The 115,343-nt window shown below is 72.3% G+C and carries 46 protein-coding genes (2 of these 46 cut by a window edge); 20 read left to right on the top strand and 26 right to left on the bottom strand.

Annotated elements, in window-relative coordinates:
* Both WMF39_RS13235 and WMF39_RS13230 read right to left on the bottom strand, forming a co-directional pair.
* Window positions 1-363: the start of a hypothetical protein gene (locus tag WMF39_RS13235; protein WP_437745881.1), read on the bottom strand. 492 nt of this gene lie to the left of the window's left edge; the window shows 363 of its 855 coding nt (coding positions 1-363); the start codon lies at window positions 361-363; its stop codon lies beyond the left edge, outside the window.
* Complete coding sequence (locus WMF39_RS13230; RefSeq protein WP_437745880.1) at window positions 360-977, bottom strand: RNA polymerase sigma factor; 618 nt, start codon at window positions 975-977, stop codon at window positions 360-362. Before WMF39_RS13230 ends, WMF39_RS13235 begins: the two co-directional genes overlap by 4 nt.
* 364 nt (window positions 978-1,341) lie before the next feature.
* Between WMF39_RS13230 and WMF39_RS13225 the strand changes: the two genes are divergently transcribed.
* The 3 genes from WMF39_RS13225 to WMF39_RS13215 all read left to right on the top strand — a co-directional run bounded on the left by WMF39_RS13225 (window position 1,342) and on the right by WMF39_RS13215 (window position 4,572).
* Window positions 1,342-2,346, top strand: coding sequence for a rhomboid family intramembrane serine protease (locus tag WMF39_RS13225; RefSeq protein ID WP_437745879.1), 1,005 nt, complete (start codon window positions 1,342-1,344; stop codon window positions 2,344-2,346).
* Between the two features lie 93 nt (window positions 2,347-2,439).
* A complete protein-coding gene (locus WMF39_RS13220; protein WP_437745878.1) occupies window positions 2,440-3,141 on the top strand; it encodes a PA14 domain-containing protein in 702 nt (233 codons plus the stop codon).
* 129 nt (window positions 3,142-3,270) lie between these two features.
* On the top strand, window positions 3,271-4,572 hold the full coding sequence (locus WMF39_RS13215; RefSeq protein WP_437745877.1) for an ADP-ribosylation factor-like protein: 1,302 nt from the start codon (window positions 3,271-3,273) through the stop codon (window positions 4,570-4,572).
* A gap of 32 nt (window positions 4,573-4,604) precedes the next feature.
* Here the strand turns inward: WMF39_RS13215 and rodA are convergent, their stop codons facing one another.
* The 8 genes from rodA to WMF39_RS13175 all read right to left on the bottom strand — a co-directional run bounded on the left by rodA (window position 4,605) and on the right by WMF39_RS13175 (window position 13,129).
* Window positions 4,605-5,741 carry a rod shape-determining protein RodA gene (gene rodA / locus WMF39_RS13210; RefSeq protein ID WP_437745876.1) on the bottom strand — a complete coding sequence of 379 codons (1,137 nt, stop codon included), beginning with the start codon at window positions 5,739-5,741 and terminating at the stop codon, window positions 4,605-4,607.
* The gene (gene mrdA, locus WMF39_RS13205) at window positions 5,738-7,693 is read right to left on the bottom strand and encodes a penicillin-binding protein 2 (protein ID WP_437745875.1); all 1,956 of its coding nucleotides are present in this window, start codon (window positions 7,691-7,693) and stop codon (window positions 5,738-5,740) included. Before mrdA ends, rodA begins: the two co-directional genes overlap by 4 nt.
* Complete coding sequence (locus WMF39_RS13200) at window positions 7,690-8,214, bottom strand: hypothetical protein (RefSeq protein ID WP_437745874.1); 525 nt, start codon at window positions 8,212-8,214, stop codon at window positions 7,690-7,692. Before WMF39_RS13200 ends, mrdA begins: the two co-directional genes overlap by 4 nt.
* Before the next feature lie 4 nt (window positions 8,215-8,218).
* Window positions 8,219-9,076, bottom strand: a complete 858-nt coding sequence (mreC, locus tag WMF39_RS13195) for a rod shape-determining protein MreC (protein WP_437745873.1) — start codon at window positions 9,074-9,076, stop codon at window positions 8,219-8,221.
* A gap of 147 nt (window positions 9,077-9,223) precedes the next feature.
* Window positions 9,224-10,258, bottom strand: coding sequence for a rod shape-determining protein (locus WMF39_RS13190; protein ID WP_276598056.1), 1,035 nt, complete (start codon window positions 10,256-10,258; stop codon window positions 9,224-9,226).
* Window positions 10,259-10,371: 113 nt separating this feature from the next.
* A complete protein-coding gene (gene rpmG, locus WMF39_RS13185; RefSeq protein WP_012235039.1) occupies window positions 10,372-10,533 on the bottom strand; it encodes a 50S ribosomal protein L33 in 162 nt (53 codons plus the stop codon).
* Between the two features lie 195 nt (window positions 10,534-10,728).
* The gene (locus tag WMF39_RS13180; RefSeq protein WP_437745872.1) at window positions 10,729-11,658 is read right to left on the bottom strand and encodes an RNA recognition motif domain-containing protein; all 930 of its coding nucleotides are present in this window, start codon (window positions 11,656-11,658) and stop codon (window positions 10,729-10,731) included.
* Window positions 11,659-12,175: 517 nt separating this feature from the next.
* Window positions 12,176-13,129, bottom strand: coding sequence for a prolipoprotein diacylglyceryl transferase (locus WMF39_RS13175; protein WP_012235037.1), 954 nt, complete (start codon window positions 13,127-13,129; stop codon window positions 12,176-12,178).
* A 256-nt stretch (window positions 13,130-13,385) separates the two neighbouring features.
* Here WMF39_RS13175 and WMF39_RS13170 point away from each other — a divergent pair, with 256 nt between their 5' ends.
* The 5 genes from WMF39_RS13170 (at window position 13,386) to carB (ending at window position 21,817) form a co-directional block, all read left to right on the top strand.
* A complete protein-coding gene (locus tag WMF39_RS13170; RefSeq protein WP_437745871.1) occupies window positions 13,386-13,922 on the top strand; it encodes a MogA/MoaB family molybdenum cofactor biosynthesis protein in 537 nt (178 codons plus the stop codon).
* Complete coding sequence (locus tag WMF39_RS13165; protein WP_437745870.1) at window positions 13,919-15,136, top strand: molybdopterin molybdotransferase MoeA; 1,218 nt, start codon at window positions 13,919-13,921, stop codon at window positions 15,134-15,136. The genes WMF39_RS13170 and WMF39_RS13165 overlap by 4 nt, the downstream gene beginning before the upstream one ends.
* A 162-nt stretch (window positions 15,137-15,298) precedes the next feature.
* Window positions 15,299-17,017 (top strand): carbamoyltransferase family protein, encoded by a 1,719-nt coding sequence (locus WMF39_RS13160; protein ID WP_437745869.1) that lies wholly within the window; start codon window positions 15,299-15,301, stop codon window positions 17,015-17,017.
* A gap of 357 nt (window positions 17,018-17,374) precedes the next feature.
* Window positions 17,375-18,541 (top strand): glutamine-hydrolyzing carbamoyl-phosphate synthase small subunit, encoded by a 1,167-nt coding sequence (carA, locus tag WMF39_RS13155; RefSeq protein ID WP_437745868.1) that lies wholly within the window; start codon window positions 17,375-17,377, stop codon window positions 18,539-18,541.
* A gap of 3 nt (window positions 18,542-18,544) precedes the next feature.
* Window positions 18,545-21,817, top strand: coding sequence for a carbamoyl-phosphate synthase (glutamine-hydrolyzing) large subunit (carB, locus tag WMF39_RS13150; RefSeq protein WP_437745867.1), 3,273 nt, complete (start codon window positions 18,545-18,547; stop codon window positions 21,815-21,817).
* A 221-nt stretch (window positions 21,818-22,038) separates the two neighbouring features.
* On the opposite strand, the gene WMF39_RS13145 is transcribed toward carB, so the two are convergent.
* The 9 genes from WMF39_RS13145 to treY form a co-directional block, all read right to left on the bottom strand.
* A complete protein-coding gene (locus WMF39_RS13145) occupies window positions 22,039-23,274 on the bottom strand; it encodes a collagen-like protein (protein WP_437745866.1) in 1,236 nt (411 codons plus the stop codon).
* Window positions 23,271-23,447, bottom strand: a complete 177-nt coding sequence (locus tag WMF39_RS13140; protein ID WP_437299446.1) for a hypothetical protein — start codon at window positions 23,445-23,447, stop codon at window positions 23,271-23,273. Before WMF39_RS13140 ends, WMF39_RS13145 begins: the two co-directional genes overlap by 4 nt.
* Before the next feature lie 737 nt (window positions 23,448-24,184).
* The gene (locus WMF39_RS13135; RefSeq protein ID WP_437745865.1) at window positions 24,185-24,799 is read right to left on the bottom strand and encodes an HMA2 domain-containing protein; all 615 of its coding nucleotides are present in this window, start codon (window positions 24,797-24,799) and stop codon (window positions 24,185-24,187) included.
* A complete protein-coding gene (locus WMF39_RS13130) occupies window positions 24,796-25,080 on the bottom strand; it encodes a hypothetical protein (RefSeq protein WP_437745864.1) in 285 nt (94 codons plus the stop codon). Before WMF39_RS13130 ends, WMF39_RS13135 begins: the two co-directional genes overlap by 4 nt.
* Entirely contained in the window at window positions 25,077-28,556 is a 3,480-nt protein-coding gene (locus WMF39_RS13125) for an HAD-IC family P-type ATPase (protein WP_437745863.1), read from the bottom strand. Before WMF39_RS13125 ends, WMF39_RS13130 begins: the two co-directional genes overlap by 4 nt.
* A gap of 137 nt (window positions 28,557-28,693) precedes the next feature.
* Window positions 28,694-31,090 carry a PAS domain S-box protein gene (locus tag WMF39_RS13120; RefSeq protein ID WP_437745862.1) on the bottom strand — a complete coding sequence of 799 codons (2,397 nt, stop codon included), beginning with the start codon at window positions 31,088-31,090 and terminating at the stop codon, window positions 28,694-28,696.
* 226 nt (window positions 31,091-31,316) lie between these two features.
* Window positions 31,317-32,126 carry a tRNA (N6-threonylcarbamoyladenosine(37)-N6)-methyltransferase TrmO gene (gene tsaA / locus WMF39_RS13115; protein WP_437745861.1) on the bottom strand — a complete coding sequence of 270 codons (810 nt, stop codon included), beginning with the start codon at window positions 32,124-32,126 and terminating at the stop codon, window positions 31,317-31,319.
* Entirely contained in the window at window positions 32,120-33,964 is a 1,845-nt protein-coding gene (gene treZ, locus WMF39_RS13110; RefSeq protein WP_437745860.1) for a malto-oligosyltrehalose trehalohydrolase, read from the bottom strand. Before treZ ends, tsaA begins: the two co-directional genes overlap by 7 nt.
* 1 nt (window position 33,965) lies before the next feature.
* A complete protein-coding gene (gene treY, locus WMF39_RS13105) occupies window positions 33,966-37,148 on the bottom strand; it encodes a malto-oligosyltrehalose synthase (RefSeq protein ID WP_437745859.1) in 3,183 nt (1,060 codons plus the stop codon).
* A 707-nt stretch (window positions 37,149-37,855) separates the two neighbouring features.
* On the opposite strand from treY, the gene WMF39_RS13100 reads away from it, so the two are divergent.
* The 8 genes from WMF39_RS13100 (at window position 37,856) to WMF39_RS13065 (ending at window position 57,944) form a co-directional block, all read left to right on the top strand.
* Entirely contained in the window at window positions 37,856-38,830 is a 975-nt protein-coding gene (locus WMF39_RS13100) for a Gfo/Idh/MocA family protein (RefSeq protein WP_437745858.1), read from the top strand.
* A gap of 180 nt (window positions 38,831-39,010) precedes the next feature.
* Complete coding sequence (gene sbnA, locus WMF39_RS13095; RefSeq protein WP_437745857.1) at window positions 39,011-39,967, top strand: 2,3-diaminopropionate biosynthesis protein SbnA; 957 nt, start codon at window positions 39,011-39,013, stop codon at window positions 39,965-39,967.
* Window positions 39,968-40,152: 185 nt separating this feature from the next.
* On the top strand, window positions 40,153-41,160 hold the full coding sequence (gene sbnB / locus WMF39_RS13090; RefSeq protein WP_437745856.1) for a 2,3-diaminopropionate biosynthesis protein SbnB: 1,008 nt from the start codon (window positions 40,153-40,155) through the stop codon (window positions 41,158-41,160).
* A 110-nt stretch (window positions 41,161-41,270) separates the two neighbouring features.
* The gene (locus WMF39_RS13085; protein ID WP_437745855.1) at window positions 41,271-51,602 is read left to right on the top strand and encodes an amino acid adenylation domain-containing protein; all 10,332 of its coding nucleotides are present in this window, start codon (window positions 41,271-41,273) and stop codon (window positions 51,600-51,602) included.
* A gap of 98 nt (window positions 51,603-51,700) precedes the next feature.
* Window positions 51,701-52,978 carry a peptidogalycan biosysnthesis protein gene (locus tag WMF39_RS13080; RefSeq protein ID WP_437745854.1) on the top strand — a complete coding sequence of 426 codons (1,278 nt, stop codon included), beginning with the start codon at window positions 51,701-51,703 and terminating at the stop codon, window positions 52,976-52,978.
* 254 nt (window positions 52,979-53,232) lie between these two features.
* The gene (locus WMF39_RS13075; RefSeq protein WP_437745853.1) at window positions 53,233-55,458 is read left to right on the top strand and encodes a lantibiotic dehydratase; all 2,226 of its coding nucleotides are present in this window, start codon (window positions 53,233-53,235) and stop codon (window positions 55,456-55,458) included.
* Window positions 55,459-55,468: 10 nt separating this feature from the next.
* Complete coding sequence (locus tag WMF39_RS13070) at window positions 55,469-56,653, top strand: M20 aminoacylase family protein (protein ID WP_437745852.1); 1,185 nt, start codon at window positions 55,469-55,471, stop codon at window positions 56,651-56,653.
* Between the two features lie 310 nt (window positions 56,654-56,963).
* On the top strand, window positions 56,964-57,944 hold the full coding sequence (locus tag WMF39_RS13065; protein WP_437745851.1) for a hypothetical protein: 981 nt from the start codon (window positions 56,964-56,966) through the stop codon (window positions 57,942-57,944).
* A 109-nt stretch (window positions 57,945-58,053) separates the two neighbouring features.
* Here the strand turns inward: WMF39_RS13065 and WMF39_RS13060 are convergent, their stop codons facing one another.
* The 3 genes from WMF39_RS13060 to glgX form a co-directional block, all read right to left on the bottom strand.
* A complete protein-coding gene (locus tag WMF39_RS13060; RefSeq protein ID WP_437747973.1) occupies window positions 58,054-58,317 on the bottom strand; it encodes a dihydrofolate reductase family protein in 264 nt (87 codons plus the stop codon).
* Between the two features lie 136 nt (window positions 58,318-58,453).
* Window positions 58,454-59,914 (bottom strand): serine/threonine-protein kinase, encoded by a 1,461-nt coding sequence (locus tag WMF39_RS13055; protein WP_437745850.1) that lies wholly within the window; start codon window positions 59,912-59,914, stop codon window positions 58,454-58,456.
* A gap of 490 nt (window positions 59,915-60,404) precedes the next feature.
* The gene (gene glgX / locus WMF39_RS13050) at window positions 60,405-62,735 is read right to left on the bottom strand and encodes a glycogen debranching protein GlgX (RefSeq protein WP_437745849.1); all 2,331 of its coding nucleotides are present in this window, start codon (window positions 62,733-62,735) and stop codon (window positions 60,405-60,407) included.
* 300 nt (window positions 62,736-63,035) lie between these two features.
* Between glgX and WMF39_RS13045 the strand changes: the two genes are divergently transcribed.
* Together WMF39_RS13045 and WMF39_RS13040 are read left to right on the top strand one after the other, a co-directional pair.
* The gene (locus WMF39_RS13045; RefSeq protein ID WP_437745848.1) at window positions 63,036-64,688 is read left to right on the top strand and encodes a 4-alpha-glucanotransferase; all 1,653 of its coding nucleotides are present in this window, start codon (window positions 63,036-63,038) and stop codon (window positions 64,686-64,688) included.
* A 180-nt stretch (window positions 64,689-64,868) separates the two neighbouring features.
* The gene (locus WMF39_RS13040) at window positions 64,869-66,176 is read left to right on the top strand and encodes an ammonium transporter (RefSeq protein ID WP_437745847.1); all 1,308 of its coding nucleotides are present in this window, start codon (window positions 64,869-64,871) and stop codon (window positions 66,174-66,176) included.
* A gap of 102 nt (window positions 66,177-66,278) precedes the next feature.
* On the opposite strand, the gene WMF39_RS13035 is transcribed toward WMF39_RS13040, so the two are convergent.
* The gene (locus WMF39_RS13035) at window positions 66,279-66,944 is read right to left on the bottom strand and encodes a hypothetical protein (protein WP_437745846.1); all 666 of its coding nucleotides are present in this window, start codon (window positions 66,942-66,944) and stop codon (window positions 66,279-66,281) included.
* A 303-nt stretch (window positions 66,945-67,247) separates the two neighbouring features.
* Here WMF39_RS13035 and WMF39_RS13030 point away from each other — a divergent pair, with 303 nt between their 5' ends.
* Both WMF39_RS13030 and WMF39_RS13025 read left to right on the top strand, forming a co-directional pair.
* Window positions 67,248-68,933 (top strand): recombinase family protein, encoded by a 1,686-nt coding sequence (locus WMF39_RS13030; RefSeq protein ID WP_437745845.1) that lies wholly within the window; start codon window positions 67,248-67,250, stop codon window positions 68,931-68,933.
* 527 nt (window positions 68,934-69,460) lie between these two features.
* On the top strand, window positions 69,461-69,616 hold the full coding sequence (locus WMF39_RS13025; protein ID WP_437745844.1) for a hypothetical protein: 156 nt from the start codon (window positions 69,461-69,463) through the stop codon (window positions 69,614-69,616).
* 300 nt (window positions 69,617-69,916) lie between these two features.
* Here WMF39_RS13025 and WMF39_RS13020 read toward each other — a convergent pair whose 3' ends face one another.
* The 3 genes from WMF39_RS13020 to WMF39_RS13010 all read right to left on the bottom strand — a co-directional run.
* Window positions 69,917-80,605, bottom strand: coding sequence for an amino acid adenylation domain-containing protein (locus tag WMF39_RS13020; RefSeq protein WP_437745843.1), 10,689 nt, complete (start codon window positions 80,603-80,605; stop codon window positions 69,917-69,919).
* Window positions 80,602-102,225, bottom strand: a complete 21,624-nt coding sequence (locus tag WMF39_RS13015; RefSeq protein ID WP_437745842.1) for an SDR family NAD(P)-dependent oxidoreductase — start codon at window positions 102,223-102,225, stop codon at window positions 80,602-80,604. The genes WMF39_RS13020 and WMF39_RS13015 overlap by 4 nt, the downstream gene beginning before the upstream one ends.
* A 71-nt stretch (window positions 102,226-102,296) precedes the next feature.
* Window positions 102,297-115,343: the 3' portion of an amino acid adenylation domain-containing protein gene (locus tag WMF39_RS13010; protein ID WP_437745841.1), read on the bottom strand. 2,472 nt of this gene lie beyond the right edge of the window; only the last 13,047 of its 15,519 coding nucleotides appear in the window; its start codon lies beyond the right edge, outside the window; the stop codon is at window positions 102,297-102,299.

Here is a 115,343-nt window from a genome sequence, read left to right as displayed (position 1 = left end):
GCCGGCGGCGGCGCGGGGCTCGAGCGCCTCCCGCAGGCGCTCGGCGGCGCGCAGCTCGGCCTTGGTCGGCGGCGCGCCCTCGTCGCCGAGCGCGCGCGCGAGCAGCGCCTCGTGGTCCGCCCTGTCGAGCCCGTCGGGGCGGGCCGCCGCCCTGAGCGCGTCCGCGAGCGGGACCTCGCCGCGATCGAGCGCCTCCGCGAGCGCGCGCGCCGCGCCCAGCTCGTCGTCGGACGCAGGCGCGACGGGCTCCGCGACGGGCACGACGAGCGCGAGCCGCCGGCCGCGATCCGCGCCGGCGCGGCGCTCCAGGGGCCCGTCGCCGGTCGGCGGCGAACGCGGATCCGAGGGCAGCCGCGGCTTCATCGCGCTCCTTCCTCGCGCTCCGCGCGCGGCGCGGCGATCGCCTTCTTCAGCGCGGTCATGGCGCGGTGCAGGACGACATCGAACGTCGCCACGCTGACCCCGAGCGCGAGGGCCACCTCGTCGCGGGGCCGCTCCTCGAGCACCCGTAGCCGGATCGCCTCGGCGTAACGGGGGTTGAGGCGCCCGAGCGCGTCCTCGACGCGCGCCCGCGCGTCCGCGAGATCGCGCTTCTCGCAGAGCTCGGCCTCTCCACGCGCGGTGAGGTCGGTCTCCGCCGCGTCGATCTCGCGCTGGAGATCCTCGGGCTCGAAGAGCGCCTCGCGGCGGCGCGCGCGGAGCATGTCGAGCGCGATGCGCAGCGCGATGACGCGGAGCCAGGGATAGATGCCGCAGCTCTGCCACTGGAACTGGTAGAACCGCTCGATCACGCGCGCGTACGTCTCGGCCAGAGCGTCCTGCGCGGCCGCGTCGGAGCCGAGGCGGGGCAACAGCACCGCGCGGTACAGCGCTGGCCCGTATTTGCGGAGCAGCTGCCCGAGCGCGAGGCGATCGCCCTGCGCCGCGCGCTCGCACAGCAGGCGCTCCGCCTCGAGATCGGGCCTCGCTGCTGCCACCGCCGTCACAGCGGCGACGATACCCGGACGCAGAACGGAGCGCACCGGTGTCCGCCTCGCGCCCCTCTCGGGTCGGCGCGCCCCGCGGTCCAGGAGCGCCTGCGCGCCGCCGGCGAGCCGCCGCGCGCCCCCCGCGAGGAGGGCGCGCGGCGGCTCGCCAGCGGCAGGCGGAACCGAGCGCGGGAGGGCCACGGCATTCACCCCTCGACAACGGCCCAAACCCGTGGACCTTACGGCCAGGAGCCGCCACATTGTGCCGGCCTCCACGCCGAGCGTCCGGCGTGAAAGGAGCCCAGGTGACCCTCGATACAGCGTTCAGGTCCCCCCCACACCCCGGCGCCGGGCAGCGCTTCGGGACCGCCCTGTGACGGCGGGGCCGTCCGGCGCAAGGAGGCGCTCGCTGCACTGCGCGCGCTGCGGCGCCCTCAACGGCGGCGACTTCAGCCGCTGCATCCGCTGCGGCGCGCCCCTCCTCGCGCCTCCTGCCCACGCCGCGCCCACCCGAGGACGCCTCGACGGGCGAAGCCTGCTCGCGACCAAGATCCTGGGCGGGCTCACGGCGTTTGTGTTCGTCGGCCAGCTGATGGCCGCGCACTCCCGCGATCTCGGCCTCCTCTCGGCGTGGGACACGTCGAGCTACCTCCGCTTCGGCGCCCTCCTCCTCGCGCCCGGCGTGCCCTTCGAGCCGTTCCGGCTGCTCTCCGCGGTCTTCGTCCACATGGGCGTCCTCCACTTCGGCATGAACATGGTGACGCTCGGCATGCTCGCCCGCGCCGCCGAGCCCGCCGTCGGCTCGGCGCGGTTCGCGATCGCGTACGTGCTCACGGGCCTGTTCGGCTTCGGCGCGAGCGCCGCATGGAACCTCTTCGTGCAGCCCGAGGTCGTGTGCACCGCGGGCGCGAGCGGCGCCGTGTTCGGCGTGATGGGCCTCCTGCTCGGCTGGCTGCTCCGCCGCCGCGACCCGCGATGGAAGGACCTCGCGCTCCAGGCCGTGTTCTACATCGTCCTCTTCGGCTTCGTCGTGAACGCGTCGAGCACGGGAATCCGCATCAACAACGCCGCGCACATCGGGGGCCTCGTGAGCGGCGCGCTGCTCGGGCTGAGCTACGCGGGCCCCGCGCGGGGCCGGTACGAGGGCGTGATGAACGCCGGCGCGCTCGCCAGCGTGCTCGCCTGCCTCGCCGCGCTCGCGCTCGCCCAGCGCTCGTCGGTCTGGCGCGCCGCGGAATCGCTCGACGGGAACGCGCGGCAGGAGGCGCCCGGGCCCGTGCTGCACGGCCAAGCCACAGGGTTTCCCGAGGACGCGCTCGAGGCGCTCGGGGCTCGACCGGCGGGCTCGCTCGTGCCGGGGGCCCCTGACGCGACGTGACGCTGATTGCGGCGCACGGCTCGAACGTCTAAGCGCCATCCTCGCATTCACGTGGGGACGGGCCAATCCGTCCGTTCCCTCTCAGGAGACGTCATGGTCCGAACCTCGTCGCACATCGCCTCGTGCGTGCTTGCCGCGTCTCTCCTCAGCGGCTGCCATGTCACCATCCAGAGCGGCAATACGCCGGCAGAGGCCTCGCCGCCGCCCCCGCCGCCCGCCAAGAAGGCCCCCCGGTCGCGCAAGCCGGCCAAGCCCGACCCGGAGCCCGAGCGGCGCAGGACCCCGAAGTGGCGCCTGCCCACGAACAACGCGCCGCGCATCACCGCCCCGAACGCGTTCGGCAACGGGGAGGGCGGCGCCTTCCGGGGGCTCGCGTACGTGATCCCCGAGAACACCCAGAAGCTCCCGACCTTCGACGGGCTCGTGCCGTTCGCGGTGCTGTACACGGACAAGTTCGAGGTGAAGTCGCAGGACTTCTCCGGCGGCTTCCCAGGCGCGCTCGCGCAGAACGAGTGGTTCGCGATCCGGTTCGAGGGCGAGTTCAAGGCGCCCCAGGAAGGCGTGTTCCAGCTCAGGCTCACCTCGGACGACGGCGCGGTCCTCTACATCGACGACAAGCGCGTGGTCGCGAACGACGGAGTCCACAGCGCGAAGACCGTGGACGGCGAGGCCCGCCTCACGGAGGGGACGCACCGGCTGCGGCTCGATTACTTCCAGGCGCAGCGGGGCCAGGTCGCGCTCATGCTCCAGATCGGCCAGAAGGACAAGTTCGAGCCGCTCGTCGGCCTTCGCTGACGGCGCGCCGCGCCGGCCGCACCTCCGGTGCCCCGCCCTGGCGGGCACGCGGGTGCGCGCCTGGTTTTCATGCGCCCGCGCACACCCCGGCGCTCTCGTTCGCCTTTTCGTGTATCGTCGCCGCCGCCCATGGCGTCGGTGAACCCACTGTCGCGCGAGCTCGTCTTCAAGATCGTCTATTACGGGCCCGGCCTCGGCGGCAAGACGACCACGCTGGAGTACTTGCACGCCACGGCAAAGCCCGAGTACCGCGGCAAGCTCGTCTCCCTCGCGACGCCGGTCGATCGAACGCTCTACTTCGACTTCTTGCCGGTCCGGCTCCCGCAGCTGCGCGGGATGAACGTGAGGCTCCAGCTCTTCACGGTGCCAGGGCAGGTCTACTTCAACGCGACCCGAAAGCTGGTGCTCACGGGCGCCGACGGCATCGTGTTCGTCAGCGATTCGCAGGCCGTTCGCGCCGACGCCAACATGGAGAGCATGGAGAACCTGCGCGAGAACCTCGCCGAGCAGGGGCGGGCGCTGGAGCACGTCCCGCACATTTTCCAGCACAACAAGCGCGATTTGCCCGGTTTGCTGCCGCTCTCGGAGCTCGACGCGATGTTGAACCCGTCCCGCGTCTCCTCGCTGGCCACGTCGGCGAAGACGGGGCTCGGGCTCTACGAGGGGCTCGAGGAGATCAGCGCCGCGGTCCTGCGCGCCTTCGAGAGCCGCCTGCCCGACGCGATGGGGAGCGGGCTGGGCGGGTTCGACGCGATCGAGGGCGGGCTCGCCACCGCCCTGCGCGACGCGTCGCCGCCGCCATCGGCGCCGCTCGACGCGGTGATCTCGCGGCTCGCGCCGCCCAGCAAGCCGTGGTCGACGATGCCACCGGACTCGACGATCGGCGACCCGAGCGAGGGCGCGGCGGCGCCCGGCGTGACCGCGTCACGTGGCGGCGAGCTCGATCCGCGCAGCGCCGGCGTCAGGGATCCGGTGAGCCGCGGGCTCCCGTCGTCGCTGCGGCTCGCCGCCCGGAGGCTGGTCGCGCAGGCGGACGCCCCGGCGACCGCGCGCGCGGACGGCCCGTCCGCGGCGACGAGGCACCTCGCCCAGCCGGGCCTCTCGTTCGTCGCGCTCTGGCCGGCCGCCGAGCGGGAGGCGATCGCGGAGATCGAGGCGACGATCGCCGCGGAGCGGTATGCCGTCGCGCTCGAGCGCTGCGACGCGCTCGTCGCGGGGATCTTCGACAAAGCGGCGGAACTCGCGGGCTCGAGCGGCACGGCACGCGATCCAGCGACGGTGCCGGCGCTGCTCGGTCTGGACGGGCGCCGCTACCTCGGCTTTCGCGCCGTGGTCCGCAGAGCGCGCGCTGGCGGCGAGATCACCGAGCGCGACGCGCTCAAGGCCTTCGCGTTCGTCATCGAGGCGCGGCTCGCAGAAGGCGCGATTTGAGTCCACGCGGCGGGAGCACGCCCGCCGCGCCGTCACAGCCGATCGAGCGAGGCGACGCCGGAGTAGCGGCGCATCGACACGCTCATGAGCAGCGAGATCGCCACCATCACCGTGGTCACGCTCGATCCGCCGTACGAGAACAGAGGCAGCCCGACGCCGACGACCGGCAGAACGCCCGAGGTCATGCCGAGGTTGATGACCGCGTGCCAGAAGATGATCGCCGCGCAGCCGACGCCGAGCACCGCGCCGAAGCGGTCCTTCGCCATCGACGCGATGCGGATCCCCCACACGACCAGGAACGCATAGAGGCACACGAGCACCACGCCCCCGACGAACCCCCACTCCTCGGCGAAGACAGGGAACGGGAAATCGGAGAACTGATCCGGCAGGAAGAGGAACTGGTTCTGCGTGCCCCGGAGGTACCCGTTGCCGAACAGCCCGCCGTTGCCGATCGCCACGCGCGAATGGTGGGCGTGCCAGCCGCGGTGCAGGAGGTCCTCCTCGGGGTGGAGGAACACGAGCACGCGCGCGCGCTGGTAGTCGAGCAGCACGTACTCCCAGATGATCGGGATCGCCACCGCGATGGACACGACGAACAGCGCGGCGCTCCTCCACCGCACGCGCGTGACCGCCGCGATCGTCAGGAACACGAACACGAGGATGGTCGCCGTCCCGAGATCGGGCTGCTTGAGCACGAGGAGCGCAGGGACCGCCGTCAGCGCCGCCGGGATCGCCAGATCGCGGAGGGTGCGGCCCTCGTTGCGCGGATCGTCGTGCAGGAACTTCGCCAGCGCGATGACCAGGAACACCTTCATGAACTCGCTGGGCTGGAACCGGAACGCGCCGAACTCGATCCACCGGGCGGAGCCGCGCACGTCGCGCGCGAGCACGAAGACGAGCGCCAGCGAGAAGACGCCGAACGTGTAGAGCACGTAGCCGAGGCGCTCGAGGTGCCGGTAGTCGAGCGCGATCAGCACGCCGCCGATGATGCCGCCCATGAACAGCCAGTACACCTGGCTGATGTAGAGCTCCGCGCGCGCGCCGGAGTAGACGCTCGTCGCGCTGTAGAGGTTGACGACGCCGAGCACCGCGATGGCCACCGCGGCGATGAAGAGCGGCCAGTCGAAATGATCGCGATCGCGCGAAGAGAGAGAGTCACCCCGGATCATGGCGCGCGCCCCGACGCGGCGGGCGCGCGGCCCGCGCTGCTCTTGCCCGCGCGCGGCCCCTCGTTCGCGCCGCCGCGGCGCTCCTTCGCGAGCTCCTGGTACGCGCGGACGACCTCGAAGGCGACCGGCGCCGCGTGCTTGCCGCCCGTGCCGCCGTGCTCGACGAGCACGACCACGGCGACCTCGGGCGAGCGCGCCGGCGCGTAGCCGGCGAACCAGGCGTGCTCGCGGTTGAAGTACCAGACCCGCTCGGCCTCGACGCCGCGGGTGAGCCGGTGCGAGACCTGCGCGGTCCCCGTCTTGCCCGCCATCTCCACGCCCGCGACGCGCGCCTTGAAGGCCGTGCCGCCCTCCTCGTTCACGCCGGCGACCATCGCCCGGTGCACGAGGGAGAGGTTCTCCGGCCGAATGTCGATCTGGCGGCGCACGCGCGGCGTGAACTCCTGGACGACCGTGCCGGCGCTCGTCTCGACGGCCCGCACGATCTGCGGCTGGTACAGCGTGCCGCCGTTCGCGAGCGCCGCGTACGCGAGCGCGAGCTGGAGCACCGTGACCGTCGTCGCGCCCTGGCCGATCGCCGCGTTCAGGCCGAACCCGAGCCGGAACTGGCCCTTGTTCCGGAGCGTCATCCACGCCCGGGTGGGCATCCTGCCCCCCGCCTCGGCGTTGATACCGAGCCCCGTCCGCGCGCCGAGCCCGTAGCGCTGGCCCATCTCCGCGATGACGTCCATGCCGACGCCGTACTCCGCCGCGAGCCGGTAGAAGTAGACGTTGCACGACTCGGCGATCGCCTGCTGCATCGCGACCGGCCCGTGCACGTGCGTGCACCGGAAGGTGCGCTTGCCGAACGTCAGCGCGCCCCGGCACCGCGAGGACTGGCGGGGATCGATGAGCCCCTTCTCGAGCGCCGCAAGCGCGGTGAACGGCTTGAACGTCGAGCCGGGCGGGTACGCCCCGGACAGCGTCTTGTCGAGCGCGGGCTTCAGCGGATCCGAGTAGAGCCTCCGGAACGCGTCGCGGATGACCTGCTTCCCCGAGCCGCCGGAGAGCGCGTTCGGGTTGTAGCCGGGCTTCGAGTACAGCCCGAGGATCCGCCCGGTGCGCACGTCGATGACCGCGACGCCGCCGGCGAGCTCGCCGCGCATCGCCTTGTCGATCGCCTTCTGGATGTCGGCGTCGAGCGTCAGCCGGAGATCGCGGCCGGGGATCGGGTCCACCCGCCGCGGCTCCTCGATGATCCCGTCGCCGCCCGTCCTGCGCCGCCCCTTGGCGTCGACGAGCACCTTCTCCCAGCCGCGCGTGCCGCGCAGGTAGCTCTCCCAGGCGCGCTCGATGCCGGTGACGCCGATGCGATCGCCCTCGATGTACCCGACGCTGCGGAGCGACGCGAGCCGCTCGGCGTCCACCTCGGCCATGTAGCCGAGGACGTGCGAGCCGACCTCCTCGTACGGGTAGTAGCGCACCGGGACGGGCACCACGTCGACCCCCGGCAGCTCGGCGTCGTGCGTCGCCAAGGTCGCCACGGCGTCGCGCGAGATGTCCTCTTTGAGCAGGATCTGCTGGTTCTTTCGCGGGCCCTCGTCGGCGCGGATCGAGGTGATCAGCGCCTCCAGCCGGGCGCGCTCCTCGATCCCGATGCCGAGGTACTCGACGAGCTTCGGCCAGATCGTCTCCATGTCGAGGCGCCGCGGGACGACGTAGACGTTGTAGGACGGCCGGCTCGCCGCGAGCACCTTGCCGTTCTTGTCCCGGATGATCCCGCGCGTGGTCGCGAGCGTCACGCGCCGAACGATGTTCTCGCGAGCGATGGCCTTGTTCTCGTCGACCTCGAGGATCTGCAGGTAGAACAGGCGCCCGAGCAGCACCATGAATCCGACGACCATGCCGAGCGCGATCCACCGGAAGCGCCGGCGGAACTCGCTCACGTCGGAGCGCTGGACGAGCAGGCTCACCGCGGGCTCTCCCCTGGCCGCGGGACGTTGATCGTCGCCTGGTGCACGCGCTCGGCCAGCCGGAAGACGAACGGCGCGAACAGCGCCGTCGAGACCGCGTGCGGCGCGACGAGCCGGGCGAGCGCGCGGGTGCGCGCCGCGTCGCCCCCGAAGATGGCGGTGAGGATCACGATGAGCACCCCCTCGACGAGGCCGAAGACGAAGGCCAGCGCGATCTTCGTGAGGAGCGTCTGCGCGGCGAGCCGCACGCCGGCCACCCGCGAGACGACGAAGGTCGCGACGGTGATGAAGGTGAACAGGCCGACCGGCGCGCCGGTGAAGAGATCGAGCAGGTACCCGAGCAGGAACGCGAGCGCGGCGCCCCGCGCGATCGAGTACTCGTGCACCCCCATGAACACGACGAGCGGCAGGAGCAGGCTCGGCGTGGAGCCCGGGATGTTCAGCTTGCCGATGAGCCGGAACAGGTTCGACTGAAGGATCAGCAGGGCGGCCCCCATCGCCAGGAACGCGGAGTTTCTCATCGCGTCACCTCCGCTGCGCCTGGGGGGGCGTCTCCTCCGGAGGCGTCGTCGTCACGATGAGCACCTCCTCCAGCCGGGAGAAATCGACCGCCGGCGCGACGTACACCTGCTGGTAGATGCCGAAGTCGCGACGGACGACCTGCGTCACGGTCCCGACCGGGATCCCCTTCGGGAAGCGCCGGCCGACGCCGCTCGTCACGAGCAGATCGCCGACCTCGATCTCGTCGGTGCGCTGCACGTACTCGACGCTGCAGGAGTACTTGCTCTCGTCGCCCGTGCCGCGGACGAAGCCGCGCGCGCCGGTGCGCTCGACCACCACGTCGACGCCGCTGCCCCCATCGACGACGAGCCGCACGTCGACCGTTTCGCCGGCGCTCTTCAGCGTGGTGCCGACGACGCCGTCCGCGGAGAGGACCGGCAAGTTGGAGCCGATGTCCCGCGCCTCGCGATCGAGCGTGACGCGAACCACCCGGAAGAAATCGTTGGTGCTCTTACCGACGACCTGGGCGCTCACCACGTCGGTCCGGAGGCTCTGGCGCAGGTCGAGCAGCCTGCGCAGGCGGCGGTTCTCTTCCTCGAGCGCCTCGAGCTTCCGCACCCGCTCTCGGAGGCGGGCGATCTGCGAGGCCTGCCTGGCGTTGTCTTCCTTGACGTCGACCAGGTAGATGTAGTCGCCCCAGAGGTTCGAGATCCCGCGCGCCAGCGTCGCGGCCGCGTACTGGATCGGCGCCGCGATGCTGATGATGATCCGGTCGGCCCCCGTGTTCTGCTTGGGGTCGCGCATGCTGGCGCGCAGGAACCAGAACGGCACCGCGAGCGCCAACAGCACGATCACGAAGTCGCGGTAGCGTTTGAGGTTCACCGTGGCTCCCGGACCCAGGTAGTACGAGGCGCCCCGCGAGGCCACCCCTCTCGACGCCGCGCGCGGCGCCACCCCGGCGCGGGGCGGCTCGCCGCGCGCCGCAAACACCCCGCCGGCGTGCTCACGGGCGGGACACGAAGACGACCCTCAGCTGATCGTGACCTCTTTCAAGAGCTCGAGGTGATCCAGCGCCTTGCCGCTGCCGAGCACCACGGCGCTGATCGGGTCATCGCACACCATCACGGGCAACCCCGTCTCCTCGCGGAGGAGCACGTCGAGGTTCTTGAGGAGCGAGCCGCCGCCGGTGAGCACGATGCCCTTGTCGACGATGTCGGCCGCCAGCTCGGGCGGCGTGCGCTCCAGCGCGATGAGCACGGCGTCCACGATGGCGTTCGTCGGCTCGCTCAGCGAGTCGCGGATCTCGTCGGAGTTGACGACGACCGTCTTGGGGATGCCCGCGACCATGTCGCGCCCCTTGACCTCCATCGTGAGCTGCTGCTCGAGCGGGTACGCGTTGCCGATCGTGATCTTGATGCGCTCCGCGGTCTGCTCGCCGATGGCCATGTTGTACTTGCGCTTCATGTAGGCCATGATCGACTCGTCCATCTTGTCGCCGCCGACGCGGACGCTCTGCGAGTAGACGATGCCGGCGAGGGAGATCACGGCGACCTCGGTCGTGCCGCCGCCGATGTCGACGACCATGTTGCCGCTCGGCTCGGTGATCGGCAGCCCGGCGCCGATCGCGGCCGCCATGGGCTCTTCGATGAGGTAGACCTCGCGCGCGCCAGCGCCCTCGGCGCTCTCCTTCACCGCCCGCTTCTCGACCTCGGTGATGCCGAACGGGACGCAGATGATGATGCGCGGCTTGACGAGCGTGCGGCGGTTGTGTGCGCGCGCGATGAAGTACCGGAGCATCGCCTCGGTGATCTCGAAGTCGGCGATGACGCCGTCGCGCAGCGGTCGCACCGCCTGGATGTTGCCGGGGGTGCGACCGAGCATCTCCTTCGCCTCGCGGCCGACGGCGAGCACCTTCTTACCGCCGCGAGCATCGCGCTGGACGGCGACCACCGAGGGCTCGCATGACACGATCCCCTTGCCCTTCACGTAGATGAGGGTGGTTGCGGTGCCGAGATCGATCGCGAGATCGTTCGAGAACAGGCCGTAGAGCCAGTCGAAGATCATCGCTTCGCCCTAGAAAGGAAAAAGGTTAAGCCGAGCACCGCGGAGGACGCAGCAGCCCGACCAGACGCCCGCTTGCGCGGGTCCGGCGGCAGCGGCCAGCGGTGCAGCGTGGCCTAGCCCTTCGAGATCTTGCCTTCTTTGTGCTCGGTGTGCTTGCGCTCGGTCGGGCAGAACTTCTTGATGACGAACTTGTCCGTCATCGTCCGCTTGTTCTTCGTCGTGTGGTAGTTCGCGCGGCCACAGTTGCCGCACGTCAGCTTGATGATGTCGCGCATCGGAGGTCTCCGAAGACAGGGCCGACCTGTTTCCACAGGCGGCCCTGGTTGAACCTAGGCACGGGCAGCACGGGAAGCGCTAGCACCGCAACCGGCGGGGGGCACCAGAGGACGTGTGCCGGATCAGCGACGCCCGACCGCCCGTCTGGAGGGCGCTACCCTACGAGAAACAATGCAGTTGTCAACCGGGAGCGCTCATTCGTCGTCCCAGTCGTCACCGGTGCGGCCGCGATCCCAGTTCTTGTTGTTGCTGCGCCGGCCGCCACCACCAGCGCCGCCACCGGCCCCGGGAGGCCCGTCCCCGTCGTGAGCGCCGCGCCGCCGGCGATCATCGAACGTCTTGCGCGCAGGCGGCGGAGGAGCACCACCACCACCACCACCACCGCCGGCGAAGCCGCCGCCGGCGAAGCCGCCGCCGCCGCCGCCACCCGCGAAGCCGCCGCCACCCGCGAAGCCGCCGCCACCGCCGCCGAAGCCGCCCGGACGGTCCTCGCGCGCCGGCCGCTCCCCCTTCGGGTGAGCGAGGTTGACGACGAGCCGTCGACCGCGCACGTCCACGCCGCGCAGGGCATCGATCGCGGCGCGCGCCGCCTCGGCGCTCGCCATCGTCACGAAGCCGAACCCGCGCTTGCGACCGTCAGGATCCATGGGGAGGTGGACCCGCACCACCGGACCGGCGCCGGTCGAGCCGATGAGCCCCTCGACTTCCTCGACGCTCGCGTCGTAGGGGAGATTGCCAACGTAGAGGGTGCGATCGGGCGCTGCAGCCAGGCCACCGCCGCCCATACCGCCACCGCCGCCAGGGCCACCTGGACCGCCGCCGGGGCCACCGCCGGGGCCCATCGGGCGCCCCTCGCGCCGCGGCGGCTCGGCCTGGAAGGGGCGGACCGAGATGGACTTGCCGCCCTGAAATGAACCGTCGAGCGACTCGCGCGCGGCGTTGGCTTCGCCGGTCGTCGAGAGTGTGACGAAGCCGAACCCGCGCGGACGACCCGTCGCGCGATCTTTCGGAAGACTGACCTCGACGACGTTGCCGCCGGTGGCCTCGAAGAGCTGCCGCAAAACGTCTTCGGTGATGGAGTCGGGCAAGCCCGCCACGAACAACTTACGCGAATCTTCAGCCATTGTAGAAAAACCTGGGGTTGGCCCCTGCGTTCCCTCTTATTTGGTCCACTCGCTCCGTGATCGATGTCGATGACGCGGAGCCTTTTGCGAGCGCGCCTCGGTCGCTCCTCCGTCGGCGGAAGGAGCGACCGAGCTCAATCGAGCGAAGGTCGGCGGGCCGACCCTCTGGTGCAAACTCCACCCCACGATATCTGGCGCCCCTGGCGCGTCAAGGGACCCGCCACGGGCGGGCGAGCCAAATGAAGGCCCGGAAGGAGCCGTCCGTGGCCCCTCCGCGCCCCTCCGCGCCTTCGCCCCTCACGCGAGCGCCGGTCCGGAGGACCGGGGCGCCGGTCCAGGCGACCAGGGACCCCGCAGAGCGCGCTCCGTCACAGGCGGGCGTCGCCAGACCGGCGCTCGGGAAACCCGGCGCTCGGGAGGGCCGAGCGGTCCAGCGCCGCCCAGCGGATGAGCGCATCGCGCGGCGTGGATCTGCCCGAAACCCGAAACGACCGGTCCAAGGTGCCCAGGTGCGGGATCACCTCTCGGCCCGGGCGCGGGAGGCCCGAGGCGCCTCGGCCTCATCGTCCTCGTCGGACGGATCGTCGTCCGCGACGCGCGAAGCGCCGTCCAGCGGGCTCGCCCCGGCGCTCGACGGTTCGCCGCGCGCCGCCATGCGCAGGAAATAGAGCCCCACCGCGAACAGACCGAAGCATGCCCACTGCGCGGGAGTGAGACCGGCATAACGCGGATCGCCGCCGACGACCGTGCCCTCCCGCTCGCGCAGGAAATCGAGCGCGAACCGCACCGGAGCGTACGCGGTGCACATGATCCCGGTGTAGAAGCCGAGCGGACGATGGGGGTTCCGGCGCCAGAGCACCGCGAACGCGATCGCGAGCGGGATCGCGAGCACACACTCATATAGGCCGAGATCGAACCGGCCGACGTGTCCCGTCCCGAGCGGGTATTGGACCGCGAACCATGCGTCGGAAATACGGCCCGGATGATCGTGGACCGACGCGCAGCCCGCGCGCCCGAACACCCACGCGAGCGGAAACGCGCTGTTGACGACCTCGCAGTAGGGCATGATCCGCTCGCGGCGATAGAAGCGCCACGCGAAGGCGCCGATCAGCGCGCCGGTGAAGCCGCCGAAGCTCGACAGGCCGTCCCAGAGCGCGAAGAGGTAGAGAGGATCTCGAGCGACCCGCTGCGGGTGATAGAAGATCGCGTCGAGGACGTGCCCACCGATGAACCCGGCCGCCACGACCCAGAAGATGAACTCGCTCATCTTCTTCTCGTCGAGGCGCCGCTCGCGCGCGTGCCGCGTGGCGACGACGGCGCCGATGTAGACGCCGAGCGCCACCAGCGTGCCGAACGGCTTGATCGAGGGCGGCTTCGCCGGATCGATGAGCTGCCCCACGAGCGGGATGTGCTCCAGGAAAGCGAGCGGGATCTCGGGGAGCTCGATGTAAGGGATCAGAGGGCCTGACACGTCGCTCCCCTAGCGCAGCGACGAGGCGAAAGCCATCCGCCGTCGATGACGTCGGAGCGACAAGGCCGCGCCACGCGCGGCGGGGGCGCGCCGAGCGCGGCGGGGGCGCCAGGGACGCAGCGAGGCCGCCTTCGCCCGGTCGAGCCACCGCGCCGCCGCGCCACGAGGCCACCGCGCCCGCGCGAAGTCCGCCGCGACGCCGCGCCGGTGTCGTCAAGAGTTCGCCAACCGCGGGGGACAGGCGTAAACCTGCCGCATGAGCCGCTCCCCCGTGCGCGTCGCCACGCTGACGCTCAGTGACACCCGCACCCTCGACGATGACGAGGGCGGACAGCTCCTCGGCGAGCTCCTGAAGCGCGCCGGCTTCTCCGTGACCTCCCACGCCGTCATCCGCGAGGAGCCCGAGCTGCTGCGAGCGGCGATCGTTCAGATCGCGGACGCAGGCTCGGCCGACGCGGTCGTCACCACAGGCGGGACCGGGATCGCCCCGCGCGACCGGACCCTCGAGGCGCTCGCGCCGCTCTTCGAGAAGACGCTCGACGGCTTCGGCGAGGCATTCCGGCGCCTGAGCTGGGACGCGATCGGGCCGAACGCCATCCTGTCGCGCGCCGCGGCGGGCGTCGCGCGAGGGCTCGTGGTGATCGCGCTGCCCGGCAGCCCGAAGGCGGTGGAGCTCGCCGTCACGCAGATCATCGGCCCCGTCCTTGCCCACGCGGTCACGCTGGCGTCCGGCAAGGGCGGACACCACCACCGGCACCCACAGCCCGTGCAGGGCGAGGAGCAGCGCGGATGATCCCCTTCGAAGAGGCGCTCGATCGGCTGCTCGCGACCGCTGCCCCGGTCGGCCCCGAGCGGGTGCCGCTCGACGACGCGGCAGGGCGCGTGCTTGCCGAGGACATCGCGGCCGCCGACGCGATGCCCGCCTTCGACTACAGCGCGATGGACGGCTACGCCATCACCTCGGCCGACCTCGCGGGCAGCGGGCCCTTCAGGCTGCCCGTCCGCGGCGAGAGCGCGGCCGGCCGCCCGCTGCCGGCGCTCCACCCGGGCACGGCGTGTCGGATCTTCACCGGCGCGCGGCTGCCGCCCGGCGCCGACACGATCGCGCCGCAGGAGGACGCCGTGCGCAGCGGCGACGAGATCACCCTGCAGGAAGCGCCGCGGGCGGGCGCCTGGGTGCGCCGCCGGGGCGCGGACCTCGCGGAGGGCGCCGTCCCGCTGCGCAGAGGAGCGCGGCTCACCCCGGGGAAGGTCGCGCTCGCGGCCGCGCTCGATCGCCCGAGCGTCCTCGTCGCGCGCCGCCCCGTGGTCACGGTGATGTGCTCCGGCGACGAGCTGCGCGCGCCCGGCTCGCCCGGCCCCGCGGGCACGATCCCGGAGTCGAACAGCTACTTCATCGCCGCGACCGCGCGCGCGGCGGGCGCTGCGGTCCGCATCGCGCCGTTCGTCCCCGACGACGCGGCGCGCGCCGCCGAGGCGGTGTCGACGGCGCTGCGCGGGTCCGATCTCGTGGTGACCGTCGGCGGCGTGAGCGTCGGCGATCACGACATCGTCCGCCCCGCGCTCGAGGCAGCCGGCGTGTCGCTCGATTTCTGGCGCGTCGCCATCAAGCCGGGCAAGCCGCTCGCGGTGGGGCGCGCCGAGCTCTCGCGGTGTGGCGTCGTCCACGTGCTCGGGCTGCCAGGCAATCCGGCCTCGGCCTCGCTCACGTTCGTCCTCTTCGGCGTGCCGCTGCTCCGCGCCCTCCAGGGCGACGCGGCGCCGCGGCCGCCCCGCGTGATCGTCCGCGCGGACAGCGCGCTCAGGCGCCAGACCGGTCGCGCCGAGTTCCTCCGCACCCGCCTCGACGCCTCGAGCGGCGAGCTCGTCGCCCGCATCGCCGCGAACCAGGCGTCGGGCGCCGTCACGAGCTTCGCCGAGGCCGACGCGCTCGTCCTCGTGCCGGCCGATCGGGAGCGCATCGACGAGGGCGATCGCCTCGAGGCCATCCGCCTCGCGGAGATCTGACCGCGCGGTGCGCATTGCCCACAGCGCGAGGCATTGCCTCCAGCGCGCAGCATTGCCACGCGGCCGGCGAATTTACGTCACGAACCCGCGCTCGATCCCACCGCGCTCGGGCGGAGGGCTCACCTTGACCCTCGCGCGGGGGCACCGGAAGATGGCGGAGCGATGCTCATCCTCGGGATCAACGCCTACCACGGCGATGCGTCGGCCGCCCTGCTCGTCGACGGCCAGCTCGTGGCGGCGGCGGAGGAGGAGCGGTTCAGCAGGATCAAGCACTGCGCGGGCTTCCCGCGGCTGGCGGTCGAGTACTGCCTCGGCGCCGCGGGCGCGCGGGTCGAGGACATCGATCACATCGCGATCAGCCGCGACACGAGGGCGCACCTCGGCGACAAGCTCCTCTACGCGCTGACGCGGCGCTCACCGGCGGGGCTCCTCAAGGGCTCGCTCGGCGCGAGCGACCCGAAGGTGCACCTCGGCGCCGCGCTCGGCGTCGACCCGAAGCGCATCCGCGCCGCGTCGCACAACGTCGAGCACCACCGCGCGCACCTCGCCTCCGCGTTCTTCCCCTCGGGCTTCGACGAGGCGGCGGTCCTGTCCATCGACGCCTTCGGCGACTTCGTCAGCACGACGTGGGCGCGCGGCCGCGGCAACAAGCTGGAGATCCTCCGGCATGTCGGCTTCCCCCACTCGCTCGGGCTGTTCTACTCGGGCCTGACGCAGTACCTCGGGTTCCCCAAGTTCGGCGACGAGTACAAAGTCATGGGGCTGTCGGCCTACGGCCAGCCGGATCTGCTCGACAAGCTCCGGCAGGTGGTGCGCGTCAAGGACGGGGCGTTCGAGCTCGGGCTAGAGTACTTCCAGCACCACACGAAGGGCATCGCGATGACCTGGGAGGGCGAGCCCCGCTACGGCCCCATCCACTCCGAGCGCCTGATCGACCTGCTCGGCCCCGCCCGCAGCCCGAAGAGCCGGATGGAAGATCGCTTCATGGCGGTCGCCGCCTCGACGCAGGCGGCGTTCGAGGAGGTCTACTTCGAGCTGCTCGCGACGGCGAAGCACCTCACCGGCTCGCCGCGCCTCGCCCTCGCGGGCGGCTGCGCCTACAACAGCGTGGCGGCGGGGAAGATCCGGCCGAAGGGGCTGTTCGACGACGTCTTCATCCAGCCAGCGGCCGGCGACGCGGGCACGTCGTTCGGGGCGGCGCTCTACGTCCACCACCACAAGCTCGACAACCCGCGCGGCTTCCACCAGACGCACAGCTACTTCGGCCCGGCCTTCTCGCAGGAGACCATCGACGAGCTGCTCCGGAAGGAGCAGGTCGCGTTCGAGACCCTCCCCGACGAGGACCTGATCCCCCGCGTCGCCAGGGCGATCAGCGAGGGCAAGGTGGTCGGCTGGTTCCAGGGGCGGATGGAGTACGGCCCGCGCGCGCTCGGCAACCGCAGCATCCTCTGCGACCCGCGGCGGCCGGACATCAAGGACGCGATGAACGAGCGGATCAAGCGCCGCGAGATGTTCCGCCCCTTCGCGCCGGCGCTGCCCCTCGAGCGCGTCGGCGACTACTTCGAGCAGACCTCGCCGGACCCGTTCATGGTCAAGGTCTACAAGATCAAGCCCGAGCGCCGCGCCGAGATCCCCGCCGTGACCCACGTCGACGGCACGGGGCGCCTCCAGACGGTGACCGCCCAGGAGAACCCGCGCTACCACGCGCTCCTCAGCGAGTTCGGCCGGCAGACGGGCACGCCCGTCCTCCTGAACACCTCCTTCAACGCGAGCGAGCCGATCGTTTGCACCCCAAAGGAAGCGCTCGACTGCTTCCTCCGGACCAAGATGGACGTGCTCGTGCTCGAGCGGGCCTACCTCGAGCGCGCGCCGGCCCTCTAGGCAGACCGCGCGCGCTCCTGGCAGGCCGCGAAAAGCCCGCCGGAAGCGGCCGTGGAGGCCCGGCCGAAAGTTCGTGGTTGACGTGGAGCGAGGGGACGGCAAATGGGCGTCCCCGGCATGTGGAAGAACGGGACGCCGGGCGCCCTGCCCCACCTCGACGGAGCGCCGGAGCAACCGGCTCCGACGACCGGGGGTGCTTGGACGCCTTGCCTCGAGCATGATGCCGGCCCGCCGCGCGGCGTGCGCGCGGACCTGGTACCCCATGGGCCCACGGCGCTGCATGCGCTCACGGCCCCTCCTGCGTAAGGGTCCGCGCCGCGGCGGCCCAGGCGGTCAAAGAGGATGGATGCGAATCGGATGAAGCTCGTACTCGAAGACGGCACGACCATGACGGGCCGGTGCTTCGGCGCCCCGCGCGCGGTGAGCGGCGAGGTCGTCTTCAACACCGGCATGACGGGGTACGTCGAGACGCTCACGGATCCCTCGTACAGAGGCCAGATCCTGACGATCACGTACCCGCTCGTGGGCAGCTACGGCGTGCCCGCGCCGCGCAAAGCAGGCAGCGTCGACGGGCCCTACGAGGCCGACCGCATCCAGCTGCAGGGGCTCGTGGTCCAGAGCTACGTGGAGCGCTACAGCCACCACGCCGCGGTCCGCTCGCTCGGCGCCTGGCTCGCCAGCGAGGGCATCCCGGCGATCACGGGGATCGACACGCGCACGCTGACGCGGCGGCTCCGGGAGGTCGGGACGATGAAGGGCTGGCTGTTCCCGGCCGAGATGGACCTGGAGCGGGTGAAGCGCTCGGCCGAGGCCGTGGACATGCGCGAGGAGGTGTTCCGCCTCGTTTCGCCCCGCGAGCCCATCACGTACGAGGGCGGCCCCCTGAAGGTGCTCCTCATCGACGCGGGCGCGAAGGACAACATCGTCCGCTCGCTCCTGCGGCGCGGGGTCACCGTCATCCGCGCCCCCTACCACGCGCCCATCGCCGAGCTCGCCGAGAGCGCCGACGGCGTCCTCATCGGCAACGGCCCTGGCGACCCCAAGGACCTCGGCCAGCTGGTCGCCGCGGTGCGCGGCCTGCTCGGGACCTACACGAAGCCGATCTTCGGCATCTGCCTCGGCAACCAGATCCTCGCGCTGGCCGCCGGCGGCGACACCTTCAAGCTGCCGTACGGCCATCGCGGCGTGAACCAGCCGGTGCAGGACCTCCTGAGCCGCCGTTGTTACGTCACGAGCCAGAACCACGGGTACGCGGTGAAGCACGAGTCGCTGCCCGCCGAGTGGGAGCCCTGGTTCGTCAACATCAACGACGGCACCAACGAGGGCATCCGCTCGCGGCTCCGCCCCTTCTTCAGCGTCCAGTTCCACCCCGAGGCGACGCCCGGGCCCGAGGACGCAGGCTACCTGTTCGACGACTTCCTCCGCCTCTGCGGCGCGATGAAGGGGTCCTCCGATTCGCGACTCAAGACCGCGGGGACCGCTGCCGCGGATCCCCGCGCCACCCCCACCGCAGGAAGGAGCTGAGCCATGTACGGCGCGTATCTCCCCAAGAAACCCCGGCGCGTCCTCGTGCTCGGCTCCGGCGCGCTCCAGATCGGTCAGGCCGGCGAGTTCGACTACTCGGGGTCGCAGGCGATCAAGGCCCTCAAGGAGGAGGGGATCGCCACCGTCCTCGTGAACCCCAACATCGCCACCATCCAGACGAGCGAGGGGCTCGCAGACCGCATCCACCTCTGCGCGGTCACCCCGGAGTTCGTCGAGCGGATCATCGTCAAGGAGGAGGTCGACGCGATCGCCCTCTCCTTCGGCGGGCAGACGGCGCTCAACTGCGGGCTCGAGCTCCACGACTCGGGCATCCTCGACAAGTACGGCGTGCGGGTGCTCGGCACGCCGATCAAGGCGATCCGCGACACCGAGGACCGGCGGCTCTTCATCGAGCGCCTCGACGAGATCGGCGTGAAGACCGCCCGCAGCCGCGCCTGCCGCTCGGCGGCCGAGGCCATGGCGGCGGCGCGCGAGATCGGGTTCCCCGTGATGCTCCGCGGCGGCTACGCGCTCGGCGGCAAGGGCAGCGGCATCGTCGAGAGCGAGCGCGACCTCGAGGACGCCGTGCGCCGCGGCTTCGCCGGCGGCGTGCCCCAGGTGCTCGTCGAGGAGTGCCTCCGCGGCTGGAAGGAGATCGAGTACGAGGTCGTCCGAGACGGGCGCGACAACTGCATCACCGTCTGCAACATGGAGAACCTCGACCCGATGGGGATCCATACCGGGGAGTCGATCGTCGTCGCCCCGTCGCAGACGCTGAACGACGAGGAGTACCAGCTCCTCCGCTCGGTCGCGCTGAAGACGATCCGCCACCTCGGCATCGTGGGCGAGTGCAACATCCAGTACGCGCTCGACCCGCACAGCGCCGATTACCGGGTCATCGAGGTGAATGCGCGCCTCTCCCGGTCGAGCGCCCTCGCCAGCAAGGCGACGGGCTACCCGCTCGCCTACGTCGCCGCGAAGATCGCCGTCGGCTACACCATGCCGGAGATCGCCAACGCGATCACCCGCAGGACGACCGCGTTCTTCGAGCCGGCGCTCGACTACCTCGTCTGCAAGGTCCCGCGCTGGGACCTCGGCAAGTTCCGCGGCGCCTCGATGCGGATCGGCAGCGAGATGAAGAGCGTCGGCGAGGTCATGGCCATCGGCAGGACGTTCCCCGAGGTCATCCAGAAGGCGCTCCGCATGCTCGACATCGGGGTGAAGGGGCTCGACCCCGACGCGTTCACCTTCAAGGACCTCCGCGACGAGCTGCAGAACGCGACGCCGCTCCGGATCTTCGCCGTGGCCCGCGCGCTCCAGGAGGGGATGTCGGTCGACGAGATCCACAACCTCACCAAGATCGACCGGTGGTTCTTGAACCAGATCGAGCCGATCGTCCGGATGCACCGGGACCTGAAGACGCTCAAGGTCGCCGTCCCCGCGCAGGCCGACAAGGCCGCGGCCGCGCAGGAGCCGGCGCTCGAGGAGGCGACCCTCCGGGAGGCGAAGCAGCTCGGCTTCAGCGACCGGATGATCGGCACGCTGACCGGCGCGCCGCGGGGCTCGATCCGGGAGGCCAGGAAGCGGCACGGCATCGTGCCGCACCTCGCGCAGATCGACACGCTCGCGGCCGAGTTCCCCGCCGAGACGAACTACCTTTATTCGAGCTATCACGCGTCGGCCACGGACGTCGCGCCGTCCTGGCGGAAGAAGATCATGGTGCTCGGCTCCGGCGCCTACCGCATCGGATCGAGCGTCGAGTTCGACTGGTGCTGCGTCAACGCGATCCGCGCGGCCTCGGAGCTCGGCTACGAGACCATGATGCTGAACTACAACCCGGAGACGGTCAGCACCGATTACGACACGTGCGACAAGCTGGTCTTCGACGAGATCAGCTTCGAGACGGTGCTCGACATCTACGAGCGGGAGCAGCCCTACGGCATCGTGGTCAGCATGGGCGGGCAGGTCCCGAACAACCTGGCGCTCCGGCTGCACGAGGCGGGGGCGCGCATCCTCGGCACGAGCCCGGGAAGCATCGACACCGCCGAGGACCGGAAGAAGTTCAGCGATCTGCTCGACCGGCTGGGGATCGACCAGCCGCGCTGGGCGCACGTCGTCGACGCGGGCCAGGCGGGCGAGATCGTGAACAAGCTCGGCGGCTTCCCCGTCCTCGTGCGGCCGAGCTACGTGCTGAGCGGCGCGGCCATGAGCGTGGCGCACGAGCCCAACGAGCTCGATCGCATCCTCGCCCGGGCCAAGGCCGTCTCCCCCACCTACCCCGTTGTCGTGTCCAAGTTCGAGACCCACGCCCGCGAGGTGGAGATCGACGCGGTCGCCGATCGCGGGGAGATCATCCTCTGGGCGATCAGCGAGCACATCGAGAACGCCGGCGTCCACAGCGGCGACGCGACGCTCGTCCTGCCCCCGCAGTCGCTCTACATCGCGACGATCCGCAGGATCAAGCAGATCGCCCAGCAGGTGGCGCGGTCGCTCTCGATCACCGGGCCGTTCAACATGCAGTTCTTGGCCAAGCACAACACGGTCAAGGTGATCGAGTGCAACCTGCGCGCGTCGCGGAGCTTCCCCTTCGTGTCGAAGGTCACGGGGAACAACTTCGTCCGGGAGGCGATGCGCAGGATGCTCGGCGTGTCGCAGCCGGTCGAGAACCGCGGGCTCGACCTCGATTACGTCGGGGTGAAGGCGCCGATGTTCTCGTTCTCGCGCCTCGTGGGGGCCGATCCGATGCTCGGCGTCGAGATGGCGAGCACCGGCGAGGTCGGCTGCTTCGGCGACGACATGCACGAGGCGCTCCTGCACTCGCTGCTCGCGACCGGCTTCAGGTTCCCCAAGAAGGGCGTGCTGCTCTCGCTCGGGCCGCTCGAGGACAAGTACTGGTTCGCCGACGAGGCCCGCGTCATCGCCGAGCACCTGAAGCTCCCCATCTTCGCGACGCCGGGCACGGCCGAGGCGCTCCGGGCGCTCGGGCTCGCGTGCACGAGCCTCGCGAAGCAGCCCGACGAGGGGGAGACGGCGATGAGCGCCATCGAGCAGGGGAAGGTGGATCTCGTGATCAACATCCCCCGCGAGTACGACCAGCTCGGCCGTCCGGACGGCTACCTGATCCGGCGGCGCGCGGTCGACGCGAACATCCCGCTCCTCACGGACCTCCAGCTCGCGCGGGCGGTCATCGGGGCGATGCGCGCGAAGAGGATCGAGGATCTGCGGACCCTGTCCTACGACGAGTACCTCGCGCGGAGCCCGGTGGCGCTCAGGTGATCTGAGACGCCGACGCGGCGAGGAGAGGCTCCGGGTGGCTCGGGAGGTCGTGCCGAGCCGCCCGGCCCCGCGACGGACACCCCCGCACGGGGCCGGCTGCCCTCCCGAGAGCAGAACCAACACCGGCCCTCTCCGCGCCCCGCGACGGATGCCCCCGCACGGGGCCTGCCGACTTCATGGGAGCGGAGGCGGGCTCACGAACCCGGACGGCGGGCTCGCCCTCAGTCGTTCGTGACGATGAACCAGCCGTTCACCATGCCGTTGCCGGTCGACGTGGTCGATCCCTGGATCGCGCTGGTCCCCTCATTGCGGACGCACATGCCGACATTCCATTCGCCCTCTGGCAGCACCGTCGTGGCAGAGACCGAGTAGGTCGTGCGGGTCGGCGTGAAGTAGTGGCTCGCGAAGGTGCCGCCGAAGAAGTTGACGAGCTCGCTGGTGCCGCGCCGCTGGTAACAGAGGCCGAGCGGGGCGACGAACGCAGCGCGGGACGGCTGCAGCCCGAGCGGCGCAGAGGCCGATCCGGTCACGCGCTGGCTGCCGGTGATGGTCACCGTCCCCGGGGGGCCGACGAAGACATACGCGGCGCTGCCACCATCAAAAAGCGGAGCAACGTTGCCCGCAATCGCGATCGTCGCGACCACACCCGTCGGCCCCTGAGGCCCTGTTGCACCCTCGGGCCCCATCGGCCCCTCGGGCCCCATCGGGCCCTCGGGTCCCATCGGGCCCTCGGGTCCCATCGGGCCCTCGGGTCCCATTGGCCCCTCGGGCCCCATCGGCCCCTGGGGCCCCATTGGCCCCTCGGGCCCCATCGGTCCCCTCTCGCCGGGCAGGCCAGCCGGCCCCGCCGGTCCCTCGGGCCCTGTCGCGCCCACGGGCCCCGTCGGCCCCTCAGGCCCCTTCGGCCCCTGGGGCCCTGTCGGTCCCTCCGGCCCCGTCGGTCCCTGGGGCCCCGTCGGTCCCATCGGCCCCGCGATTCCGCTCGAGTTGCCCACCCAGTTGCCGCTCTCGTCGATGACGACCCTGCCGCCGATCTTCACCAGCTTCGGCGTGATCTCACCAACAGCGTTGTTCGCGACCATCGCATACGGGACGCTCCCGATCGAAGCGCGAGGCTCCATCTCCTGATCGTCCCCGACCGTGATTCCGATGTAGCGAACCGAGCCGTCAAAGACCTTCGCGGATTGCTCCTCGGTGAAGTCGAGCACGGTGGAGAAAAAGCCTTCGTCGAACGAGAGCGCGATCACCTCGCTCCAGAGCGGCTCGTCGTCGTCCTCGGCGGCGTAGATGGCGAACGTCACCGAGAGGACGTCATTGACCGGCTCGCCGTTGGCCGTGAAGAGCCGCCCCTGATGCGAGATCTGCATCGGCACGGCGGCGGCCGCGCCGCGCACGAGGCCGACGGAGGCGGCGAGAAGAACACCCATCGCGAGGACACGCCGTCCCATCCCGTTCATGGCACGCTCCCGTTCGCCCCGACCAGACCGCCCTGCACGCGGTAACTCGGTGAGGTCGTCTTTCCCTGATTCTGCGTCGGCTGACCGAGCGTGAAGACCATGCGATAGCTCGGGCTCCTCACGACCTTCCCCGCGCTGACCATCTCGCCCGCGGCGATGCCCCGATCCCCCACCTCGGGACGCCCACCTGCGCCACCCCCGCCCGCCGAAGCCACAGGATCGCCTGCACCAGCCCCGCCGGCCCCCCCGAGACCCTCACCCCCCGACCCGGCCCCAGCCACGGACACGTCGGGACTGCCGCAGCTACAGCCCGGAGACACGGCGAGCGATGCAACAGTCAGGCCTAGCCACACCGGGAATTGCAGTCGCGCCATCAACGTGTTCCCCTCTGCTTCCGGGGCTTACGATCCGGACCAGGAAGGTACGCGCCCGGCCACCAAGGTTCAATCTATTCCCGAGCCATTGTGATACATCGCCGCTTTACGTCGGGGTCGACAGGCGGCGCCACGGGCTCGAAAGCGCGCCGAGACGCTCACGCAGCGATCGCAAGGCGATGCCCGAGGCGAGGTGAACGCCGAGAATCCTGGCCCCGCCGGCGGAATGCCCTCGTCCCACGCTCTCCTGCCCTCCGCGCGAGCGCGCGGTAGCAGCTCCGCCGAGCGCTGCCCCCGCGCGCCGCGCCGATGGGCCCGCCTTCAGCCGCGCCCGGAGCGCCCCGACCGGCGGTGCGTCCGCGGAGCGGAAATGCCTCTCTGCAGCGTTTTCCGCCCACCTCTGCCACGTGCAGAGCGGCGGTCACCCGCACAGGAGACGGGCCCAGATCGGCGTTTTCGGCGCGCAAGCGCACTCCGGTGCGCTGAGCACCGAAAACGCCGAGGTGGGCCCGTATCCGAAGCGGGTGACCGTCGCTCTAGAGATCGTCGCAGACCGGGCCCGCCTCGCCGGGCCCCTCGCCCGCGACGCCCGGCTGGCCCTGCGCCCCGCCGCCGCTGTTCAGCTCCTCCGAGATCGCCCCGGGGTTGAACGTCATGAACCACCGGAGCGACCACCAGAGCAGGTTGAACCAGGCCGGCACAGGCAGCCTGCGCGTCGCCCCGACCTCGGCGAGCCCCGCCGCCGCGAAGACGACCGGCAAGATGGTGCCAAGATCCGCGCGGTAATCCATCGCCTCGCGCACATCGGCGTTGATCCCGGCAAAGGCGTGCGCGACCGCGCGGGCGACGCGCGTCGGACCAGGATGCCCCTCGGGCCGCGGCGCGCCGAGCGGGTGGCCGTCGTCCTCGCGCGCCCCGTCGACCAGCCCGGCGAGCCGGGCGCGGAGCCGCTCCGGATCGAGCCCGCCCTCGGAGCGCTCGACGATCACCGAGCCCGTCATCGGACGGATCGAGACGACCTCGCAGGCGGGATCGGCCGCGAGCTGCTCCGCGATCCGCTCGCACACCCGACGATGGCCGGCCAGCGCCGGCGCGCGCAGGCGGACGCGCCGCTCCAGGGCGTGGACCACGAGGACCGCCGGCGACGTCATGACGACGGCTCGCCGTGGAGCTCCGAGGCGCCGTTGCTCTTGCGCGCAGCCCGCTCGCCGCGCGCCCCGCCCGCCGCCTTCTGGCGCACCCGCTCGGCGACCTCGGCGAAGAGATCCTCGACGTGCTCCCGCTGGCGCTCGAGCAAGCCGAGGCCCAGCCTGCCCAGGTGGAGCCCGAGCGCCGCGATCTCGACGACCACCGGCCGGAGGTGCTGCTTCTTGCCCATCAGGAGGACGGCCGTGCCGACCCCCAGGGCGAACGACGGTGGATGGAACTTCATGATGCCATGTCTCCCTTGCGCAGCCCGGCGACGCGCGCGGCGCGCACGCCTTGCTTGCGTCTCGCGGCCGCCCCCGCATCCTCGCCTGCGCCCTGGTCCGTTTCCGCTTCCGCTCTCGCGTCTGCTGCTTCCGCTTCTGCTGACGCGTCCGATTCCGCTCCTGACGCCGAGCCCGACTCCGACTCCGATTCCAATTCCGATTCCGATTCCGATTCCAATTCCGATTCCGATTCCAATTCCAATTCCCCTTCCGCGCGCTTGCCGTTGACGATCACGATCTCGCGGCCAGCGCTCCCGGAGCGCCCCAGAGGACCGCGGAGCAGCGCGGGCAGCGCGCCCACGGCCACGGCGAGCGCGAGCTCCCCGGCGCGGAGGCGCTGCGCCCCCAGCAGGCGGCCCAGGGACCTGGAGCCGAGCGCGAGCGCCTGGAGCGCGGACGTGGCGGCGAGCGCGCGGGCCACGTGCGGGCTGTCCCGGCGGAGCGCGTCCGCCGCGGCGCCCTCCCCGGCGCCGGCGCGGCAGGCCAGGATGTGGAGCAGCTGCGCGGTCACCAGCGCCGTGAACGCCCTCGTCCCCGCGGTGGCCCGGCCGCCGAGCGCGTACGCCGAGAGCGACGCGCCAGACATCGCGGCCGCGTCCACGCCCAGCGCGCGGAGATCGGCCGCGCCGAGCAGCCGCGCCGCAGGGTCGCGCGGGGGGCGCCGCATGACGCCGGCCTCGGCCGGCTCGAGCGCGAGCGCGAGCGCCGGCGCCACGTCGGTGAGCAGGTTGATCCAGAGCAGCTGCAGCGGCGTGAGCGGCGAGGCGCCGCAGAGGGCGCCCACCAGCATCGTGAGGACCTCGCTCGCGTTCGTCGCGACGAAGTAGGCGATCGCCCGGCGGACGTTGTCGTGCAGCCGCCGCCCCTCGCGGACCGCCTCGGTGAGGCTCGGCAGATCGTCCTCGGCGAGGACCACGTCGGCCACGGCCCGCGCGATGTCCGTGCCGCGCTTGCCCATGGCCACGCCGACGTCGGCCGCCTTGAGCGCGGGTCCGTCGTTCACGCCGTCGCCCGTCATCGCCACGATCGCGCCGCCCTGCTGGAGCGCCCGCACGATGTCGAGCTTGGCCTCCGGGGTGACCCGGCTGTGCACGGCGTCCGGCGGGATGCCGAGCTCGACGCCGATCGCGCGCGCGGTCCGCTCCTGGTCGCCCGTGAGCATCAGGGTGCGGATGCCGGCGCCGGAGAGGGCCTCGAGCGCCTCCCGCACGCCGGGGCGCGGCGGGTCGCGGAGGCCGACGAGGCCGGCGAACTCGAGCGGAGCGTCGTTGTCCGGCCGGCCGTTCTGCCGCCACGCGAGCGCGAGCACGCGCAGCCCCCGCGAGGCCATCGCGTCGTTGTGCCGGAGCACCTCGCCGCGCTCGTCGCCGGCCCCCTCGCGCCGAGGCGGCGCGTCGCAGCGCGCGACGACCTGCTCGGGGGCGCCCTTCACGAGCTCGATGTGCCCGAGCTCCGGGTGGTCGTGGACCGTCACCATGAACGCGCGCTCGGCCGAGCGCCGCGCCTCGCTCACGCGCGGCGCCGCGAGGCGCCGCGCCGACACGGGGTAGCCGGCGGCGAGCGCGAACTCCACGAGGGCGCGCTCGGTGCCGCTGCCCTGGACGACCTTGCCCGCCTCGCTCAGCTCGACGTCGGCGTTGAGGGCGGCGATGCGCGCGAGCGCGTGCACGCGCGGGGCGGCGGCGTCGACCTCGCGCCCGTCCTCGCCGATCAGCGCGATCCCGCGCCCGGGCCCCGCTCCGCCGCCGCGGCGGGCGGCGCGCTCCACCCGCAGCGCGCCCTCGCCGGGGAGGAAGATCTCGGCCACCTGCATCCGGTTCTCGGTGAGCGTGCCGGTCTTGTCGGCGCAGACGACGCTCACCGCGCCGAGCGTCTCGGCCGCGGCGAGGCGGCGGATCACGATGCCGGAGCCGCGCAGGCGGCGGCTCGCGAGCGCGAGCGCCGTGGTGCCCACGGTGGGGAACCCCTCGGGGATGGCGGCGACGCCGAGCGCGACGGCGCTCCGCAAGAGCGCGCGGAGCGGCCTCCGGCGCGCGAGGCCGACGACCATCACCGCCGACGAGCTCGCGAGCGCGAAGGTCGCGAGGCGCCGGCCGATCCAGGCGAGCTCCTGCTCGAGCGGCGGGGTGCGCTCGGACTCGCGGGAGAGCGCGCGCTGGATGTCCCCGAGCGCGGTCCACCGGCCTGTCGCGACGACCACCGCCGCCCCCTCGCCCGAGGCGATGGTGGTGCCCGCGTACACCATGCCGCGGCGCTCGGCGAGCGGCGCGCCGCCGTCGACCCTCGCGGCGCACTTCTCGGCGGGCTCGCTCTCGCCGGTCAGCGTGCTCTCGTCGGCGGCGAGAGCGCGCGAGGTCAGGACGCGCGCGTCCGCCGCGACCGGCTCGCCCGCGCGCAGCGCGAGCACGTCGCCCGGCACGATCTCCGACGCGGCGAGCCGCTGCTCGCGCCCGTCGCGCACGACGCGCGCCCACCCGACGCGGAGGTCGCCCCACGCGTGCAGGAGCTCCTCGGCGCGCGACTCCGTGTACGTGCCGATCGCGGCGTTCGCGCCGACGACGAGGAGGACGGCGCCGGCGTCGATCATGTCGCCGAGCGCGAGCGACACGCCCGCCGCGCCGAGGAGCATCGCCGTGGGCACCGTGAAGACCTGCCCGGCGAGGATCTCGATCGACGAGCGGGTCGCGACGCCGGCGAGCTCGTTCGGGCCGAGCTCGCGGAGGCGGCGGCGCGCCTCGGCGGCGGGGAGCCCCTCGCGCGGATCGACGCCGAGCGCGCGGGCGACCTCGCCCGCGTCCTCCGCGTAGGCGCAGAGCGCCACGTCGACGCGGCGGGCGCGCTCGCCTCCGCCCTGCCCGGCCGGCGCGCCTCCACCCTGCCCGGCCGGCGCGCCTCCACCCTGCCCGGCCGGCGCGCCTCCACCCTGCCCGGCCGGCGCGCCTCCACCCTGCCCGGCCGGCGCGACCTGGCTCCCCCAGGCCCGCGCATGCCACGCGCGGCGCTCGTCCTCGCCCGCCGCGCCCTCGCGGGGGCGCGCGCAGCGGCGCGCCGCGCGCACGAGCGCGCCCACGCCCTCGGCCATGGCCCGCACGGCGCGGCGCGCGGACGGCGGCGGCGGGGCGCCTGGCACGGCGTGGGCGCCGAGCACGAGCGCGGCCTCGTCGGCCGCGTCCTCCCCCACGCGCACGAGCACCCGCCCGGTGCGCGCGCTCGCCCGCGCGGACACGACGCCGGGGATCGCCGCGAGGTCGCGCTCGATGCGCGCAGCGCGCGCAGCGTCTCCGAAGAGGCCGGCCACCTCCGCGCGCACCCGCGCGATCCCGGCAGGCCCGTGCAGATCGCGCGCAGGCGTGCGATCTGCGCGAGCGCGCCGCCGCGCGCCGCCGCCCCTGCGCCCGCCACGAAGATCGATCCAGCCCGTGCCCCGACGCTCCATGATCCTCCGCGCTGAGGCGGAGGCCTTTTCAAAGGTCGAGCCAGCGCCTGTGTGCGAGCGAGCCACATCGAGCCGCCGGGCCGGCGCGGCGGCGCGCCAGCGCCCTCGTCGCCGTCACGCCCGCGCCCTCGTTGCCGTCAGGCCCGCGTCGCCACGGAGGCCAGTAGGCTCTGCAGCGAGCCCGGATCGATCGGCTTGACAAAGTGCATATCGAAGCCGGCCTCGCGGACCCGGCGCTGGTCCCGCTCCTGGCCATACCCCGTCAGCGCGATCATCAGCGACGGGGCGACGTCCGCGCTCTCCTCCAAGGCTTTCAAGGTCCGCGCCACGCCGCAGCCATCCATCCCGCCGGGGAGGCCGATGTCGCACAGGATGACCTCCGGCCGGAACGAGCGGGCCGCTTCGACGCCCGCGGCCCCCGACAGGGCCACCTCGACCTGATGGCCGTTCATCGCGAGGAGCGCCTGCAGCATCTCGGCGGCGTCCTCGTTGTCCTCGATGATCAGGACGCGCAGCGACCTCACGGCGCCCGCTGACCTCGAGTCGGGGCCCGGCGGCGGCCCGGCGCGCTCCGGGGACGCCTCGGGCCCGCGCGCGAGCGGCAGGCGGAGGACGATCTCCGTCCCGTGGCCGACGCCCGCGCTCTCGGCCGACGCCGTGCCGCCGTGGAGCTCGACAAGACCCTTTACGAGCGCCAGCCCCAGCCCGAGCCCACCCCGGTTGCGGTCCAGGCTGCGCTCGGCCTGGCTGAACGACTCGAACATGCACGCCAGCGTCGCCGGCTCCACGCCGATGCCGGTATCGCGGACGCGGATCACGGCGGAGCCGTCCGGCGTCGCCGACAGCGCGACCGTCACCCGACCGCCGGCGTCGGTGAACTTGTTGGCGTTGTGGAGCACGTTGCTGACCGCCTGCGACAGGCGCGTGGGATCGCCGGAGACCCAGAGCGGCTCGGTCGGCAGATCCAGCCGGAGCTCCAGGCCGCTCGCCTCCAGCGTGCTGCGGTAGTCCTCCGCGGTCTGCCGGAGCAGCCGGGGCAGGTCGCAGCGCTCCTTTCTCAGCTGGATCCTCCCGCGCGCCACGCGGGACACGTCGAGGAGGTCGTCCACCAGCCGGGCCATGTGCGCGACCTGCCGCTCGATCACGCCGCACGCCCGCAGGAGCGACGGCTCCTCGATCCCGGTGCTCCGCAGGATCTCCACCGCATTGCGGATGGGCCCGAGCGGATTGCGCAGCTCGTGCGCCAGCATCGCCAGGAAAGCATCTTTGCGCTGGTCCGCTTCCCTCAGCGTCGCCTCCCAGGCGTCGCCGGCCCGCTTCCGCTCGGTGATGTCGTAGGCGATGGTGACCAGGAGCCGCCGGCCCGCCGCGTCCCTCCCCAGCCGAGCGGAGCTGAAGACCCACGTGCGCTCGGCGCCGCTCGCCGTGGCGAGGGTGAGCTCGTTCTCGCCTGAGGCCTCATCCATATCGAACAGGGACGCCACACGGGCGTGGATGGCAGCGCTCCTCGCCCCGAACGCCCTGTCGAGCCACGCCGTGACCGTGGGGATCTGCTCGCGGGTATAGCCGCTGATGTCCGTCCACGCGCTGTTGACGCAGACGACGTGCCCGTCCTCGGCGTAGATCATGATGGGGAACGAGGTCGCCATGATGGCGCGGCGCAGCCCCTCCTCGCGCTCCCGCAGCTGGAGCTCGGCTTCCTTGCGCTCGGTGATGTCGATGATCGAGCCGATATAGCCGAGGAACTCGCCGCCCGGGCCGAGCCGCGGAGCGGCCGAGTCGATGCACCAGCGGTACACGCCGTCGCGGCGGCGCACGCGGAAGTCGACCCTGTAGTCCTCGCGCCGCTCGTTGGCCCGCAGGAACGCCTCCATGGCCCCCGAGCGGTCCTCGGGGTGCACCGCCTCGATCCAGCCAAAGCCCAGGGCGGCCGCCTCGGTCTGGCCCGAGAAGTCCAGCCAGCCCCGGCTCGCGTAGGTGCAGCCGCCGTCGGCGCCGGTGACCCAGATCATGACGGGCGCGTGATCGGCCATGTTGCGGAAGCGCGCCTCGCTGTCGCGCAGGGCCTCCTCGGCGCGCCGCTGGGCGGTGCTCTCGCGCCCGGTCTCCAGGACGAGTCGCCGGCGCTCCGCCCCTTCCACGAGCCGCAGGCGGCTCTCGACGAGGATCTCCCGGCCGTCGCGGGTCGTGCGCCGGATCTCGCCGTCCCAGAGGCCGTCGCGCAGGAGCGCCGCCTCGATCTGCGCGAGCGGCGCCGGCAGGGCGGTGCGCAGGAGATCGTGGCTCGACCGCCCGAGGGCGTCGCGCGCCGGGAAGCCGTAGAGCTGCTCGGCCCCGGCGCCGAAGTACACGATGGCGCTCGCGCCGCCGAGCTCCCACGCGAGGGCCGCCTCGCCGAGCCGATCCAGGAGGGCCGCCTTCAGCTGCAGCTCCCCCGCGGCCTGCCCCCTGCCGCCGCGGCCGTCTTCGGGCGGGGCCGCGTACGGGACGGGCGAGGGGGCGCAGAGGAGGGGGCGCACCGCCTGGTCAGCCAACCCGCAGCAATGCTCCGACCGCACCGTCAGCAGGCATCTCCGTCGAGCGCACCGGCTCGAAACCCAGGCCAGATGTCCCCGATGAACACACTCAGCATTTGTCCGCCTCGAGCGCATGCTGCAAGCGGCGCGAGCGTGAATCGTCACGCGAGATCCGAGGAATACCAGGCGATCTGCGCGTACCTGGCGAGCGCGAGCAGGCGGCGCGCTGGTCGCTCGCCGGCCGCTAGCCGCGGCCGAACCGCTCCACGAACCGCCGGTGCGCCTCGAGATCGGGGCCCTCGCCGCCGACGAGCTCCTTCTCGCGGTAGCCCGTCGCCACCGACAGCACGTCGATCCGCCGCCCCTCGGCCCTGAACCGCACCCGCCACGACGTCACGGCGAGGCGCATCGCGTCCCCGTCGGCGCGGATCCGGCGGTAGGGGTGCGGCTGCGGGCCGAGCGCGAGCACGCGGTCCACGCGCTCCCGCAGCGCGAAGCCGTGCGCCTCCTCGATCCACGCGGCCTGCTCGGCGGCGCGCGCGCCCCACGCGACCTCGAAGCCGGGCTCGGGGTCGACCGGCGCCCCCCCGCCCGGCTCCTCCGCGAGCGGCGTGAGCCAGCCGGTGCGCGCGTGCGGGTGGGCGTCCGCGTACGGCACGTAGGGCTTGAGATCGAGCACCGGCGTGCCGTCGATCATGTCCACGCCGCCGACGCGCAGGGTGAGCCCGTCCACCGCGAGGAGCCTCACCGCGCTGAGGCCGATGGGGTTCGGGCGGTGCGGCGAGCGCGTCGACAGCACGCCGCGCCGCTTGCCGGCGCTCCGCGGGGGCAGCACCTTCGGGCGCCATCCCTCGTTGAGGTGGAACCAGAAGACCACCCAGAGGTAGTCCCACCCCTCGATGTCCGAGAGCGCGTGCTCCAGCCCGAGGCCCGGCACGAGCTCGATGGTCCCCTCCGCGCTGCCCGCCGCGTGGGGCTGCCGCGGCGCGCTCACCTTGTCGGAGAACGGCGTGCGCACCACGCCGATGGGCGTGAACGTGACGGGCTTCAGCATCGCGCCCCGGAGGCGTCGGGCACCTCGACGATCAGGACCGCCGGCCCCTCGAGCTCCACCCAGCCGCGCTCGATCGGGGGCCGCCGCGCGGCGCCGCCGAACCGCGGCTCCTCGCTGAACGCGAGCGCCCGCGCCTCGGGGCGGCCGAGGTCCAGCGAGAGCGCGCCCCGGAGCGCGCAGAGCGCGATCACGGCGGCCCCGCCGCCGCGGCGCTCGATGCAGATCGCGTCCGGCGTCAGCGCGTCGGCCGAGAAGGCGCCGCGCGCGCGGCTGCGCAGCGCGGGGTGCGAGGCGCGGAGGCGGAGGAGCTCGCGGTACCACGCGAGCACGCCGGCGTGCTCGGGCCGCTGCCGCTCGGCGTGGTCGAGCTTCGAGCGCTGGAACGTCCGCGGATCCTGCGGATCAGGCACCTCCGCGCCCGCGAACGCCGCGAAGTACTGGAACTCGCGCCGGCGGCCCTCGGTCACGAGCCGGCCGAGCTCGGCCTCGTGATCGGTGAAGTACTGGAACGGCGTCCGCGCGTTCCACTCCTGGCCCATGAACAGCAGCGGCGTGTACGGCGTGAGCAGGAGCAGCGCCGACATCGTCCGGAAGGCCGCCGGGCTCACCTTGTCCCCGAGCCGATCGCCGACGGCGCGGTTGCCGATCTGATCGTGGTTCTGGATGCAGTGGACGAAGCGCGGCGGCGGCACCGGATCCGCGGGCGTGCCCCGCGGCTTGCCCGTGTGCTTCGAGATCTGCCCCTCGTAGAGCCACCCCTTGCGGATCGTCGCCGCGATGTCCTCCGCGGTGCCCGTGTGATCCTCGAAGTAGCCGTCGCGATCCCCGGCGAACAGGACGCGCAGCTCGTGGTGGAAGTCGTCGGACCACACCGCGTCGAGGCCGTACCCGCCCTGCTCGACGGGCGTCACGAGGCGCGCGTCGTTGTGGCTGTCCTCGGCGATCACGACGACGCGCCGCCCCTCGCCGGCCGCCCGCGCGCGCTCGCCGATCTCCCGGAGGATGTGGGGATCGGAGTCGTCGACGATCGCGTGGGTCGCGTCGAGGCGGAGGCCGTCGATGTGGAAGTCGCGGATCCACATCTCGACGTTCTCGAGGACGAGCGCGCGGACCTGCTCGGCGCCCGCGCCGTCGTAGTTCACCGCGTCGCCCCAGGGCGTCTCGTGCCGATCGGTGAAGTAGCGCCCCGCGTAGGCGCGGAGGTAGTTCCCGTCGGGGCCGAAGTGGTTGTAGACGCAGTCGAGGACGACGCCGATCCCCGCGGCGTGGGCCGCGTCGACCAGGCGGCGCAGGCCCGCCGGGCCGCCGTAGGCCGCGAGCGGCGCGAAGAGGTCGACCCCGTCGTACCCCCACCCGCGCTCGCCCGGGAAGCTCGCGACCGGCATGAGCTCGATCGCCGTGATGCCGAGCTCCCGGAGCTCGGCGAGCCGCCCGATGAGCGCGTCGAACGTGCCCTCCGGGGTCGCCGCGCCGACGTGGACCTCGTAGAGGACGAGATCCTCGAGCGCGACGCCCCGCCACCCCGCGTCGGTCCACGCGAACGAGGGATCGTCGACCGCCGACGGGCCGTGGACCCCGAGCGGCTGCGCGCGGGAGTACGGGTCCGGGAACGGCCCCTCGCCGTCGATCCGCACCTTGTAGAGCGCGCCGGCCCCGAGGCCCGGCGCCGTCGCCTCGAAATAGCCGCCGCCGGTCGGGGCCGCAGGCAGCGCGCCCGTGACCTCCTGGCCGTCGGCCCCGTAGGTGACGATCTCGATCCGATCGTGGTCGGGCGCCCAGACGCGGAAGCGGACCGCGCCGCCCTCGAGCCACGCGCCCATCGTGCGCATCGCCTTCATGTCACTGGCCTCGCTGCGCCGCCCGCAGGAGCAGGGCGACGGGGAAATCGGAGAGCACGCGGTCGAGCGGGAGCGACGCGCCGTCGCCCGGCTCGGCCGCGTCGCGCGGCGGAGCGGCGGACGGCGACGCCTCGAGCTCGGCGCCGGTGAAGAGATCCGTGTAGAGGCCGGGCTCCACGTCGACCGAGGTGCCGGCCCACGCCGCGCCGATCGGCGGGGAGCAGGCGCCGCCGAGCAGCCGCGCGCTGAACCGGGGCGCGACGACGACGATCGAGCGCCCGTCCGGCGCGCGGCGCGCGAAGGAGACGACGTGGGCCTCGCGCTCGCCGATCACGGCGCGCGGCGCGTAGTCCCCGTCGGCCCCGAAGAGCGCCGGGTGGCGCCGGCGCAGATCGAGCGCGACGTGCGTGACGAACAGCTTGACGCGGCCGTCGCGCGCCTGCGCGCAGAGCTCGCGCGCGAGCGCGCGGCCCCCGCCGCTCGACCGAAAGCGCGCGCGGATCTCCGCGAGCGCCCGCTCGCGCACGGCGTAGTCGACCGGGCGGCGGTTGTCCGGGTCGACGAGGCTGAAGTCCCACACCTCGTTGCCCTGGTAGATGTCGGGCACGCCCGGCGAGGTGAGCTTCAGGAGCGTCTGCGAGAGCGAGCCCCACATGCCGTGGTACGCGACCACGCGCGCGAGCGGCAGGAGCGCGCCCACGACCTCTGCGGACGAGAGCGCCTTTCGGACGAACGCCTCGACGGCGGCGTCGTACTCGGGCTGCGCGTCGATCCAGGACGTGTTGACCTTCGCCTCCTTCGTGGCCTTGCGCATGTAGTCCACGAGGCGGTCGGCGTACGCCGAGAGCGCGTCGCCCTCGGGCGCGCGCGGGTCGTCGGCAGCGCCGAGCAGCGGCTCGATCGGCAGGCTGCCGAGGAGGGTCTGGTAGAAGAGGTACTCCTCGTTGCTGTCCGGCGCGAGGCGGCCCTCGATCTCGGCCTTGAGCGGCGCGGCGGCGGCGGCGGCGCGGTGGAGCGCCTCCTCCCAGGCCGACGGCAGCTCCGAGAGCACGCTGATGCGCGCCCGCACGTCCTCGCTCCGCTTCGTGTCGTGCGTCGACGTCGCGAGCATCGAGTACGGCCACGCCCTGTGCCGCTGCACGTTGCCGCGGTGGAACGCGAGGACGCTCGATCCGTAGCGCTCGGGCTCGCCCCCGACCTCGTTCAGCGACACGAGCCGGTTGTAGATGTAGAACGACGTGTCCTCGAGCCCCTTGGCCATCACCGGCCCGGTGAGCTGCTGGAACTTCATCACGAAGTCGCAGAAGAGGTGCCGGTCCTCGTCAGGGAAGAGATCCGTGCCGTCGAGCATGAGGACCGAGCGCACGAACGTGAAGATGGAGCCCTCCATCGTCGGGTTCTGCCGGCGCGCGAGGGCGACGGCGCGGCCGATGGCGACGCGGTCGTGATCGGAGATCGCCGGCGTCCGATCGTTGATGTAGGTGCGGTACACCGGGAAGCACGCGATGACCTCGCGCAGCGCCTCGTTGAGCGAGCCCAGGGTGAAGTCGCGGAAGCGGCGGTCGCGCTCGGTGAGCCGGTTCAGGGCGTGGGTGAGCACGTTGAGCTCGCTCGCCAGGGCCGTCCGGAGGATCACCTTCTTCTTCTCGTAGACGAGCGCCTCGAACGCCAAGTGGTCGCCGATGAACCGCTCGTAGATCGCGGTCATCTGCCCCTCGCTCGAGGCGTCGACGAAGAGGTCGCCCACCGACCCGGTGAAGTCGTAGCCGCTCGTCCCGTGGACGGGCCAGGCCTCGGGCAGCGTCTCGCCGCGCGCGAGGATCTTCTCGACGACGACGTAGAGCGGCCGCGTGTTCAGCGAGCCGCGCGCGGCTCGCTCCGAGAGGGCCGCGCGGATGGCCGGCTCCAGCCGGGCGAAGCGGGCTTCGGGGCGGCGGCGCGGGTCGAGGAAGCTCCTCTGCTCGGGCTCGTCCGAGGCCTCGGCGAGGAAGCGGCGCCGGCAGCGCTCGATCAGGTAGCCCTGCTGCAGCTCGTCGAAGTAGCCGATCGGGTCCCAGAGGCCGTCGGGGTGGTCGATGCGCAGCCCCGTGACCTGACCCCGCTCGCAGAGCTCGAAGACGAGGCGGTGCGCCTCGGCGAACACCGGCCGGTGCTCCATCCGGATCGCGGCGAGGTCGTTGATGTCGAAGAACCGGCGGTAGTTGATCTCCTCGGCGGCGGTGCGCCAGAAGCTGAGGCGGTAGGCCTGCTCCTCGAGCAGCGCCTCGATCGGGTCGAAGCTCCGCGGATCGCCCACCTTGCCGTTGATGCGCAGGACGCCCTCGGCCACCGCCGCCGCGATGTCGGGCGAGTCCGCGACGAGCGACGCGAGCCGCCGCCTGAGGATCTCCTTCTCCCGACGCCGCTCGATCACCTTGGCCCGCTGCGTCTCGGTCCGCGGCGGCATGTTGCGGAGCCCGGTCAGGATGCTCTGCAGCTCGAGGAGCGCGTCGTGCTCCTCGCCGAGCGCGGCGACGAGCCCGGACACGAGCGGCCCGATGATCATGCTGTACGTCCGCGGGTTCACCGGGAAGACGTGATCGAAGTACCGCAGGACGAACGCGCCGTTGTCGAACTCGATCTTGAGCTCGCCGCGCTCGAGCACGCGCCCGAAGTGGTCGCCGAGCACGGGGAGCAGCACCTTGTGCCTGAGCTCCGTCTTGAGCGGCGCCCAGTCGATGTCGAAGAACGGCGCGTAGAGCGAGCTCGGGCCGTTCTGGAGGACGTCGTTCCACCAGGCGTTGTCGGAGGTGCCGATGCCCATGTGGTTGGGCACGAAGTCGAGCAGGAGGCCCATGCCGCGCGACGCGAGCTCGCCGGTGAGCCGGTCGAGGTCGGCGCGCTCGCCGATCTCGGGGTTGAGCGCGTTGTGGTCGACGAGGTCGTAGCCGTGCATGCTCTCTGGCCGCGCCTTGAAGAACGGCGACGAGTAGAGATCGCTGACGCCGAGGGCGTCGAGGTAGGCGACGACGCGCCGCGCCTGCTCGAAGGTAAAGTCCTTGTTGAGCTGCACGCGGTAGGTGGCGCGCGGCAGCCGCGGCGCCACGCCCTCGCACGCCGCGCCGGCGAGCCGCGCTGCCATCACCTGCAGGCCAGCGCCGTCCGCATGGCCGCCCGTCTGCTGTTCGTCCGACGTTCCGGTCATCCCTCGGTTGCCTCCGGCGGCAGAATCTACTGCGAACGAAGCGATGAGCATCCGCGGATCTGCGCAGCTCGCGCGGCTCCTGTCGTTTCGGCGTGCGGCACGAAGGAATGGCCTGATGCGCCTACGGGGAACGCAGCAGCGATGAGGCTGGCGCGATGGATCACGCCGGGGTCAGGCGCAGCTGCGGAGAAGGGGTGACGGGCTCAGCCGTTATCGAAGGCACACCGGGCTCAGCCGTCGTCGGAGCGGCGCGCCGCGAAGAGCCTGCAAAGCGCCGTTCAGGTTGCCCTGCTGCGAGTTTCGCACGTTCGACTCGAGAGAAGCTTTCCTGCGAAGAGCGCGCTCGCACATCAAAGGCATCTGCGAACAGGCGCGCCGACACGAGCAGAGAACGTAAATTTCAATGTACGCAGGAGGGAGGTCCCCGCCGCGCGCTCGTCTGCGTGGTTCCTGACCTCTGGAGCGTTCGACTTCCTGTTGCATTCCCGATCATCGCCGGTGCCAGCCAGGCATTCTGGCAGCGCGTCGTTCCACCCGAACCGGACGATGCGGATGCGCGGCGCACCCCGCATGACGTTCACATGACATTCATCGTGCGGCATGACGGGAGGCCAGGATCGAAGACGCGTGGGTCACGCTTGCTTTGTGAGGTTGCTCCGTAGTATACCCCACCGGCGTCCGTCGAAATTCAGGATGGACGGCTGAGTATGCGCAAGATCGGCGTTGGAATCATCGGCTTCGGCACGATCGGCGAGCGGATCGCTCGCCTCCTCGCGCAGCGCCCTGATTTCCAGGTCGTCGCTGCGTGGGACCCATCCGCCGAGGCGACTCAGCGCATCGAGGCGTTCGACCGGGCTTGCCGGCGGAGGACCGCCGAGGAGGTGGTCGCTGCTCCGGTTGAACTTATCTACATCGCCTCGCCGCCGGCGACCCACCTCGAGCACCTGCGCCTCGCCGCAGGGGCGGGCAAGGCCATCCTGTGCGAGAAGCCGCTCGCGGTCGACGTCGAAGCGGCGGCGGCGACCGTGGATCGGCTCGAGCGGGCCGGCGTGCGCGCCGCCGTCAACTTCGGCTTCGCCGTCTCGCCGCCGGTGCAGGCGCTCGGGGACGCGCTGCGCGCCGGGCGCATCGGCGAGGTGCGGCAGGCGCGCATCGACGCCTCGTTCCGCGCGTGGCCTCGACCGTGGCAGCCCGCCGGCGGCTGGCTCGTCGGCCGGCAGGAGGGCGGTTTTGTCCGCGAGGTGCTGTCGCATTTCGTGTTCCTGGCGCAGCGCCTGCTCGGGACGCTGCGCGTCGAGCGCTCGCGCGTCGATTTCCCGGCGGACGGCATCGGGTCGGAGACAGCGATTCAGGCCCGGCTGACCGCGGGGGCCATTCCCCTCGAGGTGAGCGCCTGCGTGGGCGGAGAAGAGGACGACTTCAACGCCTTCACCCTGATCGGCGAGCGTGGGGCGGGTCGCACCCACCACTGGTATAGCGCCGAGATCCAGGACGGCGCGAGCTGGGTCGATCTCTGCCCCGCGACGCCGGAGCAGGCCCTCGCGCGCAACCGGACAGCGCTGCTCGACCATCTCGCGGCGATGATGCAGGGCGGCTCGCACACCCTCGCCAGCTTGCGTGAAGCGCTCTCGGTCCAGAGCTGTATCGAGCGCCTCCTCGCTGGTGGGGCGACGGGCCTGTAATTCGAAGCCGTCCCTCGTCGTCGGTCGCGATCAGTTTTCATCGGTCACCGTCAGTCACCGTCAGTCTCCGTCAATCACCGTCAAATACAGTCATTCGCCGCCCGTTCAGCCAGCGGAACGGAGCTCGCTCAGGTCGCCCCGTGGAATGGACTTCACGTTAGCTCACGAGAGTGGTCTCCCATGGCTGAAAAACTCTTGACGAAGGTCACCTCGCTCCTGGGGACCCTTCGAGAAACGACCGTGCTCCCCCTCGAGTGCGATGGGGTCAAGCTCTTCGCCAAGCTCGAGGGGCACAACGCGGTAGGGAGCTTGAAGGATCGTCCCGCGCTCTGGATCCTGCACCAGGCCATCAAGCGGGGTGAGATCCACGACAAGACCGTCCTCATCGAGTCCTCCTCGGGGAACTTCGCCGTCGCGCTCGCGTTCTACGCGCGCCAGCTCGGCCTCGAGTTCATCCCGGTGATCGATCCGAACACCACGGAGGCCTACGAGTCCCTCTTGCGAAGGCTCTGCCCGAACGTCGTCAAGGTGACCGAGCCGGACGACATGGGCGGCTTCTTGAAGGCGCGGCTCCAGAAGCTCCGGGAGCTGCGGGAGAGCATCCCCGATTCGTACTGGACCAACCAGTACGGCAACATGGACGCTGTCGGGGCCCACTACCGCTTCACGGGCGAGGAGATCTGCCGGGCCTTCTCCGAGCTTCACTACGTCTTCGTGGGCGTGAGCACAGGAGCGACGATCGCCGGCATTTCCCGGCGGGTGAAGGATGCGTTCCCGAACGCACGTATCATCGCCGTCGACGCGCAGGGCTCGGTCATCTTCGGGGGCGCTCCAGGGCCGCGCCACATCGCCGGCATCGGCGCCAGCGTCCGATCCAAGCTGGTCGACGAGGCGAAGATCGACGACGTCGTCCTCGTCTCGGAGGTCGAGACCGTGCGCGCCTGCCGCGAGCTCCTCACGCGGCATGGGCTGCTCGTCGGGGGCTCGTCCGGCTCGTGCTACGCCGCGGTGAAGAAGCTCCTCCCGAGGATGCGCTCCACGAGCCCCCCATCGGTGCTGTTCGTCTGCGCTGACCGCGGCATCTCGTACGCGGACACCATCTTCAATGACGCCTGGGCGTCCAGGCTCGGCGCGTAGAGGACGCATCCCGGAGGATCTGGTCCAAGGGGCTCTCCTGGCGCGCCTCGTGACGAGCGAGGCAGAGCGGAGCCCGGGCGGCCGACCACCATCTTTCAACCCATGTCTCTGACCGGCGATCGCGCAGCCTCGGAGGAGCGACGCCAGGCTCGGGGCCAGCCTGAGACAACGGAGATCGCATCAGAATGGATTTCTCGATCATTACGGGCAAGGTGATCCACGAGATCATCCATGCCGACATCGCCGCCTGCGTGGAGCGCGTCAAGAGCGCCTACCTGATGCACGAGGACGGGCAGACAGTGAACCCGGACAGCTATTTCCTGCGGTTCCCGGAGCAGCCGAAGAATCGCATCATCGCGCTGCCCGCGTTCCTCGGGGGAGACGTCGGCGTCTCGGGCATCAAGTGGATCGCGAGCTACCCCGACAACATTCGCCGGGGGATCCCGCGGGCCTCGGCCGCGCTCCTCCTGAACAGCTACGAGACGGGCTACCCCTTCGCCTGCCTCGAGAGCTCGATCATCTCCGCCGCCCGCACGGCCGGCTCGGCGGCGCTGGCGGCCGAGTGGATGAACGGCGGCAAGCGCGCGGTGAGCAGGCTGAGCATCATCGGCAACGGGCTCATCGCGAGGTACATCTATACCTTCCTCCTCGCGCTCGGCTGGGAGATCGGGTCGGTGCTGCTGCACGATCTGGACAAGGCGGAGTCGCAGCGGTTCGCGACCCAGGTGTGCAAGCCGGGTCGCCACGGCGCGATCGACTGCGTTTCAAGCGCCGAGGCCGCGATCACGGGCAGCGATCTCATCGTCCTCGCCACGGTCGCGGGCGAGCCCTACATCCTGGATCCGGCGCTGTTCGCGCACAACCCGCTGGTGCTCAACATCTCTCTCCGCGATCTCGCGCCGGAGATCCTGCTCGGGTCCTACAACATCGTGGATGACGTCGAGCACGTGATGAAGGCGAACACGTCGCCGCACCTCGCGGAGAGGCTGAGCGGCGGCCGGAGCTTCGTGACCGGGACCCTCGCCCAGCTCATGCGCGGCGAGCGCCGGATCGGCCGCGACAAGCCGGCGATCTTCTCGCCCTTCGGGCTCGGGGTGCTCGACCTCGCGGTCGGCCGATGGGTCTACGACGTCGCGAGCGCGCGAGGCCAGCGCGTCGTGGTCGACGACTTTTTCTTCGAGATGGCGCGCTGAGGCAAGTGAACCGCGCGCCTCGCGTGGCGCGTCCGTCCGGTGGCGGCGGCGATCAGGAAGCTCGATGTCGCCGGCGTGACCATGCCGTCTGTAACAGAGGTAGCTTGTAGATGACGACGCTCGAACAGCAACCGCGGTACGCCACACTGATCGATCTGCTCGAGGCGCGGAGCGCCGAGACGTGCGGATACAGCTTCCGCGACGACAGCGGGAAGATCGTGGCTCGCATGAGCTACGCCGACCTCGCCCGCCGCGCCCGCCAGGTCGCCTCCGCGCTCCGCCAGGTCGCGGAGCCCGGAGAGCGGGCGATCCTGCTCTACGAGCCTGGGCTCGAGTACATCGTCGCCTTCTTCGGCTGCGTCTATGCGGGGCTCGTCGCCGTGCCGGCGTACCCGCCGGATCCGGCGCGCATCGAGCGGACGCTGCCGCGGCTGAGCGCCATCCTGAAGGACGCGCGGGCCGGGCTGGTGCTCTCCACGGGCGCGATCACGTCGATGGCCGTGCACCTGTTCGAGCGCGCGCCGGAGCTCGGCGCGGCGCGCTGGGTCGCGACCGACGAGCTGCCGGCGGAGGGCCAGGGCGCCTTTCGGCCGCCGGCGCTCGGCCCGGCGTCGCTCGCTTTCCTCCAGTACACGTCGGGATCCACGGGCACCCCGAAGGGGGTGATGCTGAGCCACCGCAACCTGCTGCACAACCTGGAGAGCATCTCACGGTGCTTCGGCGCGCACCGGGGCAGCACAGGGGTGATATGGCTGCCGCCCTACCACGATATGGGGCTCATCGGCGGCATCCTCGAGCCGCTGTATCACGGGTTCAACGTGGCGCTGATGTCCCCGCTGACGTTCCTGCGGCACCCCTTGCGGTGGCTGCAGGCCATCTCGGAGGAAGGAGCCACCATCAGCGGCGGCCCGAACTTCGCCTTCGAGCTGTGCGTTCGCAAGAGCTCGCCCGAGGAGCGGCGCTCGCTCGATCTGCGCTCGTGGGAGGTCGCCTTCTGCGGCGCGGAGCCGGTGCGGCCGGAGACCCTCGATCGGTTCGCGGCGGCCTTCGGGCCGTGCGGGTTCAGGAAGACGGCCTTCTATCCCTGCTACGGGCTCGCGGAGGGGACGCTCATCGTCTCCGGCGGGAAAGCGGGCAGCGGCCCCCTCGTGGGCGCCTCGAGCGCGGCGGCGCTGGAGCAGGGGCGCGCCGAGGAAGCGGCCGCCGGTGAGGCGGGGGCGCGGCTGCTCGTCGGCTGCGGCCGCTCGCTGCCGGACCAGGAGCTCGTCGTCGTGCACCCCGAGGCGCTCACCGCCTGCCCCGCTGGGCACGTGGGCGAGATCTGGCTCCGTGGTCCCAGCGTGGCCCAGGGCTACTGGGGTCGCGCCGAGGAGACGAAGGGCACCTTCCGCGCGCGGCTCGCGACCGGCGAGCCGGGCGAGTTCCTCCGCACGGGCGACCTGGGCTTCCTGAGGGACGGAGAGCTCTTCGTCACAGGGCGGCGCAAGGACCTGATCATCCTCCGCGGCCGCAACCACTACCCGCAGGACATCGAGCTCACCGTCGAGCAGAGCCACCCGGCGATCCGGTCGGGGTGCTCGGCGGCGTTCGCGGTGGAGGTCGACGGCGAGGAGCGGCTCGCCCTCGCGCTGGAGATCGACGTCCGGAAGGAGCGAGACCTGCGCGCGCGCCTCTCGGCCTGCGAGGCGGCGATCGGGGCGATCCGGGAGCGGCTGGCCATGGAGCACGACCTGCAGCCGCATGCGGTGGCGCTCCTCCCGCCGGGCAGCATTCCCAAGACCTCCAGCGGCAAGATCCAGCGACACGCGTGCCGCGCGGCGTTCCTCGGCGGAGAGCTCCAGACCGAGCTGCTCTGGCGCGCCGACGAGGTGAGGAGCGGCGCGCGCCTGGACGCGGACGCGGCCGCGGCGCCCGCGATCCAGCCGGCGCCGCCGCGCGCGGCGCCCCGGGGCGACGCGGCGACCGTGGAGGAGCTGCGCTCGTGGCTCTGCGGTTACCTCGCGAGGGCGCTCGGCGGGCCCGCGGGCGGGCTCGATCCGGAGGCGCCGATCACCCGCTACGGCCTGGATTCGCTGCGCGCTGTCGAGCTGTCCTCGAGCCTCGAGCAGGAGCTCGGCGCGCCGGTGCCGCTCGACGTGCTCCTGCGGGGTCCGAGCCCGGACGCGCTCGCGCGGCACGTGGCCGCGCAGCGCGCGGCGGCGGCGCGGCCGGCGGGAGGGCTGACGCCCGCGCTGACGGCCCGTAGAGCGCCGGGCCCGCTGCCGCTCGCGCCCGTGCAGCAGCGCCTGTGGTTCCTGGCGCAGCTCGATCCCGACAACCCCGTCTACAACATCCCTGTCGCCGTGGATCTCTCCGGCGAGCTCGACGTGGCGGCGCTGCAGCGCGCGCTCGACGCGATCGCGCGCCGCCACGAGCCGCTGCGCGCGAGCATCGAGGAGCGAAACGGGAAGCCGGTCCAGGTGATCGCGGCGGAGGGGGCGCTGCCGCTCGCGATCGTGGACCTGACGGGCCTGCCCCTGTCCGCCCGGGAGGTCGAGGCGCAGCGGCGGTCGCGCGAGGAGGCGCGGCGCCCGTTCCAGCTCGCGCGCGGCCCGCTCGCGCGCGCCACGCTCCTGCGCATCGAGCCGCGGCGGCACGTGCTCCTCGTCGTGGCCCACCACCTCGTGGCGGACGGCTGGTCCTTCGGGGTCCTCGCCCGGGAGCTGTCGGCGCTTTACGGGGCCTTCTCGCGAGGGCTTCCGCCCGGGCTCGCGGATCTGCCGCTGGGGTACGGTGACTACGTCCTCTGGAAACACGAGCGCCTCGACGGCGGCGTCGCCGCGGATCAGCTCACGCGCTGGGGCGCGAGGCTGGCCGGCGCGCCAGAGCTGCTCGAGCTGCCGACGGACCGCCCTCGACCCGCGGCGCAGACCTACCGGGGCGCGAGGTTGCCGGTGCGCTTCCCCCGCGCTCTCCGCGAGGCCCTGGAGGCGATCTGCCGGCAGGAGGGCGTCACCCCGTACATGGCGCTGCTCGCCGGCTTCGCGCTCTTGCTGGGGCGCTGCTCGGGCCAGGAGGACGTGTGCGTCGGCTCCGCCGTCGCCGGCCGCCCGCCGGAGCTGAGCGGGCTGTTCGGCATGTTCACGAACACCGTCGTCCTGCGGGTCGATCTGTCCCGCGCCCGGACCTTCCGGGAGCTGCTCTCGCAGGTGCGCGACGTCGCGGTCGAGGCCTACGCGGACCAGGACGTGCCCTTCGAGCGGGTCGTCGAGCACCTGCGGCCGGCGCGCAGCCAGAGCTTCTCGCCGCTGTTCCAGGCGATGTTGATCTTGCTCCCGGACCGGGAGGTCGATCTCCCGGCGCTGCCGGGGCTCGAGGCGCGCCCGGCCGAGATCGATCCGGGCACCTCGATGGTGGACCTCACCCTCTCCCTGAGGAGCGGCGAGGACGGGTTCGAGGGGTACTTCGAGTACAGCGCCGATCTCTTCGACGGCGCGTCGATCGCCCGGATGGCCTCGCGCCTCGGCGCGCTGCTGCTGTCGGCGGCGTCGAGCCCCGATCGCCGCCTGTCCGAGGCCACCGTGATGGACGAGGACGAGCTGCGGCTCGTCACGTCGGGCTGGAACGCGACGCGCGCGGCGTGGACCGACGCGTGCATTCATGAGCAATTCAGCGCCCAGGTCCGCCGGACACCGGACGCGACCGCGTGCGTCTTCGAGGGCGAAGAGATCACGTACCGCGAGCTCGACGCGCGGGCGGGCGCGCTCGCGGGCGAGCTGCGATCGCTCGGCGTCGGGCCCGAGGTGATCGTGGGCCTCTGCGCGGAGCGGTCGATCGACATGCTCGTGGGGCTGCTCGGCGTCCTGAAGGCGGGCGGCGCTTACCTGCCGCTCGATCCCTCGTACCCCTCGGACCGCATCGGCTACATGCTCGACGACGCCGGCGCGCCGGTGGTCGTGACCGAAGAGCACCTCACGACGCGGCTCGCGGGCTCGAAGGCGCGCGCGGTGATGCTCGGCAGGGGCCAGGGCCGGCCGGAGGCGGGCGCGCCGCCCGCGGCCGGCGCGCGCCCGGGCAACGCCGCGTATGTCATCTACACGTCGGGCTCGACGGGGAAGCCCAAGGGCGTCGTCGTGCCCCACCGGAGCGTCGCGAACTTCTTCAGCGCGATGGATCGAGCGCTCGGGCCTGTCGCTCCCGTCGCTCCGGGGGCGCGCTGGCTCGCGGTCACGAGCATCTCCTTCGATATCTCCGTGCTGGAGCTCCTGTGGACGCTCACACGCGGCCTGACGGTGATCCTCCAGGGCGAGCAGCGGCACCGGGCGCCGCGGCGGCAGGTGAAGGGCCGCCCCGGCGCGCGCCGGCCGCTCGGCTTCAGCCTCTTCTACTTCGCCGATGACGCCGACCAGGGCGGCGGCGACCGGTATCGGCTCCTCTGGGAAGGAGCCAAGTTCGCGGACCGCCACGGCTTCATGGCCGTGTGGACGCCCGAGCGCCACTTCCACGCGTTCGGCGGTCTGTACCCCAATCCATCGGTCGTCGGCGCGGCGATAGCGGCCATGACGGAGCGGATCGCGATCCGCGCCGGCAGCGTCGTCCTCCCGCTGCACCACCCGGTCAGGATCGCGGAAGAGTGGGCGCTCCTCGACAACATCTCGCGCGGCCGCGTCGGCGTCTCCTTCGCGTCAGGCTGGCACGCGCGCGACTTCGTCCTGGCCCCGGAGCGGTACGCGGACCGGAAGCGGATCATGCTGGAAGGCATCGACGCCGTCCGCAGGCTCTGGCGCGGCGAGCGGCTGACGTTCCCGGACGGCGCGGGGACACCGACGGAGATCCAGATCCGGCCGCAGCCGGTGCAGCGCGAGCTGCCCGTCTGGCTGACGGCGGCGGGCAACCCGGAGACCTTCGAGGCCGCGGGCCGGGGCGGGATGAACATCCTCACGCACCTGCTCGGCCAGAGCATCGATGATCTCGCGGAGCGGATCGCGATCTACCGCGAGGCGCGCCGCCGCGCGGGGCACGAGGGCGAGGGGCACGTCACGCTCATGCTCCACACCTTCGTCGAGCGGGACGCCGATCTGGTGCGCGCCCGGATCAGCGCGCCGTTCCGCAGCTACCTGCGCAGCTCGGCCGATCTGATGAGGGGGCTCGGCCGCAGCCTGGGCATCGATCTGGACAGCGCTGTCCGCGAGGAGGACCTGGACCTGCTCGTCTCCCACGCCTTCGAGCGGTACGTCGAGACGAGCGGCCTGTTCGGGACGCCGAGCGACTGCCTGGAGCGGGTCGCCCAGCTCAAGGAGATCGGGGTCGACGAGATCGGCTGCCTCATCGACTTCGGCGTCGAACCCGACGCCGTGCTCGCGAGCCTGCCGTACCTCGACGAGCTGAAGCGCCTGAGCGAGCGAGAGGACCGGCGGAGCCTGGAGGACACCTCGGCGCCGCGGCAGATCGAGCGTTATCAGGTGGATTACCTCCAGTGCACGCCGTCGCTGCTGCGCGGCATGATGCTGGAGCCCTCGGCGCCAGCTGCCCTGTCCAGCCTGCGCGCGCTGCTCCTCGGCGGTGAGCCGCTGCCTTTCGATCTCGTCGAGGAGATCCGCAAGACGTTCCCTGGCGCGCTGCTCAACATGTACGGCCCCACGGAGACGACGATCTGGTCCTCCACGCACCTCGTCGAGCGGGCGGCCGGGACGGGGTGGGCGTCCATCGGGCGGCCCATCGACAACACAGCGCTTTACGTCTGCGATCGCCACCTCCAGCTGGTGCCTGTCGGCGTGCAGGGGGAGCTGTACATCGGCGGCGAGGGCGTCACGCGAGGTTACCTGTCACGCCCGGCGCTGACCGCGGAGCGGTTCCTGCCGGATCCTTTCTCCGGCGACGCGGGGGCGCGCATGTACCGGACGGGGGACCGGGTGCGATGGCTGCCGGACGGCACCGTCGAGTTCCTCGGCCGCACGGACCACCAGGTCAAGCTGCGGGGCTTCCGCATCGAGCTCGGCGAGATCGAGGCGATGCTCGCGCAGCACGAGGCGGTCGCGCTCGCGGTGGTCTCGGTCCGCGAGGACACCCCTGGGGACCGGCGGCTCGTGGCCTACGTCGTTCCCGCGCCGGAGCGGTCCGTGGACGAGGCGGAGATCAAGCGCTTCGCGCGCGATCGGCTGCCGGACTACATGGTCCCGTCGGTCGTCGTGGCGCTGAGCTCGCTCCCGCTCACGGCGAACGGCAAGATCGATCGCAAGGCGCTCCCGCGGCCCTCGGGGGAGCACGCGATGGCCAGCTCGACCTTCGTCGCGCCGCGCACCGAGGTCGAGGGCCGCGTCGCGCAGATCTGGGCCGAGGCGCTCGGCGTACCCGGGGTGGGCGTCGAGGACGACTTCTTCGCGCTCGGCGGGCACTCGCTCCTCGCGACCCAGGTGGTGGCCCGGCTGAGGAGCGCCTTCGGCGTCGATCTGCCGCTCGGGCTCATCTTCCAGTCGCCCACCGTGGCGGCGATCGCCCGGCACATCGAGGAGAGCGCCGGCGCCGCCGAGCTCCTGCCGCTCCGGCGCGTCGCGCGAGCGGGGCCGCTCCCCCTCTCGCTCGCGCAGGAGCGCATGTGGTTCCTGCACCAGCTGAGCCCCGAGAGCGTCGCGCAGAACGTGGCGTGGAGCGTGCGCTTCTCGTCGGCCATCGACCCGGCCGCCCTCGAGCGGAGCGTGACCGAGCTGTCGAGGAGGCACGAGATCCTGCGCACGAGCTTCCCGAGCGTCGACGGGCGGCCGGTCCAGCGCATCGCCCCGCCGGCGAAGGTCCCGGTGCCGGTCACCGATCTGCGGGGCTTGCGGCCAGACGCGCGGATGGACGCGGCCCGCGAGCGGCACCTCCGGCTGGCGCTCGAGCCGTTCGATCTCGACGAGGGGCCGCTCCTGCGCGTCGAGCTGCTGCGCCTCCGCGACGCCGAGGACGTGCTGGTCGTGGCGCTCCACCACATCATCACGGACGGCTGGTCGCTCGGGGTGCTCGCCCGCGAGATCACGGCGCTCTACCAGGCGTTCTCCAGCGGCCGGCCCTCTCCCCTGCCCGAGCTGCCGATCCAGTACGCCGACTTCGCCGTGAGCCAGCGGCAGTGGCTGAGCGAGGAGTCGCTCGCGGCGCAGCTCTCCTACTGGAAAAAGGCGCTCGCCGGCGTCCCCGCCGTGCTCGAGCTGCCGTCCGACCGCCCGCGGCCGCCGGTGCTGAGCTACCGCGGCGGGCGGCACGCGATCCGCGTCTCCGCCGCGACGACCGAGGCGCTCAAGGCGCTCAGCCGGCGCGAGGCGGTGACGCTGTTCATGACGCTCCTTGCGGCCTTCCAGGTCCTGCTCCACCGCTATTCGGGGCAGCAGGACATCGTCGTGGGCTCCCCCGTGGCCGGTCGGAGCAGGCAGGAGCTCGACGGGCTCATCGGCTTCTTCCTCAACACCGTCGCGCTGCGCGTGGACCTCTCCGGCGATCCGAGCTTCCTCGATCTGCTCAAGCGGGTGCACCGGACAGCGCTGGAGGCGTACGCGCATCAAGATCTGCCGTTCGACAAGCTGGTGGAGGAGCTGAACCCGGCGCGGAGCCGCGCCCACGCCCCCCTCTTCCAGGTCATGTTCATCCTGCAGGATCCCACCGGCGCCTCGCGGGCCGAGGCGCTGGAGACCGAGGAGGTCTTCACCGGAACAGCGATGTTCGACCTGACCCTGGCGCTGACGGAGGCGGAGCAGCAGCTCGGGGGGCACATCGAGTACAACGCCGATCTCTTCGATCCGCCCACGATCGCCCGGATGGCGGCGCACCTCGAGCAGCTGCTCGAGGGGATCGTGCGCGACCCGACCCGCCCGATCTCGTCGCTGCCGCTCTTGCCCGCCGACGAGCGGCGGACCCTCCTCGACGACTGGACCCGCACCGAGATGCCGTTCCCCGAGGAGGAGTGCTTCACGACGCTCTTCGAGGCCCAGGTGGAGCGGACGCCGGGCGCGATCGCCGCGGTGGGCGAGGGCGGCGCCTCCTTGAGCTACCGGGCCCTCGACGAGCGCGCGGACGCCCTCGCCCGCGCGCTCGTGCGTCACGGCGCGGGGCCGGACGAGGTGATCGCGCTGCTCGCGGAGCGCGGCCTCGACTTCCTCGGCGGGATGCTCGGCGTGTGGAAGGCCGGGAGCGCCTACCTGCCGCTCGATCCGTTCCACCCGCCTCACAGGATCGCTCAGGTGCTGGAGAGCAGCGGCGCGCGGCGCGTGCTCGTCTCAGGGCCGCTCGAGGCCGCGCTGCGGCGCGCCCTTTCGGGGATGGCGGCCGCGCCGCAGATCATTCACCTCGAGGAGTCGCTCACGCCGGGCGCCGAGATAGCGCGAGCTCCCCTGCCCCACGCTCGCCCGTCGAACCTCGCCTATGTCATCTACACGTCGGGCTCGACGGGAGCTCCCAAGGGGGCGATGGTCGAGCACCGCGGCATGCTCAACCACCTCTTCGCGAAGGTGCAAGATCTCGAGCTCACCGCGGAGGACTGCGTCGCGGAGACCGCCTCTCAGTGCTTCGACATCTCGGTCTGGCAGTTCCTCGTCGCGCTCCTCCTCGGTGGTCGCGTTCACATCCTGGGAGAGGAGGTCGTCCGGGATCCCGCCCGGCTGCTCGCCGCGATCGAGGAGCATGGCATCTCGATCGTGGAGCTGGTCCCTTCCATGCTTCGCGCGGTGCTGGCGGAGGCGCGGTCGATGGATCGCGCGCCGCAGCTGGCGGGGCTCCGGTGGATGGTGGCCACCGGAGAGGCGCTGCCGCCGGAGCTGTGCGCGCAGTGGATCGACGCCTATTCAGGGGTCCCGCTCCTCAACGCGTACGGTCCCACCGAGTGCTCCGACGACGTGACGCATCACCGCGTGCGGGAGGTGCCCACCGCGGCGCACGTCCCCATCGGGCGCTCGGTCGCGAACATGCGCCTCTACCTCCTCGATCGGCGGGGTCAGCCCGCGCCGATCGGGGTTCCGGGCGAGCTGTTCGTTGGTGGTGTCGGCGTGGGGCGCGGCTACCTGCGGGATCCCCGGCGTACGGCCGACGTGTTCCTTCCCGATCCGTTCTCCCCCCTGCCCGGGGCCCGCATGTACAAGACCGGCGACCTCGCGCGGTACCTGCCGAGCGGTGAGCTCCAGTTCCTCGGCCGGCTGGACCACCAGGTCAAGGTGAGGGGTTTCAGGATCGAGCTTGCCGAGATCGAGTCGGCGCTCAAGCGGCATCCCGGCGTGGCCGAGGCGGTCGTCGTGGCCAGGGAGGACCGGCCAGGGGACAAGCAGCTCGTGGCGTACGTGGTGCCGGCCGCGGGCTCGCCGAGCTCCGCCGCCCTGCTGAAGGAGCACGCAAGGGAGCTCCTGCCCGAGTACATGGTGCCCGCGTTCGTCATGCTGCTCGACGCGCTGCCGCTCAACGCGAACGGCAAGGTCGATCGCAAGGCGCTCCCGCCGCCCGATCGGAGCGGCGCGGCGGAGAGCTTCGTCGCGCCGAGGGACGCGCTGGAGCGAGATCTCGCGGCGATCTGGGCCGCGGTGCTGGGCGCGGAGCGCGTGGGCGTCCGGGACGACTTCTTCGATCTCGGCGGCCACTCGCTCCTGGCCGTGCGGCTCATGGCGGAGATCCAGGCGCGCATCGGCCAGCGGCTGCCGCTCGCGGCGCTGTTCCAGGGGGGGACGGTGGAGCGCCTCGCCGCGCTCCTCCGCGATGAGCGGCGCCTCGATCCGAGCTCGCCGCTCGTGACGATCACGCCCGGCGCCGAGCGGCGGCCGTTCTTCTGCGTCCACCCCGTGGGGGGTAACGTCCTGTGCTACCGCGAGCTCGCGCGGCAGCTCGGCGCGGAGCAGCCGTTCTACGGGCTGCAGTCCCCGGGGCTGGACGGGGCCCAGGCGGCGCCGGCCAGCGTGGAGGAGATGGCGGCGCTCTACGTGAGCGCGGTGCGGTCGGTGCAGCCGTCGGGGCCTTACCTGCTCGGCGGCTGGTCGATGGGAGGCGTCGTCGCGTTCGAGATGGCGCGGCAGCTCGAGCGCAGCGAGCAGCGCGTGGAGGTGCTCGCGCTCATCGACGCGCAGGTCGAGGGCGTCCGGCCCGGGGCGCCGCCTGCGGACACGGATCACCTCCTTCACGCCCTGTTCGACCACGATCTGGCCCGGATCGCCGGCGGCAGCCCGCCCCCCGAGGAGGCGCTGCCGGCGCTGCGCCGTGTCTTCATGAGCAACATGAAGGCGCTCTATGGTTATGAGCCCGGACCGTACGGCGGGACTATCACGGTCTTCCAGGCCATCGACGGGCGGGCTTCGTCGCCTGATGCGGTGAAAACCTGGCGGCGGCTGGCGCCCTCGGGCGTCGAGGTCGAGCGCGTGCGGGGCGACCACTATTCGATCCTGCAGGCGCCCGGCGTCGAGCCTGTCGCCCGGAAGCTCCGCGCGCTCATCGAGCGGGCCCGGCGCGAGGCGCCCTGAGCGGGCCGGCGCCGGGCATGGACCGGCCCCATGCCGGCCCCGCGCGGGGCCGGCGCGCCTCTTCGCGGCGCTCGGGTGCAACGAAAGGAACGCCATCGGTGAGATTGACGACGACCATCTGCACATCCCTCGACTCCGTGGACGACGCGGAGCTCGACAACGTCACGGCGGACGCCGACGTGTTCCTCGATCGCCGTTGGCTGCGGATGCTCGACGCGCTGGATCTGGCGCCGCTCGTCCGGGGGGAGCTGTCCCTGCGTTATGTGCTGGTGCGCGAGGGGACCCGCCTCATCGCCGTTTGCCCGTTCCTCGTCACGCGCAGTCGCTCGATCTACTATCATTATTCGCTGGAGAAGTTCTTCTTCGTCTCCTGGCAGGACGAGCTCGTCAGGATGAACCCCGAGAGCGCGCGCTGGAGCCAGTGGGTCGTCCGGGCGGTCAACGCCTACCGGGCGTTCGCGCGGGCGGCCCGCTCGGGGATCGACGGGTGGGTGCTCGCCGCGAGCCCGCTCAGCTACCGTGGGGGCATCGCCGTGGCGCCTGTCGATCCGGCGGCGGTGCAGGAGGTGCACAGCGCGGTGCTCGACGCGCTCAAGGAGGAGGCGCGCAGAGAGCGGCTGCCGCTCTGCTTCTATGGCGTCGACGCCGAGCGCGCCGAGCTCAGGAGATCGCTTCGTGGGAGCGGGTTCGAGGAGGTCTTCCTCGTCTATGACAACCGGCTGGACACCGAGTTCAAGGCCTTCGACGACTACCTCGCGCGCTTCCAGAGCAAGGAGCGAAAGTCCTTCCGGCGCGACATGAGGAAGGTCGGCGAGGCCGGTGTCCAATTCACCGTGACGCCGAATTTTGGCTCCCTGGGCGGCGATCTCGAGCGCCTCTACGAGACGACGTACTCGAAATACGGAGAGGAGCACTTCCGTCACCCGGAATCGTTCTGGGCTCGGCTCGAGCGCCACCTCGGCCCGAGGGCGGAGGCGATCGTGGCACGCAACGGCTCCACCGTCGTCGGCTTCGCCTCGATCCTCCACAAGGGGGACGACCTCTGGGTCTACCGCGTGGGCCGCACCGAGGATCAGGGGCTGGACGACTCGCTGCTGTATTTCAGCCTCGTCTTCTACGAGCCGATCAAGCGCGCCGTGGCGCTCGGCGCCAAGCGGATATGGCTCAGCGGCGGCACGTGGAAGACGAAGCGACGCCGCGGCGCGGTGGGTCACCCCCTGTACAGCTACATGTGGTTCCCCTCCTCGTGGTCACGAGCGCTCCTCATGCCCTACCTGTCCCTGTTCTCGCAGATAAGTCATGCCGAGATGACCAAGGTCGTCGCCCCGCCGAGCACCCCGGAGACGGGATCCACGGAAGCTGCGGGCGACGCGTGAGACACGCGCGGCGCCGCTCGCACCAGGCTCCATGCCACGGATGAGAAATCATGTCTGTCACGATGAAACTCGCCGCCGAAGCGCCTGCTTTAGACATTGAGGGCCAGGCGCGCCGCCCGTCCGAGCAAGACGTTGAAGGCGGCGCGTCGAGCCACCTGGTGCCGCTGGGCGGGGGACCGTTCGGGTTGTGGCCTTTCGCGTGTGTTCGCGGCGCGGGGTTCGCGGCGCAAACCATCCTCTCGCTCGCGGCCCCCTTGACCGCCGCCCTGCTCGACAGGGCGCTCGACGCCGAAGGGGCCGCCCCGGCGAAGAGCGTGATCCACGCGGATCTGCAGCGCTCGTTCGAGGTGGAGACCGCGCGCGTCAGCGAGGCGCTGCGCGCGGCGGTGCAGGATGACCGGTTCCGCGAGGCGGTGGTCTGGCAGAACCGGCGCGCCCTGCACACGGGGCTCGACGGCCTCCTGCGCAAGCCGCCCGGCCACCGGGACAAGAAGACGCGGCAGAGAGAGGCGCTCGTCGCCTCCTACCTGCAACGCTACTGCGTCAAGAACGACTCCATCGGCTTCTTCGGGCCCATCGGCTGGTGCCGGATCGGCCTCGGCCCCGAGGCGATCGCCACCCGGCCCGGGCCAGGCCTGCTCGCCGCGCGGAAGGTCTACTTCGAGAGCTGGGCCATCGACGCGATCGCGTCGCTGTTGAGCTCGGACCCGGAGCTCAGGCCGTTCGCGGCGCCCCGGCTGCTCCCCTACATCCGCGTCGATGGGGGCGCTCTGCAGGTGCCGTCCGTCGGGGCCATGCCGCTCACGCCGGCGCAGGCTGCAGTCCTGGAGGGCTGCGACGGCGCGACGACCGCGAGGGCGCTCGCGCGGCGGCTCGCCAGCGATCCGTCGCTCGGGCTCAGCGGTGAAGCGGAGGTGTTCGAGATCCTGGACAGGGCGTGCGCGATGAGCGTCATCGCCTGGGACTTCGAGGTCGCGCTCCAGCTGTCGCCGGAAGAGGCGCTGCGGCGCGCGCTCGCGGGGATCGAGGATCAGGCGCTCCGCGAGCGCGCGCTCATGCCCCTCGACGAGATCGAGCGGGCGCGCGACGAGGTCGCCGCCGCGGCCGGCGACTCCCGGGCGCTCGACGCCGCCATGACGCGCCTGGAGGACACGTTCCACCGCCTGACCGGCGCGGCCACGACGCGCTCCGATGGAGAAATGTACGCGGCGCGCACGCTCGTCTACGAGGATTGCAGGCGCGACCTGGACCTGGAGATCGGCGCTCCGCTGCTCCAGAAGCTCGCTCGGCCGCTGTCGCTCCTGCTGCTCAGCGGCCGCTGGGTGACCTACGAGGTCGGGCGCCGTTACCTCGGGGTGCTGCGGGACCTGTTCGAGCGGCTCTCGGCGCAGCAGGGCGGCGGCCCGGTCGAGCTCACGGTGTTCCACAAGGCGCTCGCGGAGATCGAGCCGTGGATGCGAGACATGCGCGGCATGCCGGAGTGGGTCGGGCAGGTGCAGCACGAGCTGCAGCGCCGCTGGGCCGAGATCCTCCAGGTGCCGGCCGGCGCGCGCTCCGTCGAGCGGGATCCGGCCGCGCTGCTGCCGGACGTGCAGCGCGCGTTCGACGTGCCGCGCCCGGGCTGGTCGAGGGCTCGTTATATGTGCCCGGATCTGATGATCGCGGCCAAGGACGTGGAGGCCCTACGCCGGGGGGAGTGCGAGCTGGTCATGGGCGAGATGCACCTGACGCACACGCTGACGGCGTCCTGCTTCGCTTTCCAGCACCCGTCGATGCGCGAGCTCATCGATCTCTGGGAGCTCGACAACCCGGCCCCGAGCGTCATCCCCGTGCTGCCAAAGGCGCAATGGTGCCAGCGCATCAACGAGATCGCCCTGGGCTCCGGGGACTTCCGTTATGCGTTCTCGCGGGAGCCTTCTCCCGCGCCTCGGGCGCGGACGCTGCGCGTGGCGGACCTCGTCGTGGTGGACCAGGACGGGGCGCTCGAGGTCCACGCGCGGGGCGGCGGCTACCGCGGCGGCCTCCTCGATTTCATGGGCATGATGCTCTCGTCGATGGTCACCAACGCCCTGGACGTCCTGCCGGCCGAGGACCACACGCCGCGGCTCAAGATCGGCGATCTCGTGGTCGCGCGAGAGCGCTGGCGCTTCGTCGCGTCGCAGGTGACCTTCGCGCGCGAGGAGGAGCCGCTCGCTCGCTGGCTCGCGGCGCGGCGCTGGAAGCGCGCGCACGGGCTGCCGCGGTTCATCTTCCTCAAGTCGCCCTTCGAGGCCAAGCCGTACTACGCGGACCTCGACAGCCCGATCTTCGTGGACACCATCGCCAAGATCCTCCGGCGCGCCAGCGAGCTGGACGCGTCGGCGAAGGTGAGCGTCGCCGAGATGCTGCCGTGCATCGATGAGCTCTGGCTGACGGACGCGGACGGCGAGCGGTATACATGCGAGCTCCGGCTCGTCACCTTCGACGCCAAGGGGCTCTAGGACCTTCGCCATGCCCACCATCCCTCGAATCGACGCCCTCCACGCTGAAATGACCGCGTGGCGCCGTGACCTCCACGCCCACCCCGAGACCGCGTTCGAGGAGGCCCGCACCTCGGACTTCGTGGCGGAGAAGCTCTCGTCCTTCGGCGTGGAGGTCCACCGCGGCCTCGCGAAGACCGGCGTCGTGGGCACGCTGAGGGCCGGGTCGGGCCGCCGCGCCATCGGGCTCCGGGCGGACATGGACGCGCTGCATGTCCACGAGGCGAACACGTTCGCCCATCGCTCGCGGAACGAAGGGAGGATGCACGCCTGCGGCCACGACGGACACACGACGATGCTCCTCGGCGCCGCCAGGCACCTCGCCGAGACGAGGGCCTTTGACGGCACCGTCCACTTCATCTTCCAGCCCGCCGAGGAGAACGAGGGGGGCGGCCGCGTGATGGTCGAAGACGGCCTGTTCGAGAAGTTCCCGGTGGAGGCCGTCTTCGGCATGCACAACTGGCCTGGCATTCCCGCCGGCCAGTTCGCCGTGATGCCCGGGATCATGATGGCGAGCTTCGATATCTTCGAGATCAAGATCACGGGCCGCGGCGCCCACGCGGGGATGCCTCACCACGGCGTCGATGCGATCGTCGCGGGGAGCGCGCTCGTGCAGGCGCTGCAGGCGATCGTGAGCCGCAGCGTGAGCCCGGTCGACGCGGCGGTGGTCAGCGTCACGCAGTTCCACGCCGGCGACACGTGGAACGTGCTCCCGGATGAGGTCACGCTGCGCGGCTCGGCGCGGGCGCTCAAGCACGAGGTGCAGGCGCTCGTCGAGGGCGCCATACGCCGCATCTGCGACGGCATCGCCGCCGCTCATGGCTGCAAGGTCACGGTGCGGTACGAGCGCCGCTACCCGCCCATCATCAACACACCGAAGGAGGTCGCCATGGCGATCGCGGCGATGACGCAGGTGATCGGCGGCGACAAGGTGCTCACCGACATTCAACCCACGATGGGCGCCGAGGACTTCGCGTTCATGCTGCGCGAGAGGCCCGGCGCCTACGTCTGGCTCGGCAACGGCGTCGCCGGCGAGAGCCGCATGCTGCACAACCCTGGTTACGACTTCAACGACGAGATCCTGCCCATCGGCGCGAGCTACTGGGTGACGCTCGTCGAGCAGACGCTGTCGAAGGTGGCCCTCGCCTCGCCGTGAGCGTCGACTCGACTTTGGCGCCTTTGCGCGCGTGGTCCCCGAACGCCGCGCCGTCGTCCAGCACGAGCGCTCCGACATAACACATGCCGCCTTCGAGCGCCGGTCCGCCGCCACGCGCGATATCCAGGGCGCAACGAGCGGCGGCGACTCCACCCTCGACGGAGGCTGACGCCACAGCGGCCCTCCGTAGACTGGATTGCGGTCCATCCTGACAGGTGAGTTGATGTCGCGTCGCCTACCCTGGCGGGCATCGTGATGGCGCGATCGCCGCGAGTGCTCGCGACGATGCGCCGCCGCGAGGAGGCAACCCATGCCCGCGAACCGTTCTCCGCTCGCCGCGATCGCGCTCCTGTCGCTGCTCGCTCTCCCTGCATGCTCCGCCGACGATCCGCCTGTCCGCGCCGAGGATCCGCCCGCCGCTGCCCCGCTCTCGCACGGCGATGCCTCGGACGACGGTTGCCTGCGCTTCCCGCGAACGGTGGGCGGCCTGGATGCCGGCTTCGAGACGCCGGAGAGCGCCTATTGGGACGAGGGAACGGAGGCGTGGTACGTCGCCAACATGGCCGGCGTACCTGACGAGATGCTCGAGAGGCCCAGGTTCAAGGACGGTCGCGGCTGGATCAGCAAGCTCGACCGGTGCGGCAACATCGTCGAGGCGAAGTGGCTCTCGGGGATGAACGCGCCCAAGGGCATCCGCGTCGCGCAGGGCAAGCTTTACACCTCCGACATGGATGAGCTCTTGATCATCGATCTCGCCACCAAGGACGTGCGCAGGATCCCGGCGCTCGGCGCGATCTTCCTCAACGATCTCGCGCTCGCCGACGATGGCACCGTCTATATCAGCGACAGCTTCACCCGCACCGTGTGGCGCTGCAAGGACGAACAATGCGCCCCCTTCTTCTGGTCCCCGCTCCTCAACGTTCCCAACGGCCTGCTCGTGGACGGCGACAAGCTGGCCATCGTCACGCTCGGCACGTTCAGGGCTCCCTCCTCGCTGGGCAAGGTCTGGATGCTCGATCTCGAGAGCAAGGAGCTCACGCGGTTCGGGACGCTCGAGGCGAAGCTGGACGGCATCGAGCGATACAGGGATGGATACCTCGTCTCGGTGAACGCGCCTCCGGCCGTCTACTGGGTCACGTCGACGAGCTCGACCCTGGTGCGTGATTTCAGGGACGACGGGCTCACCGCGATCAACGACCTCGGGCTCGATCCGGCCCGGAGAGTGGTCGCGGCGCCGGCGTTCTTCCAGCATACGGTGACGTTGTTCCGGGTGCCGAGAAACCCTCGGTAGCGCCGAGGTCGGTCCGTCAGACAGATCCGAGCGACGACGCCCTCGCCGCGGCGCGGGTCCTGGAGACCGCAGCCAGCCTGCGGGCGCGGCGCGCCTCCGTCAGGCCCTGTCACGCCGTCGCATCGTACCAGAGCACGACATTCCCGTTGCTGAAGCTGCGCGTCTTCTTCAGCCGGAGGTTCGCCCGCTCCTTGACCCCCTCGAACAGCGTCCTTCCGCTGCCGAGGACGATCCCGTTCACCACGAGCTGGTACTCGTCGACAAGACGCGCGTCGGTCAGCTGGGCGACGATGCTGCCGCTCCCCATGACGACCATGTTCGGCCCGGGCTCCGCCTTCAGCTTGCGCACCTCCTCCGCGAGATCGCCCTTGATGAGCCTCGGTCCGCATCTTCGCTCGGCCGCGGTCGACCCCTCGCAGCCCGCCCGCTGGATGACGGGCCGGCCCGGCGATCACGGGTCCCCGCGGGGCTCCACCAGCGGGCGCCGACGCGCCCTTCGCGGCCGACGCTCAGAAGATCGCGCTCTTCTGTTTGCCTGCGTCTCGCTTCCGCGAGGGCGCTTTGCCGGTGCTCGCCGGCGCGCCGGGCGCACGAACGGTGCGCGCCGCGGCTGGCTGCGGCGCGGGCGCCGGAGACGTCGGGACGGCGCGCGCCGCGGCTGACCGCAGCGTGGACGCCGGAGGCGGCGGGACGGTACGCGCCGCGGCTGCCAGCGGCGCGGGCTCCGGAGGCGGCGGGACTTGGGACGGCGCTGTCGTCGGGGGCCCGGCCGCGGGAGCCGTCGCGGTCGCGCCCGCCTGGGGTGCCGCGGGCGCCTGCGCCACGAGCGCGCCGCGGGCGGCGGAGAGCACCTCGCCGCTGATCACCCGCAGCTCGGCGGCGGCCTCCAGGCGCTGCGAGGGCAGCGCGGTGGTGAGCAAAAGCCCCAGCCCGAGCGCCACGACGAGGCCAGCCGCCGCGAGGTGCAGCCTGGTCCGTCGAACCGGCGCGGCGGGCGCCGGCGCGATCGGCGCAGCCGACGGGCCGACCGCGGCCACGAAGGCGGAGATCATCGGCCCGATGGAGGGGAATCGCTCCGCCGGATCCAGCGCGAAGGCGCGCGCGAACCACGTCTCCAGCGCCGGCGGCGCGCCGGGGCACAGCGTCGACAGCGGGGGGCGCGCGCTCGCGAGGATGGAGGAGAGCACATCGGCGATGGTGCGGCCGGCGAACGGCTGCCGGCCGGTGAGCGCAACGTGCGCGACCACCGCGAGGGCCCACATGTCGAGCTGCGGGTCCGCGTGCCCGTCGCACGTGTGCTCCGGGCTCAGGTATCCCGGCGTGCCCAGCACCACGCCCTCCGCGGTCTGGCGGGGGAAATCGGCCGCCAGATCCTGGCGGATCCACTTGGCGATCCCGAAGTCGGCGACCTTGGCGCGCAGGCGCCCGTCGCGCCCCTCGCGGAGCAGGATGTTCGACGGCTTGATGTCGCGGTGCACGATCCCGAGGCCGTGCGCCACCGAGAGGGCCTCTCCGATCTGACGGAGGAGCGCGGCCAGCTCGGCCGCGGGCACCGGCCCTCGCTCGTGGATCAGCTGCCGGAGGGACCGGCCGCGCACGCACTCCATGACGAGGTACGGGCCCGCCTCGGGATCCTCACCGGCGTCGTGCACCGTGACGATGAAATCGGTCTTCCGCCCGAGCTGGGCCGCGACCTGCGCCTCGAAGCGGAAGCGCTCCATCGCGTCGATGGCCAGGTTCTGGCGCGGGAGCACGAGGAACTTGAGCGCGACCTCGAAGCGCCGGACGCTGTCGTGCGCGCACCACACCTCGCCCATCGCGCCCTGGCCGAGCGGATGCACGAGCCGGTACCGCCCGGCCACGACGCGGCCCGGAAGGAGCGCGGAGCGCGCCTCGTCCCGCCCTGCGCCGCTCGGAGGAGGAAGACCGAGCGGCGCGGGCTGCCCGCCCAGCGTGGTGGCGTCGCGCACGGCGTCTCTTACCGAGGAATCGGGCGGTCGCCCCAGAGAGGGCGGCTGCAGCACGCCGGTGATCTTCGTGCCGCCACCGTTTCCCGGACCGGTCGATGCGTCCATGGGACAACGACCTGAGGAGAGAGGCGACGACATTCCCTCAGCGTATCGCGAATGCGGATGCCTTTGAACGGCGAACCCCCCGCCCTCCTCGCGTACGTGCACCTGAAGGCGCACGCGGCAGCGTCGCGAGGCGCAGCGCTGCTGTACTTGTTGATGGCTGGCGCCGAGGGTACGGGCCACGGACGCCGCCCGCCGCACCGAAGCAGCAGCGCCCCCTCATGCCCCCCGGTCCGCCGCCGATGTACGCGTCCAGGCCGCGACACGACATCGGTTGCGCCGCACGACACCGGTCGCGCGACACGGGTTCGCGTGGCTTGAACGTGATCGAAAAGCACTTCACGGGTGACATCAACTCATCGCCGTCTGAGAGAGAGCGTCGGGACAGCTACGCCCGCTGCGCCTTCACCCGCTTGACCTTCTTCTTCTCCTTGCGCTCCAGGAGCCGCAGCACCGCCACGGACCGGTCGACGAGCAGGTAGCGCTCTCCCCCTGCCCTCGCGGGCACCGTGCGCGCCGGCTCCCCGGCGGTGCGGGTGTCGATGAGCACCTCCCACCGCTCGCCGAACTCGATCGCGGGCAGCACGAACTCCAGCGGCGAGTGGTTCGCGTTGATGAGCACGAGCAGCGTGTCGCCGGAGATCGGCTCGGCGCGCGGACCGAGCGCCGAGAGGGCGTCGCCCCCGAGCAGGTAGCCGACCGCCCGGGCGTTCGGGTGGGTCCAGTCCTCCGGCGTCATCTCGGCGCCGTCGGGGCGGAACCACACGATGTCCTTGAGCCCGCTCCCGTGCACGTAACCGCCCGAGAAGAACATCCGCCGGCGCAGCACGGGCTGGCTGCGGCGCAGGGCGATGAGGCGGCAGGTGAACTCGAAGAGCTGCTTCCGCCGCTCGTCGAGGTCCCAGTCGTGCCAGGAGAGCTCGTTGTCCTGGCAGTAGGCGTTGTTGTTGCCGAGCTGCGTCTTTCCGATCTCGTCGCCGGCGTTGATCATCGGCACCCCCTGCGAGAGGAGGAGCGTCGCGAGGAGGTTGCGCTTCTGGCGCTCGCGCAGCTCGACGACCGCGGGGTCGCTGGAGGGGCCCTCGACGCCGTGGTTGTAGCTGTGGTTGTTGTTCGTGCCGTCCCGGTTGCCCTCGCCGTTCGCCTCGTTGTGCTTCTCGTTGTACGAGACGAGATCGTTCAGCGTGAAGCCGTCGTGCGCCGTCACGAAATTGATGCTCGCGTAAGGGCGGCGCCCGCTGGACGCGTACAGATCGCTCGACCCGGTGAGCCGATAGCCGAGGTCGGCCGCCAGCAGATCCCCCTTCCAGAAGCGGCGCACCGAGTCGCGGTAACGGTCGTTCCACTCCGTCCAGAGGACCGGGAAGTTGCCGACCTGATAGCCGCCCTCGCCCACGTCCCACGGCTCCGAGATGAGCTTCGTGCGCGAGAGGACGGGATCCTGATGGATGATGTCGAAGAACGAGCTCAGGCGGTCGAAGTCATGGTGACCGCGGGCGAGGGCCGACGCGAGATCGAAGCGGAAGCCGTCGACGTGCATCTCGGTCACCCAGTACCGCAGGCTGTCCATCACCAGCTGGAGCGTCTGGTAATGACGCGTGTTCACCGTGTTCCCGCAGCCCGTGAAGTCCATGTAGTAGCGCGGGTTGTGCGGCACGAGCCGGTAGTAGGTCCAGTTGTCGATCCCCTTCAGGGAGAGCGTCGGGCCGAGGTGGTTCCCCTCCGCTGTGTGGTTGTACACGACGTCGAGGATCACCTCGATGCCGGCGGCGTGGAGCGCCTTCACCATCGCCTTGAACTCGGTCACCTGCTGGCCGAGCCGCCCGCTCGACGAGTAGCGGCCCGCGGGCGCGAGGTACGCGAGCGTGTTGTAGCCCCAGTAGTTGACGAGGCCGCGCTCCCAGATCTCGCGCTCGCTCGCCATCTCGTGCACGGGGAGCAGCTCGATCGCCGTCACGCCGAGCTTCTTGAAGTGGGCGATCGCCGCCTCGGAGGCGAGCCCGGCGTAGGTGCCGCGCAGCTCCTTCGGGATGCCCGGGTGCCGCTGGGTGAAGCCCTTGACGTGGACCTCGTAGATGATCGTGTCCTGCCAGCGCGTCGCCGGCGGCCGGTCGCCGTCCCACGCGAAGCGGTGGTCGACGACGACGGACTTCGGCGCGCCCCAGGCGCTGTCGCGGTGGCAGATCTCCAGGTCGTCGAGCGGGGCCGGCGGGGGCGGCGGCGTGGAGTCCTTCCCGCGCGCCTCGGCGGCGCGGCGATCGCTCGCCGTCTTGCCCGCGCGCCCGCCCTCGCCCTTCTCGGGCGCCGCGCCGTCCCGGCCCGCCTCCTTGGGCCGGCCAGCGCCGCCCTCGGGGTGCCCCCCGCGGTCGTAGGCGAAGAGCGGCGCCTTCCAGTTCGGCTCGCTGGAGAGCGCGTACGCGTAGGGATCGACGAGGAGCTTCGCCGGGTTGAAGCGCTGCCCGGAGCGCGGGTCGTAGGGCCCGTGCACCCGGTAGCCGTAAAGCTGGCCGGGCTTGAGCCCCGGCACGTAGCCATGGAAGATGTGGGCCGTCCGCTCGGGGAGCTCGATGCGCTCGCGCTCCACGACATCGTCGACGGCCTCGAAGAGGCAGAGCTCGACCTTGGTGGCGGACTGGGAGAACAGCGTGAAGTTGACCCCTTCGCCGTCAAAGACGGCGCCGAGTGGGGTGGGCGTGCCGGGCCATATGCGTCTTGTCATCTGAAAAACCTGTGAAGCCGCCCTATTCGCGAGATCGGCGCCGCTGTCGAGACACAAGCGCGCGCGGCCTGATTTTTCGGTCGCCGCCCCCGGGATCGCCCGCCGTTCGGCCGCTCGGCGGGCCCGCCCTCGCGCCGCGCGCGATGTCGCGGCCCTCGTCGCGAGCTCGGCAGCGGCCGCGGCCGCGGCCTCGACGGCGGCGCGGCGGTGCTACCGCACGGTCGCAGAAGGAGCATCCAGGGCGGCGCGACCCGGGATAGACTTCGTCCCCGAACGCCTGGAGCCAAGCGAAAAACGCCCATGTCTTCCCCCTCTGCTGAAAATCAGTCCCAGAGCTCATCGTCCCCTTCCGGTCCCGGTTCCGGCGCGCGCCGCCGCATCGCCGGCGTGACGGTGCCGCTCTTCTCCCTGCGCAGCGATCGCTCGTGGGGCATCGGCGAGATCGGCGATCTCCCCGAGTTCGCCGCGTGGATGCGCGCCGCGGGCCTGCGCCTCGTGCAGCTCTTGCCGCTCGGCGAGGTGTCGGGGGGCGAGACGTCGCCGTACATGGCGCTCTCCGCGTTCGGCATCGATCCGATGTTCATCTCGCTGTCCGCCGTGCCCGAGCTCCCGGCGGAGCGCCTCGGCGAGGCGCTCGGCGACGACCTCGGGGCGCTCGATCGCGCGCGGAACAGCGCGCGCGTCGACTACGATCTCGTGCGCCGCGTGAAGGGGCGGGCGCTGCGCTTCGCCTTCGACGTGTTCGAGCGCGAGCACCACGCGAAGCAGACGCCGCGCGCGGCCGAGCTCGGCGAGTTCGTGAAGCGGCAGTCGGACTGGCTGCCCGACTACGCGCAGTTCCGAGTGTTCAAGGACGCCTTCGAGGGCAGGGCGTGGTGGGACTGGCCCGAGGCGATCCGCGAGCGCAGGCCTGACGCGCTCGAGGCGCTGCGGCGCGAGCGCGCGCGGGACATCCTCTATTACGAGTACGTCCAGTGGCTCGCGCACGCGCAGTGGGAGGCGGCGCGCGCGGATCTCCGGGGCAAGGGCGTGGAGATCATGGGGGATCTCCCGTTCATGGTGTCGCGCGACAGCGCCGACGTGTGGGCGCACCAGGGCGAGTTCCGGCACGACATGACGGTCGGCGCGCCGCCCGACCAGTTCGACACGGAGGGGCAGCGGTGGGGGCTCCCGCCGTACTTCTGGGCCCGGATGCGCGAGAACGACTTCGCGTGGCTCAGGCGGCGCTGCCGCTACACGGGGCTGCTCTACGACCGGTTCCGCATCGATCACCTGGTCGGCTTCTACCGGACGTACATCTTCCCGGAGCAAGGGAGCCAGGGCCAGGGGGGCGAGCGGCCCAGGGCGACCTTCGATCCGGCGGAGGAGCCGGAGCAGCGCGAGCACGGCAATCGGGTCGTGGGGGCGATGCTGGCGGGGGCGGCGGAGACCGGGGCGCAGCTCGTGGCGGAGGATCTCGGCGCGGTGCCGGGGTGGGTCCGGGAGTCGCTCACGGAGCTCGGGGTGCCGGGCTACAAGGTGCTGATCTGGGAAAAGGATGACGTCGTGTTCAAGGATCCGTCGCAGTATCCGGCGCTCTCGGTGGCCTGCTTCGGGACGCACGACACCGACTCGGTGGTGGTGTGGTGGGAGTCGCGGGACGACCGGGAGCGCGCCGGGGTCCTCGATCTGCCGCAGCTGGCGCCGCGCCGGCAAGAGCTCGGCCCGCAGTTCACGAAGGAGACCCACCGCGCGTTGCTCGACCTGATCCTCGGCTCGACGAGCGAGCTCGTGCTGCTGCTCCTCCAGGACGTGCTCGCCACGCGCGATCGGATCAACGTCCCGGGGACCGTGGGGCCGCAGAACTGGTCGCTCCGGCTGCCGGCGCCGCCCGCTGCGCTCGATCGGGATCCCGAGGTGCGGGCCGCGCTCGATCGGGTGCGCGAGAGCATCGAGGCCAGCGGGCGCGGATAGTCTCACTGCAAATCCATCGACGCGCTGTAGGAGCGAGTCGGCCAGCGCGCTGACCGCGGAGGCGCCCGCGCGCTGACTCGCTGCGTCGTCGCGGTATGTTTCGTGCTGTCGCGAAGTATATGCCGACGAAACATTCCGGAAAACTGCCTTCTCTTAGTGTCGCCGTCGAGGAGGCCACCAGTGAACGAAATCAACGCCTCGGACACCACCTGGCTCCTGGTCTCGTCGGCAATGGTTCTGCTGATGACGCCAGCGCTGGCCCTGTTTTACGGGGGCATGGTCCGAACGAAGAACACGCTCAGCACATTCATGCACAGCTTTTTCGCCATGGGGATCGTGACCCTGGCGTGGGTGACGCTCGGGTACTCGATGGCGTTCGCTGAATCCAAGGGCGGGTTCATTGGCGGCTTCGACTACGCGTTCCTGAACGGCGTTGGCACCGAGCCGCGCGCCGGGACGACGGTGCCTCACCTCCTGTTCATGGCGTTCCAGATGATGTTCGCCATCATCACGCCGGCGCTGATCTCGGGCGCCTATGCGGAGCGCATCAAGTTCTCGTCGTATGTGGTGTTCACGCTGCTCTGGTCGCTCCTTGTCTACAGCCCGATCTGCCACTGGGTCTGGAACCCGGGCGGGTGGCTCCTCGCGCGCGGCGCGCTCGACTTCGCCGGCGGCACCGTCGTTCACCTGGCCTCGGGCGCGAGCGCGCTCGTGATCGCGATCGCGATCGGCAAGCGCAAGGGGTACCCGACGCGCAAGATCGTGCCGCACAACCTCACCATGACGCTGCTCGGCGCCGGCCTCCTGTGGTTCGGCTGGTTCGGCTTCAACGGCGGCTCCTCGCTCGCCGCGAACGGGCTCGCCTCCGTGGCGTTCGTGAACACGCACATCGCCGCGGCGATCGCGGCGCTCGCGTGGGCCCTGATCGAGGCCGTGCGCTTCGGCAAGCCGTCGCTCCTCGGCGTGGCGTCGGGGCTCGTCGCGGGCCTCGTCGCCATCACCCCGGCGGCGGGCTTCGTCGGCCCGATGGCGTCTGTCGCGATCGGGCTCGCGGCGGGCGCTGTGTGTTACGGCGCCGTGATGCTGAAGGGCAAGCTGGGTTATGACGACAGCCTGGACGCGTTCGGCATCCACGGCGTCGGCGGGCTGCTCGGCGCGCTGCTCACCGGCGTGTTCGCCTCCAAGGTGTGGAACTCGGCCGGCCAGGACGGCCTCATCAAGGGCAACTCGGCGCTGCTCACCGAGCAGGCGATCGCGGCCGCGGTCGCGGCGGCTTACGCGGCGGTGGTCACCTTCGTGCTCGTGAAGGGGATCAGCGCGGTGATGGGCTTCCGGGTCGACGAGGAGACGGAAGACGAGGGCCTCGACGGCGTCCTCCACGGCGAGGAGGCCTACTCGCTCGGCGAGGGCGGCGCCCACGCCGCCGAGAGCGTGCCCCCGAGCCCCAGGCCGGCGGCGGCACCCGTCCTCGTGCGCGAGAGCGCCTGATCCAGCGCAGCAGAGGCTCGCTCGCGGAGGCCGCCTGGCGGGTGCCAGGCGGCCTTCGTCGTTTTGTCCCCTTGGCCCCCTGCCCTTCCTGGCAGGGAGCGGTCACCTGCACGTGAAGGCGGGCTCTGCGGTCTCCTCGCAGCCGTGCTCGCACGTGACCTTGGCGCACCCGCAGCGGCGCAGCCCTCCGCGGTCGCCGTCAGCGCGCCGACCGCAGTCCTCGCTCAACGTGCGGCACTCGTCCTGGCAGCGCTCCTTCTGGGCGGGCGACGGCGCGCAATCGACGACCGCCGCCCCGCCGGAGGAGCCCGCGCTGCTGCACAGCTCGACGGACGCGACCTGCTCCAGCAGCGGGATGATCCCCCCGATCATGCATTGAGCGTGCGGCTCACAGACGTGGTCCCGCAGCACCGCCAGCACGCGGACGCGCTGCCCGGCCAGCACGCGCCACTCGGGGCCGAGCCAGCGCTCGGCGTCCTCGATCGACAGGATTCTCCCGGCGATGAGGGGCTGCGAGCCCTTCGTCAGCGTCAGCGTACCGACCCAGCGCTCGCGCACCGGCGCGTCGCCAGGTCGCTCCCCCTCTGCCGGCGGAGACGCCGGCGGCGTGCCGGCGGGCGCGGCGCTCGCGGCGGTCGCCGGCGCAGCCGCCCGCGCCGTCGAGGCGACCCGCGCCGCCGGAGCCGTCGAGGAGGGCGCGCTCTCCGCGCAGCCCATCGCCCAGGCGCAGCACGCGCCGGCCAGCGCCCGGGGAAGCCATCGTCGCAATCCCGCCGAGACGGAGTGGAGCCGAGGGGAACGCACCGGGTTCATGGAAGGCACAGGACATTTTTACCATACGCCGGCGTGCCTGCGCGCCAGGGCGCGGCGGTCCGGCAGAGGGGGCCGCCCGCCGGCCGCTGCTTGGCGCCCGCGGCGCGCGGGATCGAGGACAGCAGCGCCTTCGCCCACCTGCTCCAGAGTAGCGGAACTTTTAGTACACGCAGAGGAGGCCGAAATTCAGGCCAAAACCGGCGATTTGCTCAGCCGGACGGGCTGAACTACGATCATCCTTTCCGACAGGTGAAACAAATGAAAGACGCAACCCCCAACGCCGCGATCCGGCGGACGCTCGGCTACCCGCGCGTCAGCACGAGGGAGCAGGAGATCGCAGGCGTCTCCCTGGACGCCCAGGCCGAGAAGATCGGCAACTACTGCCGGCTCCATTCGCTGCCGGAGCCGATCCTGTTCCCGGAAGTAGAGAGCGGCGGCGAGGAGAACGAGGCGAACCGGAAGAAGGTCGCCGCGCTCCTGGCGGACGTCCGCCGGGGGGACATGGTCATCGTGACGGACATCGACCGCTTCGGGCGCGACGTGGTCTTCATTGTCAAGAACGTTCGTCAGATCATGCGCAAGGGCGCCGTGTTCGTCGCCGTTGACAAGGGGTTCGATTCGCGATCGCCGATGGCGGAGGACACGCTCGCCAATTGGGCGGTCGGGGCGGAGCAGGAGCGCCGTCGGATCAAGGAGCGAACCGAAGGAGGGCGGAAGCACCTGCGCGCCCAAGGGTACTTCGTCGAAGGGCATCCGCCGTTCGGCTACGAACGCCAACCGAAGCCCAAAGGCACGAAGACGCCGCTCCCCCTCCGCGTGGTTCCGGAGCACGCCGCGGTGGTGCGTCGCATGTTCGCGCTCTGCCTTGAAGGCTATAGCGTATTCGCGACCGCTAAGCGGCTCCGTCAAGAGTACGGCAGCATCAAGGCGTTCGGGCGCGCCTGGGTTGTTACCGCGCTGCGCAACCGAACCTACACGGGCCGTGTCGCAAAGACCAGCGTGCGGCCGAGCGCCACGCGCGGCGTCGTGCAACTTCCGGCCGAGTGGATTCCTGCACATGAGGCGATCATCGACGATGAGACATTCAACAATGCTCAGCTTGCGTTGAGAGGCCGTCGCCGTGGGAGGAAGCCCCAGGCCGCGTCTGCGACAGCTAACCACTTGCTCCGTGGCATCTGCCGTTGCGCGGAATGCGGCGGCGGCGTTGCTGCCGTTCCGGTGGACTGCAAGAGCCGGCATAAGGTGGGTTATTATGTCTGTCGTGGTCACGTGGAGCAAAAAGAGAAGGGCGTGCGGTGCAAGTCCTCGGCATGGCTCCGCCAGCCCGACGCGGACGCCGCTGCGGGAGAGCAGTTCTTGGCGTTCGCTCGCTCGCTCCTCACCTCGCTTACTCGACCGCCGCGCCGGATCGAGAAGCCGGATTTTGCCGCCCAGCGCCGGGAGATCAAGATCGCGCGACAGCGAGTTGTTGAATTTGTTGCAAAGGGACTCTTCACGGTCGAGGACGTGAAGATGGAGTTGAATCGCCTTGATGACGCGCTTGCAGCAATCGAGGCGAAGGAAGCCGAGTTCAACGAGACGGTCGGCAACGACACTGTCGAGACTCGGAAGCACGCACATGCATATGTCCAGCAGATAGTCAATGAGTGGAGCGTTCTGCCGGTCGATGTTCAGCGAGCGCTGCTCCGCGCGTTCTCCTCGAAAGTGGAGGCCACGAAGGACAAGCAGATCAGGATCACGTGGCGCGATCCGTCAGGGATATCAGCGGCGCATGGGGGGCAAGAACTGCCAGCGCTTCGCCCTGCGCCGATCGCCGTTGCGCTCCCTGCCCCGGCACCCGTCGCCTCCTTCCCGCCGATCGTCGCTGCGCTTCCTGCGCCGTCCATGTCCGCGTGTGACTACCTCGGGTCGCCGGAACGTGCTCCGGCGTCCATCGAGCGTTAGCAGCATTGACCGCTCCGCCAGGCCGCGCGTCGGCCACCAGGCTGAGCGAGAGGACGGCGCGCGTGGTAGCGCGGGCCGCTGCCCTCCCAGGCGAAGCAGCCGCGGACGGGGCGCACGCGAGACGACGGATAACGAGACGCTGCTTCACCGGCGGATGCGCGCTTTGTCCCTGACGATGGTGCGCATGTCGTTTGTGCCGCTCGGCCGGACGGACGCGCCCGCGGCTGCGGACGCCCTGGCTCGAATAGACCTAGTGAGCACGTCCGGCATCGTCGATGTTAGCGCGAACCGCGGCGGGCTGCAGACGTACGAGCCTACGACAAAAACTGAACTGTTCCCGTCCGGCTGCGTGAAGCGGCATGTCGGACGCGACACGCGCGACAGCGGAGCGCCGAGGACGAAGGATGCACCTCCGGTGCGCTGTCAGCATGGCGAGGGCCGAGCCGGACAGGGGAATAAGGCGTACGGGGCATCGAATCCATTCTTGCGGGTAGTATGCTCTCCCTCTGACTGGCGAGAGAGGAAGCATGAAGCGGCACAAGGTCATCAAAGTGAAGCGTTTGAAGACGAACAATCCCGCCGAGAGGTCGAACCTTGGCATACCCGGAAAGATCGAGATCGTTCATAAGATAGACCTCAACCCAAAGAAGATGCTGAAGCGGCTGTTCGACTTCTGGATCTAACGTAGAGCGCCGGAACGCCGGAAGACATCTTGGCCGAGCCGGAGATCCTGGCGCTTCTACTTCAGGTTTTCCGTGCGGATTTTCCGTCCCACACGCGACGCGGCGGGGCATGCACACAGGAGCACGCGCCCCAGGCGGCAAGGATGGTGCGCAGGAAGACCCGGGCCGTATTGCTGGTCCACACTCAAGTCTGCCCCGAGGCGCACGAGCGGAACGATAGGACTTGACTGACCGGATTGGGGTCAGGCGCTCTCATCTCCCAGGTCGAGCACACACGCACGCCCGTTGGTCCTCGTCCACCTATGACGGGTCGACCTCGTCAAGGCACGCCCGGAGTCGCTCCGCCAACGTCCGCACGTGGGGCTCGAATATCATCGAGAAGTGTGTCCCAGGGACGTCGTGACTGATGACCGGGTGAGGCGAGCAGGCGCTCCACTCGTCGCGGAAGTCCGGGAGCAGGCTCGAACCGGACGTATACCATCCGGCATCGAGCGCGCGGAAGAACGTCATCCGGCAGGGGATTCGCGGCGCGTACGCTCGACCGGCGCTCACGTGCGCGTCGATATGCGCCATCAGCCGTTCGGGGGAGAGCTCAGGAGGCAGGACCCCGACGGCGAGGATGCGGTCGTGCGCATAGGCGAGCCGCTGCTCCGGCGGCAGCGCGTTGAGCTCGTCGAGTGAGAAGTCCACGCCCAGGCCCTTGGCCATCTCGATCAGGGCTGCGGGACCGTCCTCGGGCGCGCTGCGCTTCATGAAATCGGGGGGCGCCGTATCGAGGACGGCGAGGAGCGCGATCTGTTGACCGGCTTCTCGGAGCTGCCTCGCCATCTCGATGGCCACGAGCCCGCCGAACGAGAACCCTCCCAGCTGGTACGGACCTTCGGGCTGCACGGCGCGGATCGCCTCGATGTACCGGGTCGCCATCGCCTCGATGTCGTCGCAGGGCGGCTGGTCGTCGAGGAGCCCCTGCGCCTGGAGCCCGTAGAACGGGCGATCCTTGCCCATGTAGCGTGCCAGGGGGACGAACACCATGACCGTGCCCACCAGACCGTGCACGCAGAAGAAGGGGCGCCCCCGCTGGGCAGGCTGGATCGCGACCAGCGGTGACCATGGCTCCGGCTCCGCCTTGTCGCGCAGGAGCGCCGCCATGCTCCCGGCGGTCGGCGCCCGGAAGAGGACGTCGATGGGGAGCTTCCGGCCGCATCGCTGCTCGACGCGCCTCATCAGCGATACGGCCAGGAGCGAGTGGCCGCCGAGCGAGAAGAAGTCGTCGTGAATCCCGACCGGGGAGACGGCCAAGACCTCCTCCCAGATCCGCACCAGATCGAGCTCCAGCGCGTCCCGCGGCTCCGCCAGCGCCCCGTCCCGCTCCCCGCGAGTCCGGGGCGGCGGAGGCAACGAGAGCCGGTCGATCTTGTCGCTCGACGTCAGTGGCATGGCGTCGAGCCACACGAACGTGGACGGAACCATGTAGTCTGGCAGCTCGAGCTGCAGCGCCTTCCGCAGGTCGCTCGCCGTGCAGCTCCCCGAGGGATCGCGCAAGACTACGTAGGCGACGAGGCGCTTGTCGCCGGGCCGGTCTTCTCGCGCGAGGACGGCGGCCTCGCGCACCGCCGGGTGTCGCTGCAGCACGCTCTCAATCTCGCCGAGCTCGATCCGGTGGCCCCGGATCTTCACCTGATGATCGAGCCGGCCCTGGAATTCGAGGTTCCCGTCGGCGCGCCACCGGACCTTGTCGCCGGTGCGGTACATGCGGGCTCCGGGGCTGTTCGAGAACGGATCCGGCAGGAACCGCTCTGCCGTCAGATCAGGGCGGTTCAGGTAGCCGCGGGTCACCCCCAGGCCGCCCACGTACAGCTCGCCGGGAACACCGGTGGGCACGGGCTGGAGGCCACGCCCGAGCACGTAACACTGCATGTTCTGAACGGGGCGCCCGATCGGAGCCCGCTGGTCCGGCGCAACCTCGGGATCGATGGGGTACAGCGCGGCGCAGACCGTGGTCTCGGTGGGACCATAGGCGTTGATGACGCGGAGCCCGGGGACGCTCGCGGCAATGCGCGCGAGGGTCCGCTCCGAGAGGGGCTCCACGCCCACCATGATCCGGCGAAGGGACGTCGGTCCGCCGCCCGCGGCGAGGGCGTCGTGCAGGTGATCCACCATGAACGGCGGGATGTAGGCGCCTCGGATCTTCCTCTCGCCCAGCCAGGCGATGAAGGCGTCGGCGCGGACGCGAACGTCGTCCGGAGGGATGTCGATCGCGCCGCCCGTGAGGAGCGCCGAGAAGATCTCGTAAACCGAGGCGTCAAAGCACTGGCTCGACCAGAAGCTCGACGTGTCGCCAGGCATCAGCGCTTGCAGCCGCTGGAAATGATCGATGAGGTTCAGCACGCCCGCGTGATGGCAGGCAACGCCCTTGGGTAACCCCGTCGAGCCGGAGGTGTAAATCACGTAGGCCAGGTGATCCGGCCGCGCGCTCGGCGCCGGATTGACGTCCTCCTGAGAGGAGGTGGCCTCCAGGGCTTCGTCGACCACGATCCTGCGCGCGGGGTGCGGCGGCAGGGCCTCGGCGCAGGCCGCGCGCGTGACGATCGCGCGGACGTCGGCGTCGGCCAGCATGAACCTGAGCCGCTCGGCGGGGTAGCCGGGATCCATCGGCAAATAGGCCCCCCCGGCCTTCAGGATCCCGACCATCCCCACGAGCATCTCGGGTGAACGATCCATGCACAGACCGACCACGGTGTCGGGCTTCACCCCCGCGGCGCGCAGGCGGCGCGCGAGCCGGTTCGCCCTCGCGTTCAGCGCGCGGTACGAGAGGCGCTCCTCCTGGAATACCACCGCCGTCGCATCCGGCGTCCTCTCCGCCCACGCCTCGACGATCTCGTGGACGCACGCGCCCTCGCGGTAGCTCGCCCGCGTGTCGTTCCACGACACGAGCAACCGCTCGCGCTCGTCGGCCCCGAGCAGCGGGAGCTCCGATACCCGCTGTTCCGGCGCCCGCGCGATGCTCTCCAGCAAGGTCAGAAAATGCCCCTCCATCCGCGCGAGGGTGTCATCGTCGAAGAGATCCGTATTGTAATGGAAGGATCCGGAGAAGCGTCCGGCCGCCTCGGCCATCATCAGGGAGAGATCGACCTGCGCGCCGCGATCCGGCAGCGTCATGGCCGTCCCTTGCAACGTTCCGAACGTCAGGTTCGCGCCCTCCTCGCCAACGACCAGCGCGGCCACGTCCTCGGAGCGGTGCGACCGCTCCAGGACGAACATCGCCTGGAACACGGGGGATCGCGACGGATCCCGGGGTACGCCGAGCCGCTCCACGAGCAGCGAGAAGGGGTAGTCCTGGTGCTCGATGGCCCCGAGCACTTTCCTGTGCGTCCGCGCGAGCGCGGTCCTGAAATCGGGATCGTCGCTGAAATCGGCTCGCAGGACCACCGGGTTGACGAAATAGCCGACGACCGACTGAAAGGCCTCCTGGCTGCGGCCCGCGGCGGGCGAGCCGACGAGGATGTCGTCCTGCCCGGACCACCGACGGAGCAAGACCTGAAACGCGGAGAGGAGGACAGTGAACACGGTGGTCCCCTCGACGCGGCAGAGCTCCTTGAGCCGGACGCCGAGCGCCGGAGGCACCACGAACGAACGTGACGTGCCACGGTACGTTTGCGACCTGGGCCGAGGTCGATCCGCCGGCAGCTCCAGCGGCGAGAGCTCCCCGCGGAGCTCCTCCTTCCAGTACGCGAAGAGCCGCTCTCCCTCCGCGCTCTCCAGCATCGCCTGCTGCCAGCGCACGAAGTCCGCATAGGAGTGCTGGACCGGCGGCAAGTCCACGCGAGCCCCGGCCTCGTGCGCGACATAGAGCGTCGACAGCTCCTCCAGGAGGATGCTGAGCGACCAGAGATCCATCGCGATGTGGTGCGTGGTGACGAGCAGCACGTGATCGGACGGCGCGCGGGAGAAGATCTGCACGCGCATCACGGGGCCGCGCTCGAGGTCGATGGTGCGGTTGGCGAACGCGCCGACGCGGCCGGTGAGCTCCTCGTCGCGCCACGCGGAGGCGTCCATCACCTCGAAGAGCGCCTCGCCCCGCTCATCGACGTGCTGGACTACCTCGCCGTCGCGCGCGGCGTACGTCGTCCGGAGCACCGGGTGCCGCCGGACGACGTGCGCGACCGCCCGCCGGAGCGCGTCCACGTCGATCCTGGACCGGACGCGCACGGCCGTGCCGACGATGTACGCGGCGCTCTCCGGCGCGATCCGGTACAGGAACCACAGGGCGCGCTGGCCATGGGAGAGGGGGATCCCGGCGCGCTCGTCGGGCTGCGCATCGGCGGGCGGCGCAGCGGCCAGTGGCGGCATGGGCCCGTCGCCCACCTCGAGCCCCAGCCTGGACGCGAGGTGCTCGGCCACAGAGGCGAGATCCGGGTGGGTGAGCAACACGGTCGCCCCGATCGGGATGCCCAGGCTCGACGTCAGGCGGTTGCGCAGCTCGAGGCTCATCAGCGAGTCGGCGCCCAGGTCCCGCAGGGGGGAGCGCGGGGCGATCCTGGCGGGGTCCATGCGGAGCACGCGCGAGAGCTGCTCGGTCAGATGCTCCACGAGGAGGCGCATCCGCTCTCCCGCGGCGGCGCCCGCGAGCTGCTGCCGGAGGAGCCCGGCGCCGCCTTCGCTCCGGTCGGGCGCTCCCTCGTCCAGCTCGCACAGGAACGGCGTGCCGGCGAGCCGGGGGAAGAGCTCGGTCCATTGCCGCACGTCGATCCTCGCGATGCCGACCTCCGCCCGGGGATGCTCGAAGAGACGCGCGAGCGCCGCGAGGCCCTCGGCCGGCGACAGGCTCCGGGCGCCCCGCTGTTCGAGGCGCGCTCCCCGGTTCTCTTGCGCAGCCGCGAGGCCCACCTCCGAGAACGCGCCCCACTGGACGCTCATCGCGGGCAGGCCCATGCGCGCTCTCCAGCGCGACAGCGCGTCGAGGAAAGCATTCGCCGCCGTGTAATTGCCCTGGGCCGGCGAGCCGAAGAGCGAGGCCGCCGAGGAGTAGAGCACGAAGAAATCGAGGTCCTTGCCTGCCGTCAGCGCGTGCAGGTGGAGCGCGCCGAGGGCCTTCGGCGCGAAGACCTTCCGGAAGCTCTCCTCCGAGAGCTCGAGCAGGGTGTGATCGTCCAGCACCGCCGCCGCGTGCACGACGCCGCGGAGCGGTGGCATCCGCGCTTCGATGATGGAGAGGATCCGCTCGACCTCCTCCCGCCGGGACACGTCCGCCTGCAGGCACTCGACGCGCGCGCCCGCAGCTTCCATGGCGCCGAGCGCCGCGCGCGCCTCCTCCCGCGGCGCGCCACGCCCCACGAGCGCGAGGTGCCTCGCTCCCCGGTCGATCAGCCATTGCGCCAGCGAGAGCCCGAGCCCCCCGAGCCCACCCGTGATCAGGTAGCTCCCGTCCGGGCGGACGCCGATCGCGCGCGAGCGCTTCTGCTCCGCGGGCCGGAGCTCCGCGCCGGCGGGCCCCTCCGGCACGACACGGGCGTCCGGGTCCGTCATGGCGAGCGCGATCTTTCCGACATGCTTGGCCTGCGCCATGAAGCGGAACGCGTCCTCGGCCTCGGACGCCGCGAACACCCGGACCGGCAGCGGCGCGAAGCGCCCCGCCTCCACGTGCTCCATCACCTCCACGAGCAGCGACGCGAACAGCTCCGGCCGCTCCGCCGACATCCCCGCGAGGTCGATCGCGCTGTAGGACAGGCTCTTCCGGAAAGGCACGAGCCCGATGCGCGTGTTGTCGTAGATGTCCCGCTTGCCGATCTCCAGGAAGCGGCCGTAGGGCGCGAGCACCTCCAGGCTCTTCACGAGCGCCTCGCCGGAGAGCGAGTTCAGCACAAGATCGACGCCCCGCCCGCCGGTAGCGGCCAGGATCTCGTCCGCGAACGCGAGCGAGCGCGAGTCCATCACGCCCTCGAGGCCGAGGTCGCGGAGGTATGCGCGCTTTTCCTCGCTGCCCGCCGTCGCGAAGATCCGGAGCCCGAGCATCCGCGCGATCTGGATCGCGGCGAGCCCCGTCCCGCCCGCGCCCGCATGGATCAGGATGCTCTCGCCGCGGCGGGCCCTGCCCACGTGGTGGAGCGCATACCAGGCGGTCATGAACACCACCGGGAGCGTCGCCGCCTGCGCGAAGCTCAGCCCCGCCGGCTTCGGGGCCACGTAGGGCGCGGGCGTCGTGGCGTGTGAGGCGAACGCCGCGGGGGCAACGGCGACCACCTCCTGCCCGACCTCGAGCCCGGCCACGCCGTCGCCGACGGCCGTCACGCGTCCGGCGCACTCGCCCCCGAGCGGCACGGGGCCAGGCGGAACGCCGGGGCACGTGCCCATGGCCTTGAGCACGTCGAGGAAATTGAGGCCCGCGGCCTCGATCTCGATCTCCACCTCACCGGGCCCCGGCGGCCTCCGCCGCATGACGTGGAGCGCGAGACGCTCGAGCACGCCGGGCGACGGCGCCTCGAGGCGGAACGCCCGCCCGTCCGCGGGCTCGAGGCGGGGCTCCGCTTCAAGACCCTCGTCGGGCTCGAAGCGCCCGCGGACGATCCTCGCCACGTGACGCGCCGAGGAGCGCAGGGCGATCTGATCCTCACGGCCGCCGGCGGCGAGCTCTCGAAGGAGCAGCAGCGCCTCGCCGTCGTCGCGGCGAGGATCCAGATCGACGCGCGTGCAGCCGAGCTCCGGGTGCTCGAGCGCGATCGTGCGCCCGAGCCCCCAGATCGGCGCCTGCGAGACGCTCGCCACGTCATCCGCGGCGACCACCTGCGCCCCGCGCGTCACCAGGAACAGCCGGGGCGCGCCCTCCGGGCCCGCTTGCACGAGCGCCTGCGCGAGGTAGGCGGCGCTGACGGCCCCGCGGGTGAGGTCGCGCTGCACGCTCTCCGGCGTGGCCTGCTCGAAGGGGGCGGCGTCCAGGCTGAAGAGGTGCACGGCGCCCAGGCAGCGCTCCGCCTCGCCGAACGCGTCGCGGAGCAGTCGGGAAAGATCGCCCCTGCTCGACGGGTCGATCTCGTAGAGGTCAGGCTCGATCTTGCGGTAGGAGGAGCCCGCGAAGGCCGTGATGCACCGACGCCCGCCAACCGTCAGCCGCGCCCGCAGGGAGTGGCCCACGCCGCTCCGATCCGCGAGCAGAAGCCAGGCGCCGGCGCCCGGGAGGTCCACCGCCGGCAGGGGGTCCACGCGGCGCCACGCGAGCTCGAGCACGCACCCCTCGAGCGCGTCGGCGCGCGTCGGCGCCGGGAGCCGCCGGACACGAAAGCCCGTGATCTCTGCGATCACACTCCCTGCCTCGTCGCGGATCCACAGGTCGAAGACACGCTCGTCGGGGCCGGCCTCCGGGGCGGCGCGGAGCGCGCCCGCGACCCACGCCTCGCGCCCCGGGCGCCTGATGAGCCGGCACCGCCCGATCCCCACCGGCACGTAGGCCTCGCTCGCCGACGTCTCCGCGCCGGAGAAGAGCCCCCCGAGGACCTGGAAGCATGCGTCGAGCAACGCCGGGTGCGCGCTGTAGCCCGCGTCGTCGAGGTCGTCGGGCAAGCGCACCCGCCCCAGCACCTCGCCGTCGCCTGCCCAGAGCTCCAGGACCCCCTGGAACGCGGGGCCGTACTGGATGCCTGCAGCCTCGGCGCGGCGGTAATACGATGCCCGGGGCAAGCCCGGCGAGAGGCGCCGCTTCAGCTCGTCGATCGCCTCGCCGGTGTGCTCCGGCGCCTCCCGATGGCTGGCGCGCCGCACGCGCCCGGTCGCGTGCGTCTGCCACGGCCGTCCCGCTCCGGCCTGGCTCGCGATCTGGAACGACGCCAGCCCGGCGCCCTCGTCGGTCAAGACGGTCTGCACGATCGGCTCGCCGCCCTCCGGCAGCACGAGCATGCGCTCGACGACCATGGCCTCGATCGAGACGGTCGCCCCGACCCACGAGGGCGGCTCTCCCCCCGTCTCCCCGCGGAACAGCGCTGCGCCTGCCGCGAGCGCCATCTCCAGATAGGCGGCCGCCGGGAGCACCACCTCGTCCAGCACGCGGTGTTCCTCCAGATAGCCAGGCGCCTCGCGGCGCAGCGCCTGTTCCCAGAGGTGCGCGCCGGGCAGCGCCGACAGGCTCGTCGACGCCCCGAGCAGCGGGTGCGTCCGGCCTCCTCGTGCCGCTGCCTGCCGCAAGCGCGTGGCCTGCGCGGCGGGAGCGTCGAGCCAGTACGGCTCGCGCTGCCAGGGGTAGGTCGGCAGGAGCACGGTGCGGTTGACCTGCGGGGCGAGCGTCTTCCAGGGTACGGCGTATCCGTGCGCGTAGAGCGCCGCCTGCGCCTCCAGCAAGCACCGCCGCGCATCGGACTCCCGCCGGAGCGACGCGATCGCCGCGCCCTGCCGCCCGCTGCCGTGCAGGTGCTCCTCGACCGACGGCGTCAGGATGGGGTGCGGGCTCATCTCCAGGAACAGCGCGTGGCCGGCGTCGACGAGATCGCGGATCACGCGCGCGAACAGCACCGGCCGGCGCAGGTTGTCGGCCCAGTACGAGGCGCCGAGCTCGTCGCCTCGCGCCGGCGCCCCGGTCACCGTCGACCGCATCGGGAGAGAGGCGGCCCTCGGCGCCACCTGACGCAGGGCGGCCACGAGCTCCTCGCGCAGCGGATCCATCTGCGGGCTGTGCGACGCGACGTCCACCTTCACCCGCCGGCAGAAGACCTTCTTCCGCTCCAGCCTGGCGAGGAGCTCGTCCATCGCCGCCGGCTCGCCTGCGATCACCGTCGAGCGAGGGCCGTTGCTCACGGCGATGCTCAGCCGATCCTCGTAGCCGCGGAGCTCGGCCTCGGCCTCCTCCATCGACAGCTCGCACATGGCCATGGCCCCCTGCCCGCTGACGCGGCGGAGCAGCCGGCTGCGCCGGCAGATGACGGCCGCGGCGTCCTCCAGCGACAGCGCGCCCGCCACGTGGGCCGCCGCCACCTCGCCCATGCTGTGGCCCACCACGGCGTCGGGCTCGACGCCCCACGCCCGCCACAGCGCCGCGAGCGCCACCTCGATCGCGAACAGCACCGGCTGCACCACGTCGATCGCCTCGAGCCGCCGCGCACTGTCCTCGGCCGCCAGCACCTCGATCACCGAGAAGCCGGCCTCGCGCCGGATCGCCTGGTCGCACGCCTCGAGCGCCAGACGGAACGCGGGCTCCTCCGCGAAGAGCTGGCGGCCCATGCCCGCCCATTGCGAGCCCTGACCGGGGAAGACGAACACCACCTTCGGCGGCAGGCCCGACGCGCGGCCCCGCGCGACGCCCGCCGGCGCCTCGCCCCGGAGGTACGACGCGAGCGCCGCCGCCATCTCCTCGCTGGAAGACCCCACCACGGCGAGCCGGTGCTCGAGGTGGCTCCGCCGCGTGCTCGCCGTGAACGCCACGCCGTGGAGCCGCGCGCCGTCCGAGAGCAGGAGGTCCCGGTACGCCCGCGCGAGCGCGTCGAGCGCCTCCGGGCTCCTCGCGGACATCGGCAGCAGCGCGCTCGACGCCTCCGCCGCCTCGATCGCCTCGACCGGCTCGCCCTCACCCCGCGGCGCCTCTTCCAGCACGACGTGCGCGTTCGTCCCGCTCAGCCCGAACGAGCTCACGCCCGCGACACGCGGCTTCGCGCCCGGCCACGCCTCGCGCCCGGTCGGGATGGAGAAGGGCGTCCCGTCGAGCGAGATGCGCGGGTTGAGCGCCTCGAAATGAAGGTTCGGTGGGATCGCGGCGCGCTGGAGGCACAGGACGGCCTTGATCAGGCCCGCCACGCCCGCCGCCGCCTCCAGGTGCCCGATGTTGGTCTTCAAGGCCCCGAGCATGCAGCGCGATCCGTCCGCCCGCGGCTTGCCCAGCACCGCCCGGAGCGCCTCGATCTCGATCGGATCCCCGAGCGGCGTGCCGGTCCCGTGCGTCTCGACGTACCCGACGTCCTCCGGCGCGACGCGGGCGTCCTCCAGCGCTTGCCGCAGCAGGGCCTGCTGCGAGAGCACGTTCGGCGTCGTCAGCCCGGTCGACCGGCCGTCCTGGTTCACCGCGGATCCGCGGATCACGGCCTGGATCGGATCGCCGTCGCGCACGGCGTCGGAGAGGCGCTTGAGCACGACGATCCCGCACCCCTCTCCCCGCACGTAGCCGCTCGCACCCGCGTCGAAGCTCCGGCACCGCCCGTCGGGCGAGAGCGCCCCGAGCTTGGCCGTGGCGCGCGCCGACGAGGGCGACAGCATGAGGCTCACCCCGCCAGCGAGCGCGAGCGAGCTCTCGCCGCTCCGCAGGCTCCGGCAGGCGAGGTGCACGGCGACCAGCGAGGACGAGCAGGCGGTGTCCACCACCAGGCTCGGTCCCATGAAACCGAGCGTGTACGAGAGCCGGCCGGCCGGGAAGCAATGGCCATTGCCGGTCGCCAGGTAGAGGTCCTGCCCTACCGGATCGGCCGTGAGGGAGAGCTCGGCGTAGTCGGTGCTCATGATCCCGAGGAACACGCCGGCGCGGCTCCCAGCGAGGCGGTCCGCCGCTTGCCCGGCGCGCTCGAGGGCCTCCCACGCCACCTCGAGGAGCAGGCGCTGCTGAGGATCCATGGCGCTCGCCTCCCTGGGCGAGATCCCGAAGAAGGCCGCGTCGAAGAGCCGGAGGTCCTCCTTCAGGAACGCGCCCCAGCGGGTGGCCCGCGCGGCGGGATCCGCCGGATCGCGGCCCGGAATGCCCGGCGCGAAGCGGTCGCCGGGCACCTCGGTGACGGCATCGACGCCGTCCTCGAGCAGGCGGAAGAACGCCTCCGGCGAGCTCGCCCCGCCCGGGAAGCGGCACGCCATCCCGACGATCGCGATGGGCTCCGCCTTCGCGCGCTCGAGGTCGTCGATCACGGCCCGCGCCTTCCGGAGCGCGAGGAGGGCGCGCTGGAGCGGCGAGAGCTCCGCCGCGGGCGCAGCGCCGTTGCCCTCTCCCCCTGGAGCGTACTCGGTGGATGTCGCAGGTCGCACGCCGATCATGTCAGGTAGTCCTCCAGTGCCGCGAGCTCCGCCTCGACGGCGACCGCCGCCTCGTGCTCCGTCATGTCTCCGATCACCTCTTCCGCGCGCCGCGCGCCGTTCTCTCGCGCTGGCTCCGCCGCGGGTCTCGCCTGCTGCCCCGGCTCCGCGGCGTCGATCTCCGCCAGGAGGTGGCGCGCGAGCGACGCCACGGTCGGGTAGGTGAACAGCGTCGCCGCCGGCAGCCGCAGGGAGAGGCTGTCCTCCAGCCGGTTGCGGACCTCGAGGCTGATCAGCGAGTCCACGCCGAAGCTCTGCAGGGGCGCTCCGGGATCGAGCCTCGAGGGATCGACGCGCAGCACGTCCGCCACCTGCTCGACGAGGTGCCGCACCAGGATCCGCTCCCTCGCCGCGGGGGCTGCCGCCTCCAGCAGCCGCCGCGCCTCGGCCCGGGTCGCGCGCGGGGCGCCCGCCTCCTCGCGGAGCGCCGCGAAGAACGGGAGCACCGCCGCCCGCGGGTAGAACTCGAGCCACTGCCGCGCGTCGAAGCGCGCGACGCCGATCTCCGGCCGGGGGTGCTCGAACAGCCGCGCGAGCACCTCGAGGCCCTCCGCCGGGGTGAAGCTCCTCCCGCCTCGGGCCTCGAGCCGCTGGCCCCGGACATCCGCTGCCGCGGCCATGCCCACCTCCGCGAACGGCCCCCACTGGATGCTCATCGACGGGTGCCCGGCCCGGTCGCGGAACCGCGCGAGAGCATCGAGGAAAGCGTTCGCTGCCGTGTAGTTGCCCTGACCCGGCGATCCGAAGAGCGCCGCGGCGGACGAGTACACGAGGAAGAAAGCGAGCGCCTCGCTCTGCGTCGCCCGGTGCAGGTGGAGCGCCCCGAGCGCCTTGGGGGCGAGCACCGTCCTGAAGCTCTCTGCGGAGAGCTCGAGCAGGGTGTGATCGTCCAGCACCCCCGCCGCGTGCACGACGCCGCGGAGCGGCGGTCCGTCCAGCCGCAGGTGCGCGATGAGCCGCTCGACGTCCTCTCGCCGGGACACGTCGGCCTGCGCCACGAGCACGCGCGCGCCGGCCGCCTCCATCGCCCCAATGGCCTCGCGGGCGCGCTCATCGGGGCCGCGGCGCCCCACGAGTACGAGGTGCCTCGCGCCGCGCTCGACCATCCAGCGCCCGAGCGCGAGGCCGAGCCCGCCGAGCCCGCCCGTGATCAGGTACCGGTCCTCTGCGTGCAGCGAATAGGGGCCCCGCGCCCCCGCCGCGATGTGCCCGCGCGCGATCCGCGCGACGAGCCGGTCGCCTCCCCGCAGCGCGATCTGGTCCTCGCGGTCCCGCGCGACGAACTCGCGGAGCAGGAGCTCGGCGTCGCCGGCCCCCGCGGCAGGATCCAGGTCGATCCGCGTGCATCGGAGCTCCGGATGCTCCAGCGCGATGGTCCGCCCGAGGCCCCAGAGCGGCGCCTGAGAGACCGCGGGGCCGTCGTCGCCCGCCGTGGACTGCGCGCCCCGGGTGACCAGGACGAGCCGCGGCGTGTCCCGCCATCCCTGCCGCAGCAGCGCCTGCGCGAGGTAGGCGGCGCTGAGGGCCCCGCGCGCGAGATCCTCCTCGACGCCCTCCGGCGTGGCCTGCTCGAACGGCACGGCGTCCAGGCTGAAGAGGTGCACCGCGCCGAGGCAGGGCCCGCGCTCGCCGAGCGCGTCGCGGACCAGCCGGCCGTAGTCCTCTCGGCTCCGGAGATCGATCCGGTAGAGATCCGGCGCGATCTGCGCGTAGTGCGTGTCCGCCACGACCTGGACGCAGCGCTGCCCACGGGCCGCGAGCAGCGCGCGCAGGGACTCCCCCACGCCGCCTCGATCCGAGAGGACGAGCCACACGCCCTCGCGCGCAAGGCCCGCACGATCGTCCTCGGGCGAGGGATCTGCTTGCTTCCACACCACCTCGAAGAGGTGCTCGCCGAGGCCGTCGCGTGCTCGCCGCGCTCCCTCGATCCGGCGCAGGCGCAGCCCATCGAGCTCGACCAAGAGCGCGCCGTCCTCATCCATCAACCGGAGATCGACGGCACGCTCGCGCTCGTCCGTGCCCTGATCGGCGGATATCGCCGCGAGCACCCACACCTCACGCCCCGGCCATCGATGCACGTGCAGCGCCGCGATCGCCACCGGCACGTAGGGAGCTTCCGCCGCGCCCTCGCCCGCGGCCGCGGAGAGGCCGGCCGACACCTGCAAACACGCGTCCAGGAGCGCCGGATGCAGCCTGTGGCCGCCAAACTCGATCGGCTCGGGAAGGCGCACGCGCCCGAGCGCCTGGCCTTCGCCCCACGCGAGCTCGACGACGCCCTGGAACGCAGGCCCGTAATCGAGCCCGAACGCCTGCAGGCGCTCGTAGTGCTCCGCCCCCGAGCGCGTGGCCCTGAGCCGCGCACGCAGCGCTGCTGGACGCTCCGCCACGGGCCGGGGCTGCGCGTCGCCCTGGATCGCTCGCACCTTCCCCGCCGCGTGCCGCTGCCAGCCTGCTTCGCCGCCGGCACGGCTCGCGATCTGAAAGGTCGCCGCCGAATCGCCGCCGTCGGTGACGATCGTCTGGATGATCCGCTCACCGTCCGCCGCGAGGGAGAGCATGCTCTCGAGGGTCATGCCCTCGATCGAGAGCATGGCCCCGGTGAAGAGCTCGGCTCCCGCCGCGAGCGCGATCTCCACGAATCCGGCCGCAGGGAGCACCACCTCTCCCCCCACGCGGTGATCCGCCAGGTACGCAGGCGTATCGCTCCGCAACGTCTGCTCCCAAAGGTGCACGCCGGGAAGCGCCGACAGGCGCATGGCCGTCCCGAGCAGAGGATGCGACGACCCGTCGCGCGCCGGCGCCGACTGCCGCGGAGGCCGGGCGGGCGCCTCGATCCAGTACCGCTCGCGCTGCCAGGGATAATTCGGCAGCGGGACGACCCGTCCGCCCTCCGGGTGAAGCTTCTGCCACGGGACGGCGTAGCCATGCGCGTACAGCGCGCCGACCGCCATCAGCGCGCACCGGCGCTCTTCCTTGCGACGCCGCAGCGTCGTCACGACGCGCCTCGCGCCCCCGTGGTCCTCGAGGCATTGCTCGACGTCGAGCGACAGGACGGGGTGCGGCCCCACCTCCACGAACAGCGGATGCGCTGGCGTCCATGCCGCGCCGACGGCCTGCGCGAAGCGCACCGTCTGGACGATGTTCCTTCCCCAGTAGCCGGCGTCGAGCTCCTCACCCGAGATCGGCGCCCCCGTGACGGTGCTGATCATCGGGAGCCTCGCGCGCCGCGGCGCGAGCGGGCCGATCCTCGCGACGAGCTCGTCGCCCAGCGAATCCATCTGGGGGCTATGGAAGGCATAGTTGACCGGCAGCTCCCGGCACGCGACCCCCTGCGCCGCGAGTCGCTCCACCACCTGATCGAGCGCGGCCGCGTCTCCCGAGAGCACCACGCGCCGGGGGGCGTTCACCGCCGCGACGCCCACCCGTTGCTCGTGCCCCTGAATGGCGGCCCTCGCCTCGTCCTCGGTCAGCGCGACCGAGACCATCTTCCCCTGCCCAGTCGCCCGCTGCATGATCCGGGCACGCAGCGCCACGAGGCGCGCGGCCTCGTCGAGCTCCAGGATCCCGGCGACATGGGCCGCCGCGATCTCGCCGACGCTGTGCCCGATCACAGCCTCCGGCGCGATGCCCCACGACCCGAGGAGCGCGGCCAGCGCCACCTCGATCGCGAACAGCGCCGGCTGCGCCACCTCCGTCTCGCCGAGCCGCGAGCGCTCCTCGGGCTCGGCCATGGCCTCGATCACTGAAAAGCCGGCGTGGGGCCGGAGCGCGGCGTCGCACGCCTCGAGCGCGCCGCGGAACGCGGGCTCCTCGGCGAAGAGCTGCCGGCCCATGCCCGCCCATTGCGAGCCCTGCCCGGGGAACACGAACACCACCCGCGGCGGCGCCTGCAGCGCCTTGCCTTCGAGCACGCCTGCAGGGCGCTCGCCGCGCGCGAAGGCGTCCAGCGCCGCCGCCAGCTCCTCGCGGCCCGCCCCCAGGACCGAGAGGCGGTGCTCGTGATGGCTCCGCCGCGCGCCCGCCGTGAAAACCAGGTCGCGCACGCGTGCGTCCGGCGCCGACAGGAGCGCCCCCCACGAGCTCGCCAGCGCCACCAGCGCCTCCGGGCTCCTCGCCGAGAGCGGCAGCAGGTAGCTCGACGGCCCGGTCGCGGGAGCCTCCGTCCGCTCTCGCCGCGGCGCCTCCTCGAGCACGACGTGCGCGTTGGTCCCGCTGAACCCGAACGAGCTGACCCCGGCGATCCGGGGCCTCCCGTTCGCCGCCCAGGGGACCGCCTCCGACACCACCTGGACCGGCAGCTCCGACCAGGGGATGTGCGGGCTCGGCTCGGTGAAATGCAGGCTCCGCGGGATCCACCCGCGCTGCATGGCGAGCACGGTCTTGATGACGCCGGCCACGCCGGCCGCTGCCTGCGTATGTCCGAAATTGGATTTCACCGAGCCGATCCGCACCGGTTCCTCGGGCTTCCGCCCCTCGCGGAGCGCGGCCCCGAGCGCCTGGACCTCGATCGGATCCCCGAGCGGCGTCCCTGTCCCGTGCGCCTCCACGTACTGGATCGACGCCGGGCTCACGCCGGCCTGGGTGAGGGCCTGACGGATCACCGCCTCCTGCGATGGACCGTTCGGCGCCGTCAGGCCCTGGCTCCGGCCATCCTGATTGACGGCCGAGCCACGGATCACGGCCAGGATCGGATCGCCGTCGCGCTCCGCGTCCGACAGGCGCTTCAGCACGACCATGCCGCAGCCCTCACTCCAGGCGACGCCGTCGGCCGAGGTGTCGAAGCTCTTGCACCGGCCGTCGCGGGCGAGGCCGCGCAGGCGGCTGAACTCCACGTGCGCCGCGGGCGTGAGCATCAGCGCCACGCCCCCGGCCAGCGCCATGGTGCACTCGCCCGAGCGCAGGCTCTGGCACGCCAGGTGAATCGTCGTGAGCGACGACGAGCACGCCGTGTCCACCGTGAGGCTCGGGCCCTTGAGGCCGAGCCAGTACGAGATGCGACCCGACGCGATGCTCCCCGAGCTCCCGGTCCCCACGTAGCCGTCGAGCGCCTCGGGCGCGCCGGCCGCCAGCGTCGCGTACTCGTGGTACATAAGCCCGACGAACACGCCGGTGTCGCTATCCATCAGCTGCTCGGGCACGAGCCCCGCGCTCTCGAGCGCCTCCCAGCTCGTCTCGAGGAGCAGTCGCTGCTGCGGATCCATCTTCCTGGCCTCCCTCGGCGAGATGCCGAAGAACGCCGGATCGAACAGGTCGATGTCGTCGAGAAAGCCGCCGTGGCGGGTGATCATCTTGCCGGGCGCGTCCGGATCCGGGTCGTACAGCGCGTCGATGTCCCAGCGCTGCTTCGGCACCTCGCGGATGGCGTCCACGCCGTCCGCGAGCAGCTTCCAGAAGCTCTCGGCGTCACGCACGCCGCCTGGATAGCGGCAGCCGAATCCGACGATCGCGATGGGCTCTGTGGCGGCCGCCGCGCGCGGCGCGGGAGCGCGGGCGTCGCTCGGCGCCTCCTCGACCCGCACCTTCTCGAGCAGGTGGCGGGAGAGAGCGCGCACGGTCGGGTGATCGAAGGCCAGCGTCGCGGACAGCGCCCCGCCGATCTGCCTGGACAGCGCGCCGCGGAGCTCCAGCGCCATCAACGAGTCCAGCCCGAGCTCCTGGAGCGGCCGGTCTTCCGGTACGTCGTCGCTCGACGGCAGCGACAGCACCTTCGCGATCTCCGCCCGCACCATGCCCTCGACCTCCGCGCGGCGTGCCGCGGCGTCGAGCCGGAGCAGCCGCGCCGCGAGCCCCGTCGCGCCGGCCTTAAGGCTCCCAGCCTTCGGCGCGAGGAGCTCCCGCCACAGCGGCGGGAGCTCGGCGCCGAACGACCGCTGCGCGGCGGCGAGGTCGATGGGCATCAGGAGGAGCTCGGCCTCGGGGCGCAGGAGCGCATGGCCGAGGAGCGAGCGCCCGCGCAGGGGCTCGATCAGGCTCACCCCCATGCGGGCGAGGCGCGCCCGCGCCGCGGGGGAGAGGCCCGCCGCCATCCCGTCGCCCTTCCAGGGACCCCAGTGCAGGCTGTGGGCCGGCAGCCCCTCGGCGCGGCGGAGGTGCGCGAGCGCGTCGAGGAACGCGTTCGCGGCGGCATAATTGGCCTGGCCCGCGTTGCCGAGCAACGACGTGGCCGACGAGAAGAGCACGAAATAGTCCAGCGCCGCGCCCCTGGTCGCCTCATGGAGGCCCCACGCGCCCCGGATCTTCGGCGCCATGACGCGCTCGAAGCGCGCCGCGGTCTGCTCGGCGAGCACCCCGTCGTCGAGCACCCCCGCCGCATGGACGACCCCGCGAAGCGGCCATTCCGCGGGCACGACGTCGAGGAGCGCCCGCAGCGCCGAGGGATCCGCGACGTCCGCCTGGGCGACCGTCACCCGCGCCCCCTCATCGCGCAGCCGCTCGATCGTCGCGAGGGCGTCTTCGGACGGCGCCCGTCGACCGACAAGCAAGAGGTGCTGCACGCGATGCTGCTCCCAGAGCCATCGCGCCACCTCGAGGCCCAGAGCCCCCAGCCCGCCCGTGACCAGCGCGGTGCCGTCCGGCCTCACCGGCGTCCGGTCGCGCTCGCCCTGGCCCGGCGGCGCCTCGATCAGCCGCGGGACGTACCGGCGGCCGCGCCGCCATGCCACCTGCGCTTCGCCGTCCGCGCGGGACAGCTCTGCCCAGACCGCGGCGACCGGGTCCTCGGCATCGGGATCGAGGTCGACCAGCGCGGCGTCGAGCTCCGGGTGCTCCTGCATGATCACGCGACCGACCCCCCAGAGCGGCGCCTGGGACAGCGCCGGCCGCTCGCCCGCGCCCGCCGCCTGCGCCCCCGCGGTCACCCAGACCAGCCGGAGCGGCGACGCGCGCCTCGCGAGCGTCTGCACGATGCGCAGCCCCGCGATCGATGCGCGCTCGGCGTGCGCCGCCGGAGGGGTGGCCCCCTCGTCCGCCCCCGGCTCGAGCGCCGCCTCGAACCATAGACAGACCACCCCCTGCAAGGGCTCGGCGCCCAGCGCGCCGAGCGCCTCCTCCAGACGGCCTGCGTCCTCGCCCAGCGCGACGGTCAGGCAACTCGCCCCCGCAGCGCCGAGCCCGGCCGCGAGCTCTTGCGCCGCCGGCGAGCCGCGGCTCACGAGGATCCAGCGCCCCGAGGGCGGGGCCTCCTCGCGCGCGAGCGGCTTGTCTTGCCAGCGAAGCGCGAGCAGGCCCGCGCGATCCGCCGCGTCCGCTCCGGCATCGCGCAGCGCTGCCGCGCCGGCGCGCTTCAGCTGCAGGTTCGATACCCGCGCCACGAGCTGCCCCGCGTCATCGACCAGAGTCAAGGTGGCGTTGATCGTCTCCGCGCCCGGCGCGGGCGCGCCCTCGATACGGGCGTGCACCCACGCCTCGGTCACGCCTGACGCGCCGGCCAGGACCTCGCCGAACTCGAACGGCAGGTAGGTGTCCGCCGCCGGCATGTCCACGATCGCCGCGAGCGCGTGCAGCGCCGCATCCAGCAGCGCGGGGTGCAGTCCGTACGCCTCCGCGCCGTCCCTCGCGGACTCCGGCAGCGCGACCCGCGCGAACGCCTCCCGATCGCCGCGGCGGAGCTCGGCCATCCCGCGGAACGCGGGGCCATAGGCGAGCCCGGTCGCCGAGAAGCGCTCGTAGATCCCGTCCACGTCCAGGCTCGTCCGGCAGCGCTCGCGCGCCGCGCCGATGTCCAGCGCCGTCGGCAGCTCGGCGGCCTCGATGGGCGACACGTGCCCGCGCGCGTGCGCCGTCCAGGGATCGTCGGGGTTCGCGTCGCCGGCGCGGCTGTAGACGATCACCTCGGCGCCCTCCGGGCTCCTCGCGGGCAGGACCACCTGCACGCGGCGCGTCCCCGCGTCGGGCAAGCGCAGGGGCGCCTGGATGACCAGGCTCGTCACCCGGACCCGCTCCCAGCCGAGGCGGGTGGCCGCCGCAGCGCGCACGATCTCGAGCAGCGCGGCGCCGGGAACGATCACCTCACCGAAGACCCGGTGGTCTGCCAGATACGGGAGCGTCGCGGCGCTCAAGGCCACCTCGAACACGGCTTCTGCGAACGCCGCAGGCGTGAGCGCGCCGAGGAGCGGGTGCCCGGTCGCGGCGCCGCCGCTACCCGCCGCGAGCGAGCGCGAGGTTTCGATCCAGTAGCGCCGCCGTTGCCATGGATAGGCCGGCAGCGCGACGACGCGCCCGCCCTCGGGATAGAGCCGTTCCCAGGACACGTGGGCGCCGTGCGCATACAGCGCCCCCAGCGCATGCAGGACACGCGTGCGCTCTTCCTTGCCTCGTTGCAGCGTCGCCACCGCGCGCCCCGCCTCCCCGCGCGCCGCGAGGCATTGCTCCACGTCGAGCGATAGAACCGGGTGCGGCCCCACCTCCACGAACACGCAATGCCCCTTGGCGAGCGACGCCGCCACGGCCTGCGCGAAGCGCACCGTCCCGCGGAGGTTCTGCCCCCAGTAGGAGACGTCGAGCTCCTGTCCCGAGATCTCCGCCCCTGTCACGGTGCTGAGCATCGGGATCGCCGCGCGCTTCGGCGCGAGCTCTCCGATGGCGTCCACGAACGCCGACCGCAGCGGATCCATCTGCGGGCTGTGAAATGCGTATTTGACGCGCAGCTCCCGGCACGCGACCCCCTGTGCCACGAGCCTCTGCGCCACGGCGTCGAGCGCGGCCGCGTCTCCGGAGAGGACCACCTGCCGGGGCGCATTGACCGCCGCGACGCCTACCCGCGGCTCGAGCCCCGCAATCGCCGCCTTCGCTTCGTCCTCGGCCAGGGAGACCGAGATCATTTTTCCCTGGCCTGTCGCGCGCTGCATGATCCGGGCACGCAGCGCCACGAGGCGCGCGGCCTCATCGAGGTCGAGGATCCCGGCGACATGGGCCGCGGCGATCTCGCCGACGCTGTGCCCGATCACCGCCTCCGGCACGAGCCCCCACGACCTGAGCAGCGCGGCCAGCGCCACCTCGATCGCGAACAGCGCCGGCTGCGCCACCTCCGTCTCGCCGAGCCGCGAGCGCTCCTCGGGCTCTCTCATCGCATCGATCACCGAGCCGCCCAGATGCGGCCGGAGCGCCTCGTCGCACGCCTCGAGCGCGCTCCGGAACACAGGCTCCTGCTCGAGGAGCTGGGTGCCCATGCCCGCCCATTGCGAGCCTTGCCCGGAGAAGACGAACACGACCTTCGGTGGCACCGGCGACGCCTTGCCCTCGACCACGCCCGAAGGACCGTCTCCGCGCGCGTATGCCGCGAGCGTCGCCGCCAGCTCGTCCTTGCTCCCGCCGGCCACGGCGAGCCGGTGCTCGTGATGGCTCCGCCGCGCGCTCGCCGTGTACGCGATGTCGCCGAGGCGCGCTTCCGACGCCGGCAGGAAGGTCGCATAGGTCGCCGCCAGCGCGCTCAGCGCCTCCGGGCTCTTGGCCGACAGCGGCAGCAGGTACGCCGTCGCCTCGTTCGCGGGCGCCTCTGCGGGCGCCTCGACCAGCGCTCGCCGCGGCGCTTCCTCGAGGAGGACGTGCGCGTTGGTCCCGCTGAAGCCGAACGAGCTGACCCCGGCGATCCTGGGTTTCCCGTTCGGCGGCCACGGGACCGGCTCCGAAGCCACCTGGAGCGGCAGCTCCGACCAGGCGATGTGCGGGTTCGGTGCGGTGAAGTGCAGGCTGCGCGGGATGCGCTCGTGCGAGAGCGCGAGCACCGCCTTGATCAGGCCCGCGACACCCGCGGCGCCCTCGGTGTGGCCGATATTCGTCTTGACCGAGCCGATCCACAGCGGCGCCCCGGCTGGGCGCCCCTCGCCAAGCACCGCGCCGAGCGCCTGCGCTTCGATCGGATCGCCCAGCGGCGTGCCCGTCCCATGCGTCTCCACGTACCCGACCGACGCCGGGCTCACCCCGGCCTGGGCGAGCGCCTGCCGGATCACCGCCTCCTGGGCGGGGCCGTTGGGCGCCGTCAGGCCCTGGCTGCGGCCGTCCTGGTTGACGGCCGAGCCCCGGATCACCGCCAGGATCGGATCGCCGTCCCGCTCCGCGTCCGACAGCCGCTTGAGCACCAGCACGCCGCAGCCCTCCCCGCGCACGTAGCCGTCCGCGTCCGCGGAGAACGCTCTGCAGCCCCCGGAGGGGGACATCGCGCGCATCCGGCTGAAGTAGACCGTCGGCTCCGGGGTCAGCACCAGGTTGACCCCACCGGCCAGGGCCGTCGTGCATTCGCCCGACCGCAGCGCCTGGCAGGCAAGGTGCACCGCCACCAGCGACGACGAGCACGCGGTGTCCACGGCCATGTTGGGCCCCTGCAGCCCGAGCCAGTACGACAGCCGCCCCACCGTCGCGCTGTGCGCCGAGCCCAGCAACGAGTACGGATCGAACCGCTCGGCGCCGCGGGCGAGCATCATGGCCTGATACTCGTTGCCGCAGATCCCGACATAGACGCCCGTACGGGTGCCCGCGAGCGCTTCGGCCGGGAGACCCGCGCGCTCGAGCGCTTCCCAGGTGGTCTCGAGCAGCAGCCGCTGCTGCGGGTCGATGCTCGCCGCCTCGCGCGGCGAGATGCCGAAGAAGGCGGGGTCGAAGCGGTCGACGTCCTCCAGGAACCCGCCCCAGCGGGTCACCATCTTGCCCGCCACCTCCGGATCCGGGTCGTAGTACGCGTCGATGTCCCAGCGCTCCCGCGGCACCTCGCGGACCGCGTCGACCTCCCCCTCGAGCAGCCGCCAGAAGCTCTCCAGGTCGTGCACCCCGCCCGGGAAACGGCAGCCGATGCCCACGATGGCGATCGGCTCCTCGCGTGGAGCAACGCGAGGCTGGACCGCGGCGAGCGGGGCTTTCTGCTCGCCGGGGAGCAGGGCCTCGTCGAGCAGGTAGCGCCGCAGCGCGGCGACGGTCGGCCGATCGAACAGCAGCGTGGCCGGCAGCGCCTTGCCGACCCGCGCCGAGAGCGCGTTGCGCAGCTCCAGCGCCATCAGCGAGTCGAGCCCCAGCTCCTGCAGCGGCCGGTCCGCCTCCAGATCGCTGGAAGAGGAGAGGGAGAGGACCCTGGCTGCCTCGCCCCGCACCATCGCATCCACCTCGGCGGCGCGCGCCTCGGGAGAGAGCGCCGCGAGCCGACTCCTCCAGGTCTCCTGGGTCGGGGCGGACGCGCGGACGGCTGCTTGCGTCGATCGCGGCTGCACCAGCGTTCGCCACACCGGAGGGACGTCGGCCCCGAGCGCCCTGCCCAGCGCCCGCAGGTCGAGCTCCAGCGCGCCGAGGTGCGCCTCGGGCCGCGACAGCGCGCGTCCCAGCAGCGACAGCCCTTGCGCCGGGGCGAGCGCGCCCACGCCCATGCGTGCAAAGCGCGCCCGCTGCACGTCGCTCAGCGTCTCGACCATGCCGCCGTCTGCCCACGGGCCCCAGCTCACGCTGTGCGCCGGCAGCCCCTCGGCCCGACGCCTCTGCGCCAGGCCGTCGAGGTACGCGTTGGCCGCCGCGTAGTTCGCCTGTCCCGCTGCGCCCAGCAGCGACGCGCTCGACGAGAACAGCACGAACAGCTCCAGCGGCACCGTCCGCGTCGCCTCGTGCAGGTTCCACGCCCCGCGCGCCTTCGGCGCGAACACCTTCGTGTACTGCGCCTCCGTCTGCTCCGACAGCACCCCGTCCTCGAGCACCCCCGCCGCGTGGATCACCCCCCGCAGCGGCAGCTCCGCCGGCACCGAGGACACCAGCGCCTGCACCGCGGCAGCGTCCGCCACGTCCGCCTGCACCACCGTCACCCGCGCCCCCGCCTCGCGCAGCGCCTCCACCGCCGCGCGCTGCGCTCCCTCCGGCGCCCGCCGACCCGCCAGCACCAGGTGCTGCACCACGTGCTCCTGCCAAAGCCAGCGCGCCACGTGCAGCCCCAGCGCGCCGAGACCACCGGTGATCAGCACCGTGCTCTGCGCCGCTATCAGCGCCGCCTTCGGCGCGGGCAACAGCACGATCTTGCCAGTGTGCCGCGCCTGCGCCATGAACCGCAGCGCCGCCTCCGCCTCCGTGACCGCGAAGGCGCGCACCGGCAGCGGGCGCAGCCACCCCGCGGCGAACCCTTCGCTCACCCGGCGGAACATCTGCTGGATCCGGTCGGGCTCCACCTCCAGCAGGTCGAACGCCCGGTACATGACGCCCGGATGGGCCGCTCCCACCGCCTCGGCCGAGCGGATGTCGGTCTTGCCCATCTCCAGGAAGCGACCGCCCGCCGACAGCAACGACAGGCTCGCGTCCACGAACTCGCCCGCCAGCGCGTTCAGCACCACGTCCACGCCGGCCGTCCTGTACGCGTCGGCGAACGCGAGCGTCCGCGAGCTCTCCACCCGCTCGACCCCCATCGCCCGCACCACGCCCCACTTCGACGGGCTTGCCGTGGCCAGCACCTCCGCCCCGAGCCACTGCGCCACCTGCACCGCCGCCATCCCTACGCCGCCGGCCGCCGCGTGCAGCAGCAGCCGCTCGCCGCGCTTGAGCCCCGCAAGCTCGTGCAGCGCGTACCACGCGGTCAGGAACACGATCGGCAACGCCGCCGCCTCGGCCGCAGACAGCCCGACCGGCTGCGGGCTCGCCAGCCGCGCGTCCACCGTCACGAACCGGCGGAACGCCCCCGGCGCGATCGCCATCACCGCATCGCCCACGGCCAGGTGTTGCACGCCCTCGCCGAGTGCCGTGACGACGCCGGCGCACTCGCCGCCCATCTCCGTGCCCTCGCTCGGATCCATGCCCAGGGCCCGGATGACGTCGCGGAAGTTGAGCCCCGAGGCCTTCACCTCGATCTCGATCTCGCCTGGCCCCGGCGCTCGCCGCTCGGCGGGCAGCAGACGCAGCTGATCGAGCAGCCCCTTCTGCGCGATCTCCAGCCGGTACGACGGCGCATCCGGAACCGACAGCCCCGAGCGCGCTGCGACCCGGCACAGCCGCGCCACGTGTCGCTGGCCCGTCCGCCAGGCGATCTCGCGCTCGTCGTCCGACTTGCCGAGTTCGTGCCACAGCGCCTCCGCGGCGTCGCCAGCCCCGGGCTCCAGATCCACCAGCGTGCAGCCGAGCTCCGGGCGCTCCAGCATCACCGAGCGGCCCAGCCCCCACAGCGACGCCGCCGCCGCCGCCACCGGCTCGCCTGGGCGCACCGCCTGCGCTGCCTCCGTCACCCAGAACAATCGCGGCGGCGCCTTGTCTTCGCGCCGCGACAGCGCCTGGACCACCGCGAGGGCCTCTAGGCTCGCCGCCTCGGCGCGCTCCGCCGTAGAGGCGCCCGCGCCGCCGCCCCACAGGCACACCACGCCCTGGAGCCGCTCCGGGCCCGCTCCGTCCAGCATCGCGGCGATCGCGCCTGCCTCTCTCGCGACCTCCGCCGTCGTGCAGTGCGCTCCCGCGGACCGCAGGCGCGCCTCGAGCGCCCGCGCGAGCGCCACGTCCTCCTCCGGTCCGCGCAGCAGGACCCACGCGCCCGACGGCCCTGTCTCATCGCCCGCGGGGCGCCTCTCCTGCCAGGTGATCGCATACAGGTCCTCGAGCGGCGCCGCCGTCATCGCACGCCGCAGCGCCGCCGCGTCGGCACGCTTGAACCGTACCCCGCTCAGCTCCGCCACCGCCGCGCCGCCCTCATCCAAGACCAGGACGTCGCCGGAGAGCACCTCCGCAGGGCCTTCGGCTGCGCCCGTCGCTCGCGCGTGGACCCAGGCCGACGTCACGCCTGGCTGCCGCACCACGAAGCCGCCGATCTCCCACGGCAGGTATGTCTCGCTCCCGAGCTTCGCTCCGAAGGCCGCCCCGAGCGCCTGCAACGCCGCGTCCAGCAGCGCCGGGTGGGCTCCGTAGGGCCCGGCGCCCTCGCCGGTCTGGGCGGGCAGGGCGACGCGCGCGACGACCTCGCCATGGCCACGCCACAGCGCTTCGAGCCCGCGAAACGTAGGGCCGTACGACAGGCCCATGCCCTCGAACGACCCGTACAGCTCCGCCACATCCACGCCCGTGCCACAGCGAGCGCGCGCCGCACCCAGATCCGCCGCGGCCACCGGCGCCTCGCCGGAGCCCACGCGCAGCCGTCCCACCGCGTGCTCGGTCCAACCCCCTTCCGGTCGCGACGACAGCGGCTGGCTGTACACAGCGACCGCGTGGCCCGCGTCCGTCGCTTCGGACACCACCACCTGCACGCGCACCCATCCCTGCTCCGGCAGCGACAGCGGCGCTCCCACCACCAGCCCCTCGACCCGCGACGACGTCCCAAGGCCCAGCGCCTCGCCCGCCGCGCGCGCGAGCTCCAGCAGCCCCGTCCCGGGAATCACCGCCTGCCCGAACACCCGGTGCTCCCCCAGGTACGGCACGGCCTCCATCCCGAGCGTCGCCTCGAACACCGCCTTCGCGCCCGCCACCGCGATCCGCGCGCCCAGCAGCGGGTGCCTGGTCGCGACACCACCACTCCCCGCTGCGGGCGAGCGCGCGGTTTCGATCCAGTACCGCTCGCGTTGCCAGGGATACGCCGGAAGCGCGACCACGCGCCCGCCCTCGGGGTACAGCCGGCCGAAGTCCACGGCGTGGCCGTGCACGTACAGCTTCGCGAGCGCCGAGAGCATGTTGCCGCGCCCCCCCTGATCGCGCCGGAGCGTGGGGACCGCGCGCCCCTCCGCGCCTCGTGCCGAGAGACACCGCTCCACGCTGAGCGACAGCACCGGGTGCGGCCCCACCTCCACGAAGGTCTGGTACCCATCGCCGAGCGCCGCCTCCACGGCCCGCGCGAAGCGCACCGGCTCGCGGACGTTCCTCGGCCAGTAGGTCGTATCGAGCGCGCCGCCCTCGATGAGCCCGCCCTCCACCGTGCTGTACATCGCGAGCGCGCCCGGGCGCGCCGCCAGCCCTCCGAGCTCGCGCGCAAGCTCGCCGGCCAGCGGCTCCATCTGCGGGCTATGGAACGCGTAGTCCACGCGCAGCATCCGGCCCTCCACGCCCTGCCGCTCGAGCCGCGCCAGCACCTCCGCCAGCGCCGCCGCCTCGCCCGACAGCACCACAGAGCCCGGATCGTTGACCGCCCCGATCGCCAGCCGATCCTCGTAGCCGCGAAGCGCCCGCGCCGCCTCCTCCTCGCGCAGCGCCACCGAGGCCATCTTCCCGAGCCCCGTCGCGCGCTGCATCACCCGCCCGCGGGTGCACACCAGACGCACCGCCTCCTCCAGCTCCAGCGCCCCCGAGATGTGCGCCGCCGCCACCTCCCCAACGCTGTGGCCGATCACCGCGTCCGGCACCACCCCCCACGACGCCCACAGCGCCGACAAGGCCACCTGCATCGCGAAGATCGCCGGCTGCGCCACCTCCGTCTCGCCCAGGCGGGAAGCCTCTTCCTCGGCCGTGAGCTCCGCGAGCAGCGAGAAGCCGGCATACCGCTGCACCAGCGGCTCGCACCCCTCGACCGCGGCGCGGAACGCCGGCTCCTCGGCCAGGAGCGCACGGCCCATCCCCGCCCATTGCGACCCCTGCCCGGAGAGCACGAACACCACCCTCGGCGGCACGCCCCGCGACGCTCGCCCTCGCACGACGCCCGCCGGCGCCTCGCCGCGCCCGAAGGCCTCGAGCGCCGCGCCGATCTCCGCCCGGGAACTCCCCACGACGGCCAGGCGGTGCTCCCGGTGGCCGCGACGTACGCTCGCTGTATATGCGATATCCCTCAGCGGAGACGCGTCGCCGCCTCCCTCCGCCGAGAGGAACCGCCCGTACGCCGCCGCCGCTGCCACGAGCGCCTCGGGGCCATGCGCCGAGACGGGGAACAGGACCGGCGCGTCGTCCGCGCGCGGCACGCTCCGGGCCGCCGGGGGCGGCGCCTCCTCGAGGACCACGTTCGCGTTCGTCCCGCTCAGCCCGAACGAGCTCACCGCGGCGATCCGCGGCGAGTCGGGCCACGGGGTCTCCTCCGAAGCCACCTTCACGGGGAGCTCGGCCCACGGGATATGCGGGTTGGACGCCGTGAAATGCAGCGACCTCGGGATGCGCGCGCGCTGCAGGGCCAGCACCGCCTTGATGACGCCCGCGACGCCGGCGGCGGCCTCGGTATGGCCGATGTTCGTCTTCACGGATCCGACGATCACGGGCCGCTCCGGCGCGCGTCCTTCGCCGAGCACGGCCCCGAGCGCCTGCACCTCGATGGGATCGCCGAGCTGGGTCCCTGTCCCGTGCGCCTCGACGTACCCCACGCCGGAGGGCGGGACCCCCGCCTGCGCCAGGGCCCGCCGGATCACCACCTCCTGCGCCGGGCCGCTCGGCGCCGTCGGTCCGTTGCTCCGCCCGTCCTGGTTGATCGCCGAGCCGCGCACGACGGCCAGGATGGGATCGCCCCGCCGCACCGCGTCCGACAGGCGCTCGAGCACCAGCACGCCGCACCCCTCGCTCCGGACGAAGCCGTCGGCGTCCGCCGAGAACGCCCGGCACCGGCCCGTCGGCGACAGCGCGCGGGTCTTGGTGAGACCCACGGTGTGCTCCGGGCTCAGGATCAGATTGACCCCGCCCGCGAGCGCCAGGGAGCACTCGCCGTTCCGGAGGGCCTGACACGCCAGGTGAATGGCCACGAGCGAGGACGAGCACGCGGTGTCCACAGGCATGTTCGGGCCCCTGAGACCGAGCCAGTACGAGAGCCGGCCCACGCTCATGCTGTGCGCCGTACCCAGCATCGTGAACGGGTCGAGGCCCTCCCGGCCGCCCCGCGCCAGCGTCTGGTAATCGTGGGTGCAGATCCCGAGGAAGACCCCCGTGTCGCTGCCCATCAGCGCCTCCGGCGGGAGGCCGGCGCGCTCGATCGCCTCCCAGCTCACCTCGAGGAACAGGCGCTGCTGCGGATCCAGCCCCGCCGCCTCGCGGGGCGAGATCTCGAAGAAGCTCGGGTCGAAGAGGTCCACCCCTTCGAGGAACCCGCCCCAGCGGCTCATCATCTTGCCGGGCGCGTCCGGATCGGGATCGTAATAGGCGTCGATGTCCCAGCGCTCGCGGGGCACCTCGCCGACCGCGTCCTCGCCCCGCTCGAGCAGCCGCCAGAAGCTCTCGGGATCGCGCACGCCGCCGGGGAAGCGGCAGCCGATGGCCACGACAGCGATCGGCTCGTCCCGGGGACGGGGCGCGGGCTCGATCGCGGGGCGTTCACCGTGAATCCCGGCCACTTGATCGCACAGGAACCGGGAGAGCGCCGCGACCGTCGGGTGATCGAAGACGACCGTCGCCGACAGCGGCCGGCCGATGCGCGCCGAGAGCCGGTTGCGCAGCTCGAGCGCCATGAGCGAGTCGAGCCCGAGCTCCCGCAGCGGGCGGTCGACGGGCGTGTCGCTGGCCGAGCCGAGCGAGAGCACCTTGGCCACGTCCCCCCGCACCGCCGCTTCCAGCTCCCTGCGCCGCGCCGAGGGCGAGAGCTCCGCGAGCCGCAGCGCTCCACCGAGCGCCGGCCGGGGGGCGACGAGCGCCCGCCAGAGGGGCGCCGGCGCGCCCGCCGGGGAGGCGCGCCGCGCCGCCTCGACATCGAGGGACAGCGGGCAGAGGTGCGCTTCCGGCCGCGCGAGCGCTCGCCCGAGGAGCGCGATCGCCTGCGCGGGCGGGAGCATGCCGAGCCCCTGCCGCGCGACACGCGCCCGCTGGAGGTCGTCCAGCCCCATGGCGAGCCCCACCTCACCCCACGGACCCCAGCTCAGGCTGTGCGCCGGCAGCCCCTCCGCGCGGCGCGCGTGCGCAAGGCCGTCCAGGAACGCATTCCCCGCCGCGTAGCTGCTCTGCCCCGCAGCTCCGAGCACCGAGGCGCCGGAGGAGAACAGGACGAAGAAGTCGAGCGGGACGTCACGCGTCGCCTGGTGCAGGTTCCAGGCGCCCCGCGCCTTCGGCGCGAGGACCTGCGCGTAACGCTCCGCGGTCTGCCTCGAGAGGACCCCATCGTCGAGGATAGCGGCCGCGTGGATCACCCCGCTCAGCGGCAGATCTGCGGGAACGAGCTGCAGCGCGGCCTCGACCTGAGACGCATCCGCGACGTCGACCTGCGCCAGGGTGACGCGCGCCCCCGCCGCGCGCAGCGCCTCGATGGCGGCGAGCTGGTCCCCCGCCGGCGCGCGGCGCCCGGCGAGGAGCAGGTGCTGCACCCCGTGCTCCTCGCGGAGCCACCGGGCGACGCGCAGGCCCAGCGCCCCGAGCCCGCCGGTGATCAGCACCGTGCTCTGCGCCGCGATCCGTGGTCCACCCGCGAGCTCGAGCCGCGGCCGCGCCTCGACGAGCCTCGCCGCGTAGCGCTTCCCCCCGCGCCAGGCGATCTGGTCCTCGTCGTCCGGGCGCCCGAGCTCGCGCAAGAGCGCGTCCACGGCGTCGCTCGCGGAAGGCTCCAGATCGACGAGCGTGCAGCCGAGCTCTGGCCGCTCCGCGATCACCGCTCGACCCAGCCCCCAGAGCGACGCCTCCGCCACCGCGACGGGCTCGCCGGCGCGCACCGCCTGCGCGCCCTCCGTCACCCAGAGCAGCCGCGGCGGCGCCGCGTCCTCGCGCCGGAAGATCTCGTGCACGAGCTGCAGCGCCGCGACGCTCGCGGCCTCGGCGCGCTCCGCCCCGGAGGTGCCGTCGTCGCCGCCCCACACGCACACGACCCCCTGGAGCCCGCCCGGGCCCGCGGCCTCCAGCGCCGCCCGGTAGGCCGCCGCGGGCGCGTCGAGCGCTCCCGGGATGCACCGCGCACCCGCCGGCGCGGAGCGCGACAGGAGCGCCCGCGCGAGCGCGGTGCCCCGGTGGAGCACCAGCCAGGATCCCGCGACGGGCGCGGGCTCGACCGGGCAGGGTTCTTCCTGCCAGACGATCTCGTAGAGCCGGCCTGAAGGGGCCGGCGCGGCCGCCGGCGCCGGCACGGCGGCGCTGCTTTGCTCCTCGTCGGCCCCGCTGCCAGCGTCCACCCAGTACCGCGTCCGCTGCCAGGCGTAGCTCGGCAGCAGCACGACGCGCCCCCCCTCCGGGCGGAGCTTCTTCCACGCCATGGCGTACCCGCGCGCATACAGCGCCCCGGCCGCGCGCAGGAGACACCGGCGCTCGTCGGAGTCCCGCTGGAGCGACGCGATCGCCGCGCCGTCCCGGTTGCCATGGAGCAGGATCTCCTCGACCGACGGCACGAGGAGAGGGTGAGGGCTCATTTCCAGGAAGATCTGGTGCCCGCCCTCCAGCAGGTCGCCGATCGCGCGGCCGAACAGCACCGGCTTGCGCAGGTTGTCGGCCCAGTACGCCGCGGTGAGCTCTCCGCCGCGCAGCCATTCCCCCGTCACCGTCGAGCGCATCGGGGTACCGACCGGAGCCGGCGCCACGTCGCGCAGGGCGGCCACGAGCTCCTCACGGAGCGGATCCATCTGCGGGCTGTGCGACGCGACGTCCACCTTCACCCGCCGGCAGAAGACCTTCTTCCGCTCCAGCCTGGCGAGGAGCTCGTCCATCGCCGCCGGCTCGCCCGCGATCACCGTCGAGCGAGGGCCGTTGCTCACGGCGATGCTCAGCCGATCCTCGTAGCCGCGGAGCTCGGCCTCGGCCTCGGGCACGGGCAGCTCGCACAGCGCCATCACCCCTCGCCCGCTCACCCTCCGCAGGAGGCGGCTGCGGCGGCAGATGATCGCCGCCGCGTCGCGGAGCGACAGGGCGCCCGCCACGTGGGCCGCGGCCACCTCGCCCATGCTGTGGCCCACCACGGCGTCGGGCTCGACGCCCCACGCCCGCCACAGCGCCGCGAGCGCCACCTCGATCGCGAACAGCGCCGGCTGCACCACGTCGATCGCCCCGAGCCGCGCTGCGCTGTCCTCGGCATGGAGCGCCTCGATCACCGAGAAGCCGGCCTCGCGGCGGATCGCCTGGTCGCACGCCTCGAGCGCCCGCCGGAACGCCGGCTCCTCGGCGAAGAGCTGCCTGCCCATGCCCGCCCATTGCGAGCCCTGCCCGGGGAAGACGAACACCACCTTCGGCGGCGCCTGCGGCGCCTTTCCGACGGCCACGCCCGCGGTGTCCTCGCCCCGCGCGAACGCCTCGAGCGCCGCCGCCATCTCCTCGCGGCTCGCGCCGACCACCGCGAGCCGGTGCTCGTGATGGCGGCGCCGGAGGCTGGCCGTGAACACGATGTCTTCGAGGCTGCCCGCGTCGCTGTCTGACAGGAACGGCACGTACGCCCCGGCCAGCGCTGAGAGCGATTCGGGGCTCTTCGCGGACAGCGGCAAGAGCAGGAGCTTCGCCTCCGCGGACGGCGCCGGGGCGGCGACCGGGGGCGCCTCCTCCAGCACGACATGGGCGTTCGTCCCTCCGATCCCGAACGAGCTCACCCCGGCCCGCCGCGGCGTCTCGCCGGCGTCCCAGTCCTTGAGCGCCGTGTTGACGTAGAATGGGCTGCGCTCGAAATCGATCAGCGGGTTCGGCGACGCGACGTGCAGGCTGGGCGGCAGCTTCCGGTGCCGGAGCGCGAGGACGGCCTTGATCAGGCTGGCGATGCCCGCCGCCGACTCGAGGTGCCCCATGTTGCTCTTGATCGAGCCCACGGCACAGAACTGCCGCTCCTCGGTGTCGGCGCGGAACGCCCGGGTAAGCGCCGAGATCTCGATGGGATCCCCGATGGCCGTGCCCGTCCCGTGCGCCTCGACGTACCCGATGCTCCGCGCCTCGACCCCCGCGACGGCCAGCGCCTCGGTGATCACGTGGGCCTGGCCGATCTCGCTCGGCGCAGTGAAGCCCACCTTCGCCGCCCCGTCGTTGTTGACGGCCGATCCGCGGACGATCGCGTGGATGAAATCCCCGTCCTCGATCGCGTCCGCGAGGCGCTTCAAGAGGACGACACCGGAGCCGCTGCCGGGGTGGGTTCCCTGCGCCCCCGCGTCGAAGGCCCGGCAATGACCGTCGGGCGTGAAGATGAACCCCTCCTCGTACAGATACCCCACGCGGTGCGGGATCCGCACCGTCACCCCGCCCGCGAGCGCCATATCGCACTCGCGGGCGAGGAGGCTCGCGCAAGCCATGTGCACCGCCACAAGGGACGTCGAGCAGGCGGTCTGGATGCTGACGCTCGGCCCACGAAGGTCGAGCTTGTGCGCGACGCGGGTCGCCAGGTAATCCTTGTCGTTGCCGACGAGCGTCAGGAAGCCGGCGGCCCCTTTCGTCGTGATCGCGCGGCCCGACAGGAGCTCACGGAGCAGGTAGGTGCTCACGCTGGCCCCGGCGAAGACACCGATGGATCCCTCGTAGGCGTGAGGGTCGTATCCGGCGCTCTCGATCGCCTCCCACGCATTCTCCAGGAAGATGCGGTGCTGCGGATCCGTGAGCTCGGCCTCGCGCCTGCTGATGCCGAAGAACGAAGCGTCGAACTCGTCGACGCCCTTGAGGACGGCCCCTGCCCGGACATAGCCCGGGGTGGCGAGAAGCGCGGGATCGACCCCGGAGGCGAGCAGCTCCTCCTCGGAGAAGAACGTGACGGACTCGACGCCATCGCGCAGGTTCCGCCAGAGCTCGCCGACGTCGCGCGCGCCGGGGAATCTGCCCGCCATTCCGATGATCGCGATTGCTCCCTCGAGGGCATCGCTGTCCATTTTCTTCATTCCTCGATTACCTCAATCGTACGCCGCGACGCCGGTCCCGAGCCGCGGCGACAAGGGTTGGGCCGCTCGCATCAATGCCGCGCGCGGGATCTAAGCCGGGCCTCGGCGCGCGCGCGCGCTCTGTCCAGAGAGCCGATCTCGCCCCCCGGGTGGGACAGGAGGCTGGACAGCTCGCGGACGTTGGGGCGGCGGAACATCTCGACGATCGGGAGCTCCACCCGGAGCGCCTTTCGTATCCGGTTCGCGATCCGGACGAGCTGGATCGAGCTCGCGCCCAGATCGAAGAAGCTCCGCTGCACGCTGATCTCGTCGAGCCCCAGCACATCCGCGACGATCGCGGCGATCTGCGCCTCGTTGCCGTCTTGCGGCGCGGCGTGGGCCTCCGCGGGAAAGGGCGGCGCAGCGTCCTGCCGCCGGGTCAGCGCGCCGCGATCGACCTTGCCGTTTCCAGTCAGCGGCAAGGCGTCAATCGCAACAATCGCGGCCGGGACCATGTACTCCGGCAGCTTGGTCCGCAAGAAGCCGCGCAGCGCCTCCTCGATCCCCGCTCCGCCGTCAGGCGCCGGGACGACATAGGCCGCGAGGCGCCGCTGGCCGCGAGGATCTCCCTTCACGACGACGGCCGCGGCGGCGACGCGCGGGTGCTGGACCAGCGCCGCCTCGATCTCGCCGAGCTCGATCCGGTGGCCGCCGACCTTCACCTGGGTGTCGCGACGACCGAGGAACTCGATGTCCCCGCCGGGCAGGTAACGGCCCATGTCCCCGGTGCGATAGAGCCGCTCCCCCGTGCGCGGGTGGACGATGAAGCTCGTTCGCGTCTCGGCCTCGTCGCGATGATAACCCTGCGCGAGCCCGATCCCGCCGATATAGAGGTGACCAGGGACCCAGTCCGGACAGGGGTCGAGCGCGTCGTCCAGCACATCGAAGCGCTGGTTCACCATGGGGCGACCGTAGGGGATGCTCTTCCACCGCGGATCGACGCGCTCGATGGGGTAGAGGATCGACCAGATGGAGGCCTCGGTCGCGCCGCCCAGGCTGATCACCTCGACCGGCCTCGCTCCGGCCGGGCGCGCGGCTGCGAGCGATCGGATGCGATCCGGCAGGGTGACCGGGATCCAGTCGCCGCTCAGCATCGCGAGCCGGAACGACGCCGGCATCGCGCCCCTGCGATCCTCCGCGTGCTCCACCCAGATCTCCATCAACGCCGGGACGGAGTTCCAGAGCGTCACCCGCTCCTCGGCGAGGAGCTCGGTCCAGTGCGCCGGGTCCAGCCGCCGCTCGTGCTCGGGCAACACGATGGTCCCGCCAGCGGCGAGCACGCCAAACACGTCGTACACGGAAAGATCGAAGCTCAACGACGACAGCGCGAGCACCCTGTCCCCAGGGCCGACGCCGAACCGCTGGTTCACGTCGAGGATCGTGTTGACCGCGCCGCGGTGATCGATCCGGACTCCCTTCGGCGCGCCGGTCGATCCGGAAGTGTAGATGACGTAGGCGAGATCCTCCGGCGCCTGAAGCGGCTCGATGGGCTCTGCGGGAACGGAGGCCCAGGCGGCCTCGTCGTCGACGGAGAGGCGCTGGACGTCCGCGGGCCAGAGCGCGCACGCGTCGACCCACGTCTGCGTCAGGACCAGGCGGGCCTCCGCGTGCTCCAGCAGCGCATGCAGCCGCTCGGGGGGGACGGCCGCGTCGATCGGCAGGTACGCCGCGCCGGACATGAGCACGCCGAGCACCGCGACGACCTGCTCCCAGCCCTTGTCCATCACGACGGCGACCAGGCGCCCCCGCTCGGCCCCTAGCTCGCGCAAGCGGCGGCCGACCCACGCGGCGCGGTCGTGGAGCTCCCCGTACGAGATGCGCCGCCGCGGGCTCGCCACCGCCTCCTGCGCCGGGCTGCGCCGGGCCTGGTCGGCGAACAGGGTGTGGAGCAGCGCGCTCGAGATGGGCGCGGAGGTGGCGTTGGCGTGAGCGCGCTGCTCGAGCTGCGGCGCCGGAACCGGCAAGAGCTCGGCCGGCGACGCGCTCCAGGCGGCGTCGTCCGCGGCGAGCTGGCGCAGTAGCCGGCCATAGGCGTCGAACATCGCGTCCAGCACGCCCTCCGGGAAGGCCGCGTCGATCGCGTCCCAGTTGAAGAGCAGCCGCCCGTCCTCCTCGATGGTGCTGTGGTCCAGGCAGACCTGCGGGGTCTGGCTGATCCCGTGGACGGTCTCCCCCAGCCAACGCATCGGCCAGTCCCCGTCCTTCTGCAGCCCGAGCGCGCTCGTGAAGACGATGGGCACGAGGTTCTCGGCCACCTGCCCGCGCGCGCGGTTGAGCTCGCGCAGGACGCGCACGCCGCTCGTGTGCAGGTGGTCCAGGTCGCTCCGGAGCTGCGCCCAGAGCCGCGCCGCGCGCTGCTCGAACGTGCCGGGCGCGGCGTCCACCTCGAGGAGGATCGTCGACGTGAACTCGCCAACGAGGTCCTCGACCTCCGGGTGCAGCGGCAGGCGCCGCGACGCCGTGAGGACGATGCAGAAGCGAGGGCTCCGGCTCCATGCGGCCAGCACCTCGGAGAACGCGGCGCAGAGGACCTCGCTCGGCGTCGCGCCCTGCCGGCGCGCGAGCTCCTTCAGCCGCTGCCAGGGGCCTCGCTCGAGCGCGCCGGCCCGCCGCGTGAAGCGCGCGCGCTGCCCGGGCTGGATGGGGAGCCGCGGGAGCTCCGGCGCGTTCGGCAGCGTCGGGATCCGCTCGAGCCAGTAGGCATCGGACAGGCGCGCGCCGTCGGAGCCAGCCAGCGCCGCCTCGGCCAGCACGTAGTCGCGGAACGAGAGGGAGATGCGCCGGCGCGAAGCATGCGGGTCCTGGTAGTGGTCGCGCCACTCGGCGAAGAGCCTCAGCATGCTCGTGGCGTCGACGATCAGCAGGTCGATGCTGAAGTGGACGCGGACGCGCCCCCCCGGGAGCATCGCGGCCCGGATGTCGAAGAGCGGCCACTCGTGCGGCGCGTAGAGCCGGTGCGACATCGTCTCGCGCAGCTCGGCCAGCGTCGCGGCGATCACGTCAGCCGGGCGCCCCCGGAGATCGATCGTCGCGATCGCATACGGCGGCACCTCCTCCAGGATCTTCGCCTCGCCGTCCGGGAGGATGACGGCCCGCAGCATGTCGTGCCGCTCGATCAGCGCCGCCCAAGCCGAGGAGAGGCGCTCGACGTCGAGCCCCTCGGACTCGAGCTCGATGTAGTAGTGACATCCCACGCCGCCGAGCTCGGCGGTCACACCCCGGCCCAGCCAGTACGCCTGCTGGATGTCGGTGAGCGGGAACGGTCGATGCCGCTCCTCGGGCGCCGGCTCGATCACGGGGGGCGCGGGCACCGCGCCCACGTCGTTCGCGACGGGCCCCAGCGCCATGCGCTCGAGCAGGTGCGAGGCGATCGCGGCGATGCTGTCGTGCCGGAGCAGCGCCGCGCCCGTGACCTGGATCCCGAGGGCCGACTGCAGCCGGTTCTTGAGCTCCAGCGCCATCAGGGAGTCGAAGCCCAGGTAGCGCAGGCGGTCGGTCCGAGCGATCCGGGAGGGAGCCAGCCGTAGCACACGCCCCACCTCCTCCACGAGCAGGCGTTCGACGATCGCCGCCGCGTCCCCGGGTGTTCGCTGCTCGAGCTCCGCGCGGATCGATATCGCCGGCGATGCCCGACGCTCGGCCTCGAGCACCTCCGCCCAGAAGGGAGCGCCGGCCACGCCGTGCGCCTCGGCCCAGCGTCGCGCGTCGAGCCGGGCGACGGCCACCTCTGCCCGCGGGCGAGCGAGGAGCCGCGCGAGCGCATCAAGGCCCTCCTTCGGGGTGAGGCCCGCGAGGCCCCGCGCCGAAAGGCGCTCCCCTCGGTTCTCTTGCGCAGCCGCGAGGCCCACCTCCGAGAACGCGCCCCATCGGATGCTCATCGCGGGCAGGCCCAAGCGCTCCCGCCGGCGGGCGAGGGCGTCGAGGAACGCATTCGCGGCCGAGTAATTACCCTGCCCCGGCGAGCCCAGGAGCGAGGCGGCCGACGAGTACAGCACGAAGAAGTCGAGCCGGAGGCCCGCGCTCATCTCGTGGAGGTTCCACGCCCCGAGCGCCTTCGGCGCGAACACGCGCCGGAAGCTCTCCTCCGAGAGCTCGAGGACCGTGCGGTCGTCCAGCACCGCCGCCGCGTGCACGACGCCGCGGAGCTCCGGCAAGGTGGCCTCGATCGCCGCCGCTACCCGCGCCACGTCGTCGCGCCTCGAGACGTCGGCCTGGAAGACGGCGATCCGCGCGCCGGCCGCTTCCATCGCCTGGATGGCCCTCTGCGCGTCCTCGCCCGGACCGCGGCGCCCCACCAGCGCGAGATGCCGCGCGCCCCGGCCAACCAGCCAGCGCGCGAGCGCGAGGCCCAGCCCCCCGAGGCCGCCGGTGATCAGGTAGGTCGCATCCCCGCGGATGGACGCGACCGCGGCCACGTCGGCCTCGAGCCGGCCACGGACCAGCCTCGCCACGTACCGGTCGCCGCCCCGCAGGGCAACCTGATCCTCGCCCTCGTTCGCTGCGAGCTCCCGGAACAGGACGTCCGTGGAGACCACGCCCGCCGCGGGGTCCAGATCGATCCGCTTGCACCCGAGCTCGGGGTGCTCCAGCGCGAGCGCCCCGGCGAGCCCGAGGAGCGGCGCCTGCGACACCCACGCGGCGTCGCAGGGTAAGGGCCGCTGCGCCCCGCGCGTCACGAAGAACAGCCGCGGGGCGGCCAGCGTATCCAGCGCGATCCCCTGCACCATGGCTGCGGCGCTCACGCTGCCCCGCACGAGATCCGCTGCCAGGCTCTCGGCCGTGGTCGCCTCGAAGGGCACGGCGTCCAGGCTGAAGAGGTGCACCGCGCCGGTGCAGCGCCTCGCGTCGCCGAACGCCTCGCGCAGCAGCCGCCGGTAGTCGTCCGCCTTCGAGGGGTCGATCCCGTACCGATCCGGCTCCACCCGCTCGTACCCGGCGCTCGCCGAGACCAGCACGCACTGCTGCCCCTTCGAGCGCATGTGCCCGCAGAGCGCTGCCCCCACGCCGCCCTGGTCGGCGAAGATCAGCCACGCGCCCGCCGGGGCCAGCGTCGCCTCGGGCAGCGGCGCTGCGCGCCGCCACGCGACGTCGTAAACGCACCCGGCCAGCGCATCCGCCTCGCCTTCAAGGTGCGCCTCGGGGCGCACGACCACCTCCGAGAGCGGATACGCGGCCTCGTCCTGGTCCAGCACCCGGACCTCCTTCGGCCTGCTGGCCGGCCTCCCCACGCCCTCGAGCCAGCAGCGCTGGCGCTGCCACGGGTACGACGGCAGCCCGATGACGCGCCCGCCTCCCACAGGGAGCCGCTGCCATGAGACCGGATGGCCGTGCACGTACAGCCGCCCGATCGATTCAAGCAGGCTGAGGAGCTCCGGCTGCCCCCGGCGCAGGGACGCGATCGCCGCGCCCTCCGCCCTGACCTCGCGCAGGTTCTCCTCGACGGACGGCAACAGGATCGGGTGCGGGCTCATCTCCACGAAGAGCGCGTGCCCCTCGGCGATCAGGCGCTGCACCACCTGCGAGAACCGCACCGGCCGGCGCAGGTTGTCCGCCCAGTAGCCCGCCGAGAGCTCGTGGCCGCGCAGGAGCCGCGTTGTCACGGTGGAGCGCATCGGCACGCGCGCCGCCATGGGGGCAACTGCCTGCAACGCGACGAGCAACTCGCCGCACAGGGGATCCATGGATGGGCTGTGCGACGCCACGTCCACCTTCACCCGCTTGCAGAACACGCTCCGGGTTTCCAGCGCCGCCAGCACCTCGCCGAGAGCATCCGGATCGCCAGCGATCACGGTGGACTGCGGGCCATTGCTCACCGCCACGCTGAGGCGATCCTCGTACCCCGCGAGCGCACGCTCCGCGTCCGTCATGCTGAGCTCGACGAGCGCCATGGCGCCTCGGCCGCTCACCGCGCGGAGCAGGCGGCTGCGCCGGCAGATGACGGCTGCGGCGTCCTCCGGCGACAGCGCGCCCGCCACGTGGGCCGCGGCCACCTCGCCCATGCTGTGGCCCACCACGGCGTCGGGCTCGACGCCCCACGCCCGCCACAGCGCCGCGAGCGCCACCTCGATCGCGAACAGCACGGGCTGCACCACGTCGATCGACTCGAGCCGCCGCGCGCTGTCTTCGGCCGCCAGCACCTCGATCACCGAGAAGCCGGCCTCGCGTCGGATCGCCTCGTCGCACGCCGCGAGCGCCCGCCGGAACTCCGGCTCCTCCGCGAAGAGCTGCCGCCCCATGCCTGCCCATTGCGAGCCCTGCCCGGGGAACACGAACACCACCTTCGGCGGGGTCTCCGTCGCCTTGCCTTCGAGCACGCCCGCGGCGGCCCGCTCGCCCCGCGCGTATGCCGCGAGCGCGGCCGCCAGCTCGTCCTTGCTCCCGCCGGCCACGGCGAGCCGGTGCTCGTGATGGCTCCGCCGCGCGCTCGCCGTGTACGCGATGTCGCCGAGGCGCGCTTCCGACGCCGGCAGGAAGGTCGCATAGGTCGCCGCCAGCGCGCTCAGCGCCTCCGGGCTCTTGGCCGACAGCGGCAGCAGGTACGCCGTCGCCTCGTTCGCGGGCGCCTCTGCGGGCGCCTCGACCAGCGCTCGCCGCGGCGCTTCCTCGAGGAGGACGTGGGCGTTGGTCCCGCTGAAGCCGAACGAGCTCACCCCGGCGCGGCGAGGCGCGCAGTTCGCCGGCCACGGGACCGGCTCGGACACCACCTGGAGCGGCAGCTCCGACCAGGCGATGTGCGGGTTCGGCGCGGTGAAGTGCAGGCTGCGCGGGATGCGCTCGTGCGAGAGCGCCAGCACCGCCTTGATCAGGCCCGCGACACCCGCGGCGCCCTCGGTATGGCCGATATTCGTCTTGACCGAGCCAATCCACAGCGGCGCCCCGGCTGGGCGCCCCTCGCCAAGCACCGCGCCGAGCGCCTGCGCTTCGATCGGATCGCCCAGCGGCGTCCCCGTCCCGTGGGTCTCCACGTACCCGACCGACGCCGGGCTCACGCCGGCCTGGGCGAGCGCCTGCCGGATGACCGCCTCCTGGGCGGGGCCGTTGGGCGCCGTCAGGCCCTGGCTGCGGCCGTCCTGGTTGACGGCCGAGCCCCGGATCACCGCCAGGATCGGATCGCCGTCCCGCTCCGCGTCCGACAGCCGCTTGAGCACCAGCACGCCGCAGCCCTCCCCGCGCACGTAGCCGTCCGCGTCCGCGGAGAACGCGTGGCATCGCCCCGAGGGCGACATCGCGCGCATCCGGCTGAAGTAGACTGTCAGCTCCGGAGTCAACACCAGGTTGACCCCACCGGCCAGGGCCGTTGTGCATTCGCCCGAGCGCAGCGCCTGACAGGCAAGGTGCACCGCCACCAGCGACGACGAGCACGCGGTGTCCACGGCCATGTTGGGCCCCTGCAGCCCGAGCCAGTACGACAGCCGCCCCACGGTCGCGCTATGCGCCGATCCAAGGAACGAATAGGGATCCAGACGCTCGGCGCCGCGGGCGAACATCAAGCCCTGGTAATCGTTGCCGCAGATCCCGACATAGACGCCCGTACGGGTGCCCGCGAGCGCTTCGGCTGAGATGCCCGCGCGCTCGAGCGCCTCCCAGGTGGTCTCGAGCAGCAGCCGCTGTTGCGGGTCGATGCTCGCCGCCTCGCGCGGCGAGATGCCGAAGAAGGCGGGGTCGAAGCGGTCGACGTCCTCCAGGAACCCGCCCCAGCGGGTCACCATCTTGCCCGCCGCCTCCGGATCCGGGTCGTAGTACGCGTCGATGTCCCAGCGCTCCCGCGGCACCTCGCGGACCGCGTCGACCTCCCCCTCGAGCAGCCGCCAGAAACTCTCCAGGTCGTGCACCCCGCCCGGGAAACGGCAGCCGATGCCAACGATGGCGATCGGCTCCTCGCGTGGAGCAACGCGAGGCTGGACCGCGGCGAGCGCGGCCATCTGCTCGTCAGGGGGCAGAACCTCGTCGAGCAGGTAGCGCCGCAGCGCGGCGACGGTGGGCCGATCGAACAGCAGCGTGGCCGGCAGCGCCTTGCCAACCCGCGCGGAGAGCGCGTTGCGCAGCTCCAGCGCCATCAGCGAGTCGAGCCCCAGCTCCTGCAGCGGCCGCTCCGCCTCCAGATCGCTGGAAGAGGAGAGGGAGAGGACCCTGGCTGCCTCGCCCCGCACCATCGCGTCCACCTCGGCGGCGCGCGCCTCGGGAGAGAGCGCCGCGAGCCGACTCCTCCAGGTCTCCTGGGTCGCAGCGGACGCGCGGCGGGTTGCCTGGGTCGACCGCGGCTGCACCAGCGTTCGCCACACCGGAGGGACGTCGGCCCCGAGCGCCCTGCCCAGCGCCCGCAGGTCGAGCTCCAGCGCGCCGAGGTGCGCCTCGGGCCGCGACAGCGCACGCCCGAGCAGCGACAGCCCCTGCGCCGGGGCGAGCGCGCCCACGCCCATGCGACCAAACCGCGCCCGCTGCTGCTCGCTCAGCGTCTCGACCATGCCGCCTTCTGCCCACGGGCCCCAGCTCACGCTGTGCGCGGGCAGCCCCTCGGCCCGACGCATCTGGGCCAGGCCGTCGAGGTACGCGTTGGCTGCCGCGTAGTTCGCCTGTCCCGCTGCGCCCAGCAGCGACGCGCTCGACGAGAACAGCACGAACAACTCCAGCGGCACCGTCCGCGTCGCCTCGTGCAGGTTCCGCGCTCCGTGCGCCTTGGGCGCGAACACCTTCGCGTACTGCGCCTCCGTCTGCTCCGACAGCACCCCGTCCTCGAGCACGCCCGCCGCGTGGATCACGCCCCGCAGCGGCAGCTCCGCCGGCACCGACGACACCAGCGCCTGCACCGCGGCAGCGTCTGCCACGTCCGCCTGCACCACCGTCACCCGCGCCCCCGCCTCGCGCAGCGCCTCCACCGCCGCGCGCTGCGCTCCCTCCGGCGCCCGCCGACCCACCAGCACCAGGTGCTGCACCCCGTGCTCCTGCCGCAGCCAGCGCGCCACGTGCAGCCCCAGCGCCCCGAGACCACCGGTGATCAGCACCGTGCTCTGCGGTGCTATCAGCGCCGCCTTCGGCGCCGGCAACAGCACAATCTTGCCCGTGTGCCGCGCCTGCGCCATGAACCGCAGCGCCGCCTCCGCCTCCGTGACCGCGAAGGCGCGCACCGGCAGCGGGCGCAGCCACCCCGCGGCGAACCCTTCGCTCACCCGGCGGAACATCTGCTGGATGCGCTCGGGCTCCACCTCCAGCAGGTCGAATGCCCGGTACATGACGCCCGGATGGGCCGCTCCCACCGCCTCGGCCGAGCGGATGTCGGTCTTGCCCATCTCCAGGAAGCGGCCGCCCGCCGACAGCAACGACAGGCTCGCGTCCACAAACTCGCCCGCCAGCGCGTTCAGCACCACGTCCACGCCGGCCGTCCTGTACGCGTCGGCGAACGCGAGCGTCCGCGAGCTCTCCACCCGCTCGACCCCCATCGCCCGCACCACGCCCCACTTCGACGGGCTTGCCGTGGCCAGCACCTCCGCCCCGAGCCACTGCGCCACCTGCACCGCCGCCATCCCTACGCCGCCGGCCGCCGCGTGCAGCAGCAGCCGCTCGCCGCGCTTGAGCCCCGCAAGCTCATGCAGCGCGTACCACGCGGTCAGGAACACGATCGGCAACGCCGCCGCCTCGGCCGCAGACAGCCCGACCGGCTGCGGGCTCGCCAGCCGCGCGTCCACCGTCACGAACCGGCGGAACGCCCCCGGCGCGATCGCCATCACCGCATCGCCCACGGCCAGGTGTTGCACGCCCTCACCGAGTGCCGTGACGACGCCGGCGCACTCATGGCCCATCTCCGTGCCCTCGCTGGGATCCATGCCCAGGGCCCGGATGACATCGCGGAAGTTCAGCCCGGAGGCCTTCACCTCGATCTCGATCTCGCCCGCGCCCGGCGCTCGCCGCTCGGCCGGCAGCAGACGCAGCTGATCGAGCAGCCCCTTCTGCGCGATCTCCAGCCGGTACGACGGCGCATCCGGAACCGACAGCCCCGAGCGCGCTGCAACCCGGCACAGCCGCGCCACGAGCCGCTGGCCCGCGCGCCAAGCGATCTCGCGCTCGTCGTCCGGCCTGCCGAGCTCGTGCCACAACGCCTCCACGACGTCGCCAGCCCCGGGCTCCAGGTCCACCAGCGTGCAGCCGAGCTCCGGTCGCTCCAGCATCACCGAGCGGCCCAGCCCCCACAGCGACGCTGCGGCCGCCGCCACCGGCTCGCCTGGGCGCACCGCCTGCGCGCCTTCCGTCACCCACACCAGCCGCGGCGGCGCCTTGCCTTCGCGCCGCGACAGAGCCTGGACCACCGCGAGGGCCTCTAGGCTCGCCGCCTCGGCGCGCTCCGCCGTAGAGACGCCCGCGCTCCCGCCCCACAGGCACACCACGCCCTGGAGCCGCTCCGGGGCCGCCCCATCCAGCATCGCGGCGATCGCGCCTGCCTCTCCCGCGAGCTCCGCCGTCGTGCAATGCGCTCCCGCAGTCCGGAGACGCGCCTCGAGCGCCCGCGCGAACTCCCCGCCCTCGCTCGGCCCGTGGAGGAGCAGCCACGCGCCCGAAGGCGGCGTCCCATCGCCCGTGGGGCGCCCCTCCTGCCAGCTGATCGCATACAGGTCCTCGAGCGGCGCCGCCGCCATCGCTCGCCGCAGCGCCGCTGCGTCGGCACGCTTGAACCGTACCCCGCTCAGCTCCGCCACCGCCGCGCCGCCCTCGTCCAGCACCAGGACGTCGCCGGAGAGCACCTCCGCGTTGCCTTCCACCGCGCCCGTCGCCCGCGCGTGGACCCAGGCCGACGTGACCCCCGGCTGCCACATCACGAAGTCGCCGACCTCCCACGGCAGGTACGTCTCGCTCCCGAGCTTCGCGCCGAAGACCGCGACGAGAACCTGCAACGCCGCGTCCAGCAGCGCCGGGTGGGCCCCATGGGCCCCGGCGTCCTCGCCGGCCGCCGCGGGCAGGGCGACGCGCGCGACGACCTCGCCATGCCCACGCCACAGCGCTTCGAGCCCGCGGAACGCAGGGCCGTACGACAGGCCCATGCCCTCGAACGCCCCGTACAGCTCCACCACATCCACGCTGGCGCTGCAGCGCGCGCGCGCAGCAGCCAGATCCACCAGCGCGGCCGGCGCCTCGCGGGAGGCCGCCCGGAGCCGGCCCGTGGCGTGCTCGGTCCATGCGTCCTCGTGCCGTGAGGACAGCGGCTGGCTGTACACCGTGACCGCGTGGCCCGCGTCCGTCGCCTCCGACACCACCACCTGCACGCGCACCCATCCCTGCTCCGGCAGCGACAGCGGCGCGCTCACCACCATCCCCTCGACCCGCACCGACGTCCCGAGGCCCAGCGCCTCGCCCGCCGCCCGCGCGAGCTCCAGCAGCCCCGTCGCCGGCACCACCGCCTGCCCGAGCACCCGGTGGTCCATCAGGTATGGGATCGCGTCCATCCCGAGCATCGCCTCGAACACCGCCTTCGCCCCAGCCACCGCGATCCGCGCGCCCAGCAGCGGGTGCTCCGACGGGGTGCTGCGAGCGCCTCGCGGCGTGCCCGCGCCTTCGATCCAGTACCGCTTTCGCTGCCAGGGATACGCCGGCAGCGCGACCACGCGCCCGTCCTCGGGGTACAGCCGGCCGAAGTCCACGGCGTGGCCGTGCACGTACAGCTTCGCGAGGGCCGAGAGCATGCTGCCGCGCCCCCCTTGGTCGCGGCGGAGCGTGGGGATCGCGCGCCCCTCCGCCCCTCGTGCCGAGAGACACCGCTCCACGCTGAGCGACAGGACCGGGTGCGGCCCCACCTCCACGAAGGTCTGGTACCCGTCGCCGAGCGCCGCCTCCACGGCCCGCGCGAAGCGCACCGGCTCGCGGACGTTCCTCGGCCAGTAGGCCGCGTCGAGCGCGCCGCCCTCGATGAGCCCGCCCTCCACCGTGCTGTACATCGCGATCGCGCCCTGGCGCGCCTCCAGCGCTCCGAGCTCGCGCGCCAGCTCGCCGGCCAGCGGGTCCATCTGCGGGCTATGGAACGCGTAGTCCACGCGCAGCATCCGGCCCTCCACGCCCTGCCGCTCGAGCCGCTCCAGCACCTCCGCCAGCGCCGCCGCCTCGCCCGACAGCACCACAGAGCCCGGATCGTTGACCGCCCCGATCGCCAGCCGATCCTCGTAGCCGCGGAGCACCTGCGCCGCCTCCTCCTCGGGCAGCGCCACCGAGGCCATCTTCCCGAGCCCCGTCGCGCGCTGCATCACCCGCCCGCGGGTGCACACCAGACGCACCGCCTCCTCCAGCCCCAGCGCCCCCGAGATGTGCGCCGCCGCCACCTCACCGACGCTGTGGCCGATCACCGCGTCCGGCACCACCCCCCACGACGCCCACAGCGCCGACAAGGCCACCTGCACCGCGAAGATCGCCGGCTGCGCCACCTCCGTCTCGCCCAGGCGGGAGGCCTCTTCCTCGGCCGTGAGTTCCGCGAGCAGCGAGAAGCCGGCATACCGCTGCACCAGCGGCTCGCACCCCTCGACCGCGGCGCGGAACGCCGGCTCCTCGGCCAGGAGCGCGCGGCCCATCCCCGCCCATTGCGACCCCTGCCCTGAAAAGACGAAGACAACCTTTGGCGGCGTCCCAGGCGCTCTGCCGTAGCTCAGGCCGGAAGGCTGCTCCCCGCGCCTGAAGGCCTCGAGCGCCGCGGCGATCTCCTCGTTGCTCGTGCCCACCACCGCGAGCCGGTGCTCGTGGTGGCTCCGCCGCGCGCTCGCCGTGTAGGCGATATCGTCCAGGCAGGCGCTGCCCCCCGAGGGATCCGTGGACGCGGCGTCCCGACCCGCGTGGACGGAGAGGGTGCGACCGTAGGCCTCGGCCAGCGAGGCCAGCGCCTCGGGGCTCCTGGCCGACAGCGGCAGCAAATGGGCGCGAGCAGGCGAACGCTCACCCGCCTCCTCGGTGCGAAACGCAACCCCGTGACGAGCGAGCGCGCTCCGCGCCCCGAGGAGTGCCCGCGCGGCGCGCTCCACGCGATCGAGTGAGGCGACGACCGGCGCCTCCGGCGCCCAGGCTCGGCAGCACTCCTCGATCGAGGGCTTGACGATGGGGTGGGGTGCGAG

The sequence above is a fragment of the Sorangium sp. So ce1504 genome, assembly GCF_051521635.1.
Lineage (GTDB): Bacteria > Myxococcota_A > Polyangia > Polyangiales > Polyangiaceae > Sorangium > Sorangium cellulosum_B.
The sequence above is the reverse complement of the archived record's forward strand: the minus strand, read 5'-3'. Positions and strand labels throughout refer to the sequence as shown.

Excerpts from the sequence above, each read along its gene's own strand:
- WMF39_RS13220 (WP_437745878.1), top strand. The coding sequence starts at position 2,440 with ATGGTCCGAACCTCGTCGCACATCGCCTCGTGCGTGCTTGCCGCGTCT.
- WMF39_RS13215 (WP_437745877.1), top strand. The coding sequence starts at position 3,271 with ATGGCGTCGGTGAACCCACTGTCGCGCGAGCTCGTCTTCAAGATCGTC.
- rodA (WP_437745876.1), bottom strand. The coding sequence starts at position 5,741 with ATGATCCGGGGTGACTCTCTCTCTTCGCGCGATCGCGATCATTTCGAC.
- WMF39_RS13200 (WP_437745874.1), bottom strand. The coding sequence starts at position 8,214 with ATGAGAAACTCCGCGTTCCTGGCGATGGGGGCCGCCCTGCTGATCCTT.
- WMF39_RS13190 (WP_276598056.1), bottom strand. The coding sequence starts at position 10,258 with ATGATCTTCGACTGGCTCTACGGCCTGTTCTCGAACGATCTCGCGATC.
- rpmG (WP_012235039.1), bottom strand. The coding sequence starts at position 10,533 with ATGCGCGACATCATCAAGCTGACGTGCGGCAACTGTGGCCGCGCGAAC.
- WMF39_RS13180 (WP_437745872.1), bottom strand. The coding sequence starts at position 11,658 with ATGGCTGAAGATTCGCGTAAGTTGTTCGTGGCGGGCTTGCCCGACTCC.
- WMF39_RS13170 (WP_437745871.1), top strand. The coding sequence starts at position 13,386 with ATGAGCCGCTCCCCCGTGCGCGTCGCCACGCTGACGCTCAGTGACACC.
- WMF39_RS13165 (WP_437745870.1), top strand. The coding sequence starts at position 13,919 with ATGATCCCCTTCGAAGAGGCGCTCGATCGGCTGCTCGCGACCGCTGCC.
- WMF39_RS13160 (WP_437745869.1), top strand. The coding sequence starts at position 15,299 with ATGCTCATCCTCGGGATCAACGCCTACCACGGCGATGCGTCGGCCGCC.
- carA (WP_437745868.1), top strand. The coding sequence starts at position 17,375 with ATGAAGCTCGTACTCGAAGACGGCACGACCATGACGGGCCGGTGCTTC.
- carB (WP_437745867.1), top strand. The coding sequence starts at position 18,545 with ATGTACGGCGCGTATCTCCCCAAGAAACCCCGGCGCGTCCTCGTGCTC.
- WMF39_RS13145 (WP_437745866.1), bottom strand. The coding sequence starts at position 23,274 with ATGAACGGGATGGGACGGCGTGTCCTCGCGATGGGTGTTCTTCTCGCC.
- WMF39_RS13135 (WP_437745865.1), bottom strand. The coding sequence starts at position 24,799 with ATGACGTCGCCGGCGGTCCTCGTGGTCCACGCCCTGGAGCGGCGCGTC.
- WMF39_RS13130 (WP_437745864.1), bottom strand. The coding sequence starts at position 25,080 with ATGAAGTTCCATCCACCGTCGTTCGCCCTGGGGGTCGGCACGGCCGTC.
- WMF39_RS13125 (WP_437745863.1), bottom strand. The coding sequence starts at position 28,556 with ATGGAGCGTCGGGGCACGGGCTGGATCGATCTTCGTGGCGGGCGCAGG.
- tsaA (WP_437745861.1), bottom strand. The coding sequence starts at position 32,126 with ATGCTGAAGCCCGTCACGTTCACGCCCATCGGCGTGGTGCGCACGCCG.
- treZ (WP_437745860.1), bottom strand. The coding sequence starts at position 33,964 with ATGAAGGCGATGCGCACGATGGGCGCGTGGCTCGAGGGCGGCGCGGTC.
- treY (WP_437745859.1), bottom strand. The coding sequence starts at position 37,148 with ATGACCGGAACGTCGGACGAACAGCAGACGGGCGGCCATGCGGACGGC.
- WMF39_RS13100 (WP_437745858.1), top strand. The coding sequence starts at position 37,856 with ATGCGCAAGATCGGCGTTGGAATCATCGGCTTCGGCACGATCGGCGAG.
- sbnA (WP_437745857.1), top strand. The coding sequence starts at position 39,011 with ATGGCTGAAAAACTCTTGACGAAGGTCACCTCGCTCCTGGGGACCCTT.
- sbnB (WP_437745856.1), top strand. The coding sequence starts at position 40,153 with ATGGATTTCTCGATCATTACGGGCAAGGTGATCCACGAGATCATCCAT.
- WMF39_RS13085 (WP_437745855.1), top strand. The coding sequence starts at position 41,271 with ATGACGACGCTCGAACAGCAACCGCGGTACGCCACACTGATCGATCTG.
- WMF39_RS13070 (WP_437745852.1), top strand. The coding sequence starts at position 55,469 with ATGCCCACCATCCCTCGAATCGACGCCCTCCACGCTGAAATGACCGCG.
- WMF39_RS13065 (WP_437745851.1), top strand. The coding sequence starts at position 56,964 with ATGCCCGCGAACCGTTCTCCGCTCGCCGCGATCGCGCTCCTGTCGCTG.
- glgX (WP_437745849.1), bottom strand. The coding sequence starts at position 62,735 with ATGACAAGACGCATATGGCCCGGCACGCCCACCCCACTCGGCGCCGTC.
- WMF39_RS13045 (WP_437745848.1), top strand. The coding sequence starts at position 63,036 with ATGTCTTCCCCCTCTGCTGAAAATCAGTCCCAGAGCTCATCGTCCCCT.
- WMF39_RS13030 (WP_437745845.1), top strand. The coding sequence starts at position 67,248 with ATGAAAGACGCAACCCCCAACGCCGCGATCCGGCGGACGCTCGGCTAC.
- WMF39_RS13025 (WP_437745844.1), top strand. The coding sequence starts at position 69,461 with ATGAAGCGGCACAAGGTCATCAAAGTGAAGCGTTTGAAGACGAACAAT.
- WMF39_RS13020 (WP_437745843.1), bottom strand. The coding sequence starts at position 80,605 with ATGATCGGCGTGCGACCTGCGACATCCACCGAGTACGCTCCAGGGGGA.
- WMF39_RS13015 (WP_437745842.1), bottom strand. The coding sequence starts at position 102,225 with ATGAAGAAAATGGACAGCGATGCCCTCGAGGGAGCAATCGCGATCATC.